Origin of the sequence: Achromobacter sp. NPDC058515, from assembly GCF_042721735.1 — a bacterium.
Classification (GTDB): domain Bacteria; phylum Pseudomonadota; class Gammaproteobacteria; order Burkholderiales; family Burkholderiaceae_B; genus Achromobacter.
In genome coordinates this window covers 575171-682579 of record NZ_JBHXNI010000001.1, presented here as the reverse complement: position 1 = coordinate 682579, position 107409 = coordinate 575171, and the positions used below count along the sequence as shown (strand labels likewise).

Below are 107409 nucleotides of genomic sequence, written 5' to 3'. Positions count from 1 at the left end.
TCGCTGGGTGGCCTCCCGCCGGTGCAATTCATGCCTCGGTTAACCCTTGCTCCGATCGTCTATCAACCGATGTCTACTTGACAGGGGTGCTTACGGAACCACGTGTACAGCGCATAGAGCATCGCAATTCCGATGCGCGGTGGAGCGCATCGAAGCCTGATCCCCGCATCCGCGTCATGAAACGCAGAAGGCCCATGCAATCGCATAGGCCTTTTGCTTTCGAACTCAGACGAACGCCTTCAGAGCTGCCCGCCGAACCCGGCGGCGATACCACCAGGTGAGCCCCGCCCACACCAGCGTCCAAACGCCAAGGATCGCGCCGATGCAGGGCTGGAAGATAAAGGTGGAGACATCGTCCCAGCCGGGCGCGGTACGTTTAAGACCGACGGGCGCGCTGATTTACACTTCGATCCGTTCGCCCCGAAGCGCCGGCCCGGCCTCTTCTACCGTGAAGGTGAACTGCGAAGTTCCCTTCGCCAACTGCGGGAAGGGCGGCGCGGTCTCGGGCAGGGCGCCATCGGCATGGCTTGCAGGCCAGAGCTAGCGGTAGAAATGCGTGGCGCTGGCGGCGCCGCGCTGGGCCGCGGCCACCACGACATCCCGTGTCTTGCCATCGCGCACACGAATCCGCACCGGCTCCCCGGTGTTGATGAAGCCCGGCTTCGCGCCCGGCGCGTCCACACACATTGTACATTCCCCCAATTCGGGACGCTCCCTGCCCATCGGATCGCCAAAACGCGCCTACATCCACAGTGGCGCTTCGCGGATGCGATAAACCTCGGCATGCGCCGTCTGTCCGGGCGCAAGGTTGATCGGCGTCAGCGTCGCGTCGGCGGACAGTGCATACCGCAGCATGCCCACCGCAAACCACGCCATGGCGGCCAGCCACAGCGCCCAGCCCGTCACCAGCGACACCTTGAAGAACGTGCGCCACATTATCGTGTTACCCAGGATTTGCCGGCGTCAAAGGGTACCCCAATTGGAACGGGCGAATTGACGCGCAGCCACCCAAAGGCGGAAGCGCTGTGTCGCGGCCCACAAGTTGTGGCGCTGTTTGTCCGAACGGACGGTATAGAGTGCGCGCCCACTAAGCTTGTGCCGGCCATTTGCAGTCGAGGCGGCGGGGACTTATCAACTGCTGGAAATCCAGTTGCCGTGAAGTCCCTGCGGCACGCGTTGGGGCATCTCGATGACGGCTACGGGAGGTTCCTCGATCCTGCCCGCGTCCAGCAAAACCAGGTTGCTGGCCTGGCGCTCCGGATCGTACGTGAAGGCCACCAGATAACCGTTGTCCTCCTGGCCACCACCCGGCTTTGGCACGAATGCAGCCTCACCAACGATATGGTTGCCAAAATCGTGGCGCGTGTACCGGCCAGTCTCGGTATCGAGTTTGAGCACCGTATTGAACACCGCCGTAGGCGGATTGGCTTCATTCAGCGAGGAGGTCAAGGTGGGCATGTAGACGAAGCGAGTGGGAAGCGCCTCGCGCAGATGGTTTACTCGCGGGAATTCGGTAACCTCATTCGAGAAGCCGGCGACCTTGAAGCTGCGTTGTGCTGGATCGATGGTCATTCGCTTGAATGTGGGGGTAGGGCCGTGCGTCAATGCGAATTTGTCGTGCTGCACGTAATCCACGACAATCTGCTGGCCCCGCTCGAACCCGTTGGCGAAGTGAAAGACAAAAAAGGGCTCGCCTTCTATCCAATTGGGAGCACCGCCGTCTAGCGGCAGCAAGGCGATGCGCATGCCAATATCGGGGCGCCATTGCAGCATCGATTGGCCAGCCTTCGCTGCCTGGACATCGAACACTGCTGGCCCGGCGATGAGGACTAAGTAGTGCTCCGTCAGGACGAAATCGTGGATCATTGTGGGCATAGGCAGTTCCACCGACCTGGTGTTCATCAACAACCCGGATGAGTTGATACGATGAAACTTCACTGTCGGCGTGCGCCAACTGTATTCCAGGGCATAGAGATCACCGGTGCGCGGATGGCGCCGATTGTGAGCGCCCAGGCGCAAGGGTTCGGAGCCGCCTGCGGTCCACAGGCCTAATGTGTCTAGTTCTGCGCTAATCTCGTAGCTGGTCGTTGCCTCGTTGAGCGCGATGAGGCGGCCGCCGTGCTGGATAATGTTCACGAAGGCGCCGTTCTTGATGCGCGACGGAACTTCTCCCGGTAAAAACAGGCTCGGATCGACGGGGCCAGGATGCGTAAAGCTCCCAAAGACAGCTCTGCCCGCCCGGCGCTCGACCATCAGGCTCTCTGTCTTCACGAAGCGATTGCGATAGCGGGCCTTTCCGTCTTGGATATAGACGGCATGAATCATGCCATCGCCGTCAAGCGGATATGTGTAGCCTATTGGCTTGAACTCTGGGTTGGGTCCGTTGCGCATGTAGACGCCGCGCAAGTCGGCGGGAATTTTCCCAGAAATCACCGGAAGGTCGCGCGCGTCGACTTCGCGCAGAACCGGAAGGAAGTTCCCGCTAAGATGCGGATCGTTGTCAGTCCAAGGCACATCCGCCACCTCGCCTGCGCGGGCCTGACGCCACAGGGCATGGCTGCCGATGAGCGCCGCTCCACATAGGGTCATACGGTGAAACGCACGGCGTGTAAGTGGTGGCGACATAATGGTGCTCCGAGAAAATGGATACAGCCCATTCGAACTTTGCACCGCCGGCGCGGGCGGGGCAGCGTGTTCGAATCGCAACTATTGGCCATTCAAAGCGGGATACTGCTCGGCGTATGCTTCATCAAGGCAGCCGTAGTACGTAACGGTGCGATTAACCAGGTCTACGTCGTAGCGGATGACACCTGCGCGCCACGCAGCCTCTAGAAACTCTGCGAAGGTGCTCTCTCCTGCCTGATCGGTCCGCAGCGCCTTCGCAAGCGCAAGCTCATCGAACGCCGGTACGTCCGCCGCGCCGGATACCAGGGGAGTTCCCTGCATGACGACGGGCCCATCCTGGGTCAGATACAGGCTCTCGCACGCCGGTAAGAACCAAACATTTCGCGTGACTCCCGCTCGACGCAGCGTGTCAGCCAGGTATGGAAACCCGCCCACTTTGGGCCGGTTGGTCATGGCCCGCTGCTGCGCGGCCCTTAGATGCTCTATGGCCTTGCTCATCGCCATTCTTCCTTTTACGGAGACGTCGTTGCGAAAATGAGTGGAAAAACCGCGCTTTAGTCCACGGGTATGTTGCTCAATTGATGGATATCAGCCAGCTTCTTCAGTAATTGCCGAAGCATGTCTTGTTCGGCTGTACTAAGAGCGCCGAAAAAATGCTCATCGTTGTCGTCGGAGATCACGGTCAGTTCTGGCAAAACATGTTCGCCCTGCCGAGTCAGCGCAAGCAACTGGACACGATTGTCTTCCGGACTCGTCTCGCGGGAAATCCACCCCTTGGACTGCAATTTTTCCAGTACCTTTGAAATGCCTCCCCGCGTCATGCCCGTTGCGCCGGCAATACCAGCCGGCGTCAGTGCAGCGCCGCTCCGAATCTGATTCAGCGCGACCCATTCAGCGACTGACATCCCCTGCTCCTGCAACGCGCGGGAGAACGTACCCGAGACATGGTTGGAAACTAGTCTCAGCCAGTAGCCCAAATGTGTATTCAGTATGGATCCCGGCTGTGTAGACGTTGTACGGCCCAAAGCGCCCCCTTATAATTTCCATGGAAACTATAATGAATTCCCGGGGAACGCTTGTCAAGAGTCTTCTGGCGCACCGAACGTTGCGAACATGGATTCGAACTAAATCCGGCGGAGGGTTACTGATCTTCGTTGCTGAACCGACATTCGTCGCATGACCGTGTCCGGTCTTCTAGGCGGCTTCCGGCGTTGCCGTGCGCTTGCGGCGCAGTTCGACCACCTGCTCTGCGCCCACGGCGCGAGCGCGCAATTGGCCGCAGCCGCCGTCTACATCCTGCCCTGCGCTATTCCTCACCTTGGCCAGCACACCGCGGCTATGCAAATAGCGGACGATCTCGCGGATGCGCTCGGAATCGGGGCGCTGGTAGTCATCCCCTTCAAGGCTATTGAAGGGAATGACGTTGAGCACGCCATACTTCTCCTTGAGCAGGCGCACGACTGCATCGAGTTCGTCGTCGCCGTCGTTGATGCCTTGAGCAGCGTCCATTGATACTGGATCGGATAGTCGGTGTCGCGCGCGTATCTCTCGCCAAGTTCGATGAGTTCTTCCGGCGAAATTTTCGGCGCGCGTGGCAGCAGGTGTTCGCGCAGTTCGGCTTTGGTCGTGTGCAGCGACAGCGCCAGCGCGGGCTTGATGCGTTGTCGTGGCAGGGCTTCGAACACGCGCAGGTCGCCCACGGTGCAGAACACGAGATTCTTGTGGCCGATATTGCCTTCGGCGCCGAGCAGGTCGATGGCGTCGAGCACGTTGTCGAGGTTGTGCGCCGGTTCACCCATGCCCATGGAGACGACTTTCTTCACCGCGCGCAGACGCCGCGCTAGTACGACTTGGGCAAGGATTTCCATGCTCGTGACCTGGCGGATCAGGCCGCTCTTGCCGATCATGTAGAAACGGCAGCCGACCGCGCAGCCGACCTGGGTGGAGACGCAGAGTCCGTCGCGCGGCAACAGCCGCATGTCTCCAAAAAGTAGCGCACATCTTGATGCTTTCCTTGGAGCCTATGTCCACGCGGGCTCGTTTCTGCTTGTGCCGTGTCATTTTCCACGGAGGCGCGGCCAGCCCATCCCTATCCCAGTCAAACCTATCCCCATGAGCGAAATTCACGTCAGGCAGGCGTGGGAGGTTAGCGACAACGCCCCCGATGTGATGGCGCTTCGACCGGACGACGATCCCTACATACCGCCCGGCATCGGAAACCCGCCCGTGCTGCGCGCGCTGGCGCGCTTTCGCCGAATCAAGGATAGGGCTTAGGGCGATGACCGCTTTGGGTCGAGCCTGTGTGAAAACTCTTTGACGCCGCTATGGTGGAGTAGATAGAGTTTGGTATCTCGATTCCGGGAGTCGACATGCCCCGCTTCATCGAAGGTCAGGACCGGCAACAGGTAGCGTTGATCCCGGAATGCCTGGATGACTTCATCGCCGACGACAACTCGGTGCGCATAATCGACGCATTCGTCGACGAGCTCAACCTGGAATCGCTGGGATTTGAGAAGGCGGCGCCAGCAGCTACCGGCCGCCCGTCGTACCACCCGGCCGTGCTGCTGAAGATCTACATCTACGGCTACTTAAATCGGGTCCAGTCCAGTCGTCGACTCGAGCGAGAGTGCCAACGCAATGTCGAACTGATGTGGCTGGTCGGCCGTCTGGCGCCAGACTTCAAGACCATCGCGGATTTTCGCCGTAACAATGGATCGGGCATTCGCAACGTTTGCCGGCGGTTTGTTGCCGTATGCCGAGATCTCAAGCTATTCAGCCAAGCCCTGGTCGCCGTTGATGGAAGCAAGTTCAAGGCAGTCAACACGCGCGACAAGAACTTCACGGCTGCCAAGATAGACAAACGTCAGCAGCAGATTGAGGAGAGCATCCACCGCTATCTGGCGGCGCTCGACACAGCGGACCGAACGCAACCTGTCGAGATCGAGGCCAGGACCAATCGGCTCAATGACAAGATCGAACGTCTGCGCAAACAAATGCGCACGCTGGATGACGTCAAGGAGAGGCTCAAAGACAGTCCAGACGGTCAGCTGTCGGTGACCGACCCGGATGCCCGCTCGATGGCTACCAGTGGCCGGGGCTCGGGGATGGTCGGCTACAACGTGCAGATGGTTGTCGAAGCCAAGCACCATCTGATCGTCGCGCACGAAGTGACGAACCGAGGACATGACAGGGACTCATTGGCATCGATGACACAAGCCGCGCGGGAGGCAATGGGCAAGAAGCGACTGCGCGCGATTGCCGATCGCGGCTACTACAGCGCGCCTCAGATCAAGGCATGTGCAGAGACAGGTATTGATGCGATCTTGCCCAAGCCGACCACTTCCAATGCCAAGGCCGAAGGCCGCTTCGACCGTTCGGACTTCATATACATCGCGAAGGACGATGAGTACCAGTGCCCTGCGGGCCAGCGCGCCATCCACCGGTTTACGCGGGAGGAGAATGGTCTTCAATTGCGGCGCTACTGGAGTAGTGCCTGCCCACAATGCGCTATGAAGGAGCGATGCACTCCTAGCGCGTATCGGCGCATCAGTCGATGGGAACATGAGGCCGTGCTTGAGGCGGCGCAGCGCCGTCTAGACCGAATGCCAGAAGCGATGAAGGTGCGGCGGCGCACAGTGGAACATGTGTTCGGCACGTTCAAGCATTGGATGGGCTATACACACTTCCTAACTCGTCGCTTGGGCAATGTGGGCACGGAAATGAGCTTGAATGTACTGGCCTATAACCTCAAGCGGGTCATGCGCATCCTAGGCTTCCAGCAAACGATGAAAGCGATACTGTCGATGGGGGGCTGAGCCCTTCATATGACCAATGACGCACCTCAGGCCCTATCCGGGCCGCCCAAACGGCTTTGAGTGAGCCCCGCTTCGAAAAATCGAAGTGAAGACCGCCCAAGTTGATGCGGTCCAGGCGATCGCGCTGTGGCTGTCAGGACGAATAGCGTTTCCACACGGCCTCGGTCGAAAACGGGCATTTGCGGCACGGCGCAGAGACTTGACCTCGAACGCTTCGGGTCCTGCAACGGTCGTAGCGACGGTCAGCGTCCTAGATCCATGAGCACATGGAGATCTCATGAAGTTCGACGTTTACGGTAGATTGTCGCTGGAGGTGCTTCATACGACCCGTGGGTGGGAGGTGTATCGCCTTACCGACGGCAAGCATGTGCGTGCGGATGACGTCATCATTCCGGCGGATATGGAGGCTGGAGACATCGCGGAATACCTTGATGATCTCCTTCACGAAATATCCCGACCTGGGGACAGGATCGTAGAGCTGTGAGGGCCCGGCGCGCCAACGCTGACGGGCCTCCACGCGCGAGCGGGAACACGGTCGCGATTTAAGAATGCGGCGCGGCCAAGGTCGGCGCACAAAGTGCGACCGACTTTATTCCGCGCGACCGACTCTATTTCTCGTTTTCAACTTCTAGTTTTCACAAAGAATGTCTCATCCCAACACCGAAAACGAAAAAGACCGCGAAATGCGGCCTTTTACTTATCGGGAAAGACAATTAGCGGATTTTGGATGCCAACTAGGCTTTTTTCGCAGACGCTGCAGGAATACAGACTTTATTTCTTAATACGGACTTTATTCCTTATCTTCAAGTTGCAGCGGGCTTTACCCGCCTCACTCCACCGTCACGCTCTTGGCCAGGTTACGCGGCTTGTCCACATCCGTTCCACGCGCGCATGCCGTGTGATACGACAGCAGTTGCAGCGGCACGGTGTGCAGGATCGGCGACAGCTTGCCGTAGTTCTCCGGCATGCGGATCACGTGCATGCCTTCGGCGCTCTGGATCTTGCTGTCCGCGTCGGCGAACACATACAGCTCGCCGCCGCGCGCGCGCACTTCCTGCATGTTGGACTTCAGCTTTTCCAGCAGCTCGTCCTTGGGCGCGATGGTGACCACCGGCATGTGCTCGGTGACCAGCGCGAGCGGGCCGTGCTTGAGTTCGCCGGCCGGGTAGGCTTCGGCGTGGATGTAGCTGATTTCCTTGAGCTTGAGCGCGCCTTCCAGCGCGATCGGATAGTGCATGCCGCGGCCCAGGAACAGGGCGTTTTCCTTGGAGGCGAAGCGATCGGCCCAGGCCATGATCTGCGGCTCCAGCGCCAGCACCGAACCGATGGCGACCGGCAGGTGGCGCAGCGCCTTCAGGTGTTCGGCTTCCTGCTCGTCGGTCAGGTTGCCGCGCGTCTGCGCCAGCGTCAGGGCCAGGAGGAACAGCGCGGTCAGCTGGGTGGTGAAGGCCTTGGTCGAGGCCACGCCGATCTCCACGCCGGCGCGCGTGATATACGACAGCTTGCACTCGCGCACCATGGCGCTGGTCGACACGTTGCAGATGGTCAGCGTGTGTTCCATGCCCAGCGAGCGGGCGTGCTTCAGCGCGGCCAGCGTGTCGGCGGTTTCGCCGGACTGCGAGATGGTCACGACCAGCGAGCGCGGATTGGGCACGCTGTCGCGGTAGCGGTATTCGCTGGCGATCTCGACCGCGACCGGGATCTTGGCGATCGACTCGATCCAGTACTTGGCGGTCAGGCCCGCGTAGTAGCTGGTGCCGCAGGCCAGGATCAGCAGGGAATCGATGTCCTTGAAGATCTTGTAGGCCTGGTCGCCGAAGAGCTCGGGCGTGATGGCTTCGATGTCTTGCAGGGTGTCGCCCACCGCGCGCGGCTGCTCGAAGATTTCCTTCTGCATGTAGTGGCGGTAGGGGCCCAGCTCGGCGGCCCCGGTGTGCACGTGCACGGTGTGCACTTCGCGGTCCACGTTCTTGCCGGCGGCGTCGACGATCCAGACGCGCGAGAGCTGCAGGTCGACGACGTCGCCGTCTTCCAGGTAGATGATCTGGTCGGTCGTGCCGGCCAGCGCCAGCGCGTCGGACGCCAGGAAATTCTCGTTCTGGCCCACGCCCACCACCAGCGGCGAGCCTTGGCGCGCGCCCACGACGCGATGCGGTTCGTCGCGGCAAAACACGGCGATGGCGTAGGCGCCATGCAGGCGACGCACGGCGTTCTGCACCGTTTCGAACAGGTCGCCCGAGTACAGGTGGTTCACCAGGTGCGCGATGACCTCGGTGTCGGTCTGGCTTTCAAAGACATAGCCCACGGCTTGCAGCTCGGCGCGCAATTCGTCGTGGTTTTCGATGATGCCGTTGTGGACCAGCGCGATGCGCGGTTCTTCATTGCCCAGGCGCGAGAAGTGCGGGTGGGCGTTGTGCGTGGCCGGCACGCCATGCGTGGCCCAGCGGGTGTGGGCGATTCCGGTGAAGCCTTGGACCTTGTCCTGCGCGACCTGGTCGGCAAGCTCGGCGACGCGCTGCGTGCTGCGCGTGCGGCGCAGATGGCCGTCGGCATACACGGCGACGCCGCAGGAGTCGTAGCCGCGATATTCCAGGCGCTTGAGGCCTTCAACGAGGATCGGGGTGATGTCGCGCTGGGCGACGGCGCCAACAATGCCGCACATAGGAGAGACTCCGGTAAGTTCGTGTACCGACGCATTGTGCGCGACCCGTAAAGAAATTTGATTTCTTTCTGTTCCGTTATTTGGCAGTTAATTCCCTTACATAATTGTGATTAAATAATCTTTCTTATAGATCGGATTTTTGAATTAATCATGCAAAACACGCCGATTTCACTACCGGAGCTGGATGATCTGGACCGGCGCATTCTTGAACAGTTACAAGAAGACAGCGCGCTGACCAACCAGGACCTGGCCGCGCGCGTGCATGCGTCGCCGCCAACCTGCCTGCGGCGCGTGCGCCGCCTGGTCGAGGAAGGCGTGATCGACAGGCAGGTGGCCATCCTGTCCGCCCAGAAGCTGGGCAGCACGCTGACGGCGATCGTGGAGATCACGCTGGATGTGCAGGCGGCGGAAAGCCTGGATGCGTTCGAGCAAAGCATGCTGGCCGAACCGGCGGTGCTGCAGTGCTACCGCGTATCGCCCGGCCCGGACTTCGTGGTGATCGCCCAGGTCAAGGACATGCCGGCCTATCACGCGCTGGTGCACCGCGCCTTCACCGCGCAGGCCAACGTGCGCAACGTGCGCACGTTCTTCTCGGTGCATCGCGCCAAGTTCGAGACGCGGATCGACGTGCGGGGGTGATCAGGGAATAAGCGTGCACAGTCGGGCCTCGGCCAGTGGATAGTACAAATTCGACCGGCGAAAGACGCCAGAGAGTTCCGCACAGGAGCATCCCTTGCAAACGCACTCTACCAAGTACCTGGAAATGATCGCGGCGCACCTCAACGCCCCCCTACGGGAAAGCGGTGAACCCGGCGGATATTGCCGCCGCATTGCGCTCCGGCGACCTGTCGTCCGTGCCTGGCGATGAGTTGGCGCAAGAGCTGCTTGCCAACATGTTCTTCGAACTGGAACCGGCGTTCATCGGCCGGGCCAGCTAGGAAGCCGGCGTCCGGCTTGAAGAGGCGCAAGCGCTTTATCAACAGGCCCGCAAGCAGTTTGGGTTGCCCCGGGCCTCGCGGTGGGAAGACGCAATGGAGGGGGTGCGGTGATGGGTGTCTCGCACCCCCCACGAGAGCCTAACGCCGTCCGAGTAAACGCTCGAACTGCGCCAGATACCGGTTCCCCATCTTCTGCACGTCGTGCTCGTTGCGCACGTACTCATACGCGCGCTCGGTGATTTCCTGGCGGAACGCCGCGTCGTCCAGGCAGCGCGCCATGCCGGCGGCCATCGCCTGGTGGTCGCCCACGGCGCACAGCACGCCGCGCCCGTCGGCCAGGCTTTCCTTCAGGCCCCCGGCGTCGGTGGACACCACCGGGACGCGCTGCAGGAAGGCGTCCAGCACGCTGCTGCCCAGGGCCTCTTCCTCGGAGCTCATGACGAACACATCGAGGATGCTGTAGAAATCCTCGACGCCTTTGCGAAAGCCCGCGAAGCGGTACACGTCTTCGATGCCGAGCTTGCGCGCTTCGTCCTTGGCCTGCTGTTCGCGGTCGCCGCCGGCGCCGAAGTGCAGGAAGACGAAGTCGCGGCGCGTCCTGGCCAGTTCGCCCACGGCGCGCACCAGGGTGACCGGGTCCTTGTCGCGGATGAGCGCGGCGGAGGTCGCCATGACCTTTTTGCCGCTCAGGTCGAATTCGCGCACCAGGTTGGCGACGTTTTCGGCGTTGATCTCGTGAGGCTCGACCGCGCTGCGGATGATGACGGGCTCGATGCCGAGGCGGCGCGGTTCGCCCGCGGCCATCTCGCTGATGGCCACGAACAGGTTCGCGCGGCGCCACTTGAAGCCGGTCTTCCATTCATCGCCCGGCTTGACCACGAACGACGTGCGGCGCGAAAACACCACCGGGCTGCGATGCAGCCATTTGGTCAGCACCGCCCACGTAATGGTGTTGGCGGTCTGCGCGTGGATGATGTCGTAGCGGCCGGCGCCGGCCAGGAAGGCCAGCTGGCCGGGCACGTTGCGGCAGGTATGGGCCACAAAGCCCTCCTGGCGGGCGCGCTCGGCCAGCGGCGCGCCTTCGCGGCACATCACCTCGACCTCGTGGCCCGCCTTGCGGAAGGCGCGCATGCAATACAGCGTCTGGCGTTCGCCGCCGCGCCAGCCTTTCTCGAAGTTCAGCTGCAGGATCTTCATGCGCGCCCGATGCCCGAGTACTCGAAGCCCAGGCCGCGCACGTCGGCGGGCGTATAGAGGTTGCGGCCGTCGATGATCAGCGGGGTCTTGAGCAGGGCCCTGACGCGGTCGAAGTCGGGCGCGCGGAAGACCTTCCATTCGGTGGCGATCAGCAGCGCGTCCGCGCCGTCCAGCGCGTCGTACATGTCGGTGGCAAAGCCGACGCCGGGCTGGCCGGCCAGCACGCGGGCGGCCTCGTGCATGGCGACGGGATCATAGGCGCGCACCTCGGCGCCGCGGCGCGTCAGTTCGGCGATGACCGTCAGGCTGGGCGCTTCGCGCATGTCGTCGGTATTGGGCTTGAAGGACAGGCCCCACAAGGCGATCTTGCGGCCGCGCAGGTCTTCGCCAAAGCGTTCGACCAGCTTTTCGGACAGGCGGAATTTCTGCGCATGGTTCGCGGCCTCGGCCGCTTCGATGACGCGCATGGGCAGGGCGTGCTCGGCGGCGGTATTGACCAGCGCCTGCACGTCCTTGGGGAAGCACGAGCCGCCGTAGCCCGCGCCGGGGTACAGGAAGTGATAGCCGATGCGCGGGTCGGCGCCTATGCCGCGGCGCACCTGCTCGATGTCCGCGCCCAGGACTTCGGCCAGGTTCGCCATTTCGTTCATGAACGAAATGCGCGTGGCCAGCATGGCGTTGGCGGCGTACTTGGTCAGCTCGGCGGAGCGCACGTCCATCACCATCAGGCGGTCGTGCGTGCGCTGGAAAGGCTCGTAGATGCGGCGCATGACGCCGACGGTGTATTCGTCGTCCGCGCCGACGACCACGCGGTCGGGGCTCATGAAGTCGTTGATGGCGGCCCCTTCCTTCAGGAATTCGGGGTTGGACGCCACGCTGAAGGGGATGTCCACGCCGCGCGCGGCCAGTTCGCCTGCCACCACGGCCCGCACCTTGTCGGCCGTGCCGACGGGCACGGTGGACTTGTCCACGATCAGCTTGCGCGACGTCATGTGGCGCGCGATGTTCTGCGCGGCCGCCAGCACGTACTTCAGGTCGGCGGACCCGTCTTCGCCCGGCGGGGTGCCCACGGCGATGAACTGCACGTCGCCGAAAGCCACGCTCTGCGCCACGTCATCCGTGAAATGCAGGCGGCCCGCCTGCACGTTGCGGCGCACCAGGTCTTCCAGGCCGGGTTCGTAGATGGGGATGCCGCCCTGGCGCAGCAGCGCGATCTTGGCGGCGTCCACGTCCAGACACATGACGTCATTGCCCATGTCGGCCAGGCATGCTCCCGACACCAAACCCACGTAACCGGTACCCACGACCGTGATCTTCATGCCTGAACGCCTTCCAAATAGGTAATTTTCGCGCGCGGCCTACGGAACCGGGCGCCGGCCGCCATTATAGAAGCGGCCGGGAACCGGGGCCTGTTCCCGCGAAATCGGCCCCGCGGGACGCTGGCGCCGCCTAGACCCGCAGCTTGCTGAAGCGGACAGTGTTGACCACCACCGCCAGGGCGGCGCAGACCGTCCCCAGCACCAGGGCCAGCCCCGGACCGTGGGCGGCGCTGACGCTGAACGCAATGGCGACCAACGCGGTGCCGAAGCTCTGGCCGAAGACCCGCGTGGTGGCCTGCAGGCCGCCCGCCGCGCCGCTGCGCGAGCGGGGCGCGGCCGACAGCAGGGCCCGGTTGTTGGGCGTCTGGAAAAAGCCGAAGCCCACGCCCGCCACGAACATGCCGATGACGATCACCCAGTTCGACGCCGAGGACGGCAGCACGGACAGCCACAGCATTCCAGCCACCATCGTGGCGGCCCCCACGCCGCTCAGGGTGGCGGCGGAGTAGCGGTCGGACAGGCGGCCGGCCAGCGGCGCGATGATGGCCGTGCCCACGGGCCAGGCGCCCATCAGCATGCCCACCTCCAGGTAGGGCCGGCCCAGCACCTGCTGGAAGTAGAACGGCAGCGACACGTACGACGCCATCTGCGCCGCGAAGGTGCAGGCCGACGCGCCCACGGCGAACGCCAGCGGGCGGATGCGCAAGAGATCCACGGGAACCAGCGGCGCGGTCTGCCCGCTGGCCCGGCGCACCAGCACCAGGCCCGCCACCGACGCGATGGCCACCAGGCCGATTCCGCGCAGCAGGTCCTCGCCCATCATGTCGATGCCTGAAATGAACACGCCCAGCGTAGCCATGCAGAGCAGGGCGCTGATCCAGTCCAGCTTCACGTTGTTGCGCGGCACTTCCGGCAGGTGGCGCAGGCCCAGCATCGCCAGCGCGCAGATGGGCAGGTTGACCGCGAAGATCCATGGCCACGGCGCCACCGACAGGATGGCCGAGCCGATGGTGGGTCCCAGCACCGACATGATGGCCACCGTGGTGGCGTTGATGCTGATGCCGCGGCCCAGCATCTTGAGCGGATAGATGTTGCGCACCAGGCCGCCGAACATGCACATCAGCGTGGCCGCGCCCACCCCTTGGAACACCCGCGCCGCGGTCAGCTGCCACAGCGTGCCGGCCAGGGCGCACCCCAGCGAGGCCAGCGTGAACAGCACCAGTCCGAAGGTGAACATGCGGCGAAAGCCGATGCGCTCGGCCAGCGCCGACAGCGGCAGCAAGGCCATCACCACCGCCAGGTTGTAGGCGTTGACGATCCAGACCGCCTGGGCCGGCGAGGCGTTGAGGTCGACCGCGATCGTGGGCAGCGCCACGTTGGCGATGGTGGTGTCCAGCACCGACAGGCTGATGCCCGTCATCACGGTGGCCGCCGCCCAATACCGGCGCGGCGTCGGCAGGCCGTCGGGCTGGGCGGGCCTGGCCCCCCCGCCCGACGCCTGGTCGCTCTCCGGCGTCACGATTTCTTGACCGGGCGCTGCCATCCGTCGACGGTGAGTTGCTTGGGACGCGACACCGTCAGCTTGTCGGCCGGCGCATCGCGGGTGAGCGTGGTGCCGGCGCCCAGCGTCGCGCCGCGGCCCACGCGCACGGGCGCCACGAGCTGCGTGTCCGAACCGATGAAGGCGTCGTCCTCGATAACGGTGCGATGCTTGTTCACACCGTCATAGTTGCAGGTGATCGTGCCCGCGCCCACATTCACGCGCGCGCCGATGTCGGCGTCGCCAATGTAGGCCAGGTGGTTCGCCTTGCTGTCTTCGCCCAGCACGCTCTTCTTGATCTCGACGAAGTTGCCGACGTGGCTGCGGTCGCCCAGCTCGGCGCCGGGACGCAGGCGGGCATAGGGCCCCACGCGGGCGTCGCGGCCCACCTGGGCCTGCTGCAGGTGGCTGAAGGCTTCGATATGCGTGCCCGGACCGACGCTGACGTCGCGCAGCACGCAATGCGGACCCACGCGCACGCCGTCGCCCAGCGACACCTGGCCTTCGAAGACGCAGCCCACGTCGATGAACACGTCGCGGCCGCAGGTGAGCGAACCGCGCACGTCAAAGCGCGCCGGGTCGGCCAGCGTCACGCCGGCTTCGAGGTGGCGGCGGGCCTGCTCGCCCTGCCAGCGGCGTTCCAGCTCGGCCTGCTGGACCCGGCTGTTCACGCCCAGCGTTTCCCAGGACGCGCCGGGTTGCGCCGCGCCCACGGGCACGTCGTCGACCACGGCCAGCCCGACCACATCGGTCAGGTAGTACTCGCCCTGGGCATTGTTGTTGTCGATGCGGGACAGCCAGTCCTTCAGCTTCGCGGTCGGCGCGCTGAGGATGCCGGTGTTGACTTCCTTGATCAGGCGCTCGGCTTCCGAGGCGTCCTTGTGTTCAACGATGCGGCACACATTGCCCTTGCTGTCGCGCACGATGCGGCCATAGCCGGTGGAATCCGCCAGCACTTCGGTCAGCACGGCGGCGCCCTGGCCGCGGGCGTCCAGCAAGCGCTGCAGGGTTTCGGGCTGCACCAGCGGCACATCGCCGTACAGCACCAGGGTCACGTCGTCCTTGCCGTCGCCGTCCAGCAGCAGCGGCACGGCCTGCTGCACCGCGTGGCCCGTGCCTTGCTGGGGTTGCTGCAGCACGAAGTGCAGGTCGTCCTGGCCTTCGAAAGCCTGTTTGACGCGGTCGGCGCCATGGCCCACCACGACGATCACGCGTGCCGGCTTGAGCTCGCGCGCGCTGTCCAGCACGTGCGCCAGCATCGGCTTTCCAGCCAGCGTGTGCAGTACTTTGGGGAGGTCGGACTGCATGCGTTTACCCAGTCCGGCGGCAAGAATCACTACGTTAAGCATAAGTTCTACAAAGTTGAGAGACGGTGGGGCGGCCTTGCGGCCAGCCCGCGTGTCGATTGAAAGATAAGGTCAGGGCTTGCCTTCGGCAGGCCCGTTTTTCTTGGCGGTCTTGGCGGCGCTCTTGGAGGCGCTGGGCTTGCGGGCCGCCGCCGGCTTGGATGCCTTGGGGTCGGCCTTGGCGCCGGCCTTGGGCTCTTCCGGCTTGGACCTGGATCCGTCGTGCGCGCCAGGCGCTGCGGGATTTGTCGGCATGGAGGCGGCGGTGGCGGCGGCAATCTGGTTGAATTGCTGTTGCAGCAGGTCCCACCACGCCTTGGAAGCAGATTGCGCCGCGGCGCCCATCTGCTCGCTCATGCCCGCCGCCGATTCCGGCGCTGCGGCAGCCGATGCTGCGGCAGCCGACGCTGCTGCGTCCGAGGCATTCTCTGCCTTGGCATTGCCGCCCGCGGGCGCGGCCGTCTTTTTGGGCGCGGGCTTGAGGCCCAGCACCACCTCCAGCGGCGACGCCGCGCCGCTGTCGCGGACCGCGCTCATGTCCATATTGGCCGCGCTGTCCACGAAGGCGCGCAGCGTGCTGATGGTGGAGCGCTGCACCTCCATGCCCTGGATGGTGCTCGACAGCATGGTCAGGTTCATGCGCAGCCAGTTTTCCACCGAGCGCAGCTCGGCGATGCGGCGGTCCAGGTCCTCGAGGTTCATCGGCGGCGCCATCGGCAGGCTGCTGGCCAGGCCGCCGGGGCCCGTCAGGCCGGCCCACGCCTGGCGCATCATTTCCATGCTGGCCAGCAGCGGATTGCCCGACAAGTCGGAGTTCTGGCCCATGCCGGGTAGGACGAACGGATTGGTGTGTTGGTCGCTCATTCCAGGTCTCCCCAAAGACAGATGGTTGTCGCTGGCAGCCAGGCTCAGCCCGGCAGCAGCTGGTTATTCTCCACGCGCACATGGTCGCCGGACGCAAACGCGAACGGCTGCGCGCTGCGGAACTGGCGCGCGCTGCCGTCGCGCATGCGCACCGTGAGCTCATAGTGCGTCACCGTTTGTTGCTGTCTGATATTACGCTCAACTTCACGGCCTGCCAAAGCGCCCCCGACCGCGCCCAGCACGGTCAAGGCCGTCTTGCCGTTGCCTCCGCCAAACTGATTACCCACTACGCCGCCCGCCACGCCGCCGGCAATGGTGCCGACCAGATGGTCGCTGTTGTCCTTGGCGGGCGCCTGCACCTGGCGGACGGACTCGACGACGCCGCAGTTCGCGCAGGCCTGCTGCGCAGGAACAGGCGCGGGACGTGCCGCCGGCGGCGAAGCCGGGGCCGGAGCCGGGCGCGCCTGCTGCGCCTGCTGCGGCTGCGCGGGCGCGGGCGCCAGGTTGGCGCCTTCCGGTCCGGCCTCGGCCACGGGCTCGTCGGCATGGGGGTTGGCCGAGGGCGTGGGCAGCCAGCCCATCACCGCGGCCACGCCGACCGAGCACATGACGATGACCGCGATCGCCGCGGCGGCGACCAGCGGATGCAGGCCGCGGCGCGAAGAGTCGGTTCGGGTGGATGTATTCATGACGATGCTCCATCGTAGCTAACCGGCAGTGGTATAGCACCCGGGCGCGGTTTCGGCATGTTGCGATGGTGACGCTTCTTTGCAGGGCGAACGGCGGGTGGACAGCATTGCCCATTCGTGGACAATAGGCGCATGGATCCCATCACCCTGCCCCAGCTCGAACAGGCGATCAACTACTGGCGCAACGTGTCGCCATCGGTCGGCGAAGAGTCGCGCCTGTGCCCCGAGGCAGCCGCGCTGGCCACGCCCTATGCGCTGATGATCATGGCGCACCGGCGCGAGATCCCCCTTGCCGAGCTCAGCGACAAGGCCCGCGCCGCGTTGGACAACTGGGCGGCGGCGGGCGCCTGAGCCCGCGCCGCGTCAACCCTTGAGCAGGGCCTGGATGTCCTGCACCAGGGCGTCGACCCCGATGTTGTTGTTGGCCAGGACGCGCGATTCGCCCTTGCCGTCCAGCAGATAGAACGCGGCCGTGTGGTCCATCGTATAGCTGCCGTCCTTGGTGGGCGCCTTGGCGTAGTAGGCCTTGAACGAGGCGGCGGCCTTCTTGACCTGGTCCGGCGTGCCGGTCAGGCCCAGGAAGCGCGGGTCGAACGCGGTGATGTACTGCTTGAGCACCTCGGGCGTGTCGCGTTCAGGGTCCACGGTGATCAGCAGCACCTGCACGCGCTCGGCGTCCGGACCCAGCTTCTTCATGACTTCGGTCAGTTCGGCCAGCGACGTGGGGCACACGTCTGGACACTGCGTGAAACCGAAGAACACGACAACGACCTTGCCGGCGAAGTCGGAGAGCTGGCGCGTCTTGCCGTTGTGGTCGGACAGCTCCAGGCCGCGGCCCAGCTGCGTGCCGGCAATGTCGCTGCCCTTGAACGTGGGCGCGCTCTCGCCGCAGGCGGCCAGGGCGGCGGTCAAGGCGGCGGCTGCGCCCAGGCGCAGGGCCAGCCGGCGGCTGGCGGAAAACACGGACATCAACAACCTCCAGGGGGTCAGCGCAACAGGCCGACCCAGTGGTCCACCAGCAGAGCGCCAAAGAGCAGCGCCAGGTAGAGAATGGAAAAACGGAACATACTGCGCGCCAGCGCATCGCTGTACTCGCGGTACAGGCGCCAGGCGTACGAAACGAACATGCCGCCCAGCACCAGGGCCGACAGCAGATAGAGCTCTCCGCTCATGCGGATGGCGTAGGGCAACAGCGTGGTCGCCATCAGCGCCAGGCTGTAGAGCAGGATGTGCAGGCGCGTGAATTTATTGCCGTGCGTCACCGGCAGCATGGGCAGGCCGGCCTTGGCGTAATCGTGGTTGCGATACAGCGCCAGCGCCCAGAAATGCGGCGGCGTCCAGATGAAGATGATCAGGACCAGGACCCAGGCCTCGGCCGGCACGGAGTCCGCCACGGCGGCCCAGCCCAGGGCCGGCGGCATGGCGCCCGACAGGCCGCCGATCACGATATTCTGCGGCGTGCGCGGCTTGAGGATGACCGTATAGATGACAGCGTAGCCCACAAAAGTGGCGAAAGTCAGCCACATGGTCAGGGGGTTGACCAGGGTGTAGAGCACGAACATGCCCGCGCCGCCCAGCAGCCCGGACAGGCTCAGCACCTGGAATGCCGAAATGGTGCCCCGGGCGGTGGCGCGGCGTGCCGTGCGCAGCATGCGCGAATCCACTTCCTGCTCGATCAGGCAATTGATGGCGAACGCGGCAGCGGCCAGCAGCCAGATGCCGATGGTGCCGAACAGCACGCGGCGCATGTCCGGAATTCCCGGGGCGGCGAGGAACATGCCGATCACGGCGCAAAACACCGCCAGCTGCGTCACACGCGGCTTGGTGAGGACGAGGTACTGGCGGAACAATCCGGATTGAGGAGCGGCAAGACTGGTCATAGTGGACCCTATTTTAAACTCGCACCAAATTGGGGTCGTAGCGCCCCCGCCGGCACGCTTCCGGCCGTGGACAAACGCACCATCAATACCACCGCGGCCAAGGTCAGGCCGGCGGCGCCCCCATTGTGCAGCACCGCGATCAGCAGCGGCCATTGGAAGAAGATTGTGGTCAGGCCGGTCAGCAGTTGCGCGGCCAGGAGGGCCAGCATCAAGGTGGCGGGTCCGCGCAAGCCGGCTTCGGCGCGCAGCCGCCACGCCAGGATGCCCAGGTAGATGAACACCACGAAGGCGAAATTGCGGTGGACCCAGTGGATCGCCGTCAGCGCGGGCTGGGAGATCATCTCGCCGGAAGGCAGTTCGCCCAGGCCCCGGATGACCGAATAGCCGCCGTGGAAGTCCATCTCGGGCACCCACTGGCCGTGGCACATGGGGAAATCCATGCAGGCCAGCGCGGCATAGTTGGTGCTGACCCAGCCGCCCAAGGTCACCTGCACCAGCAGCAGCCCAAAGCCCCCCGCCACCCAGGGCTTCCAGCGCGCGGCCGCGGCACTCACCGGCTGGTGCGGGCGTTCGCGCGCGGACAGCCAGGTCATCAGCGCCAGCACCGACAGGCCGAACACCAGGTGCGCGGTCACGACCGCGGGCATCAGCTTGTGCGTCACGGTCCAGGCCCCGAAGGCGCCCTGCACGCACACGGCCACCAGGGTCGCGACGGCCAGCGCCGGCGAGCGGCCCAGTTCGCGGCGGTAGCGCCAGGCCATGTAGACGATGCCGATGATCAGCATGCCGAGAATGGTGCCGACGTAGCGGTGGATCATTTCGATCCAGGCCTTGGACAGGGTCACCGGCCCGAAGGGCATGGCCTGCGACGCCTCGTGTATGTCGCCCATCGCGCCCAGCGGCGTCGCGCTGCCGTAGCAGCCCGGCCAGTCGGGGCAGCCCAGGCCGGAATCCGTCAGGCGCACGAAGGCGCCGAACATGATCAGATCCAGCGTCAGAAACCAGGTGAAGAAGACGAGCTTGCGATAACGCGCTTTGATGCGTTCCATATCAACCAAAAAAAGAAAATGCCCACACGCCGCACGCCCTTCAGGCGCTGTTTCCTCGGGACGGCGCGGCGGGAAAAAAACCTTCAACCAATGCGCGAGTTATAGACCAGCTTGCTGATGTCCTTGCGCACCTTCACGCCATCCGCCTCGGCAGGGTACTGCATCATCAGGTTGCCCAGCGGATCGATCACCCAGATGGGCTCCTGCAGGCCGGGCTGGCCGGCGGCCGCGTCGCGCGCCAGCAGGAACCGCGCCAATTGGTCCGGGTCCACGCGCACCATGACCGTGCCCTTGTAGGCTTCCAGCACCTTGTCCGGCACGGGCGCATCGTCCGTGATGAACCAGACGCGGGCCAGGCGGTCGACGTTCTTGCCCTGGCTGGCGTGGCTGTTGCGGGTGATGAACAGCTTGCGCGCGCAGCTTTCGGGGCAGGCCGCGCCGTCCGCGGCCACCAGCAGCCACTTGCCCTTCAGGCTTTGCAGGTCGAACGGCTTGCCGTCCAGCGTGGTCAGGCGCAGCTCGGCGGCCGCGGGCATCGGCCGCTGCGGCGTCACGAGCGTGCCGTAGTTGCTGGAATCCGTGGGCCACCATTGCGGATTCATGTAGACCACGAATGCGGCGACGATGGGCGCCAGCGAGCACAGGAACACCAGCAGCATGGGCATCAAGGAGCGCTTGCCTGCGGGCTTGTTGGATGAAATGTCGCGAGCCACTTTGTATCCTGAGTAAGCGTTGTTTATCTGCGGGCGCGGGCTCGGGCCTGAGCCCCGCTGTCCCCACGCTGGCGCATGCGCTTGATGGCGCCCCCCAGCACCACCAGCCATGCGATGGCGGCAATCAAGCCAAAAGCGAACCACTGCACTGCATAAGACGTGTTCTGCTGAAAATCCACGGACGGCTGGGGCCAGTCATGCACCAGGCCATCGTCCGGCCCCTTGCCGCCCTGGCTCAGCACCGTAGGCAGGAAGGAAAGGCCCGTGGCCTTGGCATAGGCGTCCAGCGGCAGGTTCTGCACCTGCGGCACGGCCCCGCCCGCCACCGGCAGCGCCGCCGGCAGGCTGGAAGACTCCGGCCCGCCGAGCGACCAAAGTTCGAACATGCGCGGCACGCGCACGGACAGCTCGCCCTCGACGGTCTGGATGCCGTCGGGCGTGGCCGGAAGCCGGGGCTCGCCCTGGCCCTGGATCACGCGCGGCAGCCAGCCGCGCAGCACCAGCACCGCGCGCCGCGTGGAAGCATCCAGCAGCAGCGGCGTGGCCAGCCAATAGCCCGGCTTGCCGTCGTGGTTGCGATTGTCCAGCAGTACACTGAATTCCGGCAGCCAGGTGCCGCTGGCCTGGGCCACCCGCCAGGCCGTCATCTCCGCGGGCGGGGTGGCCGGCGTCAGCACCAGCGGCGTTTGCTTGCGACCCGCTTCGATCGCGTCCAGAATGGCGCGTCGCTCATCGCTGCGACGCAGCTGCCATTGCCCCAGCGACACCAGGATCACCACGGCGATGCCAAGCAGGAGTAGGGCGGCTACCGTGTAGCGTGTGGAATGCGGTCGGGCCATTTGTCTTTGCTAACTCTGATTTGTCTGGAGACCACTATGCGCGTTTTCGTCGTTCTGGCCTTCGTCGGGATCCTGGCCAGTCTGGCATCCGCCCTGGTCTACCTGATGCGGGACAAAGGTACCACCAACCGCACGGTCAACGCGCTGACGGTGCGCATCGGACTGTCGGTCGCCCTGTTCCTGTTTGTGCTGTTCGCCCATCACATGGGCTGGATCGAGAGCACCGGCTTTAGATAGGCGCCCACGGCGCCAGTTCCCCAAGGCCTGCCGGCCCCGGGCCGGGGCATGGGCGCACGCCCCCTCTTCAATAGCCTGAAAGCGCGGCGGGCGCCCGGCCTGCCGCCCGGCGCCCTTCGCGCTTTCCTGTGCCGCAATGACAGCCGGGGTTTTGCCGGCCTGTGTCAGAACCAGTACACGAACAGGTACAGGCCCAGCCACACGACGTCCACAAAGTGCCAATACCAGGCCGCGCCTTCAAAACCGAAGTGGTGGTCGGGCGTGAAGTGGCCACGCATCAGGCGGATCAGGATGACCGTCAGCATGGTGGCGCCCAGGATCACGTGAAAGCCGTGAAAGCCCGTCAGCATGTAGAACAGCGAGCCGTACGCGCCCGAGTTGAACTTGAGGTTCAGTTCGGTATAGGCGTGGATGTACTCAGCGGCCTGACAGGCCACGAAGATGAAGCCCAGGATGACGGTGGCCGCCAGCCAGAACATCGTCTTGTTGCGATGGTTTTCGCGCAGCGCATGGTGGGCGATGGTCAGCGTCACGCCCGAGCTCAGCAGCAGCGCGGTGTTGATCGTGGGCAGCCAGAAGGGGCCGACGGTCTGGAAGGTCTCGACCACGCCGGCCGGGCCGAAGTTCGGCCACGTCGCCTGGAAGTCGGGCCACAGCATCAGACGGTGGTCGATGTCGCCCAGCCACGGCGTCGTGATGGTGCGGGTGTACCAGAGCGCACCGAAGAACGCGGCGAAGAACATCACTTCGGAGAAGATGAACCAGCTCATGCTCCAACGGTAGGAACCGTCGATGCGCTTGCTGTTCAGGCCGGATTCGGATTCGTGGATGGCGTCGCCGAACCAGTAGTACAGCACCACGATCAAGCCGATGAATCCCGCCAGGACGGCCCACTTGCCCGCGCTGACGCCGTTGACCCAGGCGGCGGCGCCCAGGCCCATGAACAACAGCGCCACGGCCGTGCGCACGGGGTGGCCCGAGTCGGCGGGCACGAAGTAGTACGGTGCCTCTTTACCTTGAACCGAGTGGCTTGCACTCATGGCTTTCTCCCTGGTACAGATTTTTAGATTAAATGATTCAAGTCAGGCTGGAAACGGCCCAACGCACAATTAATACCAGCACAGTAACGAAGATTGCCGCTGCCAGCAGTCCGGCCACGATCACGTGGACCGGATTGAGCCTGGCGCTGTCTTCCCGGTATCCCGCGCCCTTGCGGACGCCGAAGAATCCCCACGCCACCGCCTTCATCGTCTGAAGAAAACTCAGCTTGCGCTGGGCGGATTCGCGAAGGTCGTCGCTCATGGCCGTGGCCTAATTGATGGCCGTGCCGGACAGCAGCGCCGAACCGCGAAAGACGGTCCAGGCAAACACGGCAATGACGAAAACCAGAAGAACCAGTCCTGCGATCTTGTTACGACGGCGCTGCTCGGGTGTCATTGCTGTGCTACCTGGAACATTAAAAGCGGGTTCACTTCACTTCGGGCGGCGTTTCGAAGGTGTGGAAAGGCGCGGGCGAAGGCACCGTCCATTCCAGGCCCTCGGCGCCTTCCCACGGCTTGGCCGCGGCGCGTTCGCCCTTGCCCATGTAGCAGCGCACGATCGCCCACAGGAAAATCAGCTGCGACAGGCCAAACCAGAATGCGCCGATGGTGGCGAGCTGATGGAACGTCGTGAACTGCGCGGCGTAATCGGCATAGCGGCGCGGCATGCCCGCCAGGCCCAGGAAGTGCATCGGGAAGAAGGTCACGTTGAACGAGATCAGCGTGGACCAGAAGTGCAGCTTGCCCAGCTTTTCGCTGTACATGCGGCCCGTCCACTTGGGCACCCAGTAATACGCGCCGGCGAACAGGGCGAACAAGGAGCCCGCCACCAGCACATAGTGGAAGTGCGCCACCACGTAGTACGTGTCGTGCACCTGGATGTCGATGGGCGCCACCGACAGGATCAGGCCGGTGAAGCCGCCCATGGTGAACACGAAGATGAAGCCGATCGAGAACAGCATCGGGGTTTCGAACGTCATGGAGCCACGCCACATCGTGGCGACCCAGTTGAACACCTTCACCCCGGTCGGGATGGAGATGAGCATGGTGGCGTACATGAAGTAGAGCTGGCCCGTCACCGGCATGCCCGTCGTGAACATGTGGTGGGCCCACACGATGAACGACAGCACCGCGATGGAGGCGGTGGCGTACACCATCGAGGCATAGCCGAAGAGCTTCTTGCGGGCGAACGCGGGCACGATGGCCGACACGATGCCGAACGCCGGCAAGATCATGATGTAGACCTCGGGATGCCCGAAGAACCAGAACACGTGCTGGTACAGGACCGGGTCGCCGCCGGCGGCCGCATTGAAGAAGCCCGTGCCGAAGTGGCGGTCGGTCAGCACCATGGTGATGGCCGCGGCCAGCACCGGCATCACGGCCAGCAGCAGGAAGGCGGTGATCAGCCAGGTCCAGCAGAACAGCGGCATCTTCATCAGCGTCAGGCCGGGCGCGCGCATGTTCAGCACGGTCACGATGATGTTGATGGCGCCCATGATGGACGAAGCGCCCATGATGTGGATGGCGAAGATGGCCAGGTCCATGCCGGGGCCCATCTGCAGCGACAGCGGCGCATACAGCGTCCAGCCGGCGGCGGTGGCGCCGCCCGGCACGAAGAACGACACCGTCAGCATGATCGCGGCCACCGGCAGCAGCCAGAAGCTGAAGTTGTTCATGCGGGCGAACGCCATGTCGGACGCGCCGATCTGCATCGGGATCATCCAGTTCGCAAAGCCCACGAAGGCCGGCATGATGGCGCCGAACACCATGATGAGGCCGTGCATGGTGGTGAACTGGTTGAAGAGTTCAGGGCGGAAGAACTGCAGGCCCGGCTCGAAGAGCTCGGTGCGCAGCAGCAAGGCCAGCGTGCCGCCTTCAAGAAGCATGACGAACGAGAAGATGAGATACATCGTCCCGATGTCTTTGTGGTTCGTGGCAAAAAGCCACCGGCGCCAGCCCGTGGGCGCGCCGTGGTGGTGGTCATCGTGACCGTGGCCGTGGCCCGGCGACACGTGGTCTACAGTGACGCTGCTCATGATGGACTCCTTCCTGCTGAGTGCCAGCCCCGTTCCACGGGGCGGGCAGGGTATCTCTAACTAAACGGAACCGGTTCTACGGTGAAGGAACGGGACGCGCGCGATCAGCGCGCGGCCGCAATGTCCTTCGGTGGAACCGTCGGGTCCTGCCCCTTGCCGGCATTGCTCCAGGCATGGCGCGTATAGCTGATGACCGCTGCGATCTCGACATCGTTGAGCTGCCCGCCGAACGCCGCCATGGCGGTGCCGGGCTTGCCCTTCAGCACGGTGTTGATCTGGTCCCCCTTGGGGCCCAGAACAACCTTGTCTCCGTCGAGCGGCGGGAAGGAGCCCGGGATGCCCTTGCCGTTGGCCTGGTGACAGGCCACGCAATTCGCCGCGAAAACCTTTTCGCCGCGGGCAACCAGTTCGGCTTCCGTCCACTCTTTATTCGGATCGTCGGCGTTTGCCGCCATCTTCTTCTTTTGGTCTTCAACCCATTTATCGTAGTCGGCTTGCGCCAGGACTTCCACGACGATGGGCATGAAGGCGTGGTCCTTGCCACAGAGTTCCGCGCACTGGCCACGGTAGATGCCGGGCGTGTCGGCATTGAACCAGGCGTCGCGCAGGAATCCGGGGATGGCGTCCTGCTTCACGCCGAAGTCGGGAATCATCCAGGAGTGGATGACGTCCGAGGCGGTGAGGACGACGCGAACCTTCTTGTTCACGGGGACAACCATGTGGTTGTCCACTTCCATCAGATAGAACTCGCCCTTGGGTTCACGGTTCTCGATCTGGGCGCGCGGCGTCGACAGCGTGGAGAGGAACTTGATGCCGGCGGCCGAGCCGTCGAGGTACTCGTACCCCCACTTCCATTGATAGCCGGTGACCTTGACGGTCAGGTCCGCGCTGGAAGTGTCCTTCATGGCGACGACCGTCTTGGTGGCCGGCAGCGCCATGGCGATGACGATGATGAAGGGGATGACTGTCCAGGCGACTTCTACGCCCAGGTGTTCGTGGAAGGTCGCTGCCTTGTGGCCGCGGGACTTCCGGTGCGCCCAGATGGAGTAGAACATCACTCCAAAGACGCCGATGAAAATCACGATACAGATCGTGAGCAGCAACCAATGCAGCCACATGATGTCGCGCGAAATCGCCGTGACGCCTTCATGCAGGTTGAGCTGATTGACCTTCGGGCCGCCGGGCATGTTTTGCACCTGAGCACCGGCCACGCTGCCAATCAGCATCGCACAAGCCCCCAGTATCCCTCTCCACTTCTTCATGCTTACCTCGAAACACGGCGCGAAGGCCCATTCGCTGGTGGCGGAAGTCACCGGGAATCGGGCAACGCGCAATTATTAGATGGCAGGGCGTGGCAGGGAGAATAGAGCGGCCCCTGTCGTTCCCACTCGAAATCACAAAGAAACTGCCGGATTATAGCGGACGCGCAAACAGATGTAAGTTAGCGCCCTTGAATTCATCGGGCCCGCCCCCATCTGGGCGCGCCCTCTTGACCGCGCGCCGTAAACAGGGTGGCATAAAATCGTCGGCAACCTCATCACCATGGCGCCACGATGCATAAGCAGTTGTCCGATTTGTACGCCGCCCTGTGCGCCCGCGCGCAGGAGCCCGCCCCCGAAGGCGCGCGCGCTCTATATATAGCGGGGCGCCGCTGCGGCTGGGCCACGCACGCCGCCTGCGATGCGCTGCGCGGCACGCCGCGCATGGATTCGGACGACGTCGCGCTGCGCATCGGCGAGGGCATGGCGCCGGGCAAGGAGCTCGACGCCGTGCTGGAACAGGCCGCCGAACTGTTGCGCCAAGCCAACTGCCTGCGCGGCTGGCGCGATGAATTGCTGGACGTGATGGACGGCGACCGCGCGCTGGGCGTGATCGAACGCGCGGCCGTGCGGCCCCTGGGCCTGCTGACCAAGGCCGTGCATCTGAATGCCTGGACGCCGGACGGCCGCCTGTGGGTGGCGCGGCGCTCGCTCAGCAAGTCCACCGATCCCGGTATGTGGGACACCCTGGTGGGCGGACTGGCCGGCAGCGGCGAGGACCTGGAACTGGCGCTCGTGCGCGAATGCGGCGAAGAGGCGGGGCTGGACGCGCCCGACCTGGCGCAGCGTTCGCCCCTGCGCACCATCCTGCGAATCCATCGCCGCCTGCCCGAGGGCTATCAGGTGGAAGATGTGCTGACCAGCACCTGCGTGCTGGCGCCGGACGCCCGGCCCGCCAACCGCGACGGCGAGGTCATGGAGATCGCCACCGTCGACGTGGCCACGGCCGTGCACCGGATCAGGGAAGGCGAATTCACGCTGGAAGCGGCGCTGGTGCTCATCGAAGACATCATGCGGCGCGAGGGCGCGGGCAAGGCCTGAACTCAGCGTGGCGCCGTCTCCGGCGTTCCCAGCACCGCGTCTCCCGGCGTCTCGTCCCCGCGGGTCTCCACCCCCCGCAACTCGCGCGCCGCGCGCGCATCCTCACCGGCTTCGGGAGCGCTGACGCCCGCCGCTTCCGCGGCTTCGGCCGCCTGCGCGGGGCTGGGCGCCGAGGCCGGCGCGGGCGTCGGGGCGGGCGCGGCGTTGGACGCCTGCGAAAACTGCTTCCAGACCTCGATGGCGCGCAGCCGCTGCTTGGCCACGACCTGAATGCGCTCGCGCAGATTCTCATCGCGCGCCAGCAGCGCGTGGAAGTCCCGCGACGACAGCATCAGCAGCTTGCTGTAGCCCAGCGACGTCACATCGGGCGTGAGCTGCTGTTCGCCCAGCAGGCCGAGTTCGCCGAAGAACTCGCCGCTGCCCAGTTCGATCATGGTGTTGTCGGGCAGGTGCACGGCCACGGCGCCCGAAGCCACGAAGCACATTTCCTCGCCGTGCCGGCCCTGGGTCAGGACTCGCTGATCGGGCAGGGACAGGCGCGGCTTGAGCAGCTTGCTGATGGCGCGCAGGGAGTCGGGCGACAGGCCTTCGAACAGGGGCACGCGCTTGATGAGCTCGGCCGCGCTCATTTCGATGTCCAGCGGCGGATGCTTGTCGATATGCGCCCAGCGGCTCTTCAATTGCTCCATCAGGTCGGCGTACACCTCGCCGCTGATCAGGAACTGCTCAAGCATGTCGCGGTAACGGATGCGCTCGAGCTCGCGGGCGACGCGGCCCAGATAGCTTTCCTGCAGCCACTGCGCGTACGACGGATACTGCAGGTTCAGGGCCTGCATGGCGTTTTCGATCAAGTCCAGTCGGCGCTGGTGCAGGGACACGATGCGCTGCGTCGCTTCCTCGCCCAGCAGCGGCGTGATCTGTTCGCGGGCAAAGACGATCAGGCGCTGCGCGACCGACCGCTTGCTCATCAGGTTGGCGAAACGCTGGCCGAGCTCTCGCGCCAGCCAGCCCTGGAACCCGAACACGTAGTGCAGGCGCAAGGCCAGGCGGAAGGCGGTGGAGTAGCGCACGTCGGCCACGATGGCGCGCTCGAAGCCGGGCACGCCGCCCAGCCGGATCGCGTCTTCCAGCCGCTCCGCCCGCGCCAGCAGCGCTTCGGCCATGCGCCAATCCACGATCTGCGCCTTCAGGATGTCGAAGAACATTTCCTCTTCGCGCTGCGCCACGATGGCCAGCCCCACCGCCACGCGCTGCTCGTCGCTCATCTGGCTGACCTGGCCGTCGTGCACGCTGGCCAGGCTGGCGTCGAACACGGCGCGGATGCGATCGCGGACCTCGTTGCCGATGTGTTCGGTCTTGGCCACCTCGTCCGTCTTGCCCTGCAGGTCTTCCAGCGCCACGGCCAGCACCTGGTTGCGGATGGTGCGTTCCACCGACGACAGCTGGTTCAGCCCCAGCATGCGGATCAGCGGCCGCAGGCTGATGCCGTTGACGAATAAGGTCATCAGCACGAAACCCGTGGTGGCCACGGCGATGAACTGGCGCGCCTCTTCGGGCACGCCGGTCTGCTCGGTGACCGCCAGCGCCAGCGCGAGCGAGACGGCTCCGCGCAAGCCGCCCCACAGCATCACCACCTTGTACGGGCGGCTGACCTTGGTGCCCAGCCGGGTCAACCCCAGCAGGGGCAGCAGACCGAAGACCACGATCGCGCGCGCGACCAGGGTCACGACGAACACCACGCCCACCAGCACCAGCTCCTGCCAGTCGGCGGCCGCCATCAGCTTGGGGATCAGCATGGCCGCGAACAGGAAGATCAGCGAGTTCGCCCAGAAGCCAAACTGCCCCCAGGCGCTGGCCAGGTATTCGAAGGTGGTGGGCGACATGCGGGTGCGGCCGGTGGAACCCACCACCAGGCCCGCGATCACGGTGGCGACCACGCCCGAGACATTCAGGTAGTGCTCGGAAATGAAGAAGGAAAGATAGGCCAGCGTCAGCGTCAGCGTGATCTCGGCCGTGGGAAAGCCGCGCAGCCAGGCAAACAGGAAGCAGGCCAGCCGCCCCATGGCAAAACCCGCCACGCCGCCGCCGATGAAGTGGACGATGAAGTCGTTGAAGATTCCGCTGGCGGTCAATTCGCCGTGGCCGCTCAGGACGGCCAGCAGCACGGAATACAGCGCAATGGAGGCCGCGTCGTTAAAGAGGCTCTCGCCCTCGACCAGCGTCGTCAGGCGCTTGGGCGCGCCCACCTCCCGGAAGATGCCGACCACCGCCACCGGGTCCGTCGTCGCCACGATGGCGCCCAGCAGCAGGCAGACCACCAGGCCGTAGGGCGAGATGGCGTCCAGGGTCACACCGACCACCACGGTGCAGACCACCACGGCCACGATGGCCATCATGAGGATGGGGCCGATGTCGTCCATCAGGCGCCGCACGTTCATGGACAGCGCGGTCTCGAACAGCAGCACCGGCAGGAACACCATCAGGAATGTCTCGGACGAAATCTCGAAGCGTTCCAGCGAATCCAGGAAGTCGCCGATCCAGCTCGGCGCCCAGCCGTGCACGTGGATGATGATGCCCAGCAGACAGCCGACAATGGCAAGCAGCACCGAGTACGGCAGCTTGAGGCGACCGGCCAGGGGCGGCATGAAGCAGACCAGTGTGAGCAGGCCGGCCAGGCCAAATACGAGAAAACCAACATCCATGGGTATCGCCGCGTCCCGATCGTAAAGCTTGTGTAAAGTTCCACAAGAATAGCGGCTTTTTTCCGATGCCCGCAGCCGCGGACGGCGGCGAATCATGAAGAACGCACGTTTCGTTACCCCAATGCGGGCTTGCGATACGTGACGCTCCTTGTTTTTTGGGTAATGTGGAATCCACGCAAACTTTGCAGGAGCGGCCCGTGGCCCGCGTCCATTCCCTGGCCCGGCGCCATGATGCGCCCGCCATGCTCGTCCAGTTGACCGATAGCCATTTGTTCGGCGAACCCGACACCATGATGTTGGGCGTCAATACCGACGCGAGCCTGCGCGCCGTGCTGCGCCAGATCGAAGCCGACGGCAAGCACCCCGACCTGCTGCTGGCCACCGGCGACCTGTCGCAAGACGGCGAAGCCGCGGGCTACCGGCGCTTTGCCGACATCCTGTCCGCGGCGGGCGCGCTCGAACGCGCAAGCATCCGCTGCCTGCCCGGCAATCACGACCAGCCGGCCGTGCTTCGCCAGGAACTGCCGCAATGGTCGGCGCCGGTGACCGACGTGGGCGCTTGGCGCGTCGTCACCTTGGATACCACGGTGCCCGGCTCGAATGCCGGCCATTTGGCCGATAGCCAGCTGGACATGCTGGAGGCCGCGCTGGCGGAAGCGCCGGGCCGCCACACGCTGGTGGCGATGCATCACAACCCCATGCAGATCGACAGCCATTGGCATGACTCGATGATGATCGACAACCCGCAGGCGCTGTTCAAACGGCTGACGCACTGGCCGCAGGTGCGCGTGCTGTTATGGGGGCATGTGCATCACGAGTTCGACCGCCGCCGCCACAACCTGCGCATGCTGGCCACGCCATCGACCTGCTTTCAGTTCAGCATTCGCGACGGCAAGCATGTGGTGGACAACATGGCGCCCGGCTACCGGTGGATCAAGCTTTACCAGGACGGATCGATGGCCACGGGCGTGCGCCGCGTGCAGGATGCGCTGTGGCATCCGGCGCTGGCGGCGCCGGACAATGCGCAAGCGGCTTAAGGGAGCGCAGTGCGCGAAGCGTGGGGCTTTTAGTTCTTTTTTTGCATAAAAAACGGGGCACCAGTATGCATGGTGCCCCGCAAGCATCCGTCTCATAGGGGAGGGGAAAGAGGAGAAGCCGAGACGGATGACAAGACTGCTAACCGAAGTTCGCGGTCTACATGAAGTTAGGCGGTGCGATCCCCATTAAGTTTCTTGGAATCGCGAAATTTCCGGGGGAATTTGTATCAATTTATTGGCTGCCGCCATGCCGCAAGCCGGCAAAAGAAAAGGGCCGCGACAGCGGCCCTTTGCATGGTCGGCAACGAATCACGAAGCAAGGTTGCCGCGCATCTTCTTCAGCGCGGCCGCTTCGATCTGGCGGATACGCTCGGCCGACACGCCGAATTCCTGCGCCAGCTCGTGCAGGGTGGCGCCGCCGTCGTCCTGCAGCCAGCGGGCTTCGACGATGCGGCGCGAACGGGCGTCCAGCGCCTGCAGCGCGTCGGTCAGGCCCGAGCTTTGCAGTTGGTCGCGCGCGGCGCGTTCCAGCACGCGGGTCGGTTCCTGGCGGCCTTCGTCGGACAGGTAGGCGATCGGCGCATAGCTGTCGTCGTCGTCGTCCTGGTTTTCCAGCGACATTTCGCGGCCCGACATGCGGACTTCCATCTCGCTCACGTCTTCGCGGCGCACGTTCAGCTCGCGGGCGATGTGATCGACCTGGTCCGGGTCCAGGGTCTGGCCGTCGGGGCGCATGCTGCGCAGGTTGAAGAACAGCTTGCGCTGGGCCTTGGTGGTGGCCACCTTGACCAGGCGCCAGTTGCGGATGATGTATTCGTGGATCTCGGCCTTGATCCAGTGGACGGCGAACGACACCAGGCGCACGCCGCGCTCCGGGTCGAAACGCTTCACGGCCTTCATCAGGCCGACGTTGCCTTCCTGGATGAGGTCGGCGTGGGGCAGGCCATAACCCAGGTACTGGCGGGCCACCGACACCACCAGGCGCAGGTGCGACAGAATCAGTTCGCGCGCGGCGCCCAGGTCTTCCTGGTCGCGCAGGCGGCGGCCAAGTTCAGTTTCACGTTCCGCGGACAGGACCGGCAGGCGGTTCACCGAGGAAATGTAAGCGTCGATCGTACCGAGGGCGCCCGGATTGGCAATGGCCAACGCCAGGGCGTTGCCGGAAGCGGCCAACGAGGTACTGGGTTGCTTCATAGCGGGGTTCTCCGGATGGCGAAGGGATAACGACATGGATTCGATGTTAGCACTCTGGTAATTGGAGTGCTAATTCGACTATTGCGGCGCGTCAAAGTTTCCTTTTTTATAATACGTCCCTATTTATTTTCCCAGCGGCGCCGGGGAAACACCGCCCTGCGGGGCCGGTCGCCTCACCAGCCCAGGCGCTTGAGCCCTTCGGCGGTAGCCGCGCCGTCCGGACGGATGAAGAGTGCGCCCCGGGGGTCCAGGAAGACCTGGTAGCTGGCGCCGTCAAAGAGCGGCATGTAGGCGCCGCTGCCGAACTGGACGTCGACAAACGGGAACCAGTTGGGAAAGCTCTTCTTCAGGGAACCCAGGTCCGGCGCCGGCCAATCGTCCAGCGCATGCACGGAGCGCGTAGCCGTGGCTTCGCGCGCCGCGTCGCTGTATCGGCCGGACAGGCGCTCAAGCCGGTAAAGGGGCGGCACGCCCGCCATCAGCGCGGGCAATTTCCAGCGGACGACGCGCGCGTCGATCTGCCACTGGTCTCCGTACAGCACATATTGCTTGAGTCCGATGCCCGGCGCGCTGGCGTTCACCTCGAACTGGCCCTCGGCCTGCTGGCGGATGTCGATGCGGGCGACGGGCTCGTCGGCGGTGAGGCGGAAGAACTGCACCAGAGACAGCGCCAGCAGCCCGGACACGCACCCCAGGCACACCAGCATCAGCCCGCACAGGCGGCGCACGGGCCGGAACTGGAACAGGCGGCGGCCGCGCTCGTCGCGCGGGCCGCCCCGGCCCAGCAGCATGACGATCCCGGGCAGCAGGACGACGACGGCGCCCAGCAGTATCCAGACGAAGGGAGCAATTCCGTTGATCAAATCAGGCTTTCCTATTGAGACCGCCGCGGATGGCAGCCCGGCGCGCACGGCGCCACGTGCCTGCCGCGGCAGGCTCCCCAGTATAGAAGCGGGCCCTCAAGCGGCCGGTTTTCCAAGCCGCTCGACGTGAAACCGGATGTGATCCTCGACGAATGTCGAGATGAAGTAATAGCCGTGGTCGTAACCCGCCTGGCGGCGAAGGACGAGGGGCTGGTCCGCCGCGGCGCAGGCGGCCTCGAACACCTCGGGATACAACTGCTCCGCCAGGAATTGGTCGGCGTCGCCCTGGTCGATGAGAATGCCGCCCGGAAACGGCTGCTTCAGGCCGCGCATCAGGGCGGACGCGTCATAGGCGGCCCAGTCCTGGGCGTCGTCGCCCAGGTAGGCGCCGAACGCCTTCTTGCCCCACGGGCACTGGCTGGGCGCCGCGATCGGCGCGAATGCCGAGACCGAGCGGAACTTGGCCGGATTGCGCAGGGCCAGCACCAGGGCGCCATGCCCGCCCATGGAGTGGCCGAAGATGCCGGTGCGCAGCGCGTCGCCCGGCAGGGCGTCGCCCGTGACGATGCCGTGCAGCTCCTGCGTCACGTAGCTGTACATGCGGTAGTGATCGCGCCAGACCGGCGTGGTGGCGTCCAGGTAAAAGCCGGCCCCGGTGCCGAGGTCCCAGCTTTCTTCCTCGCCGGGCACGGCGGCGCCGCGCGGGCTGGTGTCGGGCGCGACCAGCATGACGCCGAGCTCGGCCGCCAGCCGCTGGGCGCCCGCCTTGATCATGAAGGTCTCTTCCGTGCAGGTCAGGCCCGCCAGATAGATCAGCACCGGCACCGGGCCCTGCTCGGCCTGGGGCGGAACATAGATCGAGAACCGCATGGGCAGGCCGATTTCCGCCGACTCGTGCCGGTAGTAGCGCTGCGAACCGCCAAAGCAGCGATGCTGGGAAATGAGTTCCAGGGCGACAGCCATTGGCGTTCTCCGGTCGGGGGTGAAAAAGCGTCGGCGGGTTAGGGTATATCCACGGTACGACGTTCCGTCGCCGAATGTTAACCTGCCCTTCATTGGGCGCTCGCGACAAAAAAAAGCAAGTTCGTGCCCATATTGTGATCACGGGACTTGACCAGCGCCCACCGTGGCACTATTTATATACCGTGAGCGAAGACAACCCGTTCTTCCAGATACGCAAGCCCTGACACTATGGCCCGTCTGCCCCGTCTGTATGCCCCCGGGCTGCCCCAACTGGTGCAGGCCAACTTCATTCAGCCCCTGGCGGCCGCATCGCAGCCCGCGCCCGCCGACATCCTGAATCAACTGGCCACCTGGCTGGGCGAATCCGCCCAACGCCATCGCGTGTCGGTCCATGGATGGCTGCTTGCCAACGACCGCATCCTGCTGCTGGCCACGCCGGCGGATGAAGAAGGGCTGCCCAGGCTGATGCAGACGCTGGGCCGCAACCTGGCGGCGCGCCTGCGCGGCGGCCGGGTGTTCGCGGGCCGCTACCGTTCGGCCTTGCTGGAGCCGGGCGCCTGGGTGCTGCCGGCGCTGGTCTGGCTGGAAACCTACCCCGTGCGCAGCGGCGCATCGCAAGACCCCGATTCCTGGCCGTGGTCCTCCGCGTCCAGCCATACCGGCAACACGACGGCGGCGCCTGCCCAATGGCAGTCCGATCACGCCGACTACTGGGCCTGCGGCAACACGCCGTTCGACCGCCAGGCCAATTACCGCAAGCGCCTGCAAGACGGCCTGTCCCGCGAGGAAACGCAGCGCATCGACCAGGCCGTCTCCGGCCAATGGGCGCTGGGCGGCGCAAACTTCATTGCCAGCCTAGCCCACACGGCCAGCCGGCGCGTGGCTCCCGGCCAGCGCGGCCGTCCGCGCAAGAAGCCGGCGGCCCCGGCCGACACCGAACCGACCTCGACTCCCACGACTTCCTGATCCCCGAACCCGCCGCCATGGCGGGTTCTGTTTTGCAGCCCCCGGTCCCATCCCCGCAAGCCGTCTGCGCGACGCTTGCGCCATTTGCCGTGCGCCGCGTTGTGCACATTTCGCGACACCCGGCATGATGCGGAAGTCGCGGAATGGGCAGATTAAAAGGGGACATATAAAGCAAAAAACCAGGATTTCGAGTTGCCTTGGCAATCCCTGATCCACCCCTCTTCGCGCAGGGCCAATAACGGCGCGGATGTTGTTATGTCCCTATATTTATGCCCTATGATGGAGCATCGAAATAAATAGGGTCATACCCTGTTTGTTCTTATTGCACCCTACTTGCGGCGGGGGTATTGTCCGTCTCCTGCACTGCAACATTACGACGCAGGCTCACTGCGGAGCGCGCCATGCCCCAAATTACCCCGATCGAATCCTGTCCCACCCCCAAGGCGACCCCCATCGATGCCAGCCGCATCGGCTTGCCCGCGGCCCAGGGCCTGTACCACCCCAAGAACGAACATGACGCCTGCGGCGTCGGTTTTGTTGCGCACATCAAGGGCAAGAAAAGCCACGCGATCATCCAGCAGGGCCTGAAGATCCTGGAAAACCTGGACCACCGCGGCGCAGTCGGCGCGGACAAGCTCATGGGCGACGGCGCGGGCATCCTGATCCAGATCCCGGACACGCTCTACCGCGACGAACTGAGCCAGCAAGGCATCATCCTGCCGCCTCCAGGCGAATACGGCGTGGCCATGGTGTTCCTGCCCAAGGAAACCGCGTCGCGCCTGGCCTGTGAGCAGGAACTCGAACGCTCCGTGCGCGCCGAAGGCCAGGTGGTGCTGGGCTGGCGCAATGTGCCGGTGGACGTCGACATGCCCATGTCGCCCACCGTTCGCGACTGCGAGCCCGTGATCCGCCAGCTGTTCATCGGCCGCGGCGCCGACGTGATGGTGCCGGACGCGCTGGAACGCAAGCTGTACGTGATCCGCAAGACCGCCAGCCACGCCATCCAGAACATGCATCTGGCCCACGGCAAGGAATACTTCGTGCCCTCGGCCTCGGTGCGCACCGTGGTCTACAAGGGCCTGCTGCTGGCCGACCAGGTCGGCCGCTACTACCGCGACCTGGCCGACACCCGCACGGTGTCCGCGCTGGCGCTGGTGCACCAGCGCTTCTCGACCAACACCTTCCCCGCCTGGCCGCTGGCCCACCCGTACCGCATGATCGCCCACAACGGCGAGATCAACACGGTCAAGGGCAACTTCAACTGGCTGCGCGCCCGCGAAGGGATGATGCAGTCGGCCGTGCTGGGCGACGACCTGAAAAAGCTGTACCCGATCGTCTATGAAGGCCAGTCCGACACAGCGACGTTCGACAATTGCCTGGAACTGCTGGTGAACTCGGGCTATTCGCTGGCCCACGCCATGATGATGATGATCCCGGAAGCCTGGGAACAGCACACGCAGATGGACGAGAGCCGCCGCGCCTTCTACGAGTACCACGCCGCCATGATGGAGCCGTGGGACGGCCCCGCCGCGGTCGCGTTCACCGACGGCCGCCAGATCGGCGCCACGCTGGACCGCAACGGTCTGCGTCCCGCCCGTTACCTGGTCACCGATGACGACATGGTCATCCTGGCCTCGGAAGCCGGCACGCTGTCGATCCCCGAAAACCGCATCGTCAAGAAGTGGCGCCTGCAGCCGGGCAAGATGTTCCTGATCGACCTGGAACAGGGCCGCATCATCGACGACGCCGAGATCAAGCTGCAGCTGGCCAACAGCCGTCCGTACCGCCAGTGGATCGAGCGCCTGCAGATCAAGCTGGAATCGCTGCCCGCTCCGCGCCAGGTCGCCGTGGCCACGCAGTCCGCCGTGTCGCTGCTGGATCGCCAGCAGGCCTTCGGCTGGACCCAGGAAGACTACAAGTTCATCCTGGAGCCCATGGCCTCGACGGGCGAGGAAGTCATCGGCTCGATGGGCAACGACGCCCCGCTGGCCGTGCTGTCGGACCGCGCCAAGCCGTTCTACAACTACTTCCGCCAGTTGTTCGCGCAGGTCACCAACCCGCCCATCGACCCCATCCGCGAACAGCTGGTGATGTCGCTGGTGTCCTTCATCGGCCCCAAGCCGAACCTGCTGGACATCAACAACGTCAATCCGCCGCTGCGCCTGGAAGTCTCCCAGCCGGTGCTGGACTTCGCCGCCATGGCGCAGATCCGCGACATCGAGCAGGTCACGGGCAAGAAATTCCGCAGCTTTGAGCTGGACATCACGTATCCCGCCGCCTGGGGCCCCGAGGGCATCGAGGCCCGCGTGGCCGCGCTGTGCGCGCGCGCCGTCGACGCGGTGCAAAGCGGCTACAACATCCTGATCGTGTCGGACCGCCTGGTCGACAGCGAGCGCGTGGCCATCCCCGCCCTGCTGGCCACCTCCGCCGTTCACCAGCACCTGATCCGCGCCGGCCTGCGCACCAACACCGGCCTGGTCGTGGAAACCGGCTCGGCGCGCGAAGTCCACCACTTCGCGCTGCTGGGCGGCTACGGCGCCGAAGCCATTCACCCCTACCTGGCGCTGGAATCGCTGGGCAAGCTGAATGACCCCGAAAAGGCCGTGAAGAACTTCATCAAGGCGATCGGCAAGGGCTTGAACAAGGTCATGTCCAAGATGGGCATTTCCACCTACATGTCCTACACCGGCGCGCAGATCTTCGAAGCCGTGGGCCTGCAGAGCGCCCTGGTGAACAAGTACTTCACCGGCACCTCGTCCAACATCGAAGGCATCGGCATCTTCCAGGTCGCCGAAGAAGCGCTGCGCCAGCACCGCGCCGCCTTCAGCACCGACCCGGTGCTGGCCAACGACCTGGACGCCGGCGGCGAATACGCCTATCGCGTCCGCGGCGAAGAGCACATGTGGACGCCGGATTCAATCGCCAAGCTGCAGCATGCCTCGCGCGCCAACAACTACCGCACGTACAAGGAGTACGCGCAGATCATCAACGACCAGAGCCGTCGCCACATGACCTTGCGCGGCCTGTTCGAATTCCGCTTCGATCCGTCGCGCGCCATCCCGCTGGACGACGTCGAGTCGGCCAAGGACATCGTCAAGCGCTTCGCCACCGGCGCCATGTCGCTGGGCTCCATCTCGACCGAGGCGCACTCGGTGCTGGCCGTGGCCATGAACCGCATCGGCGGCAAGTCCAACACCGGCGAAGGCGGCGAGGACGAGCTGCGCTACCGCGCCGAAATGCGCGAAGGCAAGAGCACCATCAAGGACGGCGACACGCTGGCCTCGGTGCTGGGCACGGACCGCATCGAAGCCGACGTCGAACTGAAGAAGGGCGATTCGCTGCGTTCGAAGATCAAGCAGGTGGCCTCGGGCCGTTTCGGCGTGACCGCCGAGTACCTGTCGTCCGCCGACCAGATCCAGATCAAGATGGCTCAGGGCGCCAAGCCCGGCGAGGGCGGCCAGCTGCCCGGCCACAAGGTGTCGGAATACATCGCCAAGCTGCGCTATTCGGTGCCGGGCGTGGGCCTGATCTCGCCCCCGCCGCACCATGACATCTACTCGATCGAAGACCTGGCCCAGCTGATCCACGACCTGAAGAACGTGAATTCCAAGGCCTCGGTGTCGGTCAAGCTGGTGTCCGAAGTGGGCGTGGGCACGGTGGCCGCGGGCGTGGCCAAGGCCAAGGCCGACCACGTCGTGATCGCCGGCCATGACGGCGGCACGGGCGCGTCCCCGGTGTCGTCCATCAAGCACGTGGGCACGCCTTGGGAACTGGGCCTGGCCGAAACGCAGCAGACGCTGGTGCTCAACCGCCTGCGCAGCCGCATTCGCGTGCAGGCCGACGGCCAGATGAAGACCGGCCGCGACGTCGTCATCGGCGCGCTGCTGGGCGCCGACGAATTCGGCTTCGCCACCGCGCCGCTGGTCGTGGAAGGCTGCATCATGATGCGCAAGTGCCACCTGAACACCTGCCCGGTGGGCGTGGCCACGCAAGACCCCGTCCTGCGCAAGAAATTCCAGGGCAAGCCCGAGCACGTCGTGAACTTCTTCTTCTTCATCGCCGAGGAAGTCCGCGAGATCATGGCCCAGCTGGGCATCCGCAAGTTCGACGACCTGATCGGCCGCGCCGACCTGCTGGACATGCGTTCGGGCGTGGAGCACTGGAAGGCGCAAGGGCTGGACTTCGCCCGCGTGTTCCATCAAACGCAGTCGGATGCCGACGTGCGCCAGACCGAAGAGCAGGACCATGGCCTTGCCGGCGCGCTGGATCATCAATTGATCGAACGCAGCAAGCCCGCGCTCGAGCGCGGCGAGAAGGTCTCGTTCATCGTTCCGGTGCGCAACCGCAACCGCACGATCGGCGCCATGCTGTCGGGCGCCGTGGCTTCGCGCTACGGCCATGACGGCCTGCCGGACGACACCATCCACATCCAGTGCAACGGCACCGCGGGCCAGAGCTTCGGCGCGTTCCTGGCGCACGGCATCACGATGGACCTGGTGGGCGAAGGCAACGACTACGTAGGCAAGGGCTTGTCCGGCGGCCGCATCATCGTGCGCTCGCCCAACGACTTCCGCGGCTTTGGCCCCGACCACATCATTGCCGGCAACACCGTGCTGTACGGCGCGCTGGCGGGCGAGGCGTTCTTCAACGGCGTGGCCGGCGAGCGCTTCGCCGTGCGCAATTCGGGCGCCGCCACGGTGGTGGAAGGCACGGGCGACCACGGTTGCGAATACATGACCGGCGGCACCGTCGTGGTGCTGGGCGCCACGGGCCGCAACTTCGCGGCCGGCATGTCGGGCGGCGTGGCGTATGTCTGGGACCCCGAGCGCACGCTCAAGCACCGCGTCAACCTGTCCATGGTGGAACTGGAAGCCGTGGCGCCGCATGCCGAGCAGCAATCGCAGAACAACATCGACATCTGGCACAGCGCGCAGCGCGGCGGCGAACGCGAAACGGATGAATCCATCCTGCGCCGCCTGGTGGAGGATCACTTCCGCTACACCGGCAGCTATCGCGCCCGCGAGATCCTGGGCGACTGGGAAGCCTCGCGCGGCAAATTCGTAAAGGTCATGCCGACGGACTACCGCCGCGCATTGGGTGAAATGTGGCGTGCAGCCAACCCGCAACAACTGGCTGCGTGAGGAATACCATGGGAAAAGTTACCGGCTTTATGGAATTTCAGCGTCTGCAGGAGGCCTCCGAGGCCCCGCAGAAGCGGCTGAAGAACTGGCGCGAATTCGTGCTGCACCTGACCGACGACCAGGCCAAGCAGCAGGCGGCGCGCTGCATGGATTGCGGCATCCCGTTCTGCAACAACGGCTGCCCGGTCAACAACATCATCCCCGACTGGAATGACCTGGTGTACAAGCAGGACTGGCGCCGCGCGCTGGAAGTCCTGCATTCCACCAACAACTTCCCGGAGTTCACGGGCCGCATCTGCCCGGCGCCGTGTGAAGCCGCCTGTACCTTGAACATCAACAGCGACGCCGTGGGCATCAAGTCCATCGAGCACGCGATCATCGACAAGGGCTGGGCCGAAGGCTGGGTCGCGCCGCAAGTGCCGGCGCGCAAGACGGGCAAGAAGGTTGCGGTGGTGGGTTCCGGCCCCGCCGGCATGGCGTGCGCGCAGCAGCTGGCGCGCGCGGGCCACTCCGTGACCCTGTTTGAAAAGAGCGATCGCATCGGCGGCCTGCTGCGCTACGGCATCCCCGACTTCAAGCTGGAAAAGCACCAGATCGACCGCCGCATCTCGCAGATGGAAGCCGAAGGCGTGGAATTCGCGCCGTCGACCTACATCGGCAGCCCGAAGGACCCCGTGGCCGACGGCCTGACGGTGCGCACGCCGCAATCGCTATTGGCCGAATTCGACGCCGTGGTCATGAGCGGCGGTTCGGAAACGCCGCGCGACCTGCCGGTGCCGGGCCGCGAGCTCTCGGGCGTGTATTACGCCATGGACTTCCTGCGCCAGCAGAACAAGGCGGTCGCCGGCGACCGCCTTACCGACCAGACGCTGGCCAAGGGCAAGCATGTGGTGGTGATCGGCGGCGGCGACACGGGTTCCGACTGCGTGGGCACCAGCAACCGCCACGGCGCGGCCTCGGTCACGCAGTTCGAACTGATGCCCCAGCCGCCCGAGTCCGAGAACAAGACCATGACGTGGCCGTACTGGCCGCTGAAGATGCGCACCTCGTCGTCGCACGAAGAGGGCTGCGACCGCGATTGGTCCGTGACCACCAAGCTGCTCAAGGGCAGCAACGGCAAGGTCGAAAAGCTGATCGGCGCGCGCGTCGAATGGTTCAAGGACGACGCCACCGGCCAGATGAAGATGCGCGAAGTCGAAGGCTCGGAGTTCGAGATCAAGGCGGACCTGGTGCTCCTGGCCATGGGCTTCGTATCGCCGGTGCAGACCGTGCTTGACGCCTTCGGCGTCGACCGCGACGCCCGCGGCAACGTGCGCGCCAACACCGACGACTACCGCACCAGCGTGGAAAAGGTCTTCACCGCCGGCGACATGCGCCGCGGCCAGTCCCTGGTGGTCTGGGCCATCCGCGAAGGCCGCCAATGCGCGCGCTCGGTGGACGCCTACCTGATGGGCAGCAGCGAACTGCCGCGCTGATAACAGCCAGGCAAGCCACGCCGCCGAGCGCACGCGCGCCGGCGGCGTTTTCCTTTGGGGTCGCCCCGCCTGTTGCGGGATAACCACTTTTGGATTGCGGTCTTTTCACGATTTGACACACGTCAACCGGGCACTGCGGCAGGTCTGAGAACCTGTCCGCTCACCCCATGGAAAGATCGGAGAAGAAAATGTTTTCGCTGAACGGGCGCATCCGCGCCACCGCCATCGCCGGCCTGGTCGCCGCCGGCGCATTCGCCGCTCCCGCTCATGCCCACGAAGCGGGCGACGTGCTGTTCCGGGTCGGCGTGACGCAAGTCCGCCCCTCGTCCAACAACGGCTCGGTGCTTGACGGCGCCGTCAAGCTGGACGTGAACAACAACGTGCGTCCCAGCTTCACGCTGGCCTACATGGCCACGCGCAACATCGGTATCGAACTGCTGGGCGCCTGGCCGTTCCAGCACGACGTCAGCGGCAGCGGCCTGGGCAAGATCGGCTCCAGCAAGCAATTGCCCCCCACGCTGAGCCTGCAATGGCACATCCTGCCCGACAGCATGATCCAGCCGTACATCGGCGTGGGCATCAACTACACCCACTTCTTCGACACCAAGGCCGAAGGCGCGCTGAAGGGTTCGGACCTGAAGCTGAGCGATTCCTGGGGCGTCGCGGCGCAGCTGGGCGCGGACATCAAGATCAGTGAACGCTGGTTCATGAACGCCGACATCCGCTACATCGATATCAAGTCCAAGGTAAAGCTGGACGGCGAGCGCGTCGGCACGGCGCGGATCGACCCGTGGGTGGCGACGGTGGGCATCGGCTACCGCTTCTAACCTTGCAGCTTGCCCCGCAAGGCCTGCAGCGCCGGCGTATCGTCGTCGGCGCGCCAGACCAGCTGGGTCAGGGCCCGGCCATGAGGGCCGGACAGGGCGCCGACGCGCACCGACTGCTCCGCCCCCAGCACCGCCAGCACCGAGCGCGGCACGATGGCCACGCCAGACCCGGCGGCCACGCATGCCACGATGGCGTGATAGGACGCAAACTCCATCACCTTCGCCGGCGCGACGCCTTCCTGGTTCAGCCACGATTCCAGGATGCGCCGGTATGAGCACCCCGCCGCGAACGCGATGACGGTGCGCTCGCCCAGCTCCTTCGCGCTTCGAATCGGATCCCAGGCCATGGGCGAGATCAGCGCCAGTTCTTCCTTGAACGCGTCCATAGCCGCCAGCCCTTCGGCGGGAAACGGCTGCGCCACGAACGCGGCCTCGATCTCGTAGTTGCGCACCATGGCGGCCAGGGCGCCCGACGTGCCGGTGACCAGTTCGATGCGCACTTGCGGCCAGGCCGCGTGATAGGCCGCCAGGATGGGCGGCAGGCGCGCCGCCGCCGTGCTTTCCATGGTGCCGATGCGCAGCACGCCCTGCAGGGCGCCCTCGCGAACCGCGGCCTGCGCCTCGTCGGACAGGCGCAGCAGGCGGTCCGCATACGACAGCAGCACACGCCCCCGGTCCGACAGCACCAGCCGGCGGTTCTGGCGCCGGAAGAGCGGAGTGCCCAGCGAGGCCTCCAGTTGCTTCAAGCGGGTCGACACGTTGGACTGCACCCGGTTCAGGTGCGCGGCCGCGCGCGCCACGCCGCCCTGGTCGGCCACGGTCTTGAATATCTGCAGGGCATCGAGATCCAAGTTTCTCATTTCAGGAACTCACGTTCTTAATAATTCACTATTCAAGATATTAGTACAGCCGTAGAGTGGGGCCATGTCAACACCTGCTTACCCCCTCCCTCAAACGGCGCCCGGCGCGGTCCGCCTGGCCTGGCCGGCCGCGTTCGCGCTGGCGGCTGCCATGGGGATCGGCCGCTTCGCGTTCACGCCCGTGTGGCCGCTAATGGCGCAGGAGGCGGGCCTGTCGCTGGCCCAGGGCGGCTGGATGGCCTCGGCGAACTACGCCGGCTATCTGCTGGGCGCGCTGGCCGCGATCATCTGGCCGGTGCGCCGCCTGCGCGGCACGCTGGCGGCGAGCCTTGCCGCCGTGGCGGCGCTGACCCTGGCCATGCCGCTGCTGGACAGCGTGGCCGGCTGGAGCGCACTGCGGCTGGCGGCGGGCTATGCAAGCGCCAGCGCCTTCATCTGCGTGGCGGCCTGGCGCCCCGTGCCCGTCGGCGATCCGCGCGAAGCGTCCGCTTCGGCCGTAACCTTTGCCGGCGTGGGCGCGGGCATCGCGCTGACGGGCCTGGCCTGCCTGGCGCTGATGGGCTGGGGCGCCAGCGCGAACCTGACGTGGGCCGCGCTGGGCGGCCTGGCGCTGGCGCTGTCCGCGCTGGCCTGGCCCGGGCTCAGCCGGCAGGCCCCGCCGGCCCGCAAGTCCGCCGCCGCCGCGCCCCCGGCGCGCCTGCCGCGAGGCATTTCCCTGCTGGCGCTGCATTACGGCATCTTCGGCGTCGGCTACATCGTTCCCGCGACCTTCCTGCCCGCGATGGCCAAGGAGATCTTTCCGGACCCGGCGATCTTCGGCTGGGCCTGGCCGCTGTTCGGGCTGGCCGCGGCGCTGTCCTGCCTGCTGGTTCCCAGGCTGGCGCGCGGGCGCGACGACAGGCAGGTCTGGCGCGGCGCCCAGGCCCTGATGGCCGTCGGCATGCTGACCGTGGCGCTGTGGCACCACATCGCCGCCGTGATTCTTGCCGCGCTGCTGGTGGGCGGCACCTTCATGGTGATCACCCAGGCGGGCATCCTGACCGCCCGGCGCCTGGCGGGCGCGGCGGCCCCGCGGGCGGCCGCGGTTATGACCTCGGCATTCGCGGCCGGCCAGATCCTGGGGCCGCTGCTGGCATCGTGGGCGGCGCGCTGGGGCGCCGGCCTGCCGCAGGTGCTGGCGGCCAGCGCGGCGCTGCTGGCGCTGTCCGCCTGGGCATTGGGAAAAGTCACGACAGATCGCGAAGGCGCTGGGCATAATGCGATCGGCCCCAAGGGCTGTTCACATTAGAAATCAGAAAGCAGGAAGAGGAGTCTCCAGCATGAAACCGTTGCGCCCCCTGATCGCCGCCCTGGCGGCCGTTGCCGCCTTCGGCGGCGCTGCCCAGGCCCAGACCGCCGACTGGCCCGCCAAGCCCATCACCATGATCGTGCCCTACGCGCCGGGCGGCTTTGCCGACACGCGCGTGCGCCTTCTGGCGCGCAAGCTGGGCGAATCGCTGGGCCAACCCATCGTCGTCGAGAACAAGGCGGGCGCGGGCGGCGTGGTGGGCACCAGCCTGATCGCCAAGGCGGCCCCCGACGGCTACACGATCGGCACCGGCAACCTGGCCCCGATGGCGGTCAACCCGTCGTTGATGAAGGACATGCCCTACAACCCGCAAAAGGACCTGGCGCCCGTTATCCTGATCGAGAACAGCCCGCTGGTCCTGAGCGTGAACAATGAGCTGCCGGTAAAAACGCTGGCCGACCTGATCGCGCTGGCCAAGAAGCAGCCCGGCAAGCTGTCCTTCGGCTCGTCCGGCGTGGGCGGCGCGCACCACCTGTCCGGCGAGATGTTCCGCGAACAGGCCAAGATCGACATCGTCCACGTCCCCTACAAGGGCGGCAGCCTGGCTGCCACCGACCTGATGGGCGGCCATATCTCGATGATGTTCGAAATGGGCTATTCCGCATTGCCGGCCATCCAGGGCGCCAAGATCCACCCCATCGCCGTCACGTCCGCCCAGCGCCTGGCCGTGCTGCCCAACGTGCCCACCATGGCCGAATCGGGCCTGCCGGGCTTCGAGTCGTACAACTGGCAGGGCATCGTCGCCCCCGCCGGCACCCCCGCGCCCATCATCGCCAAGCTCAACGCCGAGTTCAACCGCATCCTGAAGGAACCGGATGTGCAGAAGGCCATTGCCGATACCGGCAGCCAGGCGGGCGGCGGCACGCCCGAGGAATTCGCGGCCTTCATCAAGAGCGAAACCGAAAAGTGGGCTCACGTCATCAAGGCTGGAAACATCCAGCTTCAATAACCCTCCAGGAGTATTCCCATGGCTTCCCGTCTGACTGACCTTCTCAAGCTGGACCACCCGATCATCCAGGCGCCCATGGCCGGCGGCGCCACCACGGTGGAGTTGGTGTCCGAGGCGTCAAAGGCGGGCGTCCTGGGATCGCTCGGGGCGGCCTACATGAGCCCCGAGCAGATCGAGGCCGCCGCGGACGCCATCCGCGCGCGCACGCCGCGCCCCTTCGCCATCAATCTTTTCGCGACCGTGCCGGACGAGCCCATGCAGGGCGATGCCGGCCGGATGCTGGCCCTGATGGCCCGCTACCACCAGCAGCTGGGCCTGCCCGCGCCCGCGGCGCCCGGTCCGCAGGCCGACCCGCTGCCGGGGCAGATCGAAGCCGTGCTGCGCGCGCGCCCGGCCGTCTTCAGCTTCACCTTCGGCCAGGTGCCGGCCGCCGTCCTGGCGCGCTGCCGCGAACTGGGCATCCTGACCGTGGGCACGGCCACCACCGTCCGCGAGGCGGTCGCGCTGGAGCAGGATGGGGTGGACGCCGTCGTGGCGCAGGGCGCCGAGGCCGGCGGCCACCGCGGCACCTTCCTGGAAGCGTTCGATGCGTCCCTGATAGGCACCATGGCCCTGGTGCCGCAGGTGGCCGACGCGGTCTCAGTCCCGGTCATCGCCTCCGGCGGCATCATGGACGGCCGCGGCATCGCCGCGGCGCTGGCCCTCGGGGCAGACGTGGCGCAAATGGGGACGGTTTTCCTGACCACCGAGGAATCCGGCATCAGCGACGCCTACAAGGCCGTGCTGCCGGCCTCCCGCGCCGAACAGTCCCGGGTCACCCGGGCATTCTCCGGACGGCCGGCCCGCGGCATCGTCAACGCCTTCATGCGCGAGGCCGACGCCATCGCGGCCGACATCCTGCCGTACCCCCTGCAGAACGCCCTGACGCGCCCCATGCGCACGGCGGGCGGCAAGGCCGGCAACATCAACGTGATGTCGCTCTGGGCCGGCCAGGGCGCCCCGCTGGCCCGGCGGGAGACCACGGCCGCCCTGATCCAGCGGCTGGTTCGCGAAACCGCGATAGCCCAGGCCCGCCGCTAGCGTCCACCTGCCGGCAACCCGCTCCCCGGCGCCGCACTGGCCCGGGGCAGCGGGATTGTCCCTGGTGCCGAAAACACTGTTCCATGCATGACTAGTCGCATTGTCATTGCAAAGCGTCGGGCTACAATGGCGCCTCGCCGCTGGGAGCCGAGGTCCGCCCTCGCCCCCGGCATCTGAGTAACAGGGCGCTTCCCGACGCAGCCTGTCTTGCCCGCGCCGGCCAGGTTCTTTGTCCCGCGTGTCGACTGGACAGCAGGGCAAGCTCCACCGCCGAAACCCCCTTTCGTTGCCCATGCCCGCTCAAACAAGCAGCACCCCGGAATTCGCCCTGCGCCTGGAAGGTGTGGCGCTAGGCTACGGTGACTTCACCGTCTTGCGCGACATTTCCATGGACGTGCGCGCGGGCCAGGTGGTCGCCGTCATGGGCGGCTCGGGTTCCGGCAAGACCACGCTGCTTCGCGCGGCCACGGGCCAGATCACCGCCCAGCACGGCCGCGTGCTGGCTTTCGGCCAGGACATGGGGCGCATCGCGCGCGCCGACAAGCAATCCCTGCGCAAGCGCATGGGCGTGCTGTTCCAGCAGGGCGCGCTCTTTACCGACCTGAACGTATTCGAGAACGTGGCCTTCCCGCTGCGCGAGCACACCCGGCTCGACGACGCGGAAATCACCGAGCGCGTGCTGGACAAGCTTGACGCCGTGGGCCTGCGCGCCGCGGCGCACCTGAGGGTGGCCGAGATCTCGGGGGGCATGGCCCGCCGCGTGGCGCTGGCCCGCGCCGTGGTGCTGGAGCCGGAACTCATCCTGTACGACGAACCCTTCGCCGGGCTGGACCCGATCTCGCTGGGCATCACCGCCCGCCTGATCCGCAGCCTGGCCGACCGCCTGCACTGCGCGTCGGTGCTGATCACGCACGACGTGCACGAATCCTTCGCGATCGCCGACCAGGTCTACCTGGTGGGACAGGGCAAGCTTGCCGCCGCCGGCACGCCCGAAACGCTGTCGGCCTCGCAAGATCCCTATGTGCAGCAATTCCTCAAGGGCGAGCCCGACGGCCCGGTCGCGTTCCAGTACCCCGAAACGCCCGCTTTCCAGAAGTGGCTGTCGCAACAGAAAGGGCGCAAAGCATGAGCGGATCCCATAACGCCGTCGCCGCCCTGGGCACCTGGGTGCGCACCCGCGTCGCCGGCATCGGCTACTTCACCCGGTTCTTCGGCGCCCTGCTGGCGCGCAGCGGCATCGCGCTGTCGCGGCCGCGGCTGGTGTCGCAGCAGGTCCATTTCATCGGCAACTATTCTCTGCTGATCATCGCCGTGTCCGGCATGTTCGTGGGCTTCGTGCTGGGCCTGCAAGGCTATTACACGCTGAACCGCTACGGCTCCGAAGAGGCCCTGGGCCTGCTCGTGGCCTTGTCGCTGGTGCGCGAACTCGGGCCCGTGGTCACGGCGCTGCTGTTCGCCGGCCGCGCCGGCACCTCGCTCACGGCCGAAATCGGCCTGATGAAGGCCGGCGAACAACTCTCCGCCATGGAAGTCATGGCCGTGGACCCGATACGCCGCGTGCTCGTGCCGCGTCTGTGGGGCGGCATCATCGCCATGCCCGTCCTGGCCGCGGTGTTCTCCATGGTGGGCATCCTGGGCGGCTGGGTCGTGGGCGTGCTCCTGATCGGCGTGGACGCCGGCGCCTTCTGGTCGCAGATGCAAAACGGCGTCGACGTCTGGAAAGACGTGGCCAACGGCGTCATCAAGAGCCTGGTGTTCGGCGTCACGGTGACGCTGGTCGCGCTCTACGAAGGCTGGCAGGCCAAGCCCACTCCCGAAGGCGTTGCCCGCGCCACCACGCGCACCGTGGTCGTGGGCTCCCTGGCGGTTCTTGGGCTGGACTTCCTGCTCACCGCCTTGATGTTTGGAAATTGATACGGATCGATCATGTCACGCGAAAAAACCGACTTCTGGGTAGGCCTGTTTGTATTGCTCGGCGCGGTCGCGCTGGCATTCCTGGCGTTGCGCGCCGGCAACTTGAGCACCTTTTCATTCGCCCCGACCTATACGGTGACGGCCAACTTCGATAACGTAGGCGGCCTCAAGGTACGCGCGCCGGTCAAGAGCGCCGGCGTCGTGGTCGGCCGGGTGGCGGGCATCTCGTTCGACGACAAGACCTACCAGGCCATCGTTTCGGTCAACCTGGAGACGGCCTATCAGTTCCCCAAGGACTCGTCGGCATCCATCCTGACCTCGGGCCTGCTCGGCGAGCAGTACCTGGGGCTGACCGCGGGCAGCGAAGAAGACAACTTTACCGACGGCGGAAAAATCCGCTATACACAAAGCGCTGTCGTGCTTGAACAGCTGATCAGCCAGTTCCTGTATGGGTCGGCGGAAAAGCAAGGCACGAGCACCGCGGCGGAACCCGCCGGGAAGACGCCGGATTAAAGACACAGCGAAAGACGCCGTAACAAGGCTGCGCCTCACGGCCGCAACATCATAAGAATTGCTGATAGGGATACCCTGATCATGAACAACAAAGCGCTTTCCCGTATCGCCACCGTCGCAGCGGCGGGCGCGTTGATGGCCGGCTGCGCCGCACCGCAGAACCCGGACCCGCGCGACCCCTGGGAAGGCTTCAACCGGGGCGTCTACCAGTTCAACGACGTGGTCGACCGCGCGGTGTTCAAGCCGGTGGCGCAGGCCTATACCTTCGTCACGCCGCAGCCTGTGCGCAGCTGCGTCCACAACATCTTCAGCAACGTCAGCGACCTCTGGTCCGGCACCAACAGCTTCCTGCAAGGCCGCGGCCACGACTTCGTCAACACGCTGGGCCGCTTCCTGTTCAACACCACCATGGGCGTGGGCGGCTGCTTCGACGTCGCTTCGGCCAACGGCGCGCGCAAGATCCCGAACGACTTCGGCACGACGCTGGGCGTGTGGGGCTTCAGCCAGGGCCCGTACCTGGTGCTGCCGTTCTTCGGCGCATCCAGCGTGCGCGACGGCGTCGGCCTGGCGGGCGACTTCTACGGCACGACCTACGGCTACATGGGCGTGGACGCGATCGACAACGTCCGCCTGCGCAACTCGCTGTGGGGCCTGCGCATCGTGGATACGCGCGCCAATCTGCTCGACACCACCGACATGATCGACCGCGTCGCCCTGGATCCCTACAGCTTCGTGCGCGACGCCTTCCTGCAGCGCCGCACCGCCATGGTGCTGGGCCACCGCGTGGACGACGAGTCGTCGCTGCCCAACTACGAAGACGACGAGGACGATGCCCCCGCGGCCGCCCCGGCGCCGCAACCCGCCACGAAGTAAGCTGTGGGCTTGCGCTTTCGGCACTGAAGGAGTTTTGATGCGATTTTCCATTGTTTCCCTGTTGCAGCGGCTGGCGTTCGCCGGCCTGCTGGGCCTGGCCGCCGCCACGGCCGCGCAGGCCAAGCCGGACCCCAACGGTCCCCCGGACCAGTTCGTGCTTGCCACGGCCAACGAAGCCCTCGATGTCCTGAAGGCCGACGGCTCAGTCAAGGCCGGCAATACGGTCCGCATCAACGAAGTCGTCAACCAGCACATCCTGCCTTACGTAAATTTCCAGAAGACCACGCGCCTGGCCGCCGGCCGCTATTGGCGCCAGGCCAGCGACGCGCAGAAGACGGCCCTGGCCGAAGCCTTCCGCGGCACCCTGGTGCGCACCTACAGCGGCGCCTTGACCCGCGTCACGGCCAGCACCAAGGTCAGCGCGCTGCCGTTTCGCGGCGACGCCAACGCCGACGACGTCGTCGTGCGCACGCTGATCAGCCAGGCCAACGGCCAGCCCACGGGCGTGGACTACCGCCTGGAAAAGACGCCCCAGGGCTGGAAGATCTACGACATGAACGTCGAAGGCATCTGGCTGATCGAGAACTACCGCAACCAGTTCGCGCAGCAGATCAACCAGAACGGCATCGACGGCCTGATCCAGGCGCTGAACCAGCGCAACAAGTAGATCCCTGCTCCAGGCTGCATTGGCCCGGCGCGCCCTTCGGGGTCCGCCGGGCTGATTATTTTGGGGACGCACCATGGCGCCGCCCCCACGGCGCCTGGGGCCATAGGCGCTGGCCGCCGCAGCGCGCTTATATAATGATCAATTCGCTCTTTTCGGGCCACCTCCCGCCGTCATGTCCGCCGTCAGTCTAGAAAACGTCTCCAAGATCTACTCGCCGCGCCAGCGCGGCTGGCAGAAGCTGCTCGGGCGCGCGCCCCGCCCCGGCTTCCAGGCGCTGGACAATGTCAGCCTGAACATCGAGCACGGCGAGTTCTTCGGCCTGCTCGGGCCGAACGGCGCGGGCAAGACCACGCTGATCTCGATTCTTGCAGGCCTGGCGCATGCCACCTCTGGCCGCGCCACCGTCTGTGGATACGACGTCGTGGCCGACTACAAGTCGGCCCGGCGCGCCTTGGGCGTGGTGCCGCAGGAACTGGTCTACGACCCGTTCTTCACGGTGCGCGAGACCCTGCGCATCCAGTCGGGCTATTTCGGCCTGCGCAAGAACGACGACTGGATCGACGAGATCCTGTTCAACCTGGGCCTGGCCGACAAGGCCAACGCCAATATGCGGGCGCTCTCCGGCGGCATGAAGCGCCGCGTGCTGGTGGCGCAGGCGCTGGTGCACCGCCCGCCCGTGATCGTGCTGGACGAACCCACCGCGGGCGTGGACGTGGACCTGCGCCGCACGCTGTGGGAGTTCATCTCGCGCCTGAACAAGGCCGGCCACACCATCATGCTCACCACCCATTACCTGGAAGAAGCCGAGGCGCTGTGCGGCCGCATCGCCATGCTCAAGGGCGGGCGCATCGTGGCGCTGGACACCACCCAGGCCTTGCTGGCCCGCGTGGGCGGCGTGGACCTCGAAGACGCGTTCGTCCGCATCATGCACCAGGACGACGAACCCGCCGCGCCGTCGCTGCAACCCGAAGAGATCTCGTCATGACCCAGCCCATCGCGACCGCCAGCCAGCCGCTGGTGCAGCCCCGCCTGGACGCGGGCTCGGGCTTTCCGACCCTGCTGCGCAAGGAGCTGCTGCGCTTCTGGAAGGTCAGCTTCCAGACCATCGCCGCCCCCGTCATCACGGCGCTGCTGTACCTGCTGGTCTTTGCGCATGTCCTGGAAGGGCGCGTCACGGTGTACGGCAGCGTGCCCTACACGTCGTTCCTGATCCCCGGGCTCATGATGATGAGCATGCTGCAGAACGCCTTCGCCAACCCCTCGTCCTCGCTCATCCAGAGCCGCATCACGGGCAACCTCGTCTTCATGCTGCTGCCGCCGCTGTCGCACCGCGACATCTTCGGCGCGTACGTGCTGGCGGCGATCGTGCGCGGCCTGGCGGTGGGCCTGTGCGTATGGGTGGTGGCGCTGTTCTTCGTGCCGCTGGCGCCCGCCAGCCCGCTGTGGCTGCTGGTCTTCGCCGTGCTGGCCTGCGGCATCATGGGCGTGCTGGGCCTGATCGCCGGCCTCTGGTCCGAAAAATTCGACCAGCTCGCGGCCTTCCAGAACTTCCTGATCATGCCCGCGACCTTCCTGTCCGGCGTGTTCTATTCCATCCATACGCTGCCGCCGTTCTGGCAAAGCGTGTCCCACTGGAACCCCATCTTCTACACCATCGACGGATTCCGCTACGGATTCTTCTCGGTGTCGGACGTCTCCCCCTGGCACAGCCTGGCAGTGGTGACGGGGGTATTCCTTGCGCTATCGACTTATGCGCTGCGGCTCCTGGCCAGCGGCTACAAACTCAGGAACTGACGTCCATGCTCCCCACTCCCGCGCAAGTCCGCCAATACATCGCGGACAGCCTGCCCTGCGAACATCTCGACGTGCAGGGCGACGGTTCGCACTTTGACGCCGTCATCGTCAGCACCGCCTTCGAAGGCAAGCGCCTGATCCAACGCCATCAGCTGGTCTACGCCGCGCTGGGCGACCGCATGAAGGCCGAGATCCACGCGCTTTCCATGCGCACGCTGACCCCCGCCGAATACCAGCAGGCAGGCGAGTGATGGACAAGCTGCGCATTACCGGCGGCGTCCCGCTGCACGGCGAGATTTCGATTTCCGGGGCCAAGAACTCGGCCCTGCCGATCCTGTGCGCCGGCCTGCTGACGGCCGACACGCTGAGCCTTTCCAACGTGCCCCACCTGAACGACACGGGCACGATGCTGCGCCTGCTGGGCCGCATGGGCATGCGCGCCGAACGCGGCGACGACGGACTGGTCACACTGCGGGCGGACAAGGTCGACAACCTGGAAGCGCCGTATGACCTGGTCAAGACGATGCGCGCCTCGATCCTGGTGCTCGGTCCGCTGGTCGCGCGCTTCGGCGAGGCCCGCGTCAGCCTGCCGGGCGGCTGCACCATCGGCCAGCGGCCGGTGGACCAGCACATCAAAGGCCTGGCCGCGCTGGGCGCCGAGATCAGCATCGAACACGGCTTCGTGGTGGCGCGCGCCAAGCGCCTGAAGGGCGCCTCCATCCGCACCGACATGATCACCGTCACCGGCACCGAGAACCTGCTGATGGCCGCCGTGCTGGCCGAGGGGCAGACCGTGCTGGAGAACGCCGCGCGCGAGCCCGAAGTGGTGGACCTGGCCGAACTGCTCATCAAGATGGGCGCCCGCATCCAGGGCCACGGCACCGGCCGCATCGTCATCGACGGCGTGGACCGCCTGCATGGCGCGGAACACCGCGTCATCTCCGACCGCATCGAAGCCGGCACCTTCCTGTGCGCCGTGGGCGCGGCGGGCGGCGACATCCTGCTGAAGAACGCCGACGCCGGCATCCTGGGCGCCACCCTGGACAAGCTGGCCGAAGCCGGCCTGACCATCGAGACCGGCCCCGGCTGGATCCGCGGCGCCATGTCCGGCCGCCCCAAGGCCGTGGGTTTCCGCACCCACGAGTACCCGGGCTTCGCCACCGACATGCAGGCCCAGCTCATGGCGCTGAACGCCGTGGCCGACGGCTCGTCCGTCATCGTCGAGACCATTTTCGAAAACCGCTACATGCACGTGCAGGAACTGCGCCGCATGGGCGCCCAGATCGACATCGACGGCCACACCGCCATCGTGCGCGGCGTGCCGCGTCTGTCTGGCGCCACCGTCATGGCCACCGATCTGCGCGCCTCGGCCAGCCTGGTCATCGCCGGCCTGGCGGCCAACGGCGAAACGCTGGTCGACCGCATCTATCACCTGGATCGCGGCTACGACCGGATGGAAGTGAAACTGCGCGCCCTCGGCGCGAATATCCAACGTGTTACCGGCAAGGAACAGGCATGAGCGACGCCTCCGTCACGCCCCTGACCCTGGCGCTGTCCAAGGGCCGCATTTTTGAAGAAACCATGCCGCTGCTGGCTGAAGCCGGCATCGAAGTGCCGGAAAACCCGGAAAGCTCGCGCAAGCTCATCCTGCCGACCAGCGATCCGGGCCTGCGCCTGATCATCGTGCGCGCTTCCGACGTGCCCACCTATGTGCAATACGGCGCGGCCGACCTCGGCATCGCGGGCAAGGACGTGCTGATCGAGCACGCCAAGGAGCAGCCCGGCGGCCTGTACCAGCCCATCGACCTGAACATCGCCAAGTGCCGCCTGGCCGTGGCCGTGCGCAAGGGCTTCGACTACGACGCCGCGGTCCACCAGGGCGCGCGCCTGCGCGTGGCCACCAAGTACGTGCAGTCAGCCCGTGAACACTTTGCGGCCAAGGGTGTGTACGTCGACATCATCAAGCTGTATGGTTCGATGGAGCTTGCGCCGCTGGTCGGCCTGGCCGATTGCATCGTAGACCTGGTGTCCACCGGCGGCACGCTGCGCGCCAACGATCTGGTCGCGGTGGAAGACGTCATGCCGATCTCGTCGCGCCTGATCGTCAACCAGGCCGCGCTGAAGACCCGCGGCGACCGCCTGCAACCCCTGCTGGACGCCTTCGAAAGAGCCGCCTCCCGCAACGCCTGACCCCCGCCCGCCGCGCCCGTCGCGGCGGCCGCTACCCGCTTTGCTCCATGACGCCATGGCCCTGATCAATCGTCTCGACTCCCGCGATCCCGGATTCAAATCCGCCCTGTCCAAGCTGCTGGCCTTCGAGGCCGCCGAAGACGAATCCATCGACCGCGCCGCGGCCGGCATCCTGGCCGACGTACGCGCCCGCGGCGATGCCGCGCTGGTGGAATACACGCAGCGTTTCGACCGCATGCCCGGCGCATCGGCCCATACGCTGGAGATCCCCAAGGCGGACTGGCACGCGGCGCTTGCCACGCTGCCCGCCGCCCAGCGCAACGCGCTGGAAGCCGCCGCCGACCGCGTGCGCGGCTACCACGAGCGCCAGCGCGCCGAGACCTGGACCTACACCGAGGCCGACGGCACCATGCTGGGCCAGCAGGTCACCCCGCTGGACCGCGTGGGCCTCTACGTGCCCGGCGGCAAGGCCGCCTATCCGTCGTCGGTGCTGATGAACGCCATCCCGGCCAAGGTCGCGGGCGTGCAGGAACTGGTCATGGTCACGCCCACGCCCGACGGCGTGCGCAACCCCATCGTGCTGGCCGCCGCCGCCATCGGCGGCGTGGACCGCGTGTTCGCCATCGGCGGCGCGCAGGCCGTGGGCGCGCTGGCCTACGGCACGGACACCGTGCCCGCCGTGGACAAGATCGTCGGCCCGGGCAACGCCTACGTCGCCGCCGCCAAGCGCCGCGTGTTCGGCGTGGTCGGCATCGACATGATCGCCGGCCCCAGCGAAATCCTGGTCATCTGCGACGGCAAGACGCCGGCCGACTGGATCGCCATGGATCTGTTCTCGCAGGCGGAGCACGACGAACTCGCGCAATCCATCCTGCTCTGTCCGGATGCGGCTTTCATCGACGAGGTGGAGGCATCCATCGCCCGCCTGCTGCCCACGATGCCGCGCGCCGACATCCTGCGCGTCAGCCTGGCCAACCGCGGCGCGCTGATCCAGGTCCAGAGCCTGGAAGAGGCCTGCCAGATCGCCAACGACATCGCGCCGGAACACCTGGAGATCTCCACGGAACAGCCCGAGATCTGGACCGCCCGGATCCGCCACGCCGGCGCCATCTTCATGGGCCGCTTCAGTTCCGAGGCCCTGGGCGACTACTGCGCCGGCCCGAACCACGTGCTGCCCACCTCGCGCACGGCCCGCTTCTCGTCGCCGCTGGGCGTCTATGACTTCCAGAAGCGTTCCAGCCTGATCCAGGTCTCGCACGCGGGCGCCCAGACGCTGGGCCGCATCGCCGCCGAACTGGCGCTGGGCGAGGGCCTGCAGGCGCACGCCGCCAGCGCCCAGTACCGGGTCGACAAGCCATGAGCGCGGCCCCGGCGGCAAGCGTCGCCGGCCGCATCGCCGGCACCGTCCGGGCCGACATCCGCGAACTGGCCGCCTATCCCGTCGCCCATGCCGAAGGCTGCATCAAGCTGGACGCCATGGAATGCCCCTACGAACTGCCCGAGGCGGTTCGGGACGACATCGCCCGCGCCGTCCGCGATACGGCGCTGAACCGCTACCCCGCCGCCGACCTGTCGGCGCTGCAGGCCGCCGTCAAGGCGGCTTTCGGCATCCCGGCCGGCGCCGGCGTGCTGTTCGGCAACGGCTCGGACGAGCTCATCCACATCATGGTGCAGGCCTGCTGCGAGCCCGGCGACGCCGTGCTGTCGCCCTGGCCCTCGTTCGTCTACTTCGACATGGCGGCCCGCTTCGACCACGCCCGCTTCGTGGGCGTGCCGCTCACCGAAGACCTGGCGCTGGACCTGCCGGCCATGCTGGCGGCCATCCGGGAGCACCAGCCCAAGCTGGTGTTCCTGGCCGCGCCGAACAATCCCACCGGCGGGCTGTGGTCCGTCGAGGACGTGGACGCAATCGTCCGCGCGGCCCCGGGGCTGGTGGTGCTGGACGAGGCCTACCAGCCGTTTGCCGACTACACCTGGATGCCGCGCGTGCTCGATGCGCCCAATGTGGTCGTCATGCGCACGGTGTCCAAGATCGGCCTGGCCGGCCTGCGTTTCGGCTACCTGGCCGGCCATCCCGACTGGATCGCCCAGTTGAACAAGGTCCGTCCGCCCTACAACCTGAACGTGCTGACCCAGGCGACGCTGCTGGCCGTGCTGCGCCACAAGCCCGTGCTGGACGAGCAGGCCGCGCGGATGCGCGCCGACCGCGCGCCGCTCGCCGCGGCCCTGGCCGAGTTGCCCGGCGTCAGGGTATTCCCTTCCGCCGCCAACTTCGTACTCGCCCGCTTTTCCGGCAAGCTGGATGGCAACGCCGTGCATCTTGCCTTGAAAACGCGCAAAATATTGGTTCGTAACTTCTCCAACGCCCATCCGCTCCTGGCCGACTGCCTGCGCATTTCGGTGGGCGCCCCGGCCGAGAACGCCGCTTTGCTATCGGCACTGCAAGACATCCTGAGTGCCAATTGAGTCCTGACATGCGTACCGCAGAGATCACCCGCAACACCAACGAAACCCGCATCCGCGTGGCCATCAACATCGACGGCACCGGCAAGCAGACGATCGACACGGGCGTGCCCTTCCTGGACCACATGCTGGACCAGATCGCGCGCCACGGCCTGATCGACCTCGACATCAAGGCCGAGGGCGACCTGCACATCGATGCGCATCACACGGTGGAAGACGTGGGCATCACGCTGGGCATGGCCATCGCCAAGGCGGTCGGCACCAAGGCCGGCCTGCGCCGCTACGGCCACGCCTACGTGCCGCTGGACGAAGCGCTGTCGCGCGTGGTGGTGGACTTCTCGGGCCGCCCCGGCCTGGAATACCACATCCCCTTCACGCGCTCCCACATCGGCAGTTTCGACGTGGACCTGACCCGCGAATTCTTCCAGGGCCTGGTCAACCATGCGCTCATCACGCTGCACATCGACAACCTGCGCGGCTTTAACGCTCACCATCAGGCGGAAACGGTCTTCAAGGCCTGTGGCCGCGCCCTGCGCATGGCCATGGAAGTCGACCCCCGCATGGGCGACGTCGTGCCCTCCACCAAGGGCGTACTGTAACGCTCGCGATCACCACCGCACCGCACCAGGCAGAAAGAAGTGACCACTATCGCCATCGTCGACTACGGAATGGGCAATTTCCACTCCGTGGCGCGCGCCCTGAAGTTCGCCGCCCCCGATGCGGATATCCGCATCTGCAACCAGCCTCAAGACATCGCCGCGGCAGACCGCGTGGTGTTTCCGGGACAGGGCGCCATGGCGGACTGCATGCGCACCCTGAATGAATCCGGCCTGCGCGAAGCCGTCGTGCGCGCCGCCCGCGAGAAGCCCCTGCTGGGCGTGTGCGTGGGCGAGCAGATGCTGTTCGACGCCAGCGAAGAGGGCGGCACGTCCTGCCTGGGCCTGTTCCCCGGCGTCGTGCGCCGCTTTTCCGGCCCGCGCTTCGCGGAACTGATCCCCGCCGACGACGAGGCCTGCCTGGCCGACGCCGGCGCCGCGGGCCTGGCGGACACCCGCCCCGAGCGGCTCAAGGTGCCGCACATGGGATGGAACAAAGTCCGCCATACGCGCTCTCACCCAATCTGGGACGGCATTCCGGACGACTCGCACTTCTATTTCGTCCATAGCTACTACGCCGATCCGGCTGATCCGGGCCTGACTGTTGGTGAAACCGATTATGGCGTCGCCTTTACCTGCGCGGTGGCGGCAGCTAACATTTTCGCGGTGCAGTTTCACCCCGAGAAGAGCGCCGAGCACGGTTTGCGCCTGTATCGCAATTTTGTAGACTGGCAGCCGTAGGCCTAGAGCCTGCGTGCGCCAGCCCATTCAACCTCTCTATTTTTCTTGCTGCCCACCATGCTGCTGATCCCCGCCATCGATCTCAAAGACGGGCGCTGCGTGCGTCTGCGCCAGGGCGACCTGGACGATGCAACGGTGTTCTCCGAAGACCCCGCCGCCATGGCCACCCGTTGGCTGGACCAGGGCGCCCGCCGCCTGCATCTGGTCGACCTGAACGGCGCCGTCGCCGGCAAACCGAAGAACGAAGCCCCCATCAAGGCGATCCTGGAAGCCGTCGGCGACGACATCCCCGTCCAGATCGGCGGCGGCATTCGCGACCTCGACACCATCGAACGCTATCTCGACGCCGGCATCTCCTACGTCATCATCGGCACCGCCGCGGTCAAGAACCCGGGCTTCCTGCAAGACGCCTGCGGCGCCTTCCCCGGCCAGATCATCGTCGGCCTGGACGCCCGCGACGGCAAGATCGCCACCGACGGCTGGAGCAAGCTGACCCGCCACGACGTGCTGGACCTGGCCAAGAAGTTCGAAGACTACGGCTGCGAGGCCATCATCTACACCGACATCGGCCGCGACGGCATGCTGTCGGGCGTCAACGTCGAAGCCACGGTCCGCCTCGCCCAGCACGTCCGCATCCCCGTGTACGCCTCGGGCGGCATCGCCGGCATCCAGGACATCGAAGCCCTGTGCGCCGTCGAGGAAGAGGGCGTCGAAGGCGCCATCCTGGGCCGCAGCATCTACGAAGGCACGCTCGACTTCCAGGCGGCGCAGGCCCGCGCCGACGAATTGGCAAAATGACCACCTCCCGCAGCACCCCCGGGGCCGGCGCGCCCGCACAGAGCGCGCTGACCCGCCGCATCATTTCCTGCCTTGACGTCACGGCCGGCCGCGTCGTCAAGGGCGTGAACTTCGTCAACCTGCTCGACGCGGGCGACCCCGTCGAGATCGCCCGCCGCTACAACGAGCAGGGCGCCGACGAACTCACGTTCCTGGACATCACCGCCACCAGCGACGGCCGCGACCTGATCCTGCCCATCATCGAGCAGGTGGCGTCCCAGGTCTTCATCCCCCTGACGGTGGGCGGCGGCGTGCGCCAGGTGTCCGACATCCAGCGCCTGCTCAACGCCGGCGCCGACAAGATCAGCATCAACAGCGCCGCCGTGGCCAACCCGGAGCTGGTTCGCGCCGCCTCGGACTACCACGGCTCCCAATGCGTGGTGGTGGCCATAGACGCGCGCCGCGTGTCGGCGGCCGGCGAACCGCCGCGCTGGGAAGTCTTCACCCATGGCGGCCGCAAGGCCACCGGGCTGGACGCCGTGGCCTGGGCGCGCCGCATGGCCGCCTACGGCGCGGGCGAAATCCTCCTCACCAGCATGGACCGCGACGGCACCAAGTCCGGTTTCGACCTGGAACTGACCCGCACGGTGTCCGACGCCGTGCCGGTGCCGGTCATCGCCTCCGGCGGCGTGGGCAACCTGCAGCATCTGGCAGACGGCGTCACCACCGGCCGCGCCAGCGCCGTGCTGGCCGCCAGCATCTTCCACTTCGGTCAGCATACCGTTGGCGAATGCAAGCGCTTCATGGCCGAACAAGGCATTGCCGTAAGATTGGACTGAACATGAGTACTGAACCCGCCTGGATGGCCGATGTCGTCTTCGACGAAAACGGCCTGATTCCCGCCATCGCCCAAGACGCCGAGAACGGCCAGATCATGATGGTGGCCTGGATGAACCGCGAATCCCTGGCCGAAACCGCCGCCACCGGGCGCGCGGTCTACTGGTCGCGCTCGCGCCAGCGCCTGTGGCGCAAGGGCGAGGAATCCGGCCACGTCCAGGAAGTGCACGAATTGCGCCTGGATTGCGACGGCGACGTGATCCTGCTGAAGGTCCACCAGGAAGGCGGCATCGCCTGCCATACCGGCCGCGCCAGCTGCTTCTTCCGCCGCCTGGAAGGCCAGACGGACCAGGCCTCCTGGGTCACCGTCGACCCGGTGCTGAAAGACCCCGAGCTCATCTACAAATGACCGATCAAGCCCTGAGCGCCGCCGACATCCTGGCGCGCATCGCAGACACCCTGGAAACCCGGCGCCCCGAAAACGGCGGCGATCCCAAGGCGTCCTATTCCGCCAAGCTGCTGGCCAAGGGCCCCGATTCCTTCCTGAAGAAGATCGGCGAAGAGGCCACGGAACTGGTCATGGCCGCCAAGGACGGCGAACCGGACCGCATCGTCAGCGAAACCGCCGATTTGTGGTTTCACTGCCTGGTCGCGCTGACGCATTTCAAGCTGCGGCCCGAAGACGTACTGGCCGAGCTGGCCCGCCGCGAAGGCCTGTCGGGCTTGGCGGAAAAGGCGAGCCGCCCGCAAGACTGACCACGGAATCCCAGACAAATGAGCAATAACTGCCTGTTTTGCAAGATCGCCAATGGCGACATCCCGTCCAAGAAGGTCTATGAAGACGAGGATTTTGTTGCATTCCACGACATTAATCCCGCCGCACCGGTGCATTTACTGCTCATCCCTCGACGTCATGTCATATCCATGCAGGATATTACGGGCGAGGACGCAGGTTGGTTGGGTAGAATGATGTCGTTGGCGCCGCGGCTTGCCGCCGAGAACGGTTGCCGTCCGGGCCCTGATGGCGGATTTCGCATCATGATCAATTCTGGCGTCGAAGGCGGCCAGGAAGTCCCGCATCTGCATTTCCACATCATCGGCGGCTCGCGACCCTGGAAAGGGCGCGTGGCTCCCACTGCGTAATTCGGAGAAACATCATGGGTAGTTTCAGCATTTGGCACTGGTTGGTCGTTCTGGTCATCGTCGCGCTGATTTTCGGCACCAAGAAGCTGCGCAACATCGGCGGCGACCTCGGCGGAGCCGTCAAGGGCTTCAAGGAAGGCATGAAGGACGCCAACAGCGAAAAGCCCTCCGAACCGATCGCGCAACAGCGCGTCGGCGAGACCATCGACGTGCAGGCCAAGGAAAAGACCAACTCCTGAGCCCCTGCTCGCCCCCCTCGGGCCAGCCCCTGAAAGGGCCGGCCCTCATTGCTTCAATTCCCGAGCGGCCGTCGAATGTTTGATGTCAGCCTCACTGAACTGATGGTGATCGGCGTCGTCGCCCTGATCGTCATCGGCCCCGAACGCCTGCCCAAGGTAGCCCGCACCGTCGGCCACCTGCTTGGGCGCGCGCAGCGTTACGTCAATGACGTGAAGTCCGATATCCAGCGTGAAATCGAACTCGACGAACTGCGCAAGTTCAAGACCGAAATGGAAGACGCCGCCCAAGGCGTGCAGCAGTCGCTGAACGACACCCAGGCCTCGCTCCAGGAGCCCGTGCAGCAGTTCCGCGCGGAACTTGACGAAGTCGCCCGCGAAGCCAGCGGCAAGGCCGCCCCGGTCATCGTCGGGGACTCGCCCGCCGAGCCCGCCCGCACGATCGCCCCGCCCGGCCAGAACCACGCGCTGGACCTGGACTTGCCTCCCGCCGCCGCGCCTGCGCCCAGCCCGGCCGCCGCTCCCCAACAACCCGCCCCGGCGCCCAGCGCGCCCAAGGCTGACGACGCCGCGCCCGCCGCCAAGCCCGTCTTGCCCTCTGGAACACCGTCGTGACCCAGGACGCATCCCAAGAAGAAGGCCAGCAGGAGACCTTCATCTCCCATCTGGTCGAGCTGCGCACCCGCCTGCTGCGCGCCGTCGGCGCCGTGGTGGCCGTGTTCGTCGTGCTGTTCATCTATCCCGGCGCCTCCGCCATCTATGACGTGCTGGCGGCGCCCATGCTGGCCTCGCTGCCGGAAGGCACGCGCATGATCGCCACCGGCGTGATCACGCCGTTCATGGTGCCCGTCAAGGTCACGATGATGGCCGCGTTCATCGTGTCGCTGCCCGTGGTGCTGTACCAGGCCTGGGCCTTCGTGGCGCCCGGCCTGTACCGGCACGAAAAGCGTCTGGCGCTGCCGCTGATCGTCTCCAGCACCTTCCTGTTCATCGCGGGCATGGCGTTCTGCTATTTCGTCGTGTTCCGGACGGTATTCCACTTCATCGCCACCTTCGCGCCGCAGTCCATCACGCCGGCGCCGGACATCGAGGCCTACCTGAGCTTCGTCATGACGATGTTCATGGCGTTCGGCATCACCTTCGAAGTCCCCGTGGCCGTGGTGCTGCTGGTAAAGATGGGCGTGGTCGAGCTGTCCAAGCTGAAGGCGGCGCGCGGGTACGTGGTGGTGGGCGCCTTCATCATCGCCGCGGTGGTCACGCCGCCCGACGTGGTCAGCCAGTTCATGCTGGCGGTGCCGCTGTGCCTGCTCTATGAGGTCGGCCTGATCTGCGCCCGCATGGTCACGCCCAAGGAGGGCGCGGCGGACGACGCAGCCTCCGACTCGCTGTCGGAACGCCACTGATGCCGGGAGCGCGGCCGCCTCGGGGCGACCGCGCAAAGTAGGACGGGTTCACTCTTGTCCGCGCATGGCCGCAATCCTACATTGCGGTCATGTCGCTCGCTCAACGGCTGCGCACCCTGATGCGGTGGCGCGGCATCCACAGCCAGAACCAGCTCGCGCGCATCTCCGGCGTGCCGCAGTCCTGCATCCATCGCATTCTTACCCGCCGTGAAGACCGCTATTCGCCGGCCCGCGGCACGCTGGTGCGCCTGGCCCTCGCGCTGGACACCAGCGTGCCGTGGCTGACGGACGGCGTGGTCAGCTCCCCTGATCCCGCCCCGGGCCTCGCGCCCTGGCTCCAGGATGGCGCGGGCAGCGCCGGCGAAGGCTACTGCATCGAGATCTGCGCGCTGCTGCGCCAGCAGCCGGACAGCACCAAGAAAAAGGTCCTGAGCGTGGTGCGCCTGATCGTCGAGGGGCAGGACGCCGCGTAGGGGCATTCCGCCGCATGCGCGCTAGAACCGCGGCGGCGCGCCGCCTAGCGCGGCTTGCCAGGCCGCGTGCCCACCACCACCGCCAGCTCGGCGGGCTTACCCGAACGCACTATCCCCAGCGTGGCGCGCCCGCCCGGAGGCAGTTGCGCAATTTCCGACAGCAGGCTGATGGTGTCGGCCACCCGTTTGCCATTGACCGACTGCACGATGTCGCCCACGCGCAAGCCTGCCCGCGCGGCCGGGCCGTCGCGCATGACGCCGGCAATGATCACGCCCGTGGTGTCGCGCCCCAGATCGAAGGCCCGCGCCAGCTCCGGCGTCACATCCTGCGGCTCCACGCCCAGCCAGCCGCGCTTGACCCCGCCGGTCTTGACGATCTCGTCCATGACCTTGCGCGCAATCTCGATGGGCGTGGCAAAGCCGATGCCCATCGATCCGCCCGATTCGGAATAGATGGCGGTGTTGATGCCCACCAGGTTGCCCTCGGCGTCGATCAGCGCCCCGCCGGAATTGCCGGGGTTGATCGCCGCATCGGTCTGGATGAAGTTCTCGTAGGTGTTCAGGCCCAGTCCGTTGCGGCCCAGCGCCGACACAATGCCCTGCGTGGTGGTTTGCCCCACGCCGAACGGATTGCCGATCGCCAGCACCACATCGCCCACCCGCAAGCCCCGGTCGGGCGCCAGCGGCGCGGCGGGCAGGGACCGCAGCTTCGACAGTTTCAGCACGGCCAGGTCAGTGTCCGGGTCCGCGCCCACCACCTTGGCGGTGTCGCGGCGGCCGTCCTTGAGCGCCACCTCGATCGCGTCGGCGGCCTGCACCACGTGATAATTGGTCAGCACATAACCGTCCTGGTTGACGATCACGCCGGACCCCAGGCTGGTCGAGGCCTCGCGGCGGCTGACCCCGGGCACCTGGCCGAAGAGCTCGCGCAGCAAGGGGTCGTCGGGCAGCGGAATCAGCGGCACGTTCACGTGCTTGGTGGTGAACACGTTGACCACCGAGGGCGCCGCGCGGGCCACGCCGTCCGCATAGGACACCACCCCCGCGCCGCGCCCGGCGGACGGCTGGCCCGCGGCCGTCGCCGCCTGCGGGGCCGCGGCCGGGCCGGCCAGGCGCAGCAGATCGGGCCGCAGGGTCGTCACTACGAATAGAATAGCCAGGCAGACCGTGACGGCCTGAGCGAATATCAGCCAATATCGGCGCATGTTTCTGATAGGACTAGCAATGAGTAAAGTGGACTCCCGCGTCCTGGCCAGCTGGCTGGACGACACCCTGCAAGCGGCGCGTTTCAAGGACTACTGTCCCAACGGGATGCAGGTGGAAGGTCGATCCGAAATCGGACACATTATCACCGGTGTCACCGCCAGCGAGGCATTGCTGCGCATCGCGGTCGAACGCGGCGCGGACGCGGTGCTGGTCCATCACGGCTGGCTCTGGCGCAACGAGGACCGCCGCGTCATCGGCACCCGCCGCACCCGCATGGCCCTGACCCTGAAGAACGACCTGAACCTGTACGCCTACCACCTGCCGCTGGACGCGCATCCGACGCTGGGCAACAACGCCCAGCTTGCACGCGTGCTGGGCCTGGCGCCCGCGCGGCGCGATGACGGCTCGCCGCTCACCTGCGGACAGGACAACCTGGTCTGGCTGGGCGAGGCCGCGGGGCTGCAGACCCTGGGCCAGCTCGGCGAGCGGGTGGCGCAGCGCCTGGGCCGGCAACCGCTGGTCGTGGGCGATCCGGACCAGCCGCTGGCGCAGGTCGCCTGGTGCACGGGCGGCGCGCAAGGCATGCTGGCCGACGCCGTGGATGCCGGCGCCAGCGCTTACATCACGGGGGAAGTATCGGAATCCACGGTCCATCTGGCGCGCGAAACCGGCGTGGGCTTCATCGCCGCGGGCCACCACGCGACCGAACGCTATGGCGTGGAGGCGCTGGGCCAGGCCGTGGCCGAGCAGTTCGGCGTCAAGGTCGAGTTCGTGGACATCGACAATCCCGCCTGAAAGGAAGGGCCTGCACCGCGCGCCCGCTGCGCGAGCGTGCTGCCCCAAGGCAAAAAAAAGCGCCCCGAAGGGCGCTTTTTCATGGCTGCTTCTTGAGCAGGTCGCGGATCTCGCGCAGCAGCGCCACGTCTTCGGGCGTTGCGGCCGGCGCGTCTTCAGCCTTGCGGCGGGCCTTGTAGATGGCCTTGACCATCCAGAAGATCACGAACGCAAGCAACACGAAGTTGATGATGATGGTGACGAAGTTGCCCCACGCAAACACGTTCGCGCCCGCCTTGGCGAGGTCGGCGTAGGTCATGGGGCCGTTGTAGCCGGCCGGCATGGACAGGACGAGGAACTTGTTTGAGAAATCGACCGAACCGCCAAGCACGAAATTGACCAGGGGCATGACGATGTCCCTGACCAGCGAATCGACAATCCTGCCGAACGCCGCGCCGATGATGACACCGACAGCCAGGTCGACAGCATTGCCTTTTACAGCGAAATCTCGGAATTCTTTGACGAAACCAGTCGCTTTGCTCATAAAAGCACTCCATTCGTGATACGCCCGTGAGTGGGCTGGCGCTATAATACGCGGTTGCTATGTTGTTACATATTCCCGCGAACCCGATGCCGCAGAAGTGATGCTACTCGTAGAGCGGGCGCATCAACAAGGATAGGAAGATGAGTCAGGATACGCTGGTGCATGACGATGACGGTGCGGTTGATCCCAACCTGCCACCTGATCCTTCGCGACGTTTCTGGGTTACCACCGCCTGTGCTGTGGGCGGCGTAGCAGGTGTCGCAACGGCAATACCGCTTGTGAGCACGTTTTCTCCCTCCGAAAAAGCCCGCGCGGCCGGAGCGCCCGTTGAAGTGGACGTCGGCGACATTCCCGTCGGCACCATGAAGACGGTCGAATGGCGCGGCAAGCCAGTCTGGATCATGCACCGTTCTCCCGAGCAGCTCGCCGCTCTGAAGACGCTGGATCCCTTGCTGGCCGATCCGAATTCCCAACGACCCGGCTTTACTCCCGCCTACGCCGAAAACCAGGGCCGCTCGCGCAAGCCCGAGCTCTTCGTCTGCGTCGGCATCTGCACCCATCTGGGCTGCTCGCCTACTTCGCACTTCGAAACGGGTGGCGGCGGCGGTCTGGGCGCGGACTGGCAAGGCGGATTCCTCTGTCCGTGCCACGGCTCCACGTTCGACCTCGCTGGCCGGGTCTTCAAGAACAAGCCCGCTCCCGATAATCTCGAAGTTCCGCCGTACCAATATCTCACCGACACCCGCATCATCGTGGGCGTCGATGAAGACAACAAGGCCTGACGCTCGCGTCGCGCTTTTTTCCCGAATTACGTAAGTAAAACAAATACGCCACGTATTAGAGAAGGAGCCGTTACATGGCTGGCGAGAAAACCGTCGAGACGACAGGCCTGTTGGGCTGGCTGGACCGGCGCTTCCCGGTGACTTCCACCTGGAAAGCCCATCTGTCCGAGTATTACGCACCAAAGAATTTCAACTTCTGGTACTTCTTTGGCTCGCTTGCGCTGCTGGTGCTGGTGCTGCAGATCGTGACCGGCATTTTCCTGGTCATGCACTACAAGCCGGATGCCGAACGCGCATTCCAATCCGTCGAATACATCATGCGCGAAGTCCCGTGGGGCTGGCTGGTGCGCTACATGCACTCCACCGGCGCGTCGATGTTCTTCGTCGTCGTGTACCTCCACATGCTTCGCGGCCTGCTTTACGGTTCCTACCGCAAGCCGCGCGAACTGGTGTGGATCTTCGGCGTTGCGATCTTCCTCTGTCTGATGGCCGAAGCTTTCTTCGGCTACCTGCTGCCGTGGGGCCAGATGTCGTACTGGGGCGCCCAGGTGATCGTGAACCTGTTCGCCGCCATTCCGTTCATCGGTCCCGAACTGTCCATCTGGATCCGCGGCGACTACGTCGTGTCGGACGCCACGCTGAACCGCTTCTTCGCCTTCCACGTCATCGCCATTCCGCTGGTGCTGGTGGGCCTGGTGGCTGCTCACCTGGTCGCGCTGCACGAAGTCGGCTCGAACAACCCGGACGGCATCGAGATCAAGCAGGGCCCGAAGGACAAGTACGGCCGCCCGAAGGATGGCATCCCGTTCCACCCGTTCTACTCGGTCCATGACCTGGTGGGCGTGGCGGGTTTCCTGCTCGTGTTCGCGGCCATCGTGTTCTTCGCCCCGGAAATGGGCGGCTACTTCCTCGAGTTCAACAACTTCATCCCCGCCGACTCGCTGAAGACGCCTCCGCACATCGCTCCGGTCTGGTACTTCACGCCGTTCTACTCGATGCTGCGCGCCACCACCGACGAATTCACCTGGGTGCTGGCGGGCGCCGCCGTGCTGGGCGCCATCGCGCTGCTCGTCAAGAGCAACCTGAAGGGCATCATGCGCGTCGCCATCCCCGGCATCCTGATCGTCGTGGCCGTGCTGCTGCGCGTCATCGACGCCAAGTTCTGGGGCGTGGTGGCCATGGGCGGCACGGTGGTCATCCTGTTCTTCCTGCCCTGGCTGGACCATTCGCCGGTCAAGTCGATCCGCTACCGCCCGACGTGGCACAAGTGGATCTACGGCATCTTCATGGTCAACTTCCTGGTGCTTGGCTACATCGGTACGCAGCCGCCCAGTCCGCCGTTGAACATCACGTCGCAGATCGGCACGCTGCTGTACTTGGCATTTTTCTTCCTGATGCCGGTATGGAGCCGCCTTGGCACTTTCAAGCAAGTGCCCGATCGCGTGACGTTCCACGCCCACTGAGCCCACGAGAATAACGGACTAACCATGATCAAGAAGCTGATTGGTGCCGTGGCCTTGATGCTCACGTGTACCGTAACATTCGCTGCCGGAGGCGGATTTCCGCTGGACAAGGCCCCGTACCGCGTCAACGACATGCCGTCGCTGCAGAACGGAGCCAAGCTGTTCGTCAACTACTGCCTGAACTGTCATAGCGCGTCCTCGATGCGCTACAACAAGCTCAAGGACATCGGGCTGACCGACCAGCAAATCAAGGAAAGCCTGCTGTTCACGGGCGAAAAGGTGGGCGACATGATGAACGTCGCCATGACCGCCAAGGACGCCAAGCAGTGGTTCGGCACGACGCCCCCGGACTTGTCCGTGATCGCGCGCGCCAAATCCGTGAACGCAGGCCCCTCGGGCGCCGACTACATCTACACCTACCTGCGCACCTTCTACCGCGACACGTCGCGCGCCACGGGCTGGAACAACCTGGTTTTCCCGGCCGTCGGCATGCCTCACGCCCTCTGGCAAGACCAGGGTCCGCGCGAGCTCACGACCGTCGCCATGCATGAAGTGGAAGCCAAGGACGCCAAGGCAGGCGCTCCCAAAACCTGGGAACGCGTCACCACGGTGTACGATGCACAGGGTTTTTCCACGGTCAAGGCCGAACCGGTAGCCAACTACCACGGCCATGCCACCTTCGATGCCAAATTTAAGGCCGCCAACCCGGCCCAAGTCGCAACATACGACAACGACGTCGCCGACCTGACCGCGTTCATGTCCTGGATGTCCGAACCCGTCCAGACACTCCGTGTCCGTATCGGCGTCGGTGTCATGTTGTTCCTGCTGCTGTTCTTCTTTGTTACGTGGCGCTTGAATGCCTCGTACTGGAAACACGTGCGCTAACCGCAACGCCCCGCCAGGTTTCCTGCCGCCCCCGGCTTTTCAATAGGGGACGGAAGAGGCGGATAGGGCAGTACGCCTATCCCGCCTGGCAATTGGGGCCAGCGCCTGCTAGATTTAGGCGCTGGCCTTTCGTTTTTCATAAAGGACTTACCGCCATGATGGTGCTCTATTCCGGAACCACGTGTCCGTTTTCGCAACGCTGCCGCTTCGTGTTGTTCGAAAAGGGTATGGATTTCGAGATCCGCGACATCGACCTGTACAACAAGCCCGAAGACATCTCGGTGATGAACCCGTACGGTCAAGTGCCCATTCTGGTCGAACGCGACCTGGTCCTGTACGAGTCGAACATCATCAACGAGTACATCGACGAGCGCTTCCCGCATCCGCAGCTCATGCCCGCCGACCCGGTCATGCGCGCCCGCACCCGCCTGTTCCTCTACAACTTCGAGAAAGAACTGTTCGTTCACGTCTCGACGCTGGAAGACCGCAGCGCCAAGCCCGACGAGAAGAAACTGGCCAACGCGCGCCAGAACATTCGCGACCGCCTGGCCCAGCTGGCTCCCATGCTGCTGAAGAACAAGTACATGCTGGGCGAGGAATTCTCCATGCTCGACGTGGCCGTGGCTCCGCTCCTGTGGCGCCTGGACCACTACGGCATCGAACTGCCCAAGAATGCGGCTCCGCTGCAAAAGTACGCCGAGCGCATCTTCTCGCGTCCGGCCTACATCGAAGCGCTGACGCCTTCGGAAAAAGTAATGCGTCGTTAAGGCTGGCTGTGTGATGGGTGAAACTTCGACCAAACCGTATCTGATCCGCGCGCTGCACGAATGGTGCACCGATAACGGCTATACGCCGTACATCACCGTGCAGGTCGACGAGCACACGATGGTGCCCCTCGCGCATGTGCGCGACGGGCAGATCACACTGAACGTGGGCACGCTGGCCACCAACCGCCTGGTGCTGGGCAATGAATTCATCGAATTCCAAGCCCGCTTCAGCGGCGTGACCGAAAACGTCTACGTTCCCGTGGGCGCCGTCAGCGCCATCTACGCGCGCGAAACCGGCGCGGGCATGGGCTTCGAAGTGCAGCCCTACGAACCGCCCGAGGCGGGCGCCCAAGGCGCGACGGCGAACACCGCCGCGCCCGAAGGCCCCGACGCCGATGCCGATGCCGCCCCCGGCGGCGACGACGGCGATGACGACGAACCCAAGCGTCCGCGCCTGACCATCGTCAAATAACGCCGCGAAGCAGGGCCTGCATTTTTTTCATTACAATGCAGTCCCTGCGCGTGCCCCGGCACGCAAAGCCGGTGTAGCTCAGTTGGTAGAGCAGCTCACTTGTAATGAGAAGGTCGAGGGTTCGATTCCTTTCACCGGCACCAAATACCCCTCTAGAGTCATCTAGCGCAGTACTCGAAACCCGCACCAGCTAAGGCTTTGCGGGTTTTTTATTGTCTGGGTAAATCTATCGTCAGCTACCGTCTGGTGTCGGTACTTCTGACGATACCTCGTAAATGCCGCCAATCAGATACCGTCAGGAGCGTCCGCCATGCCCCTTACCGATACCGCCGCCCGCCAGGCCAAGCCCACCGAGAAAGCCCGCAAGATGACGGACGGGGGCGGCCCGTATCTGCTGGTGAACCTGCAGGGCAAGTACTGGCGGTGGGACTGCCGGCGAGGAACCGCCCGGCGATGATGGGCATTGATCCGTGGGCATGTCGGCCAAAGGGCCGCAACCTTTACCGGGTGCGGCCCTTGCCTTTTATCTATACCCAACCCATACGGATTAGCAGGTGTACTTAGGCGGGCCGCCTGCCGGCAAGCCTTGAACTAACGCCCTCAAAAAACCGTTTTCCCCAACTGGCGGCGCAAAAAAAACGACTGGGGGCGTGGTGTTCGATGATGAGGCGTCGTCAGGGTTTCGCCCCGCCCCGCCCCCGAAAGATCGAGCGCGCACCGATGCGGGGAGGGCGGGGTAAAAGTTGCCGGACACCGCGCCCCCAAGTCAATTTTCACGCCCGCGAAAAATGAAATTGAACGGCGCACCGTTCGACCTTGAAGGCATGCCCCAGGACGGCGCGGGCAAGGAATCGGAGCCTGGACTGCTTTGGTACTTGTTCTATGGACTTGTTTCCTTCCTGCTGAATAGACTCGGCGCTACTTCAAATACCTGGAGCAAGCATGATCGGCAGACCTATTATTCGCGTAGGCGACGGGACGTCGCATGGCGGGATCGTGGTGCAAAGTTTCCCCTTCTACACTGTTAACGGTCGCCAAGCTGCCGGCGTGGGCCACATGGCGACGTGTCCGACATGCGAAGGCGCTTTCCCAATCGTGGAGGGCGTTTCCAATTTCACTGTCGACGGTGTCTCTGTAGCCGTCGAGGGTATGAAAACCGCCTGTGGCGCTACGCTGATAGCCAGCCAACAGATCGCGGTCATTGATCCAGGTCCTGGCGGCATTGCCTGGACAGGGAGCGATTCAGGGAGTTTGGCAAGTGGCCTTGTGGGCGGCGCAGGCACCAACCAGCCACTGTCCCAAGGGCTGCTGCAGGAGGATTGCGACCATTCCGATACGGCGGTCCCGCTTGCCGAATACATCGTCCGGGAAATGAAGACCAATCCCTTTTCTGTGGAAGGAAGGAAAATTGCAGCCGCCAATACCGCTGATCCACAAGCCCGACTCGCAGAATGACAGCAGTTGCCCTGGTACGCTGGACTTGGCGGACAGCCGGACTTCCACGGCGCAGCCGCAGGGCAAAGAGCGGCTGCATATGGGATGTGGACGGAGAGGGTCGGACCCGGTAGGCCTTGGGACCACAAGCCAGCTTTACAGAGTATGTTGGGCCAGAACCTAAATAAAGGTTGGCAGAAGTACGGAGGCTTCGACTACTACTATGACATTTGGTCCAACATCCATTACGGTTACGTTGGTGTTGCACTTGGCTTTAGCGCTGCTGAACTGCTCAACGGGGCTGGGTTGGCCCAAGCGATGCACGACTCTTACAAGGCCGTGATGGAAATACGGGTGCCGACTATGCAGGACCACCCAGCGAATGGCCCGTGGCCAGCGAGTGCGGATGATGTACCTGACCATATCTCGATCAAGCTGGGTTGCGATCTATACACCGCAGCCAAACCCCACGAACTAACTACGGCAATCCTTCTTCAATGGATTTCCGCAGTACCGGTACCTTGGGGAATAGGAGAAGATAAGGCGAAAGAACCTCATAACTGCAATCGCTGACCAGAGAAATGTAATGCGTTGCCTGTTGAAATTCTTCGGCGTTGTTTTTGCCTTGCTTGTCGCTCTTTGGACTTGCATTGCGCTATGGGGCACGTTTTCCCCAGTCGTGTTACTCCATTACTCGAAAGACTCCACTGATCGGATCAGCGTTTTCTTTAACGACAACCACGATACGGCTAAGTTCGGCATGGACCCAGGTGAAACCGTGAGATTTCGAACGGCCATGTTTCCGAAGCCTGATATGTGGATCCAGCTGTCGTTTCCGAGTGAAAGCCCTGATAGCCTGGAACTCACAAAGCCCTTTAGTCGGGTCGAGGTGTACATCGGTCCAGGTGCGAAGATCGAGCGGACAGAGGTACATCAGCGGTTCTTCGCCCGCTTCTGATCGCCCCTGCACACCTTTGAAGCGCATCGGGTGGGCGGATGTCGATTTAGCGCGGCCTAGCCGACGACACACGGGGGCAAAAGGCCCCTTTTTTTGTCCCCTGAATTCCACTCCATCGCCGGCGAGCGGGCCAGGATAGCCGGCGCGAAGCGGTCGATCTTACCCCTCAACCGCAGGTGATTTCTTCTTTGTGGCCGGGTCCAAGGTGCGCCTAGAGTTCGGTCAGTTGTCTCGCGTCGTATCTGCTTATCTAGGCCCAGCGGGCGCATTCTGACGGTATTTTTGACGGTATGTGCGGCACCATGAAATATAAAAATAAGCATACATGCGACTCTCAAGGCAATGTTTCATTCCTTTCACCCCAATAGATTCACGCACTCTGCCCAACCGAACGGTTGGGCTTTTTGCTTTTCATCAGCCCAGCGGCGGCAGCATATCGAACAGCAAGACCATGATCAGGCCGACTACCGCGACGATCGACTGCACCACCGAGATCGTCTTGGTGGCCTCGCCCATGGTCATGCCGAAGGACTCTTTGACCATCCAGAAACCGGCGTGGTTGGCGTAGTTGAAGAACAGCGAACCGCAGCCGATCGACAGCGCGAGCAGCGGCAGGTTCAGAGAGGGGTCGGCGCCCGCCAGCGGCGCCAGCAAGCCGGCCGCGCCCACGATGCCGACCGTGGCCGAACCCGTGGACACAGACAGCAGCATGGCGATCAGCCAGCCCAGGATCAAAGGCGGGAAGGCGAACTGGTGAGTCAGGTTCACGATGGCGTCGCCGACCTTGGCGCTCGTCAGCACCTGCTGGAAAGCCCCGCCGCCGGCAATGATGAGCATGATGCCGGCGATGGGCTTGAGGCTCTTTCCCAGCGCGTCGCGCAGCTTTTCCGCATCGCCGCCGCGAAGAAAGACCAGCGTGACGGCCGCAAACAGCACGCCCAGCAACATGGCGACCACGGGGTTGCCCAGGAAGGCGGCCACGTGCGTCACGCTTGAATCCTTGGGCAGCAGCATCTCGGCCACGGCATGCACCAGCATCAGCAAGGCGGGCAGCAGGGCCGCCAGAACGCCCAGGCCCACGCTGGGCGCCCCGTTGCCGGCGTTGGCTTCCGTGGTTGCGGTGAACTGGTCGAGCAGGGCTTCGTCCGGCCGGGTCGTCATGCGCGGGGCGATGAACGCGCCGTACAGGGGGCCGCCGAATATCATGGCCGGCAGCGCGGCGATGAAGCCATAGATCATGGTCGGGCCGACCGTGGTCTTCAATGTGGCGATCGCGGTCAGCGGACCGGGGTGCGGGGGCACCATGCCGTGCATGGCCGCCAGGGCCGATATCACGGGCACGCCCACGTATACGTAAGCCGAACCCTTGAAGCGCTCCTGGGTCTCGAGCTTGCGCGCCACGCTGAAAATCAGCGGCAGCATCACCACCAGGCCCACTTCGAAAAACATCGGGATGCCGATGACGAACGCCACCAGCGTCATGGCCCAGGGAATCATGCGGGGGGAGGTATGGCGCAAGATGGCATTGGCCAGGCGCTCGGTCGTGCCCGAATCCGCCAGGATCTTGCCCAGCATGGCGCCCAGCGCGATCACCACGCCCACCGCACCCAGGGTCTTGCCCGCGCCGTCCGTCAGGTTCTTGACGATGGCCACGGGCGCCATGCCCGTGGCAAAACCGACGCCGATGGAAACGATGAGAAGCGCCAGCAGCGGATGCATGCGGATGCGCGAGACGATGAGAGCGACCAGCACCAGGACGCTCACCAGGGCGGTGAGCAGCAATTGAATGTCGAACGAAGACATAGGTAAGCCCAGAAAAGACAAGAGAGGTCGCGAGCCTTCTTGGGGGCCATGATAAGGGATAGGCTTGCCGCCTGCCCCGGGCCTCGCCGGGCCGCTTTGCATTCTTTCGATTTTTTGTGCATAATTCGGCCCCTCTACCTGTTCCCCGATAGCTCAGTCGGTAGAGCGACGGACTGTTAATCCGCAGGTCGCTGGTTCGAGCCCAGCTCGGGGAGCCAAGAATTTTGCATTACCGCAGTACCCTTAAAAAAGCCCGCAACTTGCTTGCGGGCTTTTTGCATTGGGGCCGCGGTTGCCATGCCCGCCACAAGGCGTAGGATGACGCGCATCCCTCCCGACGCCTTCGCATCCGATCACCATGCGTTCCACGCGATCCCTGCCTGCCCTTGTCTCCCTGCGCGCCTTCGAAGCGGCTGCGCGGCGCCTGAGCTTCTCTCTGGCGGCGCAGGAACTGTTCGTCACGCAAAGCGCCGTCAGCCACCACATCCAGCGCCTCGAAGCCGAGCTGGGCGTCGCGCTCTTTGAGCGGCGCACGCGCGCCGTGGCGCTCACCGACGCCGGCCAGGCCTACTACCAGCGCGTGCACGCGGCCTTCGAACTGCTGCGCCAGGGCACGGACGACATCCGCGCGCCCGCCGCCGCCCGCCACACCCTCAGGATCGGACTGCTGGCCTCGTTCGCCACGCGCTGGCTGGCGCCGCGCCTGCCGGCCTTCGCCGCCGCGCACCCCGATATCGACCTGCAGCTGCAACCCGATATCGGCCTGGCGGATGTGGCGGGCGGCGAGGTGGACGCGGCCATCCGCTACGGCCGCGGCGTCTGGCCGGGCGTCCGCGCGCGGCTGCTGATGACGGAACGCCTGTCGGTTGTCTGCGCTCCCTCGCTGATTGCGGGCAAAAAACGCCCGCGCACCCCTGAAGACCTGCTGCGCCATCCGCTGCTGGCCTCGCACGCGAAGCAACCCTTCGAATGGGACGCCTGGGCGCGGCTGCACGGCCTGGACCTGGGGCGCGCACGCACGGTGCGCCTGCACGACTACAACATCGTCGTGGAGGCCGCCCTGGCCGGCCAGGGCCTGGCGATGGGCCGGCACCGGCTGATCGCCGCGCAATTGGCCAGCGGCGCGCTGGTGGAGGCGCTGCCCGGCGCCTCGCTGGAGGATCCGCGCATCGGCTGGTGGTTCGTCACGCCGCGCGGCGCGCAGAGCGAGCCCCTCCAGGCCCTGCAGGAATGGCTCGCGCGGGCGGCCGCCGACTCCGGCGACGGCGGCACGCATTAGTTTTACTCATGCGTGCCGGACAATAATTGATTGGTCACGCGGCGCCAGGGCCGATAGCATCGGGGGACACTTCGTCCATTTCCCAACCTTACCCAGGTGAACCGATATGACCCGTTCCATTTCCGCCCGCGTTGCCGAACTTGGCCTTGTCCTGGAAGCCGCCGCCGCCCCGGCCGCCAACTACGTGCCCTTCGTCCAGGAAGGCAACCTGCTCTATATCTCCGGCCAGATCTCCCGCAAGGACGGCAAGGCCGCCTATCTGGGCCAATTGGGCAACCAGGTCTCCGACGCCGACGGCGTGCAGGCCGCGCGCCTGTCCGCGCTGGGCATCCTGGCGCAGATCGCCGCCGCCACCGGCGACCGGCTGGACCGCGTGGCGCGCGTCGTGCGCTTGGGCGTGTTCGTGGCCAGCACGCCGGACTTCAACCGCCAAAGCGCGGTCGCCAACGGCGCCTCCGACCTGATGGTCGAGGTGTTCGGCGACGCCGGCCGCCATGCGCGCAGCGCTGTCGGCGTGGCTTCCCTGCCCCAGGGCGTGTCCGTGGAAGTCGAAGCCGTCATTGCGCTTACCCAGACCTGAGCCCGGCGCGCCCGACAGGAACCGCCATGTCCGCCCCCCTCGCTCCAGCCGCAATCCAGTCGCTGCGCGCCCTGACGCCGGGCACGCAAAGCACCGTCCACTTCAACCATGCCGGCGCCTCGCTGCCGTCCGCGGCCACGCTGCAGGCCATCCACGCGCATCTGGCGCGGGAGGCGGCGCAGGGCCCGATGGAGGCCGGCGTGAAAGCGCGCGAACTCACCGAGGCGGCGCGCACGCTTGCCGCCCAACTGCTCAATGCCCAGCCCGATGAAATCGCGCTGACCGGCGGCAACTCGTCGGGTTGGGGCGCTGCCTTCGCCGCGCTCGCCGCCTGGCGGCCCGGCGACCGCATCCTGGTCGGCCGCCACGAATGGGGCGGCAACCTGGCCGCCATGCGGTTCAAGGCGGAACTTGCGGGCGCCACGCTGGAAACCATCCCCTCGGACGACAGCGGATGCGTGGACGCGGACGCGCTGGAGTCCATGCTGGACGACCGGGTGCGCCTGATCGCGCTGACCTGGCTGCCCGCCAACGGCGGCCTCATCAACCCCGCCGCCGCCATCGGGCGCGTGGCGCAGCGCCACGGCATTCCGTACTTCGTGGATGCGGCGCAGGCAGTCGGCCAGCTCCCCGTGGATGTAGCGCAGATCGGTTGCGACGTGTTGAGCACCCCCGGCCGCAAAGCCTTGCGCGGCCCGCGCGGCACGGGGCTGCTGTACGTGCGCCGCGGCTTCCTGGACCAGCTCACCCCCGCCTTCGTGGACACCCATTCCGCGCCGCTGGGCGCGGACGGCCGGCCCGTGCTGCGCCAGGACGCCGCGCGCCTGGAACTGGCGGAGAGCTCGCCGGCGCTGCGCTGCGGCCTGGCCAATGCCCTGCGCGAAGCGTTGGACCTGGGCCTGGACGCCATCCGGGCGACCATCGACGCCAGGGCCCAGGCGCTGCGCGCCGAACTGGCGGCCATTCCCGGCATCACGGTGCTGGACCAGGGCCGCGAACGATCCGGGCTGGTGGCCTTCAACCTGGCGGGCCAGGACGCCGCGGCGGTGCAGCGGCAACTGGCGGCGCAAGGCATTGTCATCGGCAGCAATGGCGTGCCCTACACCCCGCTGGACATGGAGGCCCGCGGCCTGACGCGGATTGCGCGCGCATCGGTCAGCTATCTCACCAGCGACGCGGAGATCGACCGCCTGCTGGAAGGCCTGCGCGGGCTGGCCCGCTAGGTCCCGCCGGGCGCCCCGGCGCGCCGCAAGAACGGCGACCATTTCGTGAACACGAGCAGGTTGCCGAACATCACCAGCGCCAGACCCAGCAGGGCGAACGGCGTCCACCGATAGCCTTCGGCGACCGTGGACACGCTCAGGGCCACGACCGGAAACAGCACCGTGCAATAGGCGGCCCGCGCCGGCCCCATGCGGCCGACCAGCGTCAGATAGGCCGTGAAGCCGATCACCGATCCGGGGATCGCCAGGTACAGCAGGGCGCCCACGTACGACGGCGAGGCGTCGAATTCAAACGGCAACCCCGCAGCTACGCAGCCCGCCAGCAGGATCGCCGCGCCGTAGAGCATGCTGTAGGCGTTGCCCGTCAGCGGCCGGATGCCGGCGCGCTGCTGCAGGGACGACAACATGTTCCCGGTGGAAAAGCAGAACGTGCCCAGCAGCGCAAAGCCCAGGCCCAGCAAGGTTTCATGGCTGGCCTCCTGGCTGGCCAGTTCCGGCCAGAACAGCAGCACCAGGCCGGAAAAGCCGAACGCGCCCGCCACCATCACACGCGGCGCGACGCGGGTGCCGAACCACAGGCGGGCGTTCAGGGCGTTCCATAGGGTTGCGGCCGAGAACACCACCGACACCAGGCCGCTGGGGATCCATTGCGTGGCCGTGTAGAAGCACAGGAAGTTCAGGCAGAACAGGCACAGGCCCTGGCCCACGCACAGCCAATGGCCTCGCCGGTCGAGCTTCTGCAGCTTGCGCGCCAGCAACAGCGCCGCGAACAGCACCAGGCCGGCCAGCGCGAAGCGGTAGAAGATCGACACGGGGATGGCCACCACGCCCAGCTGCAGCTTGATGGCGAGCCAGGTGGTGCCCCAGATGACGACGGTGAGGAAATACAGGAATAGATTCACGATGCGATGCGCGGCCAGGTCAAGACGGACAGCGGCGATCCGATGAGTCGCCGGAAAAGCCAGTGTGCGCTCCCGCGGCGCGCCAGGATTGCCGGTTCTTGCGGTTTTGTCCGTATCGGGCGCGTCGCGCGCGCGAGATCGCAGTAGCATTCCGTCCCATGAGCTCCGTTGCTTCGGCCCCGGCCGACTTCTCCGTGTTTCGCACCCTGTCGCGCTCCACCGCCACCCTGGAACGCGCCGCCCCCCTGGGCGAAGGCATCGCGATCTCGCAGTGGGCGCGCAGCGCCTGCGAAACCCTGGGCTACGACACGCCCGGCCATCACACGCTGTCGCTGTACCTGCACGGCGGCGACAAGTCGTTCCGGGTCGGCCACGACACGCTGCATGGCGGCGCGGGCAAATTCTGCGTGCTGCCGGCCGAACACTATTCCCGCTGGTGCATGAACGACACCGTGCACTTCCTGCACCTGTACATCGCGCCGGAACGCCTGGCCCGGGAAGTCGTCATGCGGCTGGACCGCGAACCCCGGACCCTGGAGCTGCGCGACCGCACCTACATCCAGGACGACTCGCTGATCGACGTCTGCCGGCAGCTGCTGGGCACCGACTGGAGCCAGCCCGCGGACCGCCTGGCGGCCAGCAGCGCGGCCGAGACCGTGCTGCATCATCTGCTGAACCAGGGCGTGGCCCGCAAGACGCCGCAGCCCGCCCGCGGCGGCCTGGCCCCCGGGGTGCGCCGCCGCGTCATGGACTACGTGGACGCGCACCTGGCCGAGGCCTTGACGCTGGACCAGCTCGCCGGCGTGGCCGCGCTGTCCACCTACCATTTCGCCCGCATGTTCCACGCCTCGTTCGGCGAGCCGCCGCACGCCTGGGTGCGCGGAAGGCGCCTGGCGCGGGCCAAGAGCCTGCTGGCCGAAGGCAGGGGCGACCTGGCGGGCGTCGCGCAGGCCAGCGGCTTCGGCAACGCCAGCCACCTGGCGCGGGTCTTTCGCGACGCCATCGGCGTCACGCCCGGCCAGTACCGCCGCGCCCGCGGCACGCACTGATCCAGGCCGGCCTCCGGCCCCGTTTTCCGACCTGCCCGGTCTACAATGGCGCATCGCCCCAGGGCCTATTCCCCCCTTTCCCGACGCGATGCCGTCCCCGACCTCTCGCGACCTCACTCCCCTGGCCGATAGCGCCAGCCCGCGCTCCCTGCGCGCGCATTGGCTGGCCGAGCTGGTCCGCCTGCGCGAAGCGCATTGGGGGCCGCTGGAGGACGCGGAAGCCGTCCGGCGCGTACGCCAGCTGGACGACGCGGACCTGCCGTCCCGCATCCTGACCCGCGCCGCGCTCCTGGCGCAGCGCGAGAACCTGCCCCCGCTGGTCGACGCGTGGCGCCGCAGCGCCGCGGGCATCCTGATGATCCTGTTCGTGCTGGCCCTGGCGTCGGGCATAGGCGCAGCCCTGGGCGCGCTGGGCGACGGATCGCGACCGGTCAACGTGCTTTGGGCGCTGGGCGCCTTGCTGGGCCTGCATGCGCTGACCTTCCTGCTGTGGCTGGCCAGCTTCCTGCTGAGACCCGCCGCCGTGACCGGGCTGGGGCGCCTCTGGCTCTGGGCCACGCGCAAGCTGGCGCGCGGACCCGACGGCGCGCTGGTGCCGCAGGCCTTCCTGAACCTGCTGGCGCGCGCAGGGGCCTTGCGCTGGCTGTTCGGCAGCATCAGCCACCTGCTGTGGCTGACGGCCCTGTGCGCCGCGCTGGCGGCCCTGCTGGCCGTGCTGTCCACCGCCAGCTACCGCTTCATCTGGGCCACCACGCTGCTGGCCCCCGACACCTTCGTCCGGCTCACGCAAGCCATCGGCTGGCTGCCCGCCCATCTGGGTTTCCCCATGCCCGACGCCGCCACGATCCGCGCCAGCGACGGCGCGCAGACCCTGCCGGCCGACGCGCAGGTGCAATGGTCGCTGTGGCTCATCGGCGTCGTGGTCGTCTACGGCATCCTGCCGCGGCTCGCGGCCGGCGCGCTGTGCGTGGCCGCCACCCTGCGCGCGCTGCGCGGCCTGCGCATCGACCCCTCGCTGGCGGGCTTCTCCACGCTGCGCGACCGGCTGGAACCGCCGGCGCTTTCCACCGGCATCGACCGTCCCGTGGATCCCTTGCACGAACCGCGCGTGCACGCCCCGTCGCTGGACGGGCTGGGCGGCCAGCCCGTGCTGCTGGGACTGGAACTGCCCGCCGACCTGGCGTGGCCGCCCGCGGACCTGCCCGCCGGCATCCAGCAGGCAGGCAACCTGGACACGCGCGAAGAGCGCAACCGCGTGCTGGACGCGCTGGCCCAGGCCGCCGCCTCGCGCCTGCTGGTCGCCTGCGATGCCCGCCAGACGCCCGACCGGGGCACGCTGTCCCTGATCGCCGAGTTGTCCGCGCACGCGCGCCAGACCCGCATCTGGCTCATCACGCCGCAGGCCGGCGCCGACACCCGCGCGCCGCTCTGGCGCGACCGCCTGCTTGCGCTGGGATTGCCCGCCGACGCCGTCCTGCAAGCGCCGGCCGCCCCGCTGGCGTGGCTGGAGTCCGGCCATGGCTGATGCCCTCATCAAGATCGCGCTGGTGGGCCACACCAACACCGGCAAGACCTCGCTGCTGCGCACGCTGACGCGCGACACCACCTTCGGCGAGGTCGCCGACCGCCCCGGCACCACGCGCCACGTCGAAGGCGCGCGCCTGCGCCTGGACGGGCGCCCCGTGCTGGAATGGTTCGACACGCCCGGCATGGAAGACAGCATCGCCTTGCTGGAGTACCTGGAACGCCTGGACCATCCCGGCGAACGGCTGGACGGCCCGGCGCGCATCCGCCGCTTCCTGGACACGCCGGAAGCGCACGGCCGCTACGAGCAGGAGGCCCGCGTCCTGGCCAAGATGCTGGACTGCGATGCCGCCCTATACGTGATCGACGCGCGCGATCCGGTGCTGGGCAAGCACCGCGACGAGCTCGCCATCCTTGCCGCTTGCGGCCGCCCCTTGCTGCCGGTGCTGAACTTCGTGAACGCGCCGGCGCATCGCGCCGACGAATGGCGCGGCGCGATGGCCCGCCTGGGCCTGCATGCGGTGGTCGAATTCGACACCGTCGCACCGCCGCTGGACGGCGAACAGCAGCTCTACGCCAAGCTGGGCGTGCTGCTGGACCGCCACGCGGGCGCGCTGGCGCGGCTCTCCGACAGCCTGGCCGCGCAGCGCCGCGACCGCCACGCCGCGGCTTACGAACTGCTGGCGGACTTGCTGATCGACGTAGCCGCGCTGCATCTGTCCAGCCCCAGCGACGACACCGCGCTGGCCGCCGCGTCTGGCCAGCTGCGCGACCAGGTGCGCCAACGCGAACAGACCTGCGTCAACGCCTTGCTGGCGCTCTACAACTTCCGGCCGTCCGATTTTTCCGACGATGCGCTGCCGCTGCAGGGCGAGCGCTGGGGCATGGACCTGTTCCACCCGCAGGCGCTCAAGGACATGGGCGTGCAGGTGGGCATGGGCGCCGCGGCCGGCGCCATGGCGGGCGCGGCGGTGGACCTGATGAGCGCCGGCCTGAGCCTGGGCACCGGCATGCTGATCGGCGCCGCGGCCGGCGGGCTGTGGCAAGGCGTGGAGAAGCTGGGCAAGCGCGTGGCCGGCAAGCTGCGCGGCTGGCGCGAGATCAGCGTGGACGATGCCGTGCTGCGCCTGCTCGCGCTGCGCCAGCGCCAGCTGATCGAGGCCCTGGAGCGCCGCGGCCATGCGGCCCGCGAACCATTGAGGCTAGATCTTCCGAACGATGAGGCCTGGCGCAAGGGCCCCTTGCCGGAAGCATTGAAAGAAGCCCGCAGCCGCCCCGAGTGGTCCGCGCTGGGCAAGCACTACGAAGACAGCGACCGGCGCAAGCGCGTTGTGCATGAATTGGCGAAAACCCTTGCTGCCGCGCCGCTGTCGGCCGGCTGAGGCCGCGGCCCGCATGCCTTGCCGAACGCACCATTCAACGCATACGGCAAGCAAGTACTAACCCCAACCCAAACCGATTGACGCTTAAACAAGTGCGTCTATAAGATTCGTTCTGCATCGGCGCGGTCCGTCCCCGCCATGACAATCACAAGGGGTTGGGTCTATCGTGAAGTCGAAGTCCTACGCAGTGATTCCCGGCAACGCCAGCCTCGGCCTGTGCGCAGTTCGCGCCGCGCGCCGCCCGACCCCACTCCGTCCTTCGTCGTAAGCAGCAACGCCATGCCCCGGATCCCGATGGGGCCGGGGCCCTATCACTTCTGTCGCGCGATCCGCGCACCACACGGAGCATGAGGGCTATGCGTACTTTCCCCCACTTCAAGCAAGCGGCGATCGCCGCCGCGGTGGCCGCCTCGCTGGCATTCAGCGCAGGCGCGGCCGCCAAGACCTTGCACTGGTCATACCAGGGCGACGCCACGTCGATGGACCCGATGGCCCTGAACGAGACCTTCACGCTGGGTTTCCAGGGCAACATCTACGAAACCCTGGCCGGCTACGACGGCAACCTGAAGCTCACGCCGCTGCTGGCGGAAAGCTGGGAAAACCCCGAACCCACCAAATGGGTCTTCAAGCTGCGCAAGAACGTCAAATTCCACGACGGCTCGCCCTTCACGGCGGACGACGTGATCTTCTCCTGGAAGCGCAGCCTGACGCCCGGCTCCGACATGAAGGGCTACGGCGCCAAGGCCTCCGAGATCAAGAAGGTGGACGACTACACCATCGAGGTCATCACGCCCACGCCCAATCCCATCCTGCCGCGCGAATGGGTGTTCCTGTACATCATGAGCAAGACGTGGGCTGAAAAGAACAAGACCACCGAGGCCACCAACGTCAAGGGCGACAACCAGGGCAACTACGCCAACCTGCACGCCAACGGCACCGGGCCCTTCATGCTGACCGAGCGCCAGCCCGACGTGAAGACGGTGCTCAAGCGCTACGACGGCTACTGGAACAAGAACATCAAGAGCAACATCGACGAGGTCATCTTCCAGCCGATCACGCAGGAAGCCACGCGCGTGGCCGCGCTGATCTCCGGCGAGATGGACGTGGTGCAGCCCGTTCCGGTGCAGGACTGGAAGCGCCTGGAAGACGCCAAGGGCGTGAAGCCGCTGACCGCGCCCGAGGCCCGCGCCATCTTCATCGGCATGGACCAGCATCGCGACGAACTGCTGTTCTCGGACGTGAAGGGCAAGAACCCCTTCAAGGATCCGAAGGTGCGCGAAGCCGTCGTGCTGGCCGTGGACACCAAGGCCATCAACGACAAGATCATGCGCGGCGCGGCCAAGCCGCTGGGCTCGCTCATCGCCACCTCCATCAACGGCTACGACGAATCCTTCGGCGCGCCGTACAAGCCCGATCCGGAGCGAGCCAAGAAGCTCCTGGCCGAAGCCGGCTATCCCAAGGGTTTCACCGTCACGATGGACTGCCCGAACGACCGCTACGTCAACGACGAAAAGGTCTGCCAGGCGGTGGCCGGCATGCTGGCGCGCGTGGGCATCAAGATCAACCTGCTGGCGCAGACCAAGTCCAAGTACTTCGGCAAGATCCTGCTGCAGGCAGGCAACCAGACCAGCATGTACATGCTGGGCTGGACGCCCAGCTCCACCGATGCGCACAACACGCTGCTGAACCTGACCTCGTGCCGCGACGCCAAGACCGCCGCGGGCCAGTTCAACCTGGGCGGCTACTGCAACAAGAAGGTGGACGAACTCACCAACCAGATCGGCGTCGAAACCGACCAGGCCAAGCGCAACGCGATGATCAAGGAAGCCTTCGGCATCGTGCGCAGCGACTTCGGCTACCTCCCGCTGCACCAGCAACCCATGTCCTGGGGCGTGAAGGAAAACGTCAAGGTCACCCAGCGCGCCGACGACGTGCTCGACCTGCGCGACGTCGTCCTGCCGTAAACGACCGGCGATGCAACCCCGGACGGCGCGCGCCGTCCGGATGCGCCCGGCCCAGCCCCGATTCCCGGCATCCACGGAGAACGCGGCCCGGCGCCATCTGAACTAGAGGGCTCCCGATAATGCTTTCCTTTATTGCGCAGCGGCTTATCCAGTCGGTGCTGGTGATGTTGACGGTGGCGCTGATCGCGTTCTCCATGTTCCGCTATGTGGGCGACCCGGTCGCCAGCATGGTTGGCCAGGACACCACGCCCGAGCAGCGCGCCCAATTGCGCGAACAGCTCGGCCTGGACGATCCGTTCGTGGTGCAGTATGCGCGCTTTGTCGCCAACGCCGTGCGCGGCGACTTCGGCATGTCGTACCGCCATCGCAGGCCCGTCAGCGACCTGCTCGAAGAACGCATGCCCGCAACCCTGGAACTGTCGTTCGTGTCCGCCGTCATGGCGCTGGCGCTGGGCGTCCCCATGGGCATCTACACCGCACTCAGGCGCCATGGCATCCTGTCCAAGACATTCATGGCCATCTCGCTGGCGGGCATCTCGCTGCCCACCTTCTTGATCGGCATCCTGCTCATCCTGTTCTTCGGCGTGCAGCTGCGATGGCTGCCCAGCTTCGGGCGCGGCGACGTGGTGAGCCTGGGATGGTGGACCACGGGCTTCTTGACCAAATCGGGCTGGCTGGCGCTGATCATGCCCGCCATCACGCTGGCGCTCTTCCAGATGACCCTGATCATGCGCCTGGTGCGCGCCGAGATGCTGGAGGTGCTGCGCGCCGACTTCATCAAGTTCGCGCGCGCACGCGGCCTGCCGGAGCGGCTCATCAACTTCCGCCACGCCTTGAAGAACACGATGGTGCCCGTCATCACCATCACAGGCCTGCAGATCGGCTCCATCATCGCCTTCGCCATCATCACCGAAACGGTGTTCCAGTGGCCAGGCATGGGCCTGCTGTTCATCCAGGCCATCAGCATGGTGGACATTCCCGTCATGGCGGCCTACCTGGTGCTGATCGCCTTCATGTTCGTGGTCATCAACCTGGTCGTCGACCTGCTGTACTTCGCCGTGGACCCGCGTCTGCGCGTGCAGAGCAAGTAAAGGAATCCGCATGATTGCTCGCATCGCTCCCTTCTTTTCCCGCGCGGCCGACAGCGACCTGTGGCACAGCTTCAAGCGGTCGCCCGGCGCCATCATCGCCGCGGCCGTGACGCTGGTCATCCTGCTGGGCGCGCTGTTCGCGCCGCTGATCGCGCCCCACAATCCCTTCGACCTGGCGTCCGTGTCCATCATGGACGCCAACACGCCGCCGGCCTGGGAGGAAGGCGGCAGCCCCAGCTTCCTGCTGGGCACCGACGACCAGGGCCGCGACATCCTGTCTGCCGTCATGTACGGCTCGCGCGTGTCCTTGCTGGTTGGCTTCGCTTCGGTGCTGTTCTCGATGGTGCTGGGCGTGACGCTCGGGCTGGTCAGCGGCTACGCAGGCGGCCGCATCGACAGCTTCATCATGCGCATCGCCGACGTGCAGCTGTCGTTTCCCGCCATCCTGGTGGCGCTGCTGATCGACGGCGTGGCGCGCGGACTGCTGCCGCGCGACATGCACGACCAGCTTGCGCTGTATGTGCTGATCTTCGCCATCGGCATCTCCGGCTGGGTCCAATACGCGCGCACCGTGCGCGGGTCCACGCTGGTGGAACGCAACAAGGAATACGTGCAGGCGGCAAGGCTGATCGGCATCGGCCCCATCACCATCCTGCGCCGGCACATCCTGCCCAACGTGATGGGCCCGGTGCTGGTCATCGCCACCATCCACCTGGCGATCGCCATCATCACCGAGGCCACGCTGTCCTTCCTGGGCGTGGGCCTGCCGCCCACCGCGCCGTCGCTGGGCACGCTGATCCGCATCGGCAACAGCTATCTGTTCTCGGGCATGTGGTGGATTTCCATCTTCCCCGGCATTGCGCTGGTGGCGCTGGTGCTATCGGTCAACCTGCTGGGCGACTGGCTGCGCGACGCGCTCAACCCCAAGCTGCGCTGAGGACGTCATGGCCCTGTTGAACATCGAAGACATCCGTATCGAATTCCCCAGCCGCCGCGGCACGCTGGTGGCGGTGGACGGCGTTTCGCTGTCCCTGGAGAAAGGCGAGATCCTGGGCGTGGTGGGCGAATCCGGCGCGGGCAAGTCGACCATCGGCAACGCCGTGATCGGCCTGCTGGAAGCGCCGGGGCGCCTGGCCGGCGGCTCGGTGCTGCTGAACGGCGAACGCATCGACGCCCTGACGCCGGCGCAGAAGCGCCGCGTGCGGGGCCGCCGCATCGGCATGATCTTCCAGGATCCGCTGACCTCGCTGGACCCGCTGCAGACCGTGGAAAGCCAGCTCGTGGAAACCATGCAGGTGCACCTGAACCTGTCGCACGACGAGGCCAAAAAGCGCGCGGTGCAGCTGCTGGTGCAGGTCGGCATCGACCAGCCCGAGCTGCGCGTCAAGCAATACCCGCACCAGTTCTCGGGCGGCATGCGGCAACGCGTGGTGATCGCGCTGGCGCTGTGCTGCGAACCCGAGGTCATCATCGCCGACGAGCCCACCACCGCGCTGGACGTGTCCATCCAGGCGCAGATCCTGGAACTGCTCAAGAAGCTGTGCCGCGAAGAGCAGGTCGGCATGATCATCATCACGCACGACATGGGCGTGATCGCGGACGTGACGGACCGCGTGGCGGTGCTGTATCACGGCAAGCTGGTGGAGCAGGGCCGGACCGCCAAGATCCTGGGCGACCCCGACCATCCCTACACGCGCAGCCTGATCTCGGCCGTGCCGCGCCCCGACATCAAGCTCAAGCGCTTTCCGCTCGTGACCTACATCGAGGACGTGAAGACGCCGGCGCAGCCGCTGAACCTGGCCACGCACTGGCTGGGCCAGCGCCGCGACTTCGGCAAGCGCACCGACGGCCCGCTGGTGCAGGTCCGCGACCTGAGCATGCGCTTCGTGCTGAAAAGCGCCTTCCTCAAGCGCAACCAGCGCACGCTCGACGCCGTCAAGCGCGTCAACTTCTCCATCGGCGAGGGCGAGGTCTTCGGCCTGGTGGGCGAATCCGGCTCGGGCAAGTCCACCGTGGCGCGCCTGATCTCCGGGCTCTACACGCCCAGCGAAGGTTCGGTCAATTTCGGCGGCACCGACCTCACCGCCCTCAAGGGCGAGAAGCAGCTCAATCCGTTCCGCCGGCAGATCCAGATGATCTTCCAGGATCCGTTCTCGTCGCTGAACCCGCGCATGCGCGTGCTGGACATCGTGGCCGAGCCCATCCGCTTTCACAAGCTCTCGGCCAACGAAGCGGAAACGCGCCGCATCGTGGCCGATCTGCTGGACGTCGTCGGCCTGGGCGACCGCGCCGCCGAACGCTTTCCGCACGAGTTCTCCGGCGGCCAGCGCCAGCGCATCTGCATCGCGCGCGCGCTGGCCACCCGCCCCCGCTTCCTGATCTGCGACGAGCCCACGTCCGCCCTGGACGTTTCCATACAGGCGCAGATCCTCAACCTGCTGAAGGACCTGCAGGAAGAGCTGGGCCTGACCATGCTGTTCATCAGCCATGACCTGCCCGTGATCCGCCAGATGTGCGATCGCGTCGGCGTGATGCGCTACGGCGAACTGCTGGAAGTAGCCGAGACGGAAACCCTGTTCGACCATCCGCAGCATCCCTACAGTCAACACCTGCTTGGCCTGATGCCCCGCCTGCAGTCCATGTCCCGGGAAGGGCTGGACGTGGTGAGCTGAGGCCGGGCGCAACCGGAGCGAGACATGACGGCGACACGACAGACCCTCTTCATCGGCGGCCAGGTATTCGATGGGGAGGGGCGGACGCTGCCCGGCCACGGCGTGCTGGTCGAGGGCCAGCGCGTGGCCCGCGTGGCGCCGGCCGGCGAATTCTCCGGCTACGGCGGCGTGAAGGTGAACACCGCCGGCATGACCCTCATGCCCAGCTTGGCGGACTGCCACGTCCACCTGGTCTATACGGGCGGCGCCGACCCCAACGCAATGCTCAGCAAGCAGGGGCCCGCGCAGATCACGCTGACCGCGCTGGAGAACGCCCAGGCCAGCCTGCGCGGCGGCGTCACGGCGCTGCGCGACTGCGGCGGCAAGGACTATCTGGAGTTCGGCGTGCGCGACGCCATCGCGCGCGGCGTCTTTCCCGGCCCGGCCATCAAGGCGTCCGGCCGCATCATCTGCATGACGGGCGGCCACGGCAACCGCATCGGCCGCGTGGCCGACGGCTGCGAAGACGTGATCAAGGCGGTGCGCGAACAGGTGCACGCGGGCTGCGACCTGGTGAAGATCATGGCCACGGGCGGCGTCATGACGCCGGGCGTGAGCCCCATGGACGCGCACTACAGCTTCGACGAAATGAAGGCGGGCGTGCACGAGGCCAAGCGCTTTCGCAAAAGCACGGCCAGCCATGCGCAGGGCACGCAGGGCATCCTGAATGCCGTGCGCGCGGGCATCGATTCGATCGAGCACGGCATCTTCATGGACGACGACTGCCTGCGCGAGATGCTGGAGGCCCAGACCTACCTGGTGCCCACCATCGCCGCCGTGCGCAACATCATCGCCAACGCCGAGAACGGCATCCCCGCGTATGCGGTGGAGAAGGCCCGCGCGGTGGAGCAGCGCCACCGCGAATCGTTCCAGATGTACTACAAGGCCGGCGGCCGCATCGCGCTGGGCACGGATGCCGGCACGCCGTTCAACCTGCACGGCGACAACGCGATGGAGCTGGCCTACATGGTCGAGTTCGGCATGACTCCCGTGGATGCGCTGATCGCCGGCACTTCCCGCGGCCATGACCTGATGGGCATGGACCAGCATGGCGTCGTCGCCGACGGCAAGATGGCCGACCTGCTGCTTGTGCAGGGCGATCCCACCGAAGACATCATGAAGGCGGCCGACAAGCGCTTCCATGTGGCGGTGCTGCGGCACGGGGAACTGGCCGCGGGCGCCTTGCCGTCCTGAAGAAAAAAAGCCGGCGCGCCAGTGGCGCGCCGGCTTTTCCGGCTGCTTGGGCGCTGAGCGCCCGCGCGTCAGCGCATGCCGCCCATGACGCCGCCCATCACCATCATCATGAACTGTTCAACCGGCATCTTCTTGCCGTTGAAGTCCACCTGGCCGTCAGCGTAGTTCAGGTAGGTCACGATGTTGTTGTTCTCGACCTTGCCCAGGCCCATCGCGGTAGCCATGGTGCCCACCATTTCAGCCTGGCCCTTGGCCGTCTGCACAGCCTGCTCGGCCGGCACGCCGCGCATCTGCGGCTCGATGGCCATCACGTCGGCCAGGTTGCCCTTGGACAGGACCAGCTTGGCGTCCAGCTTGCGCAGGGCCTGCATCAGCGTGTCCGAGAGCTCGCCGTCCAGCGAGGCCGGCTTGGCCAGGTCCAGGTTCAGGTTGAACGTGGACGTGCCGTTGGCGGTGCGCACTTCCAGCGGCGACACGGCCAGGGTCGGGTTGCCGGCCAGCAGCTGCTCGACGTTGGCCTTGATGACCTGCTGTTCTTCAGGCGTGAACTCAGGGGCCTGCTGCTCGCCATTGCTTTGCAGCATGCGGCGCGACGAGGCTTCATAAACGTCGTTCAGCGCCTTGAGCGCCTTGGAGTCCAGCTTCTGCGCGTCAATGGCCAGCTTCATGCCCGCCACGTCCTTGGACTGCACATTGATCATGCCGAAATCCAGGGCCATCTTGGCGCCCATGGCCGTGCCGGCTTCGGTCAGGTCCACGGCGACCGAGGTGTCCTTGAACTGGACCGGCGGCTTCTCCGTCGAAGTGATCGTCCAGTCCTTGAACGTTACCTTCTGGCTGCCCACGTACATGTCGTTGGAGGCCGGCTTCATGTCGCTGGCCAGCGTGATGCCCTTGAAGGTCATGCTGGTGATATCGCTGGTTTCCGAAGCGCCGGAGAGTTCGAGGCTGTCGGAAGCCACGGCGAACACGCCGCGCTTGCTGGGAATGGCGTATTCGAAGTCGCCCTTCAAGCCCGAAGACGCCAGCTTGGAGCCGTCCTTGGCGAATTCCACCGGCGCCATGTCGAACTTGCCGGCGATATCCTTGCCGTAGCTGACGCTGTAGCGGCCCGACAGGGGCACGGCGCCCTTGGCGGCGGCAAACCATTCCTTGACGGTCGGCGTCTCTTCCAGCGCGAAATCGCTGGCCATCATGGCCGGCATGAACTTGCCCGACTTCAGGTTCGACAGGGGCAGGGGGCCGTGATTCAGGTGTTCGACAAACACCACATCGCGTTCCTGAGCCGGCTTGCCCTCGGCCGCCGGCACGGTGAACTTGATGCGATAGCGCGAGGTGGACGAAAACACGCCGCGCTCGAAGGACACGAGTTCCGCCACGGCGCCGATGCCCCACGCGTCGTTGAACTTCTTCAGTTCGACATTCGAGTCGTCGATCATCTGCTTGACGAAGGCCTCGGCCTTTTGGCCCGTGTACCAGGCCGTGCCGGTCCAGATCGCGCCCAGCGCGACCACGACGCCAACTAGTGCCGATTTCTTCATAGCAATCCCTTATTTCTTCAAATGGATGAAAGCGCACGGATTATAGGTAGGGTGGCCTAGGGAAAACACTTATTTGGTTCGAAGGCGCTGCAAATTGTTACTTAGTGATACGCCTGGCCGGATTCTTTCCGGTGCTGCATCGCCACATCAGCTACAATCCCGTCGTGTGCTTTGCCAATCTGCACGCGTCCGCTAGGCCCTTCGCTGCCAAGCTTCGCCCATCAGGGCGCTTCCCTTTTCTCCTTATTCGTCCGCCTGGATTGGAGTCTCTCAACTTGAGCGACGGGCTGCCGCTGGAGTTGTTTTGACTACCTCTTCCCCTTTTGCCGACCTCGGGCTGGCTGATTCCCTGTTGCGCGCCATTGCCGATACCGGCTACACCGCACCCACGCCTATTCAGGCACAGGCTATTCCGCAGGTCCTGAAAGGCGGCGACCTGCTCGCGGCCGCCCAGACGGGCACCGGCAAGACCGCCGGCTTCACGCTGCCCATCCTGCATCTGCTGATGCAGCAAAAGCCGGAGCTGAAGAAGCCCGGCCGCCCCCGTTGCCTGATCCTGACCCCGACGCGTGAACTGACCGCGCAGGTCGCGGAATCGGTGCAAACCTACGGCAAATACACCTCGCTGACGTCCATGGTGATGTTCGGCGGCGTCAATATCAACCCCCAGATTTCCGCGCTGCGCAAGCCGCTGGACATTCTCGTGGCCACCCCGGGCCGCCTGCTGGACCACTGCGGCCAGAAGACGGTGGACCTGTCGGGCGTGGAAATCCTGGTGCTGGACGAAGCCGACCGCATGCTGGACATGGGCTTCATCCGCGACATCCGCAAGATCCTCGCGCTGCTGCCCAAGCAACGCCAGAACCTGCTGTTCTCGGCCACGTTCTCCGACGAGATCCGCACCCTGGCGCGCGGCGTGCTGAACAACCCGGGCGAAGTCTCGGTCACCCCGCGCAACACCGCCACCGAGCTGGTCACCCAGACGGTGCACATGGTCGAACAGCACCACAAGCGCGACCTGATCAGCCACATCATCCGCGAAAGCGGCTGGCACCAAGTGCTGGTGTTCACGCGCACCAAGCACGGCGCCAACCGCCTGGCTGAAAAGCTGGTCAAGGACGGGCTGACCGCCGCCGCCATCCACGGCAACAAGAGCCAATCGGCCCGCACCCGCGCGCTGGCCGGCTTCAAGGACAGCACCGTGACGGTGCTGGTCGCGACCGACATCGCCGCCCGCGGCCTGGACATCGACCAGTTGCCCCAAGTGGTGAACTTCGAGCTGCCCAACGTGCCGGAAGACTACGTCCACCGCATCGGCCGCACGGGCCGCGCCGGCGCCACCGGCGCCGCGGTCTCGCTGGTCGACAGCAGCGAGATCAAGCTGCTGAAGGACATCGAGCGCCTGATCAAGAAGACGATCGAACGCAAGCCCGTGGAAGGCTGGACCCCGTCCGCCACCAGCGCGGCCGCCTTCGAGCGCCAGGAGCGCGATGAAGACGCGCGCAGCCCGCGCGGCGGCAGCCGCAACGGCGGCCGTGGCGGCAACGGCGGCAATGCCGGCCGTGGCAACGGCAATGCCGGCGCCGGCCGTTCGCGTCCCGCTCAAGGCCAACCCCGCGCCGCCGCCGGCGGCCGTGCCCCCGCCCCGGCCCGTGCCGGCGAAGGCCGCGGCAACGGCGGCTCGCGCGACGGCAAGCCCGCTGACCGTCCGGCTCACGCCGGCCGCAACGACAGCCGTCCGCAGCAAGGCCACCGCCATCCCGAAGGGGGTTCCCGCCCCGCCGGCAACGGTGGCTCGGGGCGCTCGGCTGAGGGGCGCCCGGCTGGCGGTCCCCGCGCGGCATTGCTGAGCAAGTAATCCGACGCAAGTAATATCACCGGCAAACCCATTCCTGCGACCTACGGACCCGCGCCATCATGCCCTTATCTACCTGGTTGACGTTCTTCCTGGCCTCCTGGGCCATTTCGTTCTCACCCGGGGCGGGCGCGATCTCGGCCATGTCCTCAGGCCTGAAATACGGCTTTGCGCGCGGCTACTGGAACACGGCGGGCCTGATCCTGGGCATCCTGTTCCAGTTCGTCGTGGTGGCCGTGGGATTGGGCGCGGTGCTGGCAACGTCCGAAATGGCCTTCAATGTGGTCAAGTACCTGGGCGTGGCCTACCTGATCTACCTGGGCGTGCGCCAGATCCGCACGGACGCCGCGCCGGTCGCGGTGGACGCCGGCGATCCGAAGCAGGCGTCCATCCGTGAACTGGTCATGCGCGGCTTCCTGATCAACACCATGAACCCCAAGGGCACGGTGTTCCTGCTGGCCGTGGTGCCGCAGTTCGTGGATCCGGCGCTGGCGCTGACGCCGCAATACGCGGCGCTGGCGGCCACGCTGGCGTTCACCGACCTGGTGGCCATGGGCGTGTATACGCTGCTGGCGGCGCGCGTGCTGCGCCTCTTGCGCGACGCCAAGCACATCCGCTGGATGAACCGCACATTCGGTTCGCTGTTCATCCTGGCCGGCGTGTTCCTGGCGTCGTTCCGCCGCCATTCCTGAATCTGAAGCGTGGGGCACGCGCCGGCAACGGCGCGTGCCCCACATGTTTTCATGCACGATACCGGACCGCGCCGGCCTAAAAACCGGCGTTAAGTAGAATCCTCCGATCATGAGCATCCCCAACGAAGTCGCGCGGCGCCGTACGTTCGCCATCATTTCCCACCCTGACGCGGGCAAGACCACGCTGACGGAAAAACTGTTGCTGTTCGCAGGCGCGATCCAGATCGCCGGCAGCGTGAAGGCGCGCAAGGCGTCGCGCCACGCCTCGTCCGACTGGATGGAAATCGAAAAGCAGCGCGGCATTTCCGTGGCGTCCTCCGTGATGCAGATGGAATACCGCGACTGCGTCATCAACCTGCTCGACACCCCGGGCCACCAGGACTTCTCCGAAGACACCTACCGGGTGCTGACGGCGGTCGATGCCGCGCTGATGGTGATCGACGCCGCCAACGGCGTCGAGCCGCAAACTATCCGCCTGCTGCAGGTCTGCCGCGCGCGCAACACGCCCATCATCACGTTCATCAACAAGATGGACCGCGAAGTGCGCGAACCGCTGGAATTGCTGTCCGAGATTGAAGGGCACCTGGGCATGGACGCCGTGCCGTTCTCGTGGCCGGTCGGCATGGGCAAGGCGTTCGGCGGCGTGTTCGACATCCGCCGCGACCGCATGCGCGTGTTCCGCCCGGGCCAGGAGCGCCGTTCCGACAACGACGACTTCATCGAAGGGCTGACCAACCCCGAGATCGCCAAGCGTTTCGGCTCGGCCTTCGACCAGGCCAGCGGCGAGATCGAGCTCATCAACGAAGCCGCGCCCGCCTTTGACCGCGACCAGTTCCTGGCCGGCAAGCAGACCCCCGTGTTCTTTGGCTCCGCCATCAACAACTTTGGCGTGCAGGAAGTGCTGGACGCCCTGGTCGAACAGGCGCCGCCCCCCGGCCCGCGCGTTGCCCTGCAGCGCGAAGTCCAACCCGAAGAGCCCAAGTTCACCGGCGTCGTGTTCAAGGTGCAGGCCAACATGGACCCCGCGCACCGCGACCGCGTCGCGTTCGTGCGCGTCAGCTCCGGCCGTTTCGAGCGCGGCATGCGCCTGAAGGTCGCGCGCACCAACAAGGAAATGCGCCCCAACAACGTCGTGTCCTTCCTGTCGCAGCGGCGCGAGCTGCTGGACGAGGCCTATGCCGGCGACGTGATCGGCATCCCCAACCACGGCGTGCTGCAGCTGGGCGATGTGCTGACCGAAGGCGAAACGCTGCAATTCACCGGCTTGCCGTTCTTCGCCCCCGAGCTGTTCCAGGCGGTCGAAGTGAAGGACCCGCTGCGCACGAAGCAGCTGCGCACCGGCCTCACCCAATTGGGCGAGGAAGGGGCCATCCAGGTGTTCCGTCCCGAGGCCGCCGGCGGCTCCCTGCTGCTGGGCGCGGTCGGCCAGCTGCAGTTCGAAGTGGTCGCCCATCGCCTCAAGACCGAGTACGGCGTGGACGCCCGGATGCTGCCTTCCCGCTACACAATGGCACGTTGGATTACGTCTGAAAACCCCAAGGCGCTGCGCAAGTTCATGGATGCCAATGCCGCCCATATCGCCTATGATGTGGTCGATGCTGCGGCGTTTTTGATCGGTTCCCCCGCGCAGTTGCGCGTCGCCGAGGAACTGTATCCCGATGTGAAATTCCACGCCATGCGGGAGCACGGCGGCAAGGTTTTCGGAGACAAAGCGTAGACCCGTTCGGGTTCCGCACGGCAGATGAGGGTAGCAATGTCTTGGCGTTTATTATTCGCAACGCTCCTGATCGCGCTTGGCGCGTCGGCCTGGGGCGGTATTCAACTGGGTGACTGGCTGGTGGCGCATGCGCCGCCCGCGGCGCCTGCCCCTGGGCAGGACGCGGCGGCTTCCCAGCAACCCGTTCTGGACGCCAACGGGCGTCCCTATGTGGCGCAGCCTCCGCAACCGCGCATCGACGGCACGCTGGGCGTGCCGGACAAGCCGGCCGACCGCGAATGGCAGGTCAACACCGTGTCGCTGTTCGACACGGTCAGCGACCCCGCCGTGAAAATCTCGCGCGAGCGCATCAGCCCCGAACAGGCCCGCGAAATCGCCGCGGCTTCGCAAGTGCCGCTGCCCTCGGGCACGTCCGACGTCAGCACGCTGGATCTCCAGGTGCCCGGCACCTCCACGGCGATCAACGGCGGCCAGACGCAGGCAGGCGGCTATGGCACGCCCCAGATGGTGCAGGCGCCCCCTCCGCCGCCGAATACCGCGCTGGCGCCCGGCGCCGCGGGCTGGCAGGATGCCCTCAAGCGTGAACTCGCGCACTGCGCCACGCAAGGCTTCTTCGAGCGTCCTTCCTGCTCATGGAATGCGCGCAACAAGTACTGCGCGCCGAACCGCGCCTGGGGCACGATGGCCGAGTGCCCGGCCCGCCCGCAATAGGGTCCGCCCGGCCTGTACCAGCACAGGTTTCCCGCATAAAAAATGGCGCCCCCAGGGGCGCCATTTTTCATTGCCGAAACCGCCTTTTATTCAGGCACGGACATCTGGCTTTGCAGGTAGTTCTGGATGCCGACCTTGTCGATCAGGTCGATCTGGGTTTCCAGATAGTCGATGTGCTCTTCGGTGTCGTCCAGGATGTCCTGGAACAGATCGCGCGAGACGTAGTCGCGCACCGATTCGCAATGGGCAATCGCTTCCTTGACGGTAGCCTGGGCGCCTTGCTCCAGCTTCAGGTCACAGGCCAGCAGTTCGGGCACGTCTTCACCGATCAGCAGCTTGTGCAGGTCTTGCAGATTGGGCAGGCCGTCCAACATGAAGATGCGCGCGATCAGGCGATCCGCATGCTTCATCTCGCCGATGGACTCTTCGTACTCGTGCTTGCCCAGCTTGTCGAAGCCCCAATGGTTCAGCATGCGGGCATGCAGGAAATACTGGTTGATGGCCGTCAGTTCGTTGGTCAGTTGCTTGTTCAGAAACTGGATGACGGTTTTGTCGCCTTTCATGATGGACTCCTTGCAGTCAGGCGCGACGCGAACGCATCGCGACAAAGGAGCGCACGATGCCGCGCGTACGCAACTCAGGCAGACTACCACCTGGCGCAGGGCCGCGCCTAGCCTTGCGCTGCATTTGGTAAACGGCGTTAGGAGCGCAACAAGAAAGCGACAAGCTAATGAGAATGAGTATGCGTGCTTGATGTCTTGCACGCGCGCGGCAGGGTTCACGCGGCTTGCCGGCCATGCATCGCGAAGAATCGCCCGATGAATCCGTCGATACGCACGCGCGCACCCGTCTTGCGCGAGACGAATCGCCGCGCAAACCGCGCCACGCCGTCTCGTTGCTTATCGGCAACCCGAATCGCGCTATCGACACATCACTCCGCGCGGCGTGTCGCCAGCCAGATGCCGAACGCAATCGGGACGATGCCCAGCAGGTCCAGCCACGAGACCGGTTCGCGCAACACCAGCCATCCGAACAGCAGGCCCAGCGGCGGCATCAGAAAGTGCAGCGCGCTGGCCGACGTGGCGCTGGCGCGGCCAAGAATCATGAACCACAGGTAGTAGCCGCCCATCGACACGGCCACGATCATGTAGGCCATGCTCCAGAACAGGCTGGCCGTCAGCCGCGCATCGCCGATGTTCTCGCTGAACAGCGCAAACGGCAGCAGCGCCGCTGCGCCCGCAAGCGACTGTATGCCCGTCGACGTCCACAGTCCGGAGGTAGGCTTCAGGCGCTTGTAGAGCAGCGTGCCCGCCACCAGCGCCACCAGGCCGCCCGTCACGAGCAGCGTGCCGTGCAGGTCCTCCTGCATGCCCGACAGGCGCGAGCGCAGCACCAGGGCCACGCCGGCCAGCCCCAGGCACAGGCCCAGCATCTTGCGCCAGTTCAGGCGTTCGCCCAGCACCGGTCCGGCCAGCACGCCGATCAGCAGCGGATTAGTGCTGATCAGCACCGCCGTGAACGCGGATGAAACCGTGGTCATGCCGGACCAGCTCAGGCCCAGGTACAGCGCGTTGTTCAGCACGCCGAGCAGGACGAGCGACGCCAGTTCGCGGCCTGCTGGCAGTTTCCACCGGCCGCTGGCCGCCGCCACGCCCAACATCAGCGCGCCCGCGATCAGGAAGCGGATCGTCAGCAGCGTCAGCGGCGGACAATCCCGCACCGCGATCTTGGCGGCCGCGAACGCGGAACTCCACAGAAAGCAGAACGCGGCGATGGGCAGCAGGCTGACGCCCGGGGCGGCATCGGCGGGCAGGACGGTGGCGGGCAAGCTCGGCATGGCCTTCATGAAGGATCCGGGTGGAGGAGTGCAGCGGCCGCGGGCGCGGCGGGATGAGACGATTCTCCCCGGGCGCCGATTCATTGACAAACTCTTTATTCGGATCGAAAGTATTTGAAAATCAAATGCTTTGGAATACCAGCCATGCTCGACCTCGATCTATTGCACAGCTTTGTCTCGGTAGTGGATGCCGGCGGCTTCACGGCGGCCGGCGAACGCGTGCATCGCAGCCAGTCCACCGTCAGCCAGCAGATCCGCAAGCTCGAGGAAACGCTGGAATGCGCGCTGTTCTTGCGCGAAGGGCGCCAGGTCCAGCTGACCGAAGAAGGCGAGCGCCTGCTGGGGTATGCGCGGCGCATGCTGGCGCTGTCCACCGAAGTCAGGGAGGCGGTCAGCGGACGGCGGCGCGTGGACGTGATCCGCCTGGGCGTTCCGGATGATTTCGCGGCCGATACGCTGACCGCGATCGTCGCCGAATTTGCGCGGGCCCGGCCGACGGTGCAGCTGTCGGTGCGCTGCGACCTTACCGCGGTGCTGGCGCGCAGCCTGGAACGCGGCGACCTGGATGTAGCGCTCCTCAAGCGGGAGCCCGGCACGGGCGCCGCGCTGGCCGTCTGGCCGGAACGCCTGCACTGGATCGGCAGCGCCAACGTCGCGATTTCGCCCACGGAGGAGCCCGTGCCGCTGGTGGCGTTCCCGCAGGGCTGCATCTACCGCAACCGCGCCATCCACGCCCTGGAGGCCGCCGGCCGGCGTTGGCGCATCGCGTACGAAAGCCCGAACCTGATGGGCCTGCAGGCCGCGCTGGCGGGCGGGCTGGGGATCGCGCTGCTGGAACGGCGCTGCATCGCGCCGGGTCATCGGATCGTGGACGCAATCCTGCCGGCCGTGCCGCCGACGGAGCTGGCGCTATGCGTGGCTAGTTCCGCGCGCGAGGCCGCGCGCCAACTGGCGCTGACTATCCGGGATTTTTGCGAGAAGGAAACGACGCGGCTCGCCGCATAAAGGCAGCGAGCCGGAAAGAGACGGCAATGCTCAGGCGATGGCGACCAGCGGAATCGGGAAGCTGCTGTTGGCCGCGGGCGCGCCGGACTCGACCATGGCGGGCGGAGCATTGACTGGAACGGCGATGGAGCGCACGTCGCACACGCTGGAGCAGCGGCCGCCCGGCAGGTATTCGGCGGCGGTTGCCGCGCAGCAGCCGCAGCACGTAGCCACGCCCAGCTCGAATTGCAGGTCGGAAAGCGTCGTCGCGCCACCGTCCACGCTGGCGCGGACTTGGCGTTCGGTGATGGCATTACATACGCAAATGTACATGCGAATGATTATCGAAAATTATTCTCGTCCTGACAAGTCCCTTGCGCAAATAAATTTGCAACGGAATTGTCACGCAAGCCCTTGAAAACAGGGACAAATTTACGAGAATGCGTCCCTTATTTCAACGCGCCGAGGCTTGCGCCTTGCGCAGCGTAGCGGGGGCAATCCGCAGCGCTTCGCGGTACTTTGCCACCGTCCGCCGGGCGATCACTATCCCCTGATCGGCCAGTTTTTGCATGATCTGGCTGTCGGACAAAGGCTTGGCCCGGTTCTCGTCGGCCACCATCTGGCGGATGTACGTTTGCACGGCGGTGGCTGAGGTGGCGTCCCCGCCCTCCGTCGAAACGCCAGCGCCAAAGAAACGCTTGAGCTCCAGCGTGCCAAACGGAGTGAGCATGTACTTCTGCGTTGTGGCGCGTGAAATCGTGGATTCGTGCAGGCCGAGCTCGCCAGCGATGTCTTTCAGGATGAGCGGCCGCATGGCGGCGGGCCCCTGGCTGAAAAAGGCCGTCTGGCGCTCCACGATGGCCTGGGACACCCGGAGGATGGTGTCGAAGCGCTGTTCCACGTTGCGGATCATCCATCTGGCCTGCTGCAACTGGGCCTGCAGGCCCGCATGCGCGGAGTCCTTCTGGTTGCCCAGCATCTGGGCATACAGCCCATTGATCTGCAGACGGGGCACCGCGGCGCTGTTGAGCGTGACCTGCCAGCCGCGCCGGGTCTTGCGCACGATGACGTCGGGCACCGCGTACTCGGCCGCCGGCACGGTCCAGGCGCGCCCCGGACGGGGCTCCAGGCGCAGGATCAAGGAATGCGCCACGCGGAACGTGGCCTCGTCGCAACCCACCGCCGCGCACAGGCGCGCGGCGTTGCCGGTAGCCAGCAGCGGCAGGTGGTGCGCGCAGATCTGCCGGGCACAGGCCAGCGCGGCGGCATCCGCCGCCTCGGGCAGGCGGGCGGGGTCCGGGTTGCGCAGCTGCAACATCAGGCATTCGGCCATATCGCGCGCGCCGATGCCCACGGGGTCGAACGACTGCAGCAGGGACAGCGCCGCGCGCAATTCGTCGATATCCGGCTCCATGTCGGCCGGCAGCCAGCCCAGGATCTCTTCGAGCGGAGAGTCCAGATAGCCGTTTTCGTCCAATTCGTCGATCAGCAGCGACGCCAGCACGACGTCGCGCGGCGCCGCCCGCGTCAGGGCAAGCTGTCCGAGCAGATGCTCGCGCAAGGTATCCGGCCGCGCCGCCTCGGGCAGGCTGGAGTCGTCGTCGGGATATACCCCGCCGGAGCCCGGCATCTCGTCGACCGCCGTCTCGCGCTCGGCCGCCGGCTCGTCGTCCTGCACGGAGGACTCGCGTTCGGACTCCGCTTGCGCCTCGGCCGCCGGCGACTCGTCCTCGCGGTCCAGCAAGGGGTTTTCCGCAAGCACTTGCGAGATCTCGGCCTCTAGCTCGAGCGTGGACAACTGCAACAATCGTATCGATTGCTGCAGTTGTGGGGTCAGCGTCAGGTGCTGACCAGGTCGCAGTTCTAAAATTGGACGGGTCATAGGTACAATATTTTGCATGATGAATCTGACTTCGCCCGCAAGCGTTCGCCAGGACTGCCGACTGATCGGCCAGACCCTGCTCAAATTGGCGCTTCCCCGACTCGTTGTGCGCGCGATAGTCATCGCCGTCGCCCTCGTCCTTTGGTATCTGGTCGCCTCCTGGATACTGGATTTCGGCAAGCGCATGAACTACGACTTCCTGCATACGCTGGGCCAGCCCACCATGGACATGGCGCAGAAGGTCAATCCCTACATCTGGTGGGTCGTGGCCGGCATCTGGTCGCTGATCGTCTTCTTCTCGGTGCGAGCCTGGTTCTACGCCAGCCTGGCCTCGGGCGCGGCAACGCCGGTGGGCACGGACGTGCTGTCCGAGCTGGCGCCGAATCTGTCGGACGAGTCCCTGGGCGTGCTGCGCTGGACCTGGGGCGACCGCCAGGAGCCGTTCACGGTAGGCGACTTGCGCCGCTCCTTGTCTGAAATTCGCCACAACCGCATCGGCAAGATCGCGATGGTTGCGGAACAGGCCCAGATCCTGGAGCCCGCCGCCACCCGTCCGACCCGCGATCCGCGCGACGACGGTCGCCGCGAACCCCGCGGAGAACCCCGCGGCGACCGCTACGTGGAACCGCGCATTGGCCCGGCCCGCTAGGCCCAGCCCCAGCCCCCGCTCCTGACCCAAGGCCGCCGACAGGCGCTGACCCAAGGCCGCCGACAGGCGGCCTTTCTGTTTCTGCCCCCAGCCGGCCGGCCAGTCTGATGCCGGCCTTGCGGGAGCTGGCGGGAGTGATCCGTCCCCAGCATCTTTCCGTTTGCGCTTCCACGGAAAGTATGTTTGACTAGCAACCTATGGCCGCTCACCGCACCCCCTTCGCGATTGCCACCGGACGCATTGCCGCTCCGGTTGCCGGCCTGCGCGCTCGCTCCTTCTTTGCGCTATCGCTACTGCTACCGATCGGTTGCCGGGCCTAGTGTCCCCGTGGTAGCTCGGCAGCCACGCTTGCCACACGCGATTTCCCCCTTTTATCTCTGAATCCTGCCGGTCAATCACGGCAAACCCTGGCACAAGACCGTCATCCGGTCGCACGCGCCGCCGAGAACCCAGTTCTCACGGGATTCAAAAGAAACCGATCGAGGTGTAGTAATGATGCTTGCCAACCCCGCCACCAAATACGTCCCCTTCGCGCCCTTTGCCCGCGACTTCTCCGAACGCACCTGGCCCAGCCGCCGCATCACGAAGGCGCCGATCTGGATGAGCACGGACTTGCGCGACGGCAACCAGGCGCTGATCGAGCCGATGAGCGTGGAGCGCAAGGTCCGCTTCTTCGAACAGCTCGTGAAGATCGGCTTCAAGGAAATCGAAGTGGGCTTTCCGTCGGCTTCGCAGACCGACTTCGACTTCGTGCGCAAGCTCATCGACGAAAAGCGCATCCCCGGCGACGTGACCATCATCGTGCTGACCCAGTCGCGCGAAGACCTGATCAGCCGCACCGTCGAAGCCGCCGCGGGCGCCAAGCAAGCCATCGTCCACATGTACAACGCCTGCGCGCCGGCCTTCCGCAAGGTCGTGTTCAACATGTCGAAGGACGAGATCAAGGGCATTGCCACCACCGGCACGCGCCTGATCAAGCAATACACGTCGCAGCGTCCCGAGACCAAGTGGAGCTACGAATATTCGCCCGAAGTCTTCAGCACCACCGAACCCGAATTCGCGCTTGAAGTTTCGAACGCCGTGGCCGACGTCTGGCAGCCCACGCCCGATCACAAGATGGTGTTGAACCTGCCCGCCACGATCGAGGCCACCAGCCCCAACCTGTACGCCGACCAGATCGAATGGATGCACAAGAACCTGGCGCGCCGCGACAGCATCGTGCTCAGCGTGCACCCGCATAACGACCGCGGCACCGCTGTTGCCGCCGCCGAGTTCGCCGTGATGGCCGGCGCCGACCGCATCGAAGGCTGCCTGTTCGGCAGCGGCGAGCGCACCGGCAACGTGGACCTCGTCACCCTGGCCTTGAACCTCTACACCCAGGGCGTGCATCCGGGCCTGGACTTCTCCGACATCGACGAAGTGCGCCGCTGCGCCGAATACTGCAACCAGCTGCCCGTCCACCCGCGTCACCCGTACGCGGGCGACCTGGTCTTCACCGCGTTCTCCGGCTCGCACCAGGACGCCATCAAGAAGGGCTTCGCCTTGCAACAGGCCGACGCCATCTGGGAAGTGCCTTATCTCCCGATCGACCCCGCCGACCTCGGCCGCAGCTACGACGCCGTGATCCGCGTGAACAGCCAGTCGGGCAAGGGCGGCGTTTCGTACCTGCTTGAACAGGAACACGGCCTGGTGTTGCCGCGCCGCCTGCAGATCGAATTCAGCCGCGCCATCCAGCGCGTCACCGACGAAACCGGCCGCGAAGTCACCGCCGACGACGTGCACACGATCTTCAACCGCGAATACCTCGAACAGAAGGCGCCGTGGAAGCTGATCCGCCACCGCATCGACGGCAATCCGTCGGCTGGCGAAGGCCAGCACTTCAGCATCGAAGCCGAACTCGAATACAACGGCGAACGCCGCATCGTGACGGGCAAGGGCGACGGCGCGATCTCCGCCTTCGTGGCCGCGCTGGACGTGCCCGTGCGCATCATGGACTACCACGAGCACGCCATCGGCACCGGCACCGGCACGCGCGCCGCCTCCTATGTCGAATTGCGAGTCGGCGAATCCAGCACGGGCTTTGGCGTGGGCATCGACCGCGACATCGTGACGGCATCGTTCCAGGCCGTGCTGAGCGCCGTGAACCGCCACATCAATTCGGGCGCCGTGACGGCCGCCGAACAAGAAGCCGCCGAGACCGCGTGATCCGCGATCCGGCCTGAATGATGCCCCCAGCCCGTTACCCCGGCTGGGGACAGCAAAAAGCCCGCCTTATCCGGCGGGCTTTCTTTTTGTCCGTCGCGGCTTCAGCCGCGCGGCCACATGTCGGAGGCGCCGATATCCGGAGCAATGGCCGCCAGCAGGCGCGCGTGGACCCAGCCGGCGATCGCCAGCGTGCGGTGGTCGGCATGGCGCTGTCCGACCAGCTGCAGGCCCACGGGCAGGCCCTGCGGGCCGGTTGCGAACGGCAGGTTCAGGCAGGGCAGGCCGAACAGCGTCCAGGCGCGCGAGAATTGCGGATCGCCCGTGCCCAGGTCGGCGAACGGCGCTTCGCCGCTGGCGCTGGGCGCAAGCAGCACATCGTATTGCTGGAACCATGCGTCCACGCGCGCGCGCGACTCGGCGGCGCGGGCCAGGTTCTTGATGTGTTCTTCGGCGCTGATCTGCGCGCCGGCCTCGAGTATGGCCTGGATCTTGGGGCTGAGCTGCGCGGCATGCTCCAGCCGTTCATAGGCCAGCGACTGCGAGGCCTCGAACGCCATGATGTCCGCGTGCAACTGCACCAGCATGCAATGCTCGGGCGGCAGCGGCACCTCTTCCACCAGGGCGCCCGCGCGCGAAAGCGTGGCCGCGGCCTGCGCGAAGGCTTCCTTGGTTTCGGCCTGCGCGTGGCGCCATTGCAGGCTGCGGTACATGCCGATGCGCGGCTTGCCTTCGTAGGTCAGGTCCAGCATGCGGGGATCGCGCATCAGGACCGAGGCGAACAGCGCCACGTCAGGCACCGACCGCGCAAAGCCGCCCACGGTGTCCAGCGATTCGGCCAGGCTCTTGACGCCGGCGCGGGGGATGCCGCCAAACGTGGGCTTGAAGCCCACGATGCCGCAATAGGAGGCCGGCCGGATGATGGAGCCGGCGGTCTGGGAACCCAGCGCGAAAGGCACCATGTCGTCGGCCACCGCGGCGGCCGAACCGCTGGACGAGCCACCCGGCGTGTAGGCCTCGTTGCGCGGATTGCGCGTGGGGCCGGCCTGGTAGGTGGCGAATTCGGTGGTTACGGTCTTGCCGATGACGATGGCGCCCGCGCCGCGGCACAGCGCCACCGAGGCGGCATCCAGGCCGGGACGGTGGCGGTCGTAGATGGGCGAGCCGTAGCGGGTGGGAAGGTCTGCCGTGTCGAACAGGTCTTTGACGCCGATGGGCAGGCCATGCAGCGGACCGCGCAGGGCGCCGCGGTCGAGTTCTTCCGCCTGGTCGAGCGCGGCCTGTTTTTGCAGGGCGGTCCAGGCATGAACGGTGTTCTCGCGTTGCTCGATGCGCGCAAAGCAGGCACGCACCAATTGCACCGCGGTTAATTCGCGCCGTTGCAGCTTGCGCGCGGCTTCAAGCGCGCCAAGTCTGTTTAAGGCAGTAGACATGGTCCTTTCCTCTTTACCGGTGCCGCGCTTGATGCGCGGTTACTGAACTTCGCACCCGGTCCCCTTGACCGAGGGTCTGCCCGATTCTGCAATGCGGCAACCAGCCGCGCGGCCCGAGCAGACCGATCCTTGCCATTGTGCGCGCCGAGTCAATTGGGAAAAACACCGAAAACACCGGGTTTTTCCCAGGAAAAAACACGAACCGCGCCATGGCTTTGTGTTGTTGCGTTGCTGCCAGCATAGCGCAAACCCGTGCAATACAAAGGTCATATTTGTCTTGTAAGATGAAATCGTTTTCAGCAAATCGGCAGCAATGCAGCCATGGCTACGCGCTCGTCGCCCCGCTTTTCCATCATTGAAGTGGCCCGCAAGGCCGGGGTCTCGCCGGCGACGGTTTCGCGCGCGTTCAACCAGCCGGAAATCGTGCATCCCGACACGCTGGCGCACATCCGCAGCGTCGCCAAGCGCGCGGGTTTCCGGCCCAATCGCGTGGGCCGCAGCCTGCGCTCGGGCAGCACGCGCACCATCGGACTGATCCTGCCGACGCTGTCCAATCCCGTGTTCGCCGAGTGCTTCGAAGGCGCGGAACGGCGCGCGCGCGAATCCGGCTACAGCGTCATGCTGACCGCCACCGGCTACGACCCCGCGGTGGAGTCGGCGGCGGTGCAGGGGCTGATAGACCATCAGGTGGATGGGCTGATCCTGACGGTGGCGGACGTGGCCAAGAGTCCCACGCTGGACGACCTGGACCGCGCCGGGATTCCCTATGTTCTGGTCTACAACGAATCCGCCGCGCATCCCTTCGCGTCGGTCGACAACCGCGCCGCCGCCAGCGACATGGTGGCGCACCTGGCCGCGCTGGGACACCGGCGCATCGCCCTGGTGACGGGCCCCCTGACCGCATCCGACCGGGCGCGCCGCCGCCTTGTGGGCGCGCGCGCCTGCGCCAAGAAGCTGGGCCTGGAAGCCATCCAGCACATCGCCATGAGTTCGCACACCGGCAGCGATGCGGATGCCCTGAAGGCCGCGCTGCGCGGCAAGCAGGCGCCCACCGCCCTGTTCTGCTCCAACGACCTCCTGGCCACCGCGGTCATCGCGGACCTGGTGGGCCTGGGCCTGTCCGTGCCCGCCGACATCTCCGTGTGCGGCTTTGACGGCATGCGCTTCGGCGCCTTGCTCACCCCGCCGCTGACCACCGTCGCGCAACCCAGCGACGGCATCGGGCAGACGGCGTGCTCGAACCTGCTGGCGCAGATCCACGGCCAGCCGCCGCAATCGAACCGGCTGCCGCATTGCATCGTGGTGGGCGGCACCGCGGCGTCCGTGCGCCGCTAGCCGGCGCGCCCACCCATTCCCGACAACTTTCAGATTCCCCGCGTCATGCTCATCGCACAAATCACCGACCTGCACATGCGCACCCCCGGCGACAAGGCCTACGGCATCATCGATCCGGCCGCCTTCCTCGCGCCCGCGGTGCGCGCGCTCAATGCCCTGACGCCGCGGCCCGACTGCGTGCTGATCACGGGCGACCTGACCGACCTGGGCAAGCCCGTGGAGTACCAGGCGCTGCGCGAACACCTGCAAGCGCTGGAGATCCCGTACTTCCTCTTGCCCGGCAACCACGACGACCGCGCCGAGTTGCGCGCCGCCTTCCCCGACCACGCCTACCTGCAGGGTGGCGGGCCGTTCATCCAGTACGCCGTCGAAACCTATCCGCTGCGCATGCTGGCGCTGGACACCGTGGTGCCGATGAAGAGCCACGGCGAGCTGTGCCAGGACCGCCTGGACTGGCTGGCCACCCGCCTGGCCGAGCAGCCCGGCCGCCCCACGCTGGTGCTGATGCACCATCCCCCGTTCCTGACCGGCATCGAGCACATGGACGCCATCGGCCTGCTTGCCGGCGCGCCGGAACTGGAACGCATCGTGGCGCGCTTTCCCAACGTGGAGCGGGTGCTGTGCGGCCACTTGCACCGCACCATCTTCCAGCGCTTCGGCGGAACGATCGCATCCACCTGTCCCGGCACCGCGCACCAGCTTGCGCTGGAGCTTGGGCCGCGCCCGACGCTGCAATACATCATGGAACCGCCGGGCTACCAGCTGCACTGGTGGCAGGGCGGCAATCTGGTCACGCACCACGCGGTTATCGGGGATTACCCCGGCCCTTATCCCTTTGCGTAAGGCCGGCGCTAGACTACGAACCCTTGCCTTGCCATATATCCGTCATGTTTGCGCTGCACAATGAAAAGGTTTTCATAACAGGCAACAATGCGGATCTAACAATTAGATCTTCGAGACAGCATGTCATCCATCGTTCTGGATAACCTCACCAAACAGTACGCGGGCGCGGCCGCGATCCAAGGCGTGAGCTTCACGGTTCCGGCCGGCAGCTTCACGGTCCTGCTGGGTCCGTCTGGCTGCGGCAAGTCCACCACCCTGCGCATGATCGCCGGACTGGATACGCCCACGTCGGGCGCCATCCGTATCGGCGACCGCGACGTGACCCAGTTGCCGCCGGCCAAGCGCCGCATCTCGATGGTGTTCCAGTCGTACGCGCTGTTTCCCCACCTGTCGGTGCGCGAGAACATCCTGTTCGGCCTGAAGGTGCGCAAGGAGCCCGCGCGCGACTACGACCGCCGCCTGCAGCGCGTGGCCACCCTGCTGGGCCTGGGCCATCTGCTGGACCGCAAGCCATCGCAGCTGTCCGGCGGGCAGCAGCAGCGCGTGGCGCTGGGCCGCGCCGTGATT

107 protein-coding genes, 2 tRNA genes and 1 pseudogene (1 of these 110 running past the window's edge) are annotated in these 107409 nt (G+C 65.8%); 72 read left to right on the top strand and 38 right to left on the bottom strand.

All coding sequences use genetic code 11. From position 1 onward, the window contains the following. Positions 1-540 precede the first annotated feature (540 nt). From ACFWP0_RS03270 to ACFWP0_RS03245, 6 genes and pseudogenes are all read right to left on the bottom strand, one after another. On the bottom strand, positions 541-687 hold the full coding sequence (locus ACFWP0_RS03270; RefSeq protein ID WP_377839619.1) for a hypothetical protein: 147 nt from the start codon (positions 685-687) through the stop codon (positions 541-543). Between the two features lie 54 nt (positions 688-741). Further along, positions 742-936, bottom strand: a complete 195-nt coding sequence (locus ACFWP0_RS03265; RefSeq protein ID WP_377839618.1) for a hypothetical protein — start codon at positions 934-936, stop codon at positions 742-744. Positions 937-1131: 195 nt separating this feature from the next. Next, positions 1132-2625: a carotenoid oxygenase family protein gene (locus tag ACFWP0_RS03260; RefSeq protein WP_377839617.1), complete on the bottom strand. Its 1494-nt coding sequence runs from the start codon at positions 2623-2625 to the stop codon at positions 1132-1134. A gap of 81 nt (positions 2626-2706) precedes the next feature. Further along, positions 2707-3123 (bottom strand): DUF1398 domain-containing protein, encoded by a 417-nt coding sequence (locus ACFWP0_RS03255; RefSeq protein ID WP_377839615.1) that lies wholly within the window; start codon positions 3121-3123, stop codon positions 2707-2709. Positions 3124-3179: 56 nt separating this feature from the next. Further along, positions 3180-3530 carry a MarR family winged helix-turn-helix transcriptional regulator gene (locus ACFWP0_RS03250; protein ID WP_377839613.1) on the bottom strand — a complete coding sequence of 117 codons (351 nt, stop codon included), beginning with the start codon at positions 3528-3530 and terminating at the stop codon, positions 3180-3182. A gap of 289 nt (positions 3531-3819) precedes the next feature. Beyond that, positions 3820-4598, bottom strand: a pseudogene (locus ACFWP0_RS03245) (RNA methyltransferase); the annotation flags it as partial. A 139-nt stretch (positions 4599-4737) separates the two neighbouring features. Between ACFWP0_RS03245 and ACFWP0_RS03240 the strand changes: the two are divergent. The 3 genes from ACFWP0_RS03240 (at position 4738) to ACFWP0_RS03230 (ending at position 6924) form a co-directional block, all read left to right on the top strand. Continuing rightward, a complete protein-coding gene (locus ACFWP0_RS03240) occupies positions 4738-4899 on the top strand; it encodes a hypothetical protein (protein ID WP_377839612.1) in 162 nt (53 codons plus the stop codon). 95 nt (positions 4900-4994) lie between these two features. Further along, on the top strand, positions 4995-6440 hold the full coding sequence (locus ACFWP0_RS03235) for an IS1182 family transposase (RefSeq protein ID WP_377839611.1): 1446 nt from the start codon (positions 4995-4997) through the stop codon (positions 6438-6440). 277 nt (positions 6441-6717) lie between these two features. Continuing rightward, positions 6718-6924, top strand: a complete 207-nt coding sequence (locus ACFWP0_RS03230; protein WP_377839609.1) for a hypothetical protein — start codon at positions 6718-6720, stop codon at positions 6922-6924. Positions 6925-7269: 345 nt separating this feature from the next. Here ACFWP0_RS03230 and glmS read toward each other — a convergent pair whose 3' ends face one another. Continuing rightward, positions 7270-9102, bottom strand: coding sequence for a glutamine--fructose-6-phosphate transaminase (isomerizing) (glmS, locus tag ACFWP0_RS03225; protein ID WP_377839608.1), 1833 nt, complete (start codon positions 9100-9102; stop codon positions 7270-7272). Between the two features lie 150 nt (positions 9103-9252). Here glmS and ACFWP0_RS03220 point away from each other — a divergent pair, with 150 nt between their 5' ends. Together ACFWP0_RS03220 and ACFWP0_RS03215 are read left to right on the top strand one after the other, a co-directional pair. Beyond that, positions 9253-9741 (top strand): Lrp/AsnC family transcriptional regulator, encoded by a 489-nt coding sequence (locus ACFWP0_RS03220; RefSeq protein WP_377839607.1) that lies wholly within the window; start codon positions 9253-9255, stop codon positions 9739-9741. A gap of 164 nt (positions 9742-9905) precedes the next feature. Next, a complete protein-coding gene (locus ACFWP0_RS03215) occupies positions 9906-10040 on the top strand; it encodes a hypothetical protein (protein ID WP_377839605.1) in 135 nt (44 codons plus the stop codon). Positions 10041-10178: 138 nt separating this feature from the next. Here the strand turns inward: ACFWP0_RS03215 and ACFWP0_RS03210 are convergent, their stop codons facing one another. The 6 genes from ACFWP0_RS03210 to ACFWP0_RS03185 all read right to left on the bottom strand — a co-directional run bounded on the left by ACFWP0_RS03210 (position 10179) and on the right by ACFWP0_RS03185 (position 16995). Then, the gene (locus ACFWP0_RS03210; protein WP_377839603.1) at positions 10179-11237 is read right to left on the bottom strand and encodes a glycosyltransferase family 4 protein; all 1059 of its coding nucleotides are present in this window, start codon (positions 11235-11237) and stop codon (positions 10179-10181) included. Then, positions 11234-12556 (bottom strand): UDP-glucose dehydrogenase family protein, encoded by a 1323-nt coding sequence (locus tag ACFWP0_RS03205; RefSeq protein WP_377839602.1) that lies wholly within the window; start codon positions 12554-12556, stop codon positions 11234-11236. Before ACFWP0_RS03205 ends, ACFWP0_RS03210 begins: the two co-directional genes overlap by 4 nt. A gap of 130 nt (positions 12557-12686) precedes the next feature. Beyond that, positions 12687-14075, bottom strand: a complete 1389-nt coding sequence (locus tag ACFWP0_RS03200; RefSeq protein WP_377839600.1) for an MFS transporter — start codon at positions 14073-14075, stop codon at positions 12687-12689. Beyond that, positions 14072-15445 carry a bifunctional UDP-N-acetylglucosamine diphosphorylase/glucosamine-1-phosphate N-acetyltransferase GlmU gene (gene glmU, locus ACFWP0_RS03195; protein WP_377839599.1) on the bottom strand — a complete coding sequence of 458 codons (1374 nt, stop codon included), beginning with the start codon at positions 15443-15445 and terminating at the stop codon, positions 14072-14074. Before glmU ends, ACFWP0_RS03200 begins: the two co-directional genes overlap by 4 nt. 69 nt (positions 15446-15514) lie before the next feature. Continuing rightward, positions 15515-16306: a PhaM family polyhydroxyalkanoate granule multifunctional regulatory protein gene (locus ACFWP0_RS03190; protein ID WP_377839597.1), complete on the bottom strand. Its 792-nt coding sequence runs from the start codon at positions 16304-16306 to the stop codon at positions 15515-15517. Between the two features lie 44 nt (positions 16307-16350). Next, complete coding sequence (locus tag ACFWP0_RS03185; protein ID WP_377839595.1) at positions 16351-16995, bottom strand: glycine zipper 2TM domain-containing protein; 645 nt, start codon at positions 16993-16995, stop codon at positions 16351-16353. Between the two features lie 132 nt (positions 16996-17127). On the opposite strand from ACFWP0_RS03185, the gene ACFWP0_RS03180 reads away from it, so the two are divergent. After that, positions 17128-17346, top strand: a complete 219-nt coding sequence (locus ACFWP0_RS03180) for a DUF3717 domain-containing protein (RefSeq protein WP_377839594.1) — start codon at positions 17128-17130, stop codon at positions 17344-17346. 12 nt (positions 17347-17358) lie between these two features. Here the strand turns inward: ACFWP0_RS03180 and ACFWP0_RS03175 are convergent, their stop codons facing one another. The 5 genes from ACFWP0_RS03175 to ACFWP0_RS03155 form a co-directional block, all read right to left on the bottom strand. Beyond that, a complete protein-coding gene (locus tag ACFWP0_RS03175; protein ID WP_377839593.1) occupies positions 17359-17964 on the bottom strand; it encodes an SCO family protein in 606 nt (201 codons plus the stop codon). Positions 17965-17981: 17 nt separating this feature from the next. Further along, positions 17982-18875, bottom strand: a complete 894-nt coding sequence (cyoE, locus tag ACFWP0_RS03170) for a heme o synthase (protein WP_377839592.1) — start codon at positions 18873-18875, stop codon at positions 17982-17984. Positions 18876-18883: 8 nt separating this feature from the next. Then, a complete protein-coding gene (locus ACFWP0_RS03165) occupies positions 18884-19924 on the bottom strand; it encodes a heme A synthase (protein ID WP_377839591.1) in 1041 nt (346 codons plus the stop codon). 83 nt (positions 19925-20007) lie between these two features. Next, positions 20008-20589 (bottom strand): SCO family protein, encoded by a 582-nt coding sequence (locus ACFWP0_RS03160; protein ID WP_377839645.1) that lies wholly within the window; start codon positions 20587-20589, stop codon positions 20008-20010. 71 nt (positions 20590-20660) lie between these two features. After that, complete coding sequence (locus ACFWP0_RS03155; RefSeq protein ID WP_377839589.1) at positions 20661-21476, bottom strand: SURF1 family protein; 816 nt, start codon at positions 21474-21476, stop codon at positions 20661-20663. Positions 21477-21512: 36 nt separating this feature from the next. Between ACFWP0_RS03155 and ACFWP0_RS03150 the strand changes: the two genes are divergently transcribed. Further along, positions 21513-21713, top strand: a complete 201-nt coding sequence (locus tag ACFWP0_RS03150) for a twin transmembrane helix small protein (RefSeq protein WP_008166451.1) — start codon at positions 21513-21515, stop codon at positions 21711-21713. Between the two features lie 164 nt (positions 21714-21877). Here ACFWP0_RS03150 and ACFWP0_RS03145 read toward each other — a convergent pair whose 3' ends face one another. The 5 genes from ACFWP0_RS03145 to coxB form a co-directional block, all read right to left on the bottom strand. Further along, positions 21878-22753 carry a cytochrome c oxidase subunit 3 gene (locus ACFWP0_RS03145; protein ID WP_171666390.1) on the bottom strand — a complete coding sequence of 292 codons (876 nt, stop codon included), beginning with the start codon at positions 22751-22753 and terminating at the stop codon, positions 21878-21880. A 37-nt stretch (positions 22754-22790) separates the two neighbouring features. Beyond that, on the bottom strand, positions 22791-23015 hold the full coding sequence (locus ACFWP0_RS03140) for a DUF2970 domain-containing protein (RefSeq protein ID WP_006392371.1): 225 nt from the start codon (positions 23013-23015) through the stop codon (positions 22791-22793). Between the two features lie 9 nt (positions 23016-23024). After that, positions 23025-23150 carry a cytochrome oxidase small assembly protein gene (locus tag ACFWP0_RS03135; protein ID WP_377839588.1) on the bottom strand — a complete coding sequence of 42 codons (126 nt, stop codon included), beginning with the start codon at positions 23148-23150 and terminating at the stop codon, positions 23025-23027. Positions 23151-23181: 31 nt separating this feature from the next. Further along, positions 23182-24789 carry a cytochrome c oxidase subunit I gene (gene ctaD / locus ACFWP0_RS03130; protein ID WP_377839587.1) on the bottom strand — a complete coding sequence of 536 codons (1608 nt, stop codon included), beginning with the start codon at positions 24787-24789 and terminating at the stop codon, positions 23182-23184. A 104-nt stretch (positions 24790-24893) separates the two neighbouring features. Continuing rightward, positions 24894-26051, bottom strand: a complete 1158-nt coding sequence (gene coxB / locus ACFWP0_RS03125) for a cytochrome c oxidase subunit II (RefSeq protein WP_377839585.1) — start codon at positions 26049-26051, stop codon at positions 24894-24896. A gap of 291 nt (positions 26052-26342) precedes the next feature. Here coxB and ACFWP0_RS03120 point away from each other — a divergent pair, with 291 nt between their 5' ends. After that, complete coding sequence (locus ACFWP0_RS03120) at positions 26343-27149, top strand: NUDIX domain-containing protein (protein ID WP_377839583.1); 807 nt, start codon at positions 26343-26345, stop codon at positions 27147-27149. A gap of 2 nt (positions 27150-27151) precedes the next feature. Here the strand turns inward: ACFWP0_RS03120 and ACFWP0_RS03115 are convergent, their stop codons facing one another. After that, the gene (locus ACFWP0_RS03115; RefSeq protein WP_377839581.1) at positions 27152-29851 is read right to left on the bottom strand and encodes a cation:proton antiporter; all 2700 of its coding nucleotides are present in this window, start codon (positions 29849-29851) and stop codon (positions 27152-27154) included. A gap of 197 nt (positions 29852-30048) precedes the next feature. Between ACFWP0_RS03115 and cpdA the strand changes: the two genes are divergently transcribed. Beyond that, entirely contained in the window at positions 30049-30888 is an 840-nt protein-coding gene (cpdA, locus tag ACFWP0_RS03110; RefSeq protein WP_377839578.1) for a 3',5'-cyclic-AMP phosphodiesterase, read from the top strand. 309 nt (positions 30889-31197) lie between these two features. Here the strand turns inward: cpdA and rpoH are convergent, their stop codons facing one another. The 3 genes from rpoH to fghA form a co-directional block, all read right to left on the bottom strand. After that, a complete protein-coding gene (rpoH, locus tag ACFWP0_RS03105) occupies positions 31198-32082 on the bottom strand; it encodes an RNA polymerase sigma factor RpoH (protein WP_377839577.1) in 885 nt (294 codons plus the stop codon). Between the two features lie 173 nt (positions 32083-32255). Next, a complete protein-coding gene (locus tag ACFWP0_RS03100; protein ID WP_377839576.1) occupies positions 32256-32945 on the bottom strand; it encodes a hypothetical protein in 690 nt (229 codons plus the stop codon). Positions 32946-33041: 96 nt separating this feature from the next. Then, positions 33042-33908, bottom strand: coding sequence for an S-formylglutathione hydrolase (fghA, locus tag ACFWP0_RS03095; RefSeq protein ID WP_377839575.1), 867 nt, complete (start codon positions 33906-33908; stop codon positions 33042-33044). 228 nt (positions 33909-34136) lie between these two features. Here fghA and ACFWP0_RS03090 point away from each other — a divergent pair, with 228 nt between their 5' ends. From ACFWP0_RS03090 to ACFWP0_RS03075, 4 genes are all read left to right on the top strand, one after another. Next, the gene (locus ACFWP0_RS03090; RefSeq protein ID WP_377839573.1) at positions 34137-34874 is read left to right on the top strand and encodes a hypothetical protein; all 738 of its coding nucleotides are present in this window, start codon (positions 34137-34139) and stop codon (positions 34872-34874) included. 401 nt (positions 34875-35275) lie between these two features. Beyond that, a complete protein-coding gene (locus tag ACFWP0_RS03085) occupies positions 35276-40015 on the top strand; it encodes a glutamate synthase-related protein (protein WP_377839572.1) in 4740 nt (1579 codons plus the stop codon). Between the two features lie 8 nt (positions 40016-40023). Continuing rightward, positions 40024-41490 (top strand): glutamate synthase subunit beta, encoded by a 1467-nt coding sequence (locus ACFWP0_RS03080; RefSeq protein WP_377839571.1) that lies wholly within the window; start codon positions 40024-40026, stop codon positions 41488-41490. Between the two features lie 188 nt (positions 41491-41678). Further along, positions 41679-42317: an OmpW family protein gene (locus ACFWP0_RS03075; protein ID WP_377839569.1), complete on the top strand. Its 639-nt coding sequence runs from the start codon at positions 41679-41681 to the stop codon at positions 42315-42317. On the opposite strand, the gene ACFWP0_RS03070 is transcribed toward ACFWP0_RS03075, so the two are convergent. Continuing rightward, on the bottom strand, positions 42314-43177 hold the full coding sequence (locus tag ACFWP0_RS03070; RefSeq protein ID WP_377839568.1) for a LysR substrate-binding domain-containing protein: 864 nt from the start codon (positions 43175-43177) through the stop codon (positions 42314-42316). The genes ACFWP0_RS03075 and ACFWP0_RS03070 overlap by 4 nt on opposite strands. Positions 43178-43241: 64 nt before the next feature. Between ACFWP0_RS03070 and ACFWP0_RS03065 the strand changes: the two genes are divergently transcribed. The 26 genes from ACFWP0_RS03065 (at position 43242) to ACFWP0_RS02940 (ending at position 63174) form a co-directional block, all read left to right on the top strand. Continuing rightward, on the top strand, positions 43242-44465 hold the full coding sequence (locus ACFWP0_RS03065) for a YbfB/YjiJ family MFS transporter (RefSeq protein ID WP_377839567.1): 1224 nt from the start codon (positions 43242-43244) through the stop codon (positions 44463-44465). Between the two features lie 31 nt (positions 44466-44496). Next, positions 44497-45474, top strand: coding sequence for a Bug family tripartite tricarboxylate transporter substrate binding protein (locus tag ACFWP0_RS03060; protein WP_377839566.1), 978 nt, complete (start codon positions 44497-44499; stop codon positions 45472-45474). 18 nt (positions 45475-45492) lie between these two features. Further along, on the top strand, positions 45493-46554 hold the full coding sequence (locus ACFWP0_RS03055; protein WP_377839564.1) for an NAD(P)H-dependent flavin oxidoreductase: 1062 nt from the start codon (positions 45493-45495) through the stop codon (positions 46552-46554). Positions 46555-46846: 292 nt separating this feature from the next. Continuing rightward, positions 46847-47683, top strand: coding sequence for an ABC transporter ATP-binding protein (locus tag ACFWP0_RS03050; RefSeq protein ID WP_377839563.1), 837 nt, complete (start codon positions 46847-46849; stop codon positions 47681-47683). Then, positions 47680-48468 (top strand): lipid asymmetry maintenance ABC transporter permease subunit MlaE, encoded by a 789-nt coding sequence (gene mlaE / locus ACFWP0_RS03045; RefSeq protein WP_377839562.1) that lies wholly within the window; start codon positions 47680-47682, stop codon positions 48466-48468. The genes ACFWP0_RS03050 and mlaE overlap by 4 nt, the downstream gene beginning before the upstream one ends. A 12-nt stretch (positions 48469-48480) precedes the next feature. Next, positions 48481-48981 (top strand): outer membrane lipid asymmetry maintenance protein MlaD, encoded by a 501-nt coding sequence (mlaD, locus tag ACFWP0_RS03040; RefSeq protein WP_377839560.1) that lies wholly within the window; start codon positions 48481-48483, stop codon positions 48979-48981. An 81-nt stretch (positions 48982-49062) separates the two neighbouring features. Beyond that, the gene (locus ACFWP0_RS03035) at positions 49063-49854 is read left to right on the top strand and encodes a VacJ family lipoprotein (protein WP_377839559.1); all 792 of its coding nucleotides are present in this window, start codon (positions 49063-49065) and stop codon (positions 49852-49854) included. A 37-nt stretch (positions 49855-49891) separates the two neighbouring features. Next, on the top strand, positions 49892-50521 hold the full coding sequence (locus ACFWP0_RS03030) for a phospholipid-binding protein MlaC (protein WP_377839558.1): 630 nt from the start codon (positions 49892-49894) through the stop codon (positions 50519-50521). A gap of 172 nt (positions 50522-50693) precedes the next feature. Beyond that, positions 50694-51506 carry an ABC transporter ATP-binding protein gene (locus ACFWP0_RS03025; protein WP_377839556.1) on the top strand — a complete coding sequence of 271 codons (813 nt, stop codon included), beginning with the start codon at positions 50694-50696 and terminating at the stop codon, positions 51504-51506. After that, positions 51503-52315, top strand: a complete 813-nt coding sequence (locus tag ACFWP0_RS03020) for an ABC transporter permease (protein ID WP_377839555.1) — start codon at positions 51503-51505, stop codon at positions 52313-52315. The genes ACFWP0_RS03025 and ACFWP0_RS03020 overlap by 4 nt, the downstream gene beginning before the upstream one ends. Before the next feature lie 5 nt (positions 52316-52320). Then, positions 52321-52566 (top strand): BolA family protein, encoded by a 246-nt coding sequence (locus ACFWP0_RS03015; RefSeq protein WP_377839554.1) that lies wholly within the window; start codon positions 52321-52323, stop codon positions 52564-52566. Beyond that, positions 52566-53834 (top strand): UDP-N-acetylglucosamine 1-carboxyvinyltransferase, encoded by a 1269-nt coding sequence (gene murA / locus ACFWP0_RS03010; protein WP_377839644.1) that lies wholly within the window; start codon positions 52566-52568, stop codon positions 53832-53834. Before ACFWP0_RS03015 ends, murA begins: the two co-directional genes overlap by 1 nt. Beyond that, positions 53831-54505: an ATP phosphoribosyltransferase gene (gene hisG / locus ACFWP0_RS03005; RefSeq protein WP_377839552.1), complete on the top strand. Its 675-nt coding sequence runs from the start codon at positions 53831-53833 to the stop codon at positions 54503-54505. The genes murA and hisG overlap by 4 nt, the downstream gene beginning before the upstream one ends. A gap of 55 nt (positions 54506-54560) precedes the next feature. Then, positions 54561-55865 carry a histidinol dehydrogenase gene (hisD, locus tag ACFWP0_RS03000; RefSeq protein WP_377839550.1) on the top strand — a complete coding sequence of 435 codons (1305 nt, stop codon included), beginning with the start codon at positions 54561-54563 and terminating at the stop codon, positions 55863-55865. Further along, entirely contained in the window at positions 55862-56971 is a 1110-nt protein-coding gene (gene hisC / locus ACFWP0_RS02995) for a histidinol-phosphate transaminase (protein WP_377839548.1), read from the top strand. Before hisD ends, hisC begins: the two co-directional genes overlap by 4 nt. An 8-nt stretch (positions 56972-56979) precedes the next feature. Further along, positions 56980-57567 carry an imidazoleglycerol-phosphate dehydratase HisB gene (hisB, locus tag ACFWP0_RS02990; RefSeq protein WP_171666336.1) on the top strand — a complete coding sequence of 196 codons (588 nt, stop codon included), beginning with the start codon at positions 56980-56982 and terminating at the stop codon, positions 57565-57567. A 39-nt stretch (positions 57568-57606) separates the two neighbouring features. After that, complete coding sequence (gene hisH / locus ACFWP0_RS02985) at positions 57607-58305, top strand: imidazole glycerol phosphate synthase subunit HisH (protein WP_377839547.1); 699 nt, start codon at positions 57607-57609, stop codon at positions 58303-58305. A gap of 57 nt (positions 58306-58362) precedes the next feature. Further along, positions 58363-59103 carry a 1-(5-phosphoribosyl)-5-[(5-phosphoribosylamino)methylideneamino]imidazole-4-carboxamide isomerase gene (gene hisA, locus ACFWP0_RS02980; protein ID WP_046805342.1) on the top strand — a complete coding sequence of 247 codons (741 nt, stop codon included), beginning with the start codon at positions 58363-58365 and terminating at the stop codon, positions 59101-59103. After that, positions 59100-59921, top strand: coding sequence for an imidazole glycerol phosphate synthase subunit HisF (gene hisF, locus ACFWP0_RS02975; protein WP_377839546.1), 822 nt, complete (start codon positions 59100-59102; stop codon positions 59919-59921). The genes hisA and hisF overlap by 4 nt, the downstream gene beginning before the upstream one ends. 2 nt (positions 59922-59923) lie before the next feature. Further along, positions 59924-60328 (top strand): phosphoribosyl-AMP cyclohydrolase, encoded by a 405-nt coding sequence (gene hisI / locus ACFWP0_RS02970; RefSeq protein ID WP_377839545.1) that lies wholly within the window; start codon positions 59924-59926, stop codon positions 60326-60328. After that, positions 60325-60675: a phosphoribosyl-ATP diphosphatase gene (locus ACFWP0_RS02965; RefSeq protein WP_377839543.1), complete on the top strand. Its 351-nt coding sequence runs from the start codon at positions 60325-60327 to the stop codon at positions 60673-60675. Before hisI ends, ACFWP0_RS02965 begins: the two co-directional genes overlap by 4 nt. 18 nt (positions 60676-60693) lie before the next feature. Then, entirely contained in the window at positions 60694-61062 is a 369-nt protein-coding gene (locus tag ACFWP0_RS02960) for a histidine triad nucleotide-binding protein (RefSeq protein ID WP_377839542.1), read from the top strand. 14 nt (positions 61063-61076) lie between these two features. Continuing rightward, entirely contained in the window at positions 61077-61301 is a 225-nt protein-coding gene (tatA, locus tag ACFWP0_RS02955; RefSeq protein ID WP_377839541.1) for a Sec-independent protein translocase subunit TatA, read from the top strand. 75 nt (positions 61302-61376) lie between these two features. Beyond that, positions 61377-61913: a Sec-independent protein translocase protein TatB gene (gene tatB, locus ACFWP0_RS02950; protein ID WP_377839540.1), complete on the top strand. Its 537-nt coding sequence runs from the start codon at positions 61377-61379 to the stop codon at positions 61911-61913. Further along, positions 61910-62701 (top strand): twin-arginine translocase subunit TatC, encoded by a 792-nt coding sequence (gene tatC / locus ACFWP0_RS02945; RefSeq protein ID WP_377839538.1) that lies wholly within the window; start codon positions 61910-61912, stop codon positions 62699-62701. Before tatB ends, tatC begins: the two co-directional genes overlap by 4 nt. 89 nt (positions 62702-62790) lie before the next feature. Next, complete coding sequence (locus tag ACFWP0_RS02940; RefSeq protein ID WP_377839537.1) at positions 62791-63174, top strand: helix-turn-helix domain-containing protein; 384 nt, start codon at positions 62791-62793, stop codon at positions 63172-63174. Positions 63175-63218: 44 nt separating this feature from the next. Here ACFWP0_RS02940 and ACFWP0_RS02935 read toward each other — a convergent pair whose 3' ends face one another. Further along, positions 63219-64379: a trypsin-like peptidase domain-containing protein gene (locus tag ACFWP0_RS02935; RefSeq protein ID WP_377839535.1), complete on the bottom strand. Its 1161-nt coding sequence runs from the start codon at positions 64377-64379 to the stop codon at positions 63219-63221. 19 nt (positions 64380-64398) lie between these two features. On the opposite strand from ACFWP0_RS02935, the gene ACFWP0_RS02930 reads away from it, so the two are divergent. Next, on the top strand, positions 64399-65175 hold the full coding sequence (locus ACFWP0_RS02930; protein WP_377839534.1) for a Nif3-like dinuclear metal center hexameric protein: 777 nt from the start codon (positions 64399-64401) through the stop codon (positions 65173-65175). A 79-nt stretch (positions 65176-65254) separates the two neighbouring features. Here ACFWP0_RS02930 and mscL read toward each other — a convergent pair whose 3' ends face one another. Next, positions 65255-65698 (bottom strand): large conductance mechanosensitive channel protein MscL, encoded by a 444-nt coding sequence (gene mscL / locus ACFWP0_RS02925; protein ID WP_377839532.1) that lies wholly within the window; start codon positions 65696-65698, stop codon positions 65255-65257. 140 nt (positions 65699-65838) lie between these two features. Here mscL and petA point away from each other — a divergent pair, with 140 nt between their 5' ends. From petA to ACFWP0_RS02875, 10 genes are all read left to right on the top strand, one after another. Next, positions 65839-66480: a ubiquinol-cytochrome c reductase iron-sulfur subunit gene (gene petA, locus ACFWP0_RS02920; protein WP_377839531.1), complete on the top strand. Its 642-nt coding sequence runs from the start codon at positions 65839-65841 to the stop codon at positions 66478-66480. Between the two features lie 74 nt (positions 66481-66554). After that, positions 66555-67943: a cytochrome bc complex cytochrome b subunit gene (locus tag ACFWP0_RS02915; protein WP_377839530.1), complete on the top strand. Its 1389-nt coding sequence runs from the start codon at positions 66555-66557 to the stop codon at positions 67941-67943. Between the two features lie 24 nt (positions 67944-67967). Next, positions 67968-68828, top strand: a complete 861-nt coding sequence (locus tag ACFWP0_RS02910) for a cytochrome c1 (protein WP_377839528.1) — start codon at positions 67968-67970, stop codon at positions 68826-68828. A 155-nt stretch (positions 68829-68983) separates the two neighbouring features. Continuing rightward, on the top strand, positions 68984-69595 hold the full coding sequence (locus ACFWP0_RS02905) for a glutathione S-transferase N-terminal domain-containing protein (protein ID WP_006388039.1): 612 nt from the start codon (positions 68984-68986) through the stop codon (positions 69593-69595). 13 nt (positions 69596-69608) lie between these two features. Next, a complete protein-coding gene (locus ACFWP0_RS02900) occupies positions 69609-70067 on the top strand; it encodes a ClpXP protease specificity-enhancing factor (protein WP_377839527.1) in 459 nt (152 codons plus the stop codon). A 67-nt stretch (positions 70068-70134) separates the two neighbouring features. Beyond that, a tRNA-Thr gene (locus ACFWP0_RS02895) sits at positions 70135-70210 on the top strand. 167 nt (positions 70211-70377) lie between these two features. Next, complete coding sequence (locus ACFWP0_RS02890) at positions 70378-70524, top strand: integrase arm-type DNA-binding domain-containing protein (protein ID WP_377839526.1); 147 nt, start codon at positions 70378-70380, stop codon at positions 70522-70524. A 485-nt stretch (positions 70525-71009) separates the two neighbouring features. After that, positions 71010-71522 (top strand): PAAR domain-containing protein, encoded by a 513-nt coding sequence (locus tag ACFWP0_RS02885; RefSeq protein ID WP_377839525.1) that lies wholly within the window; start codon positions 71010-71012, stop codon positions 71520-71522. 84 nt (positions 71523-71606) lie between these two features. Beyond that, positions 71607-72074 carry a polymorphic toxin type 44 domain-containing protein gene (locus ACFWP0_RS02880; RefSeq protein WP_377839523.1) on the top strand — a complete coding sequence of 156 codons (468 nt, stop codon included), beginning with the start codon at positions 71607-71609 and terminating at the stop codon, positions 72072-72074. A gap of 13 nt (positions 72075-72087) precedes the next feature. Next, complete coding sequence (locus tag ACFWP0_RS02875; protein ID WP_377839522.1) at positions 72088-72459, top strand: hypothetical protein; 372 nt, start codon at positions 72088-72090, stop codon at positions 72457-72459. 414 nt (positions 72460-72873) lie between these two features. On the opposite strand, the gene ACFWP0_RS02870 is transcribed toward ACFWP0_RS02875, so the two are convergent. Beyond that, entirely contained in the window at positions 72874-74262 is a 1389-nt protein-coding gene (locus ACFWP0_RS02870) for a GntP family permease (RefSeq protein ID WP_377839521.1), read from the bottom strand. A gap of 142 nt (positions 74263-74404) precedes the next feature. Here ACFWP0_RS02870 and ACFWP0_RS02865 point away from each other — a divergent pair. The 4 genes from ACFWP0_RS02865 (at position 74405) to ACFWP0_RS02850 (ending at position 77344) form a co-directional block, all read left to right on the top strand. Further along, a tRNA-Asn gene (locus ACFWP0_RS02865) sits at positions 74405-74480 on the top strand. 140 nt (positions 74481-74620) lie between these two features. Next, complete coding sequence (gcvA, locus tag ACFWP0_RS02860) at positions 74621-75541, top strand: transcriptional regulator GcvA (RefSeq protein ID WP_377839520.1); 921 nt, start codon at positions 74621-74623, stop codon at positions 75539-75541. Positions 75542-75647: 106 nt separating this feature from the next. After that, a complete protein-coding gene (locus ACFWP0_RS02855; protein ID WP_377839518.1) occupies positions 75648-76121 on the top strand; it encodes a RidA family protein in 474 nt (157 codons plus the stop codon). A 26-nt stretch (positions 76122-76147) separates the two neighbouring features. After that, the gene (locus tag ACFWP0_RS02850) at positions 76148-77344 is read left to right on the top strand and encodes an aminotransferase class V-fold PLP-dependent enzyme (RefSeq protein ID WP_377839517.1); all 1197 of its coding nucleotides are present in this window, start codon (positions 76148-76150) and stop codon (positions 77342-77344) included. Here the strand turns inward: ACFWP0_RS02850 and ACFWP0_RS02845 are convergent. Beyond that, positions 77341-78246 carry a DMT family transporter gene (locus tag ACFWP0_RS02845; protein WP_377839515.1) on the bottom strand — a complete coding sequence of 302 codons (906 nt, stop codon included), beginning with the start codon at positions 78244-78246 and terminating at the stop codon, positions 77341-77343. The genes ACFWP0_RS02850 and ACFWP0_RS02845 overlap by 4 nt on opposite strands. A gap of 158 nt (positions 78247-78404) precedes the next feature. Between ACFWP0_RS02845 and ACFWP0_RS02840 the strand changes: the two genes are divergently transcribed. The 8 genes from ACFWP0_RS02840 to ACFWP0_RS02805 all read left to right on the top strand — a co-directional run bounded on the left by ACFWP0_RS02840 (position 78405) and on the right by ACFWP0_RS02805 (position 89161). Then, entirely contained in the window at positions 78405-79295 is an 891-nt protein-coding gene (locus ACFWP0_RS02840; protein WP_377839513.1) for a helix-turn-helix domain-containing protein, read from the top strand. Positions 79296-79383: 88 nt separating this feature from the next. Continuing rightward, the gene (locus ACFWP0_RS02835; RefSeq protein ID WP_377839512.1) at positions 79384-80820 is read left to right on the top strand and encodes a DUF2868 domain-containing protein; all 1437 of its coding nucleotides are present in this window, start codon (positions 79384-79386) and stop codon (positions 80818-80820) included. Then, positions 80813-82201 (top strand): GTPase/DUF3482 domain-containing protein, encoded by a 1389-nt coding sequence (locus ACFWP0_RS02830; protein ID WP_377839510.1) that lies wholly within the window; start codon positions 80813-80815, stop codon positions 82199-82201. Before ACFWP0_RS02835 ends, ACFWP0_RS02830 begins: the two co-directional genes overlap by 8 nt. A 356-nt stretch (positions 82202-82557) precedes the next feature. After that, positions 82558-84165: an ABC transporter substrate-binding protein gene (locus ACFWP0_RS02825; RefSeq protein ID WP_377839509.1), complete on the top strand. Its 1608-nt coding sequence runs from the start codon at positions 82558-82560 to the stop codon at positions 84163-84165. A 119-nt stretch (positions 84166-84284) separates the two neighbouring features. After that, the gene (locus tag ACFWP0_RS02820) at positions 84285-85256 is read left to right on the top strand and encodes an ABC transporter permease (RefSeq protein WP_377839507.1); all 972 of its coding nucleotides are present in this window, start codon (positions 84285-84287) and stop codon (positions 85254-85256) included. 10 nt (positions 85257-85266) lie between these two features. Further along, on the top strand, positions 85267-86193 hold the full coding sequence (locus ACFWP0_RS02815; RefSeq protein ID WP_377839506.1) for an ABC transporter permease: 927 nt from the start codon (positions 85267-85269) through the stop codon (positions 86191-86193). Positions 86194-86200: 7 nt separating this feature from the next. Then, positions 86201-87928 (top strand): ABC transporter ATP-binding protein, encoded by a 1728-nt coding sequence (locus ACFWP0_RS02810; protein WP_377839504.1) that lies wholly within the window; start codon positions 86201-86203, stop codon positions 87926-87928. Between the two features lie 24 nt (positions 87929-87952). Then, entirely contained in the window at positions 87953-89161 is a 1209-nt protein-coding gene (locus ACFWP0_RS02805) for an amidohydrolase family protein (protein ID WP_377839503.1), read from the top strand. Between the two features lie 68 nt (positions 89162-89229). Here the strand turns inward: ACFWP0_RS02805 and ACFWP0_RS02800 are convergent, their stop codons facing one another. Beyond that, positions 89230-90702 carry a YdgA family protein gene (locus tag ACFWP0_RS02800; RefSeq protein ID WP_377839501.1) on the bottom strand — a complete coding sequence of 491 codons (1473 nt, stop codon included), beginning with the start codon at positions 90700-90702 and terminating at the stop codon, positions 89230-89232. 304 nt (positions 90703-91006) lie between these two features. On the opposite strand from ACFWP0_RS02800, the gene ACFWP0_RS02795 reads away from it, so the two are divergent. The 4 genes from ACFWP0_RS02795 to ACFWP0_RS02780 all read left to right on the top strand — a co-directional run bounded on the left by ACFWP0_RS02795 (position 91007) and on the right by ACFWP0_RS02780 (position 95677). Further along, positions 91007-92560 (top strand): DEAD/DEAH box helicase, encoded by a 1554-nt coding sequence (locus tag ACFWP0_RS02795; RefSeq protein ID WP_377839500.1) that lies wholly within the window; start codon positions 91007-91009, stop codon positions 92558-92560. A 59-nt stretch (positions 92561-92619) separates the two neighbouring features. Next, the gene (locus ACFWP0_RS02790) at positions 92620-93249 is read left to right on the top strand and encodes a LysE family transporter (protein WP_313623986.1); all 630 of its coding nucleotides are present in this window, start codon (positions 92620-92622) and stop codon (positions 93247-93249) included. A 109-nt stretch (positions 93250-93358) separates the two neighbouring features. After that, on the top strand, positions 93359-94966 hold the full coding sequence (locus tag ACFWP0_RS02785) for a peptide chain release factor 3 (protein ID WP_377839498.1): 1608 nt from the start codon (positions 93359-93361) through the stop codon (positions 94964-94966). 24 nt (positions 94967-94990) lie between these two features. Beyond that, complete coding sequence (locus tag ACFWP0_RS02780) at positions 94991-95677, top strand: hypothetical protein (RefSeq protein ID WP_377839496.1); 687 nt, start codon at positions 94991-94993, stop codon at positions 95675-95677. A gap of 86 nt (positions 95678-95763) precedes the next feature. Here the strand turns inward: ACFWP0_RS02780 and bfr are convergent, their stop codons facing one another. Together bfr and ACFWP0_RS02770 are read right to left on the bottom strand one after the other, a co-directional pair. Further along, a complete protein-coding gene (gene bfr, locus ACFWP0_RS02775) occupies positions 95764-96240 on the bottom strand; it encodes a bacterioferritin (protein WP_013390908.1) in 477 nt (158 codons plus the stop codon). A gap of 368 nt (positions 96241-96608) precedes the next feature. Next, positions 96609-97523 (bottom strand): DMT family transporter, encoded by a 915-nt coding sequence (locus ACFWP0_RS02770; protein ID WP_377839495.1) that lies wholly within the window; start codon positions 97521-97523, stop codon positions 96609-96611. A 135-nt stretch (positions 97524-97658) separates the two neighbouring features. On the opposite strand from ACFWP0_RS02770, the gene ACFWP0_RS02765 reads away from it, so the two are divergent. Continuing rightward, positions 97659-98519: a LysR substrate-binding domain-containing protein gene (locus ACFWP0_RS02765; protein ID WP_377839493.1), complete on the top strand. Its 861-nt coding sequence runs from the start codon at positions 97659-97661 to the stop codon at positions 98517-98519. Positions 98520-98549: 30 nt separating this feature from the next. On the opposite strand, the gene ACFWP0_RS02760 is transcribed toward ACFWP0_RS02765, so the two are convergent. After that, on the bottom strand, positions 98550-98831 hold the full coding sequence (locus tag ACFWP0_RS02760; RefSeq protein ID WP_377839492.1) for a bacterioferritin-associated ferredoxin: 282 nt from the start codon (positions 98829-98831) through the stop codon (positions 98550-98552). A gap of 121 nt (positions 98832-98952) precedes the next feature. Continuing rightward, positions 98953-100398: an RNA polymerase factor sigma-54 gene (gene rpoN / locus ACFWP0_RS02755; protein WP_377839491.1), complete on the bottom strand. Its 1446-nt coding sequence runs from the start codon at positions 100396-100398 to the stop codon at positions 98953-98955. Between rpoN and ACFWP0_RS02750 the strand changes: the two genes are divergently transcribed. Together ACFWP0_RS02750 and leuA are read left to right on the top strand one after the other, a co-directional pair. Continuing rightward, the gene (locus tag ACFWP0_RS02750; protein ID WP_377839490.1) at positions 100397-101029 is read left to right on the top strand and encodes a hypothetical protein; all 633 of its coding nucleotides are present in this window, start codon (positions 100397-100399) and stop codon (positions 101027-101029) included. The genes rpoN and ACFWP0_RS02750 overlap by 2 nt on opposite strands. A gap of 492 nt (positions 101030-101521) precedes the next feature. Further along, positions 101522-103234 carry a 2-isopropylmalate synthase gene (leuA, locus tag ACFWP0_RS02745; RefSeq protein ID WP_377839489.1) on the top strand — a complete coding sequence of 571 codons (1713 nt, stop codon included), beginning with the start codon at positions 101522-101524 and terminating at the stop codon, positions 103232-103234. 101 nt (positions 103235-103335) lie between these two features. On the opposite strand, the gene ACFWP0_RS02740 is transcribed toward leuA, so the two are convergent. Continuing rightward, entirely contained in the window at positions 103336-104664 is a 1329-nt protein-coding gene (locus ACFWP0_RS02740) for an amidase (RefSeq protein WP_377839488.1), read from the bottom strand. 321 nt (positions 104665-104985) lie between these two features. Here ACFWP0_RS02740 and ACFWP0_RS02735 point away from each other — a divergent pair, with 321 nt between their 5' ends. The 3 genes from ACFWP0_RS02735 to ACFWP0_RS02725 all read left to right on the top strand — a co-directional run. After that, the gene (locus ACFWP0_RS02735) at positions 104986-105999 is read left to right on the top strand and encodes a LacI family DNA-binding transcriptional regulator (RefSeq protein WP_377839486.1); all 1014 of its coding nucleotides are present in this window, start codon (positions 104986-104988) and stop codon (positions 105997-105999) included. A gap of 45 nt (positions 106000-106044) precedes the next feature. Further along, the gene (locus ACFWP0_RS02730; protein ID WP_377839485.1) at positions 106045-106842 is read left to right on the top strand and encodes a phosphodiesterase; all 798 of its coding nucleotides are present in this window, start codon (positions 106045-106047) and stop codon (positions 106840-106842) included. A 120-nt stretch (positions 106843-106962) separates the two neighbouring features. Beyond that, positions 106963-107409 carry the beginning of an ABC transporter ATP-binding protein gene (locus ACFWP0_RS02725; protein WP_377839484.1) on the top strand. 609 nt of this gene lie beyond the right edge of the window, so the window shows 447 of its 1056 coding nt (coding positions 1-447); it begins with the start codon at positions 106963-106965; the stop codon falls past the right edge of the window.

Coding starts and splice junctions, on each gene's coding strand:
- ACFWP0_RS03270 (WP_377839619.1), bottom strand. CDS start 687: ATGTGTGTGGACGCGCCGGGCGCGAAGCCGGGCTTCATCAACACCGGG.
- ACFWP0_RS03265 (WP_377839618.1), bottom strand. CDS start 936: ATGTGGCGCACGTTCTTCAAGGTGTCGCTGGTGACGGGCTGGGCGCTG.
- ACFWP0_RS03260 (WP_377839617.1), bottom strand. CDS start 2,625: ATGTCGCCACCACTTACACGCCGTGCGTTTCACCGTATGACCCTATGT.
- ACFWP0_RS03255 (WP_377839615.1), bottom strand. CDS start 3,123: ATGAGCAAGGCCATAGAGCATCTAAGGGCCGCGCAGCAGCGGGCCATG.
- ACFWP0_RS03250 (WP_377839613.1), bottom strand. CDS start 3,530: ATGTCAGTCGCTGAATGGGTCGCGCTGAATCAGATTCGGAGCGGCGCT.
- ACFWP0_RS03240 (WP_377839612.1), top strand. CDS start 4,738: ATGAGCGAAATTCACGTCAGGCAGGCGTGGGAGGTTAGCGACAACGCC.
- ACFWP0_RS03235 (WP_377839611.1), top strand. CDS start 4,995: ATGCCCCGCTTCATCGAAGGTCAGGACCGGCAACAGGTAGCGTTGATC.
- ACFWP0_RS03230 (WP_377839609.1), top strand. CDS start 6,718: ATGAAGTTCGACGTTTACGGTAGATTGTCGCTGGAGGTGCTTCATACG.
- glmS (WP_377839608.1), bottom strand. CDS start 9,102: ATGTGCGGCATTGTTGGCGCCGTCGCCCAGCGCGACATCACCCCGATC.
- ACFWP0_RS03220 (WP_377839607.1), top strand. CDS start 9,253: ATGCAAAACACGCCGATTTCACTACCGGAGCTGGATGATCTGGACCGG.
- ACFWP0_RS03210 (WP_377839603.1), bottom strand. CDS start 11,237: ATGAAGATCCTGCAGCTGAACTTCGAGAAAGGCTGGCGCGGCGGCGAA.
- ACFWP0_RS03205 (WP_377839602.1), bottom strand. CDS start 12,556: ATGAAGATCACGGTCGTGGGTACCGGTTACGTGGGTTTGGTGTCGGGA.
- glmU (WP_377839599.1), bottom strand. CDS start 15,445: ATGCTTAACGTAGTGATTCTTGCCGCCGGACTGGGTAAACGCATGCAG.
- ACFWP0_RS03190 (WP_377839597.1), bottom strand. CDS start 16,306: ATGAGCGACCAACACACCAATCCGTTCGTCCTACCCGGCATGGGCCAG.
- ACFWP0_RS03185 (WP_377839595.1), bottom strand. CDS start 16,995: ATGAATACATCCACCCGAACCGACTCTTCGCGCCGCGGCCTGCATCCG.
- ACFWP0_RS03180 (WP_377839594.1), top strand. CDS start 17,128: ATGGATCCCATCACCCTGCCCCAGCTCGAACAGGCGATCAACTACTGG.
- ACFWP0_RS03175 (WP_377839593.1), bottom strand. CDS start 17,964: ATGTCCGTGTTTTCCGCCAGCCGCCGGCTGGCCCTGCGCCTGGGCGCA.
- cyoE (WP_377839592.1), bottom strand. CDS start 18,875: ATGACCAGTCTTGCCGCTCCTCAATCCGGATTGTTCCGCCAGTACCTC.
- ACFWP0_RS03165 (WP_377839591.1), bottom strand. CDS start 19,924: ATGGAACGCATCAAAGCGCGTTATCGCAAGCTCGTCTTCTTCACCTGG.
- ACFWP0_RS03160 (WP_377839645.1), bottom strand. CDS start 20,589: ATGCCCATGCTGCTGGTGTTCCTGTGCTCGCTGGCGCCCATCGTCGCC.
- ACFWP0_RS03155 (WP_377839589.1), bottom strand. CDS start 21,476: ATGGCCCGACCGCATTCCACACGCTACACGGTAGCCGCCCTACTCCTG.
- ACFWP0_RS03150 (WP_008166451.1), top strand. CDS start 21,513: ATGCGCGTTTTCGTCGTTCTGGCCTTCGTCGGGATCCTGGCCAGTCTG.
- ACFWP0_RS03145 (WP_171666390.1), bottom strand. CDS start 22,753: ATGAGTGCAAGCCACTCGGTTCAAGGTAAAGAGGCACCGTACTACTTC.
- ACFWP0_RS03140 (WP_006392371.1), bottom strand. CDS start 23,015: ATGAGCGACGACCTTCGCGAATCCGCCCAGCGCAAGCTGAGTTTTCTT.
- ACFWP0_RS03135 (WP_377839588.1), bottom strand. CDS start 23,150: ATGACACCCGAGCAGCGCCGTCGTAACAAGATCGCAGGACTGGTTCTT.
- ctaD (WP_377839587.1), bottom strand. CDS start 24,789: ATGAGCAGCGTCACTGTAGACCACGTGTCGCCGGGCCACGGCCACGGT.
- coxB (WP_377839585.1), bottom strand. CDS start 26,051: ATGAAGAAGTGGAGAGGGATACTGGGGGCTTGTGCGATGCTGATTGGC.
- ACFWP0_RS03120 (WP_377839583.1), top strand. CDS start 26,343: ATGCATAAGCAGTTGTCCGATTTGTACGCCGCCCTGTGCGCCCGCGCG.
- ACFWP0_RS03115 (WP_377839581.1), bottom strand. CDS start 29,851: ATGGATGTTGGTTTTCTCGTATTTGGCCTGGCCGGCCTGCTCACACTG.
- rpoH (WP_377839577.1), bottom strand. CDS start 32,082: ATGAAGCAACCCAGTACCTCGTTGGCCGCTTCCGGCAACGCCCTGGCG.
- fghA (WP_377839575.1), bottom strand. CDS start 33,908: ATGGCTGTCGCCCTGGAACTCATTTCCCAGCATCGCTGCTTTGGCGGT.
- ACFWP0_RS03090 (WP_377839573.1), top strand. CDS start 34,137: ATGGCCCGTCTGCCCCGTCTGTATGCCCCCGGGCTGCCCCAACTGGTG.
- ACFWP0_RS03085 (WP_377839572.1), top strand. CDS start 35,276: ATGCCCCAAATTACCCCGATCGAATCCTGTCCCACCCCCAAGGCGACC.
- ACFWP0_RS03080 (WP_377839571.1), top strand. CDS start 40,024: ATGGGAAAAGTTACCGGCTTTATGGAATTTCAGCGTCTGCAGGAGGCC.
- ACFWP0_RS03075 (WP_377839569.1), top strand. CDS start 41,679: ATGTTTTCGCTGAACGGGCGCATCCGCGCCACCGCCATCGCCGGCCTG.
- ACFWP0_RS03070 (WP_377839568.1), bottom strand. CDS start 43,177: ATGAGAAACTTGGATCTCGATGCCCTGCAGATATTCAAGACCGTGGCC.
- ACFWP0_RS03065 (WP_377839567.1), top strand. CDS start 43,242: ATGTCAACACCTGCTTACCCCCTCCCTCAAACGGCGCCCGGCGCGGTC.
- ACFWP0_RS03060 (WP_377839566.1), top strand. CDS start 44,497: ATGAAACCGTTGCGCCCCCTGATCGCCGCCCTGGCGGCCGTTGCCGCC.
- ACFWP0_RS03055 (WP_377839564.1), top strand. CDS start 45,493: ATGGCTTCCCGTCTGACTGACCTTCTCAAGCTGGACCACCCGATCATC.
- ACFWP0_RS03050 (WP_377839563.1), top strand. CDS start 46,847: ATGCCCGCTCAAACAAGCAGCACCCCGGAATTCGCCCTGCGCCTGGAA.
- mlaE (WP_377839562.1), top strand. CDS start 47,680: ATGAGCGGATCCCATAACGCCGTCGCCGCCCTGGGCACCTGGGTGCGC.
- mlaD (WP_377839560.1), top strand. CDS start 48,481: ATGTCACGCGAAAAAACCGACTTCTGGGTAGGCCTGTTTGTATTGCTC.
- ACFWP0_RS03035 (WP_377839559.1), top strand. CDS start 49,063: ATGAACAACAAAGCGCTTTCCCGTATCGCCACCGTCGCAGCGGCGGGC.
- ACFWP0_RS03030 (WP_377839558.1), top strand. CDS start 49,892: ATGCGATTTTCCATTGTTTCCCTGTTGCAGCGGCTGGCGTTCGCCGGC.
- ACFWP0_RS03025 (WP_377839556.1), top strand. CDS start 50,694: ATGTCCGCCGTCAGTCTAGAAAACGTCTCCAAGATCTACTCGCCGCGC.
- ACFWP0_RS03020 (WP_377839555.1), top strand. CDS start 51,503: ATGACCCAGCCCATCGCGACCGCCAGCCAGCCGCTGGTGCAGCCCCGC.
- ACFWP0_RS03015 (WP_377839554.1), top strand. CDS start 52,321: ATGCTCCCCACTCCCGCGCAAGTCCGCCAATACATCGCGGACAGCCTG.
- murA (WP_377839644.1), top strand. CDS start 52,566: ATGGACAAGCTGCGCATTACCGGCGGCGTCCCGCTGCACGGCGAGATT.
- hisG (WP_377839552.1), top strand. CDS start 53,831: ATGAGCGACGCCTCCGTCACGCCCCTGACCCTGGCGCTGTCCAAGGGC.
- hisD (WP_377839550.1), top strand. CDS start 54,561: ATGGCCCTGATCAATCGTCTCGACTCCCGCGATCCCGGATTCAAATCC.
- hisC (WP_377839548.1), top strand. CDS start 55,862: ATGAGCGCGGCCCCGGCGGCAAGCGTCGCCGGCCGCATCGCCGGCACC.
- hisB (WP_171666336.1), top strand. CDS start 56,980: ATGCGTACCGCAGAGATCACCCGCAACACCAACGAAACCCGCATCCGC.
- hisA (WP_046805342.1), top strand. CDS start 58,363: ATGCTGCTGATCCCCGCCATCGATCTCAAAGACGGGCGCTGCGTGCGT.
- hisF (WP_377839546.1), top strand. CDS start 59,100: ATGACCACCTCCCGCAGCACCCCCGGGGCCGGCGCGCCCGCACAGAGC.
- hisI (WP_377839545.1), top strand. CDS start 59,924: ATGAGTACTGAACCCGCCTGGATGGCCGATGTCGTCTTCGACGAAAAC.
- ACFWP0_RS02965 (WP_377839543.1), top strand. CDS start 60,325: ATGACCGATCAAGCCCTGAGCGCCGCCGACATCCTGGCGCGCATCGCA.
- ACFWP0_RS02960 (WP_377839542.1), top strand. CDS start 60,694: ATGAGCAATAACTGCCTGTTTTGCAAGATCGCCAATGGCGACATCCCG.
- tatA (WP_377839541.1), top strand. CDS start 61,077: ATGGGTAGTTTCAGCATTTGGCACTGGTTGGTCGTTCTGGTCATCGTC.
- tatB (WP_377839540.1), top strand. CDS start 61,377: ATGTTTGATGTCAGCCTCACTGAACTGATGGTGATCGGCGTCGTCGCC.
- ACFWP0_RS02940 (WP_377839537.1), top strand. CDS start 62,791: ATGTCGCTCGCTCAACGGCTGCGCACCCTGATGCGGTGGCGCGGCATC.
- ACFWP0_RS02935 (WP_377839535.1), bottom strand. CDS start 64,379: ATGCGCCGATATTGGCTGATATTCGCTCAGGCCGTCACGGTCTGCCTG.
- ACFWP0_RS02930 (WP_377839534.1), top strand. CDS start 64,399: ATGAGTAAAGTGGACTCCCGCGTCCTGGCCAGCTGGCTGGACGACACC.
- mscL (WP_377839532.1), bottom strand. CDS start 65,698: ATGAGCAAAGCGACTGGTTTCGTCAAAGAATTCCGAGATTTCGCTGTA.
- petA (WP_377839531.1), top strand. CDS start 65,839: ATGAGTCAGGATACGCTGGTGCATGACGATGACGGTGCGGTTGATCCC.
- ACFWP0_RS02915 (WP_377839530.1), top strand. CDS start 66,555: ATGGCTGGCGAGAAAACCGTCGAGACGACAGGCCTGTTGGGCTGGCTG.
- ACFWP0_RS02910 (WP_377839528.1), top strand. CDS start 67,968: ATGATCAAGAAGCTGATTGGTGCCGTGGCCTTGATGCTCACGTGTACC.
- ACFWP0_RS02905 (WP_006388039.1), top strand. CDS start 68,984: ATGATGGTGCTCTATTCCGGAACCACGTGTCCGTTTTCGCAACGCTGC.
- ACFWP0_RS02900 (WP_377839527.1), top strand. CDS start 69,609: ATGGGTGAAACTTCGACCAAACCGTATCTGATCCGCGCGCTGCACGAA.
- ACFWP0_RS02890 (WP_377839526.1), top strand. CDS start 70,378: ATGCCCCTTACCGATACCGCCGCCCGCCAGGCCAAGCCCACCGAGAAA.
- ACFWP0_RS02885 (WP_377839525.1), top strand. CDS start 71,010: ATGATCGGCAGACCTATTATTCGCGTAGGCGACGGGACGTCGCATGGC.
- ACFWP0_RS02880 (WP_377839523.1), top strand. CDS start 71,607: ATGTGGACGGAGAGGGTCGGACCCGGTAGGCCTTGGGACCACAAGCCA.
- ACFWP0_RS02875 (WP_377839522.1), top strand. CDS start 72,088: ATGCGTTGCCTGTTGAAATTCTTCGGCGTTGTTTTTGCCTTGCTTGTC.
- ACFWP0_RS02870 (WP_377839521.1), bottom strand. CDS start 74,262: ATGTCTTCGTTCGACATTCAATTGCTGCTCACCGCCCTGGTGAGCGTC.
- gcvA (WP_377839520.1), top strand. CDS start 74,621: ATGCGTTCCACGCGATCCCTGCCTGCCCTTGTCTCCCTGCGCGCCTTC.
- ACFWP0_RS02855 (WP_377839518.1), top strand. CDS start 75,648: ATGACCCGTTCCATTTCCGCCCGCGTTGCCGAACTTGGCCTTGTCCTG.
- ACFWP0_RS02850 (WP_377839517.1), top strand. CDS start 76,148: ATGTCCGCCCCCCTCGCTCCAGCCGCAATCCAGTCGCTGCGCGCCCTG.
- ACFWP0_RS02840 (WP_377839513.1), top strand. CDS start 78,405: ATGAGCTCCGTTGCTTCGGCCCCGGCCGACTTCTCCGTGTTTCGCACC.
- ACFWP0_RS02835 (WP_377839512.1), top strand. CDS start 79,384: ATGCCGTCCCCGACCTCTCGCGACCTCACTCCCCTGGCCGATAGCGCC.
- ACFWP0_RS02830 (WP_377839510.1), top strand. CDS start 80,813: ATGGCTGATGCCCTCATCAAGATCGCGCTGGTGGGCCACACCAACACC.
- ACFWP0_RS02825 (WP_377839509.1), top strand. CDS start 82,558: ATGCGTACTTTCCCCCACTTCAAGCAAGCGGCGATCGCCGCCGCGGTG.
- ACFWP0_RS02820 (WP_377839507.1), top strand. CDS start 84,285: ATGCTTTCCTTTATTGCGCAGCGGCTTATCCAGTCGGTGCTGGTGATG.
- ACFWP0_RS02815 (WP_377839506.1), top strand. CDS start 85,267: ATGATTGCTCGCATCGCTCCCTTCTTTTCCCGCGCGGCCGACAGCGAC.
- ACFWP0_RS02810 (WP_377839504.1), top strand. CDS start 86,201: ATGGCCCTGTTGAACATCGAAGACATCCGTATCGAATTCCCCAGCCGC.
- ACFWP0_RS02805 (WP_377839503.1), top strand. CDS start 87,953: ATGACGGCGACACGACAGACCCTCTTCATCGGCGGCCAGGTATTCGAT.
- ACFWP0_RS02800 (WP_377839501.1), bottom strand. CDS start 90,702: ATGAAGAAATCGGCACTAGTTGGCGTCGTGGTCGCGCTGGGCGCGATC.
- ACFWP0_RS02790 (WP_313623986.1), top strand. CDS start 92,620: ATGCCCTTATCTACCTGGTTGACGTTCTTCCTGGCCTCCTGGGCCATT.
- ACFWP0_RS02785 (WP_377839498.1), top strand. CDS start 93,359: ATGAGCATCCCCAACGAAGTCGCGCGGCGCCGTACGTTCGCCATCATT.
- ACFWP0_RS02780 (WP_377839496.1), top strand. CDS start 94,991: ATGAGGGTAGCAATGTCTTGGCGTTTATTATTCGCAACGCTCCTGATC.
- bfr (WP_013390908.1), bottom strand. CDS start 96,240: ATGAAAGGCGACAAAACCGTCATCCAGTTTCTGAACAAGCAACTGACC.
- ACFWP0_RS02770 (WP_377839495.1), bottom strand. CDS start 97,523: ATGAAGGCCATGCCGAGCTTGCCCGCCACCGTCCTGCCCGCCGATGCC.
- ACFWP0_RS02765 (WP_377839493.1), top strand. CDS start 97,659: ATGCTCGACCTCGATCTATTGCACAGCTTTGTCTCGGTAGTGGATGCC.
- ACFWP0_RS02760 (WP_377839492.1), bottom strand. CDS start 98,831: ATGTACATTTGCGTATGTAATGCCATCACCGAACGCCAAGTCCGCGCC.
- ACFWP0_RS02750 (WP_377839490.1), top strand. CDS start 100,397: ATGATGAATCTGACTTCGCCCGCAAGCGTTCGCCAGGACTGCCGACTG.
- rpoN (WP_377839491.1), bottom strand. CDS start 100,398: ATGCAAAATATTGTACCTATGACCCGTCCAATTTTAGAACTGCGACCT.
- leuA (WP_377839489.1), top strand. CDS start 101,522: ATGATGCTTGCCAACCCCGCCACCAAATACGTCCCCTTCGCGCCCTTT.
- ACFWP0_RS02740 (WP_377839488.1), bottom strand. CDS start 104,664: ATGTCTACTGCCTTAAACAGACTTGGCGCGCTTGAAGCCGCGCGCAAG.
- ACFWP0_RS02735 (WP_377839486.1), top strand. CDS start 104,986: ATGGCTACGCGCTCGTCGCCCCGCTTTTCCATCATTGAAGTGGCCCGC.
- ACFWP0_RS02730 (WP_377839485.1), top strand. CDS start 106,045: ATGCTCATCGCACAAATCACCGACCTGCACATGCGCACCCCCGGCGAC.